Below are 115,343 nucleotides of genomic sequence, written 5' to 3'. Positions count from 1 at the left end.
AACTTCGTACTGAAGTACGTCAAGAAGATGGTGCCCAACTACCACATCAAGGGCGCCGTCCGCTTCAGGCAGGCGCTCAAGCTGGGCAGCCGCCACGCGCTTCCGCCTGTGGAGATCGACCACGACGACATCGCCTTCCTGCAGTACACCGGCGGTACCACCGGCGTGGCCAAGGGCGCGATGCTGACCAACCGCAACCTGATCGCCAACATGCAGCAGGCGTCGGCGTGGCTGTCCACTTCAGGCATCGAGCCGGGCAAGGAAGTGATCATCACGGCCCTGCCGCTGTACCACATCTTCGCGTTGACCGCGAACGGCCTGGTCTTCATGAAATTCGGTGGCTGCAACCACCTGATCACCAACCCGCGCGACATGAAGGGCTTCGTCAAGGAGCTCAAGGGTACCCGCTTCACCGCCATCACCGGTGTCAACACGCTGTTCAACGGCCTGCTCAACACCCCCGGCTTCGACGAGATCGACTTCTCCTCGGTCAAGTTCACCCTCGGCGGCGGCATGGCGGTACAACGTGCCGTGGCCGAACGCTGGAAGAAGGTCACCGGGGTGACCCTGGTCGAAGCCTATGGCCTGACCGAGACCTCGCCGGCAGCCTGCATCAATCCGCTCACCCTGCCCGAGTACAACGGCGCCATCGGCCTGCCGATCCCGTCCACCGATGCCTGCATCAAGGACGACAACGGCAACATCCTGGCGCTGGGCGAAGTGGGTGAACTGTGCATCAGGGGCCCGCAGGTGATGAAGGGCTACTGGCAGCGCCCGGAGGAAACCGCCACCGCCATCGACGCCGACGGCTGGCTGCACACCGGCGACATGGCGAAGATGGACGAACAGGGCTTCTTCTACATCGTCGACCGCAAGAAGGACATGATCCTGGTGTCCGGCTTCAACGTGTACCCGAACGAGGTCGAGGACGTCATCGCGATGATGCCCGGCGTGCTGGAAGTGGCTGCGGTCGGTGTCCCGGACGAGAAGTCCGGCGAGGTCGTGAAGGTCGTGATTGTGAAGAAGGACCCGAACCTGACCGCGGAAATGGTCAAGGAACATGCCCGGGCCAACCTGACCGGTTACAAGCACCCCAGAATCGTAGAATTCCGAAAGGAGCTGCCGAAGACCAACGTCGGCAAGATTCTCCGTCGCGAGCTGCGTGATACGCCCGCCCAGTAAGGGTTTCCGGGCAACACGACAGTACAGGGGACCCCGCCGGAGACGGCGGGGTCTTTTTATTGCCGGAACATGGCCGGCCCGGCGCTTGCGGGCGGTTCACGACGGGTGCATAGAATCAGTCGCCGCCGCATGTTCAGCTCGCCCCCTCACTCCTCTCCGTCCGCTCTGCGGTTGGCCGGACGGTCACACGGAGAACTCCCATGTCTGCAGTACGCCCCATCATTACCCGTCCCTCGCAGCACCCTACCCTGCGTATCACCGAAGAACCCGAGCGGGACGTTTACTGGATCCATATGCACGCCAACCTGGTCAACCAGCCAGGCCGGCCGTGCTTCGCCTCGCGCCTGGTCGATGACATCGTCGACTACCAGCGCGAACTGGGCGATCGCCTCAGCGCCTCGCATGCTCTGTCACCCCATGTCGTACTTGCCTCGGACAGCGACGTGTTCAACCTGGGCGGCGATCTCGAACTGTTCTGCCGCCTGATCCGCGAGGGCGACCGCGCTCGCCTGCTCGACTATGCCCAGCGCTGCGTGCGCGGCGTGCATGCCTTCCATGCCGGCCTGGGCACCCGTGCCCACAGCATCGCCCTGGTCCAGGGCAATGCACTGGGGGGCGGCTTCGAGGCCGCACTGAGCTGCCACACCATCGTCGCCGAGGAAGGCGTGTTGATGGGCCTGCCGGAGGTGCTGTTCGACCTGTTCCCCGGCATGGGCGCCTACTCCTTCCTGTGCCAGCGGATCAGTCCGCGGCTGGCGGAGAAGATCATGCTGGAAGGCAACCTCTACACCGCCAGCCAGCTGAAGGAAATGGGCCTGGTCGACATCGTGGTGCCGGTGGGCGAAGGTGTTGCCGCAGTCGAACAGGTGATCAAGGAAAGCCGACGCATCCCGCACGCCTGGGCGGCGATGCGTGAGGTCAACGAGATCGCCACCATGGTGCCGCTGCATGAAATGATGCGGATCACCGAGATCTGGGTAGACACTGCGATGCAGCTCGGCGAGAAGTCCCTGCGCACCATGGACCGGCTGGTACGGGCGCAGGCCCGACGCAATGGCGACCCGGCCTGATCGTCTGGCGGGTCAGGACGGGCTGCGCTCGCTGTCGTCGCGGTGCGGTGCCCCCGCACTACGGGCATCCAACGCATTCCTGCCGTTGCGCAGAGCGGTCGCCAGGTTGCTGAGGCGGGCGCTCCATTCACCCTTCAGCTGCCAGTCCGCCATGCGCATGATTTCGCCACTGGAGGCGGCAACCTGGACAAGCCCCAGGTTGCTCGCCACACCGCGCAGCGCGTGTGCATGCTCGCGGAAATCCTCCCAGGCCTGGCGCTCGCCGCAGCCCTGCAGTTGGCCCATGCTCGCGTCGACGTCCGCCAGGCATTGGTCGATGAACTTGCGTTCGAAGCCATCGCCCATGCCCAGCGACGCCAGCTCGTCCAGCACCGCGGTATCGAGCACGCCATCGCCGACCGGCAATGCAGGCACCGACTGGATGCCGGGCTCGGCGCGGGTGTTGGCGGCGACATCGGCCAGCACTTCCAGCAGGCGGGTGGCCACCACGGGCTTGGCAAGGAAGGCGCGGGCGCCGGCCTGCTCACAACGCAGGATGGACTCGGGGGTGACGTCTGCGCTCAGCACCATGACCGGAACGTAAGGCATGCCGCTGGCCTGCATCACCCGCAACTGCTTGAGCAGATCCAGTCCGCTCATGCCGGGCATGTGCAGGTCGACGATCGCTGCGTCGTAACTGGCCTGCTCCAACGCATCGAGCACTTCGGCGCCGCCGTTGACGCAGGTGACCTTGTGGCCGGCCTTCTCCAGCAGCCGCTGCAGCACCATGCGGTTGGCCTCGTGATCGTCGGCCACCAGGACCCGCAGGCTGCGCACCCGTGCACGATGGCGCAGGAAGGGGTTGGAAAACGCGATGACATTGCCGGCTTCAGCCACCTCGGACGGAACCGCCGGGGCTGATGCGGTCTCTGCGACGTCCAGCGTGATCTCGACCCAGAACACGCTGCCGCGCGGGCTGTTCCGTGCATAGCCGACCTGCCCGCCCATCGACTCGACCAGGCCCTTGGCAATGGCCGTGCCCAGGCCGGTGCCCTCATGGCGACGGGCCAGGCCGACATCACCCTGCTCGAAGGCATTGAACAGGCGCCCACGCAGCGCCACCGGCACGCCGATGCCGGTATCGACGATCTCGAATCGCAGGCGCATCCGTTGGCTGCCCGGCGCGTCCGGGCTCGACACGCGCAGATGCACGTAGCCGCTGTCGGTGAACTTGACCGCGTTGCCCATCAGGTTCAGCAGGATCTGCTGCAGATGCCCGGCATCACCCAGCAGGCGCGGCGGCACGTTGTCGTCCACCTGCACGCGATAGTCCAGCGACTTGGAGCGGGTCTGCGGGGTCAGGATCAGGTTGATCGCCTGCAGCACGTCGGCCAGTGCGAACTCGTGCGACTCCACGCGCACCTTGCCGGCTTCGATCGCGGAGATGTCCAGCACCTCTTCCACCAGCGCCAGCAGGCTGCGGGTCGAGGCCTGGATGGTGTTCAGGCACTCGCGCTGTTCGTCGTCCAGGCGGGTGGTGGCCAGTACTTCGGTCATGCCCGCCAGCCCGTTCAGCGGCGTGCGGAACTCATGGCTCATGTTGGCCAGGAAGCGGCTCTTGGCTTCGTTGGCCTGGCGCGCCTCGGCCACCGCCCGGGTCAAGGCATGCAACAGCGAATCGAAGTACAGCGGAATCGCGCCCAGGCCCAGCAGCAGGCCCCAGCCCAGATAGTCGTGGCTGCGCCAGTAGGGCGACAGCATCACCGTGCACAGGAACGCCAGGCAGCCCATGGCCGTGGCCACGCGCAGGTAGGTGCTGCCGTAGCGCATGCCGTTGCCGATCGTGACCCACAGCATCACCGCATACAGCGGTGCGGCCGGCTCGCCCTGGATCGTCATGATCCAGGCCATGCAGGTGTAGTCGGTCAGCATGCCGATCACCCGGCGCACATGCGACACGCCCGGATTGACCAGGATCGCGGCCAGCAGGCCTGCGGAAATGGTCAGCTCGAAGGCGAGGATCAGCCACGTCGCAGTCAGCGCCTCACCGCCACCGCTCAGCGAGCGCCAGCCGAGATAGCTGATGAACAGCGCCGTGATGATGATGCGGATCAGGTTCTGCGCGTGCTCGCTGTCCTCGCGCCCGGACAGGCGCTGCTTGAAGCGGGCCAGCAGCGAGCGCTTGTCGGAGCCAGTGGCGGGCATCGTATCCATGGTCGGATGTCGCATCCTTCGGCGCAGCAGGGAGGAGCAGCACAACGGTACCGCCAACAGCCCCAGCCACAGTGAAACCGCCAGGCCCAGGTTGGCCTGCCAGTAAGGGGTCAACAGCACCGTAGTGCCGAAACTGGCCATGGCCAGCACGACGGCAGCGGCCAGGTACCGCGGCCCGAAGCGCAGGCCGTTGCCCACTGTCACCCACATCACCACCGCATACACCCACGCCAGCGGCTCACCCATCTGGATCATGCCGATCGCGATCAGTCCGTAATCGGCCAGCATCCCGGCCACCCGTCGCGGGTCCGAGCGCTGCGGCCTCCACAGCAGCCAGCCGAACAGCAGCAGCGACAGGCCCAGGCCGGTCACTACCGTTGCCAGCACGCCCTGGTACTGATCCAACCGGTGCAGGCGGGCACCGGACAGCAGAACATAGATCAGGATCAGCGAGATCAGCACCACCCGCACGATCGCCTGGCCATGTTCCGAATCCGGACGCTGCGCCAGCCGGCGCTTCACGCGTGCGAACAGGTCCTGCATGTCACCCACCCGGTCGCGTCGATGCCGTCGAGTGCTGGGCGCAGATGTCCATCAACTGCTGGCGGCCGCGCATCAGCGCATCCACGCAGCGTGGATCGAACAGGCGGCCACGCTGTGCGTACAGATAGGCCAGTGTGGCTTCCATGGTCCATGCTTCCTTGTACGGACGGGGTGAGATGAGTGCGTCGAAGACATCGGCGACAGCAACGATCCGCGCTTCCAGCGGGATCGCTTCGCCGACCAGGCCGTCGGGATAGCCGCTGCCGTCATAGCGCTCGTGATGGCGCAGCGCGATGAGCGCGCCCACCTGGATGAAACGGTTCTGGCTGCCACTAAGCAGCTCGTGGCCGATGCGTGGATGCCGGCGCATGATCGCCAGCTCCTCGTCATTGAGCTTGCCCTGCTTGAGCAGCACCGCGTCGGGAATGGCGATCTTGCCCATGTCATGCAGCGGTGCGGCCATCTCGATCAGGCGCACGTCGTCTTCGGGCAGGCCCAGCTGCTCGGCAATCAGCCCCGCCACGCGCGCCATGCGTTCGAGGTAGGCACTGGTGCCGGCATCTCGGAACTCGATCGCCCGTGCCAATCGCGACAGGGTCTCGCGTTCGCGTTCCTCGACCTCGTGCATGCTGGCCAGCAGGCGCTGCTCCAGCGACAACGCGCGCTGCTTCACGTTCTCGGTCTGCTGGCGCAGCTGCAGCAGGTTGTAGCAGCGCGCTCGCAGTTCGCGCGGGCGGATCGGCTTGACCAGGAAGTCGATGACCCCCGCTTCCAGCGCTGCCTGCCGGATCGGCTCGTCGCCGACCACGGTGATCAGGATCACCGGGATATCGCGGTGCTTGGGCAGGCGACGGAAACGGCGGGCGAACTCCAGCCCGTCCATCTCCGGCATGCGGTAATCGAGCAGCAGCAGGTCGACCGGGTGCGCCTCGCACCAGGCCAATGCGGTCAGCGGATCCCCGAAGTCATGCACGCTCAGTTCCGGCGCGATGTCTTCGATGACATGACGCAGCATCGTCCGCGCGGACGTCTGGTCGTCAACAATGACGATGTTCAACGCGTACTCCGCCTGGTTTCTCGACCATGCTGGATCATCAGCAGGCGAGGATACCCTGCCGCTGCGAACGCTCGCACCCTGCATCGGCCCGACTCCCGTGTCATGCGTCCCGGTTCATGATCGTCATCACATTGTGAAGCGGACTCTCCACAATGCGCACTCCCCTTGGCGCCGATCAAGCCATAACAGACGTCAAGGTAGTGCATTAACGATACGCCGAGTGCGGGAGGCGTCAATCGCGCCGTCTCATTTCGCGACGGCGCGCACAAACAGGGGTCAAAAAGACGACTTACTGCTCCGGACGCATGTACGGGAACAGCAGCACGTCACGGATCGAGCTGCTGCCGGTCAGCAGCATCACCAGGCGATCCACGCCGATGCCGAGGCCACCGGTCGGGGCCATGCCGTACTCCAGCGCACGGATGTAGTCGGCGTCGTAGTGCATCGCCTCGTCGTCGCCGCCTTCCTTCGCGGCCACCTGGGCCTGGAAACGCTGCGCCTGGTCTTCCGGGTCGTTCAGTTCGGAGAAGCCGTTGGCCAGCTCCTTGCCGTTGACGAACAGCTCGAAGCGATCCGTGTAACCCGGGTCGTTGTCGTTGGCACGAGCCAGCGGCGAGACCTCCACCGGGTGGTCGGTGATGAAGGTCGGCTGGATCAGGGTGTGCTCGACCGTGGCCTCGAAGATCTCCAGCAGCAGCTTGCCCCAGCCGTAGGACGGCTTGACGCGGATATTCAAGCGCTCGCAATGGCGCAGCAGCGCGTCGCGGTCGGTGCAGTCGGCGACGGAAATCTCGGGGTTGTGGTGGCGCACCGCCTCGTCCATGCGCCAACGGCGGAACGCCGGGCCCAGGTCGATCTTCGCCCCGTCCCACTCGACCTCGGTGCTGCCGTTGACGGCCTTGGCCACGTCACGGATCACGCCTTCGGTCAGGTCCATGATCTCGTTGTACGTGGCGTAGGCCTCGTACAGCTCCATCATGGTGAATTCCGGGTTGTGCCGGGTGCTGACGCCTTCGTTGCGGAAGTTGCGGTTGATCTCGTAAACGCGCTCCAGGCCACCCACGGTCAGGCGCTTGAGGTACAGCTCCGGCGCCACACGCAGGTACAGGTCTAGGTCCAGCGCGTTGTGGTGGGTGGTGAACGGCTTGGCCGCCGCGCCGCCGGGGATGTAATGCATCATCGGCGTCTCGACTTCCAGGAAGTCGCGGCTGTCCAGCCAGGCGCGCATGGCGCGGATGATCTTCGAGCGCTTGATGAACACCGCGCGCGATTCCGGGGTCACGATCAGGTCGACGTAGCGCTGACGATAGCGCTGCTCGACGTCGGCCAGGCCATGCCACTTGTCCGGCAGCGGGCGCAGCGACTTGGTCAGCAGGCGGATCGATTCGGCCTTGACCGACAGCTCGCCGGTCCTGGTGCGGGTCAGGCCGCCTTCGACGGCGATGATGTCGCCCACGTCCCAGCCCTTGAAGGCGGTATAGGCATCGCCCAGCACCGTGCCCTGCAGGAACAACTGGATGCGGCCGGACTCGTCCTGGATCTGCGCGAAACTGGCCTTGCCCATGATGCGCTTGGCCATCAGGCGGCCGGCCATCTTCACCTGGCGGCCATTGCCTTCCAGCGCCTCGGCGGTCCACTGTTCGACATCGGCGAACTCTTCCTGCAGGCGGCCGGCGAAGTCCTCGCGACGGAAATCGTTCGGATACGCGATGCCCTGCCCACGCAGCGCTTTGAGTTTCTCACGGCGCTCGGCGATCAACTTGTTTTCGTCGACGGGGGGGGTATCGGTAGCTTCGCTCATGGATCTGCGGGAATCGTGTAGTGAGGGGGATCTTGCGCCCGGCACAGCCGGTTGCCCAGCATACCAAAACCGTCCAGCCCCAGCCGGGAGAGGGGTCAGATCCCCCTGCTGCGCAAAGGAATCTGACCGCCTCCGGGACCCTGCCTGGCCCTGGATGTCTACCTGTTGCCGGGGAAGGCCTGCCGCAACTCATCCACCAGCACCCGCTGGTTCTCCGAATAGTCCACCGGCACCGACACCAGGTGCACCCCGCCCTCGTTGAAGGCCGCCTCCAGGGTCGGGACGAACTGCTCGATGGCCGTCACCTCATGCCCCTTGCAGCCATAGGCCTCGGCATACTTCACAAAATCGGGATTGCTGAAGGTCATGCCGTAGTCGGTGAAACCATCCACCGCCTGCTTCCAGCGGATCATGCCGTAGGCACCGTCGTTGAGGATCAGCACCACCAGGTTCAGGCCCAGCCGGCGCGCCGTCTCCAGCTCCTGGCTGTTCATCATGAAGCCGCCGTCGCCACACACCGCCAGCACCCGCCGTTGCGGGTACAGGATCGAGGCCATGATCGCCGACGGCAGGCCCGCGCCCATGGTCGCCAGCGCGTTGTCCAGCAGCAATGTGTTGGCCACCTGGGTGCGGTAGTTGCGCGCAAACCAGATCTTGTACATGCCGTTGTCCAGCGCCACGATGCCGTCCGGCGGCATCACCTGGCGCACGTCGTGCACCAGTCGTTGCGGGGTGAAACCAGCGTCCTCGGCGCGATCGGCAAGGTGCTCGAGGATGGTCGCGCGCAACGGCAGCAGCGCATCGGCATGGGGCACCGCGCCTTCGATGCGGTCGGCCAGTTGGGTCAGCGAACGGCCGATGTCACCGATCACTTCCACCTGCGGGAAGTACACCTGCTCCACCGCCGCCTGCGAGTAGCCGATATGGATCACGGTCGGCCCGCCTGGACGCATCACGAATGGCGGCTTTTCGGTGACCTCATGGCCGATGGTCACGATCACGTCGGCCTGGTCGATGGCCATGTGCACGTAGTCGCGTTCGGTCAGCGCCGCGGTACCCATGTACAGGCCCGAGCCGCCGGCCACCGCACCTTTGCCCATCTGCGTGGTGAAGAACGGAATGCCGGCGCGTAGTACGAACGCCGACAGCGCCTCGCTGGACTGCGGCCGCGACGCCGCCGAAGCGATCATCAGCAACGGCCGCTTGGCATTGCGGATGATCTCCGCGGCGCGGTCCAGCGCCTCGGGGCTGGCAATCGGCCGCTCCACCGCATGCGGCGGAATCAGCGACACCCCTTCTACTTCATCGGCGGCGATATCCTCGGGCAGCTCCAGCAACACCGGGCCCGGGCGCTCCTCCTGGGCCACACGGAACGCTTCGCGGACGATGGTCGGGATGGTGCGCGCCGAGACGATCTGCCGCGCCTGCTTGGTCAGCGGCTTCATCGTGCTGACGATGTCGACGATCTGGAAGCGTGCCTGCTTGCTGGCCACGATGCCCTTCTGGCCTGTGATCATGATGACCGGCCACGCACCGAGCAGCGCGTAGGCGGCGCCGGTGGTGAAGTTGAGCGCGCCCGGACCGAGCGTTGCCAGGCATACGCCCGGCTTGCCGGTCAGGCGGCCATACGTGGCCGCCATGAACACCGCCGCCTGTTCGTGGCGGGTGATGACCAGTTCGATGCTGGAATGGCGGAGCGACTCGACCACGTCGAGGTTTTCTTCGCCGGGAATACCGAAAATGCGCTCGACGCCTTCGTTCTCAAGTGCGGCGACGAGCAGATCTGAACCCTTGGACATCGGATGCCGTCCTTTGTGCTGGACTGATGGTGGATCGTTGCAGGAAGGATGAGAGCCGCGTGTCAATGCTTGTCGAACCACACTGTCTGCGCGTTGACGAATTCTCGGATGCCGAAGTGCGAGAGCTCGCGGCCGAAGCCGCTCTTCTTCACGCCGCCGATCGGCACGCGGGGGTCCGAAGCGGAGAAGCCGTTGACGAACACACCGCCGGTCTGCAGCCGGCGGGCCAGCTGCATGGCTCGGGCGCGGTCGCCGGTCCACAGGTTGCCGCTGAGGCCGAACTCGCTCTGGTTGGCCAGTTCCACCGCGTGGTCGGCATCACGGGCGCGGCTGATCGAGGCCACCGGCCCGAAGGTCTCGGTATCGAAGGCCTGCATGCCCGGCTCCACGTCGGCCAGTACGGTGGGGGCGTAGAACGCGCCCGGGCGATCCAGCTGATGGCCGCCGACCAGCAGCTTCGCGCCGGCCTCCACCGAGGCGCGTACCTGCGCATCCAGCTGTTCCAGCAAGTCCTGGCGGGCCATCGGGCCGATGCGGTTGGCCGGGTCGCGGCCATCGCCGATGCTCAGTGCCTGCACCTTCTGGCAGAACTGCGCCACGAAACGGTCGTAGACCGCGTCTTCGACGATGATGCGCTTTCCGGCGATGCAGACCTGCCCGGTGTTCTGGAAGCGCGAGGCGACCGCGGCATCTACGGCGGCGTCCAGATCGGCGTCGGCCAGCACGATGAACGGATCCGAGCCACCCAGCTCCAGCACTACCTTCTTCAGTGCCTGCCCGGCCTGGGCGGCGATGCTGCGGCCGGCGGCCACGCTGCCGGTCAGGGTGACGGCGGCGATGCGGTCATCGGCGATCGCACGGCTGGTACCCTCGCGGCTGATGTTGGCGGCGATGAAGGTGCCTTCCGGCAGCCCGGCATCACGCCAGGCGGCATCGAGCAGTTGCGCGGTGCCGACGATGTTCTCGGCCGGCTTCAGCAGGAAGCCGTTACCGCCCATCAGGATCGGTACCGCCGCGCGCATCACCTGCCAGTACGGGAAGTTCCACGGCATGATGCCCAGCACCACGCCCAGCGGCAGGTAGGACACGTAGGCCTTGTCGTCGGGCACCTGGGTCGGCTCGTCGCGCAGGAACTGCGCACCGTGGTCGGCATACCAGTCGCACAGCACGGCGCACTTCTCGATTTCGGCCAGGGATTCGGCCTGGACCTTGCCCATTTCGGCGGTAGCCAGCGCAGCCAGCTTTTCACGGTCGCGGCGCAGTACCGCGGCCATCGCACGCAATACGTCTGCACGCTGTTCGAGGCTCCTCGTGCTCCAGGCGGCGAAGCCAACCTGGCCGCGATCGAGGATTGTTTCCAGCTCGGCATCGGTGGCAAAGGGATGGCTGGCGATCTGCCGGCCGGTGGCCGGATCGCGGGAAATGGCGGTGGTGGGGGCAGCGGACATGCAGGGCTCCTGGTGTCTCGACAACGGGCGGTGGCCCGTCTCCTGCGCAGGAATGTGGACCCGAATGGCGGAGGCAACAAGGCGTCTGCTTATCCTGTGACCTGCACTTACCTGTCTGAAGGGGGATAGGTGCCGGCAGGGCTGCGCCCTGCACCCGCAGAGGCCAGGGCAACGTCAAGGTCAAAGGCCTGCATTCCGTGGGATGGCGGGGTGGGTCCGGTTGCGGGGGACGGCGTGAATCCCCCTCCGGGGTCCGGCCCAGCCGCCGGCGGCTGGGCGTTCGGGCGCTTGCGAAGCAGTGCTTCGCAAGCAAAGCGCCCTCACCCATGTAGCCTCGGTCGCGCCATCCATGGCGCTCACGCCCCCGCAACCGGACCCACCCCGCCTTCGACAGATTTCCGCGATCTGTCGGGAATACTCTTGGGATCTGACCCCGGAATTTCTTTCGATATCTGACAGATGTGTCGACCAAGGTCGACACCTACCAACAGCCGCGCGAAATTTGTCTGAGGCGGGGCGGTGTGGGTTGGCAGGACCGTTGGCGCCATGGATGGTGCCATCGAGCCCCCATGGATGGGTTCACGGCGTGTCCTGCCAGCCCACACCGCCCCGCCATCCCAAGGATGCTCGCTGTTGCTGTTGCTGTTGCCTTGGCTTGAAGCCTCTGCGGGTGCAGGGCTGCAAGCCCTGCCGAACACCCCCTACTTCCGCGGCAGGTAAGTCACCAGGGAAAGATCGTGCCGGCTCTCCGGCACCAGCGCCACGTACTGCAGGTCCAGCAACCCCCGCGTGGGATGGTTCAGCTTCTTCGCACCCTCATCGAACCGGCGCACATCGTGCTCCGGCCACCACTGGCGGAACTCCTCGCTGTGCGCGGCGATGTCCTCCACCAGCGCCAGGAACGGGGCCTTGTCCGGGGCCTGCGCCATCGCCGCACGGAAGCCTGCCAGCAGGCCGCGGGTCATTTCTTCCCAGTTGAGGATCAGCGTGCGGTACGGCGGGTACAGAAACATCAGCCGCAGCGTATTGCGCTCGTGCGGCGCCAACTGGCTGTAGTCCACGAACAGATCGGCGATGGCCGGGTTCCAGGCCAGGATATCGAAGCGGGTGTTGCGCACATAGGCCGGGATCGGCTGCATCGCCTCCACCAGCTGGCGCAAGCCGTCGGTCACGCTCTCGTCCGGTGATTCCAGCGGCAGGCCGTAGCCGGACAGCGCGAACGCGTAGGCGCGCTCGTCGTCGCTCATGCGCAGCACCTGCGCCAGCCGCTCCAGCACCTCGGGCGAGGCGCGCACTTCACGGCCCTGCTCGATCCAGGTGTACCAGCTGACACTGACCCCGATCGCCAGCGCGACTTCCTCGCGTTTCAGGCCCGGGGTACGCCGGCGCCCGGCCGGAAGGCCGAGCGTGGCGGGATCGACACGGGCGCGGCAGGCCTTGAGGAAACCGCCCAGTTCCTTGCGTTCACTTTCGCTGCGCATCATCGCTACCGCCGTGCCCGTTGTAGCGTCGAGCCATGCTCGACGCATCTGCTACCCCGCGAAAAGCAGCTGAGCATGGCTCAGCTCTACAGGACGCGTGCTCGACCACCCTCGGCGTTGCGCACGAGGGTGACGATATCCGCGCAGGCGCGCCGATCAGGCATCGGCGCGCTTGGAGCCCACGGCCAGGCCGGCCTTCAGGCTGGCCTCGACGAACTCGTCCAGGTCGCCGTCGAGCACCTTCTGCGTATCCGAGCGCTCGATGCCGGTACGCAGGTCCTTGATACGGCTCTGGTCGAGCACGTAGTTGCGGATCTGGCTGCCCCAGCCGATGTCGGACTTGGTGGCTTCCACCGCGTCCTTCTCGGCGTTGCGCTTCTGGATCTCCAGCTCGTACAGCTTGGCGGCCAGCATCTTCATCGCGTTGTCGCGGTTCTGGTGCTGGCTGCGGCCGGTCTGGCAGGCCACGACGATGTTGGTCGGGATGTGGGTGATGCGCACCGCCGACTCGGTCTTGTTCACGTGCTGGCCACCGGCACCGGACGAACGGTACACGTCGGTACGCAGGTCGGCCGGGTTGATGGTGATGTCGATGTTGTCGTCGATTTCCGGCGACACGAACACCGAGGTGAAGCTGGTGTGGCGGCGGTTGTCCGAGTCGAACGGCGACTTGCGCACCAGACGGTGCACGCCGGTCTCGGTCTTCAGCCAGCCATAGGCATAGTCGCCTTCCACGCGCAGCGTGGCCGACTTGATGCCGGCGACGTCGCCACCGGACACTTCCATCAGTTCGGTCTTCCAGCCGCGTGACTCGCACCAGCGCAGGTACATGCGCAGCAGGATCTCGGCCCAGTCCTGGGCTTCGGTGCCGCCGGCACCGGCCTGGATGTCGACGAACGCCGCCGCATTGTCCATCTCGCCGGAGAACATGCGCTGGAACTCCAGCTTCTCCACGTGGGCCTGGTGCTTGTCCAGGTCGGCGACCACGGCCAGGGCGGTGTCCTCGTCCTGCTCGGACTCGGCCAGCTCCAGCAGCTCGGTGGCATCGTTCAGGCCATCGAGCACCGAGGCGATGCCGCCCACGGTCTTTTCCAGGCTGGAACGTTCGCGGCCCAGGTTCTGGGCGTACTCGGCGTTGTTCCAGACGTCGGGGCTTTCCAGCTCCCGCGTTACTTCTTCAAGACGCTCTTTCTTGGCGTCGTAGTCAAAGATACCCCCGAAGCGACAGCACGCGATCGGTCAGATCGGTGATGCGCTGGCGGACAGGATTCAGTTCGATCATGTCGGCGGTTATGCATTCAAAAGATGACTGGTAATGATACCGCAGGCCGTGGGCGCCCGGAATGAGGGCCTGGGCCTGCGCCGGGGAGGCTCGAGCGTGATGTGTCGGCGCTGCATTCAGGCAGGCGGTACCCGCCTTGGCGCGGGGAGCCGGCCAGGCTGCAGCCGACCCCACACAGGGCCTCCTTGCCCCAGAGCGGCGTCGACGAGGGTCTTCTTTGGTCCACCCTCGGACGGCCACTTGGGGCAGTTGACTATTTAACCTCGAACTCGCCCACCAGCACGGTTTCGGCGCGGTCCTTCAACCGCATCGTGACCATCTGGTCCTTCTGCTTCGACGTGCCCCAGTGGGTGGTCAGGCGCAGCATCAGCGTCGTCGCCCCGGTCACCAGCTGCTGGCGGCTGCCGAAGTAGTTCGCCTCCACCTTGTACTTGCCCGGCTTGGCATTGCGTAGCGAGAACTGCTCGGGACCATAGCCGCCGGTGAAGTCCTGCGACATCTGCCCGCCCTGGTAGGTCAGGCGGTTGCCGTAGTAGGCGCGCTCGCCGTTCGGGTCGGTCACCCACAGGTCCATGTCGCTGTTGTCGGCATCCCACGACAGCACCACCCGCAGGTCCAGCGGCATCGCCTGCAGCAGGCGCGGGTCGATGCTGGTGGTATCCAGCCGGGGCGTGCTGCGGGCCACCAGATTGGTCAGTTCATCCAAGGCGATCAGGGCGATGCCATCGAAGCGGCTGTCCCACGGCCGCACCACCACCTGGTACAGCGGCGCCAGCGCCTGCTGCGGCTTGCCAGCCGCCGCCAGTGCCAGGCCGAGGTCGCGGAAGCTCTGCGGTTCTTCCTGGCCCATCGCCAGCACCTGCTCGAACACCGGCACCGCCAGCGCGGGGGCATCGGCCTGCATCAGCCGATAGCCGAGCACGCGCAGCAGGTGGCGATTGTCCAGGTCCATCTCGGCCAGGTTCGACAACACACGCAGCGCCAGATCGCGCCGACCCTGCGCCAGCAGCAGGTCGGCCACATCAAGGAAGAAGGCGCTGCTGTCGGCGTGGGCATCGCGCTCGGCCAGGTAGCGGTCATACAGTTGCCACGGCGGGCCCTGGCGCAGGCGCCGGGCGATGGCCGAGTCTGGCTGCCAGGCCGCCAGCTGGATGCCGAGCTCGCCCCCGTTGGCGGCAGCGGGCGCAGCGACACGGCCACCCGTGACCGTGATTGAATCCAGGGCCTTGTTCGATGCAGGCGCCGAGCGACGTGCACGCGCGCTGCTGGCTTCCATGCGCTGCTCGGCGGCGGCGGCCATCGGTGCCGGGACGGGCGGTGCCGCGGGGGGCGGCGCGGCGAGCGTCGCCACCGGCGCCGATTCCATCGCGTAGTCCGCGGAGGCCACTTCCAGTGCCCCACCCTTCACCTGCGGCGGCGCTCCCTTCGGCCAACTGCGGTTCCACCACTGCTGCCGCTCCTTCCAGCGTGCCGCCAGCTCATCCAGGCGCTGGCGATCAGCAGCGGCGCGGTCTGTCACCTGCCGTGCGAACCGCGCGTCGTAGTCCGCGCGCAGCTTGCCGGACGGACGGATGGCATGACGCAGGTAATCCTCCAGCGTCTCCAGCACGATCAACGAGGTGTCCGGCCCGACCAGGCCAAACTGCTGCGACAGGCGCTGCATGGCCTCGCGGTTGCCGCGGCGGTCGACGGCCAGTTGCTGCAGGCGCGCCTGCGCCCACAGGCCGGCCAGCAGTTCGCCGTCATCGCTTTTCTGCGTGGCCGGCAGCGCCTGCCATTCGCCGCCACCCACGCGCACCCGCATCGGCACACCGTCGGCTGCCAGTCGTGCGTGCAGCCACAGCCAGCCGTCGGCTTCACTGCGCCGATCGATCACTACATCCTGCACGCCGCGTCCCGCATCGACCTGCACATCCAGCGGCGATGCCAGCAACGCGTGCGCCGCCGCATCGACATCCTTGCCCAGCGCGACGAAGCGACCGCCATGCGCCTCACTCCAACCCCGCAGTCGCACGGCATCGGTGCGCGCGCCGGCGCTGCTGACCGCAAACAGGCGTTGATCCGGCGCCATCGCCGGCAGCTGTTCCGGCCCATAGGTCAGCAGGCCATCACTGACCAGCAGGTATTCCCTCACGCTCGATTGCGGCTGCCACTGGGCCAGCGCGCTGGCACCGTCCGGGCGCACGGCCTGCAGGGCTGCGCGCAGCTCGCTCCAGTTGCAGGCGCGGATACGGAATCGACTCACCTGTTCGGCGCGATCCCGCAGCACGGTCAGGGCCACGGTGCCGTCACCCATCGCGGCGAAGTAGCGATCCAGCAGGGCGAACTCGCGCGTGCGGTCACGCTGCCCCGCCGAGCCGGAGCCGTCCCACAGCAACCCGATCTCACTGGGCAACGTGCGCGGCGTGCTGCTGGCCGCCACCGGCAGCTGCGCCAGCAGGTAATGGCCGTCCTGCCAGGGCGCCACCTGCACCTGTGCCTGGCGGGCTGCCGGCAGCTGCCACTGCAGCTGTTGCGGCAGCTGCGCACCCCTGCCCTGCCACTGCAGCTGGCCCGCGCTGATGCGGAATGGCGCCGTACCCGCGGTGGCCGTGACGGGGGCCTGCAGTTTCAGCTCAACCGAGGCTGCACCGGCGGCAAACTGCAGCGGCAGCGTCCACTGCCAGCCTTGGCCGGCGAAGGCCAACGACTCGCGGATCACCAGCTGCACGCGCCGGCTGCCGCCGGCCGGCAGCGGATAGATGCGCAGCCGGAACTGGTTGCCGGCGGTCTGTTCCAGCAGCCCCGGGTCGACGCCACGACGCGCGATCTCCTCGAACACCTGGCGGCCGCGGTCCTTGGGCACCGGCACCGCGTCACGCATCTCGCCGTTGATATCCAGCGCGAAGCCGCTGATCTGCTGGCCATCGGCCAGCGGGAACTGCAGCTCGCCCTCCAGTACCCGCCGGTTGGGGTTGTGGAATTCCAGCGTGATCCGGGTCTGGGCGATGCCGGCCTGCACTTCGCCTTCGATGCGGGCTTGTCGTAATTGAACCGGCTGCTCAGCCGCCGGCGCGATCAGCAGCGGCGTGGCGGACTGCGGCCGGGAGATCGTCGGCGACTGTGCGCCAGCGGGCCAGGCCGCAAGGGCCAACAACAACACAGTGCAGCAACGGGCGAAGACCATGACCGGGCTCCAGTGGGATCGTGGACCTTTGAACGCACCAGCAACCGTAATGGGGTTGGCGCCCCCCCCCAAAAAGGGGACGGAGGGGATTAAGTCGCAATTGGCATACAAGGCAAAAGCGGCTTAATCCCCTCCGTCCCCTTTTTCTATGCGGGCAGGCAGTGCTCCACGATCAGCTGGATGGCGCTGCCGCCGCGATAGTCGTCGCAGGCCAGCCGGTAGGCCAGGTGGACGTGACGTGATGGCGCGTTACCGTGCCAGCCGCCGAAATGGATGGCATTGATGGTGCCGGGTACGCCCGGCAGGCGCAGTTCCAGCTTCAGGTGACGCTCCTTCAGCACGCGCCAGTTGGCCACTTCGAAGTAGCCGTCGAACAACGGTTCGGGGAAGCCCTGGCCCCAAGGTCCGGCCAGGCGCAACGCGTCGGCGTGGCGATGGTCCAGCTCGTCCGCGGCCAGCTCGCCGTCACTGAGCACCTGCTGCTGCAGTGCCGCCGGATCGAGCATTTCCAGCACCACCGCGACGAAGGCGGCCTTGAAGTCATCGACGTGGTCACGCCGCAGGCTGAGGCCGGCCGCCATGGCGTGGCCACCGAAGCGTTCGATCAGGCCCGGATGGCGCGCATCGACCAGCGCCAGGGCGTCACGGATGTGCAGGCCGGGAATGGAGCGCGCCGAGCCTCGCAGGGTGTCGGCGCCGGGTTCGGCCGGCGCGAAGGCGATCACCGGGCGATGCAGGCGATCCTTCATCTTCGATGCGACCAGGCCGACCACACCCGGATGCCAGTCAGCATCGAACAGGCAGGCCGCCACCGGTCGCTGACCGGCCATGTCCAGCACCACCCGGGTCAACGCCTGCTCGGCGTCATCGGTCATCGACTGCTGCACGGCGCGCCGTTCCGCATTGATCTGCTCCAGCGTCTGCGCGATCTCGCGCGCCTGGCGCGGGTCTTCGGTCAGCAGCAGCGCGATGCCCAGCGCCATGTCTTCCAGCCGGCCCGCGGCGTTCAGGCGCGGGCCGAGTGCGAAGCCGATGTCGGTGGCGGTCAGTCGCGCGGCATCCCGGCCACTGGCTTCGATCAGTGCACGCAGGCCCACACAGCCCTGCCCTGCGCGCAGACGGCGCAGGCCCGCGCTGACCAGTGCCCGGTTGTTCGGATCCAGCGCCACCAGGTCGGCAACGGTCCCGACCGCCACCAGGTCCAGCAGCGTGGTCAGGTCCGGGCCCTTGCCATCCGCAAAGACACCTGCCTCGCGCATGTGCCGGCGCAGCGCCATCAGCACGTAGAAGATCACGCCGACGCCTGCCAGCGATTTGCTCGGGAACGCATCACCGTCCAGATTCGGATCGACGATGACATCGGCCGGCGGCAGCTGCGGCCCGGGAAGGTGATGGTCGGTGACCAGCACCTGCCAGCCGCGTGCCTTGGCCGCGGTCACGCCCGCATGGCAGGCGATGCCGTGATCGACCGTGACCAGCAGGTCCGGCTGCAGCGCGGCCAACTCTTCCACCAGCGACGGTGACAGGCCATAGCCATGCACCATGCGGTTCGGCACCGCGTGGAAGACGTGTTGCGCACCGAGCATGCGCAGACCGCGCACGCCGACCGCACAGGCGGTGGCGCCATCGCAATCGAAATCGCCGACCACCAGGATGCGCTTGTCGTTGGCGATGGCCTCGATCAGCAGACCCACCGCATCATCGATGCCGGTCAGCAGCTCAGGCGCGTGCAGATTGCCCAGCTTCGGCTGCGCCAACTCCGGTGTGCCCGCACCCCGGCTGGCATAGAGACGCGCCAGCAGCGGCAGCGTGCCCTCCGGCCAACTGCCGGGTACGACCGCATCGCGGCGGCGGATCATCGGCGTATCAGAGGCGGGCTGCACAGCATCGGCGGCAAGGGACATCGGCATCGCCGGTTACGAAAGACCTGCACATCATAACGTGCACCACTCTCCCGGTCGGCTACCGCTGCTGACGAGGCACCCTGGCTCTTCGGCCAGCAGCATTTGGATTTCACGACCGCATCTTCCATGCTTGCCTGCCCTGGAACGGACTTCCATCCATGACCCGCACCCTGCTGACCGCGCTGATGGCACTCACCGTGGCCCCGGCCGCCCACTCCGCGACGCCTGAGCCCAGGCCCGGGGTCGAATTCGAACACAACGACTGGTCGCTGGCCTGTGACAACACCCGCACCTGCCGCGCCGCCGGCTACAGTCCGGAAGAACGCGGCAACCTGCTCAGCCTGATGCTTGAGCGCGCCGGCGGCCCGGGTACGAAGGTGCTCGCGCGGCTGCGCAATGGCGAGGATGGCGAAAGCGCGACGCCGACCGGGGCGCTGCGCCTGCGCCTGAACGGCAAGGACCTGGGCCCGGTGCGCGACACCGGCGACGGGGACAAAGTGTTGTTGCAGCAGGCACAGACCGATGCACTGGTCGCCGCACTGCCGCGCCAGGCACGCATCGAGATCATCGACGGCAAGGGCAAGGCCTGGCCGATCTCCGACCGCGGTGCAGCGGCCGTACTGCTGAAGATGGACGAGGCACAGGGCCGGCTGGGCACCCCCGGTGCGCTGGTGCGGCGTGGCGACAAGCCCGAAGCAGGCGTGCCTGCGGCGTTGCCGGTGCCAGTGATCGTGCGCGGCACGCTGGTGGCACCGCGCGCCTCGGACGCGGCACTGGCGAAAGCACCGGGCCTGCGCAAGGCACTGATCGCCAGCCTGCCCAAACCGGATGAGTGCGGCCGCCTGAGCGAGGGCGGGACGGATGAGATCGAGATCCAGCGACTGGACGCCCAACATCTGCTGACAAGCACCAGCTGCTTCGTGGGTGCCTACAACTTCAGCAGCGGCTACTGGGTAGTGCAGGACAAGCCGCCGTACGAAGCACGCTTCGTCACGTCCGATGCAGAAGACTTCGATCGCGACGACGCTACGTTGAGCGGTCGCTTCCGTGGGCGCGGCGTCGGTGACTGCTTCTCCGGCCACGACTGGGCTTGGGATGGCGCGCGATTCGTGAAGAGCAGCGAGTTCACCACCGGGCAGTGCCGGGGCGTTGCGGGTGGGCACTGGACGCTGCCGACGGTGGTCAGCGAGGTCCGTTGAGGCGCCGCTACCTGCGATAGTGCCGCCCGCTGGCCGGCAACCCCGGCAAACCCTGGGGGTCAGCGCCGTTTCCGATGGAAAACGGATCCGACCCCGCTCGGCCGAGCCCCGATCAGTCGTGAAGCTGGCGCGGCTTCTTCCAGAACTGCCAGCGCTGTCCGCGATCCAGCTGGAACTGCAGGCCGTCCTCGAAATCCAGCACCAGCCGCTGCAGCTCGCCGCGCTTCAGCGCGGCCAGCAGCGGACGGATCGCATCGTTGCCGAGCTGCTGCAGGGAACGCAGCTGGCGCAGGTCAACCAGTGCATCCACCGCCTGCTCGCCATCGACGGCTACGCCAGCCGCCAGGGCCAGGCCCTGCAGCAGGGCATCGCGGCTGCGCACCTGTGCGTGCGGCGTGCTGACCGACACCGGCATCACGCCACCGCCCCAGAACCACAGCGAATTGATCGGCTGTTGCCCCTGCGCGGCGCGCTGCTGGTTCCAGGAATGGTTGTGCAGCAGCACCTGCGCCTCGGTCATCAGCGCCCGCCAGCGACGGCCGCCCTCGCCCTCCGGCAGATGCGAGAACAGGTCATCGCCCAGCACCTCGTCCGGACTGTCGAAGTCCGGCAGGGCCAGGTCGATCGGTAGGCGCAGGTACCAGCGCGACGGGTCCGGTGCGTCGAGCACGAATCCGGCATCGGCGAACAACGGCTGCAGCACCGGCAGCAGGGCCAGGCTGTCGGCCAGCGTCGGCCGCAGCGTTTCGCCGTAGGCCATCATCCGCGCGCCATGCATGTCCGGCACCATGCAGGCCGGATCGGCACGCAGCCAGCTGGCGCCGGCCGCATCGCCGACGTCGCGCTGGCGGGTCAACGCGGCCACCGGCCAGTGCGGCGCGGCAACCGCAAAATGGCGCGTCAGCTGCGCGCGTTCGCCCGGCGCGACCTGCACGGTCGTGGCACGGCCGAGCGCACGTGCCACATCGTCCGGCAACGCAGCCGCGGCAAAGCGGCTGCGGGCCGGCAACAGCAGGGTCGCCGTTGCCACCGTGTCAGTCCACGTAGCTGACGCTGACGATCTCGTACTCGCGTTGGCCAGCCGGGGCGTCGATCACGATCGAATCACCTTCCAGCTTGCCGATCATCGCGCGCGCCACCGGCGAGGAAATCGCGATCAGGCCCAGCTTGATGTCCGCTTCCAGGTCACCGACGATCTGGTACTTCTTCTCTTCGTCGGTTTCCACGTCGGCCAGCGTCACGCTGGCGCCGAACACCACCTTGGAGCCGGCGTTGAGCTTGCTCACGTCGATGATCTCGGCGTGCGACAGCTCGCCTTCCAGCTGCTTGATGCGGCCTTCGATGAAGCCCTGTTCCTCGCGCGCGGCGTGGTACTCGGCGTTCTCCTTCAGGTCGCCATGCTCACGCGCTTCGGCGATGGCGGCGATCACCTTCGGGCGCTTGACCGACTTCAGGTGATCCAGTTCGTCGCGCAGCTTCTGCGCGCCCTTCATCGTGATGGGGGCTCTCATGCATTCAACTCCTTGTGTAGCTCCTGCAGCGACCAGACGGGGCCGGTGCCGCGGAATTCCAGTGAATCCACCAGCGCCTTGGCGCCGGCAATGGTGGTCGAGTAGGTGACGCGATGCTGCAGCGCCTCGCGACGGATCGAGAACGAGTCGTTGATCGCCGAGCGACCTTCGGTCGTGTTGACGATGTAGACGATCTCGCCGTTCTTGATCGAGTCGACGATGTGCGGACGGCCTTCGACCACCTTGTTGATGATCTCGCAGTCCATGCCGTGCTGCTGCAGCCACGCGGCAGTGCCACGGGTCGCGACCAGGCTGTAGCCACGCGCCAGCAGCGCCTTGGCCACCGGCAGCACGCGCTTCTTGTCCGGGTCGCGGACCGAAACGAAGGCCTTGCCGACCGGCGGTGCCTTGATGCCACCGGCTTCCTGCGCACGCGCGAAGGCGGCGTTGAAGCTGCGGCCCACGCCCATCACCTCACCGGTGGAGCGCATCTCCGGCCCGAGGATCGGGTCGACGCCCTGGAACTTGGCGAACGGGAAGATCGCTTCCTTCACCGAGTAGTAGTCCGGTACGATTTCCTTGGTCGCGCCCTGCTCGGCCAGGCTCTTGCCGGCCATGCAGCGCGCGGCGATCTTGGCCAGCGGCATGCCGGTGGCCTTGGACACGAACGGCACGGTGCGCGAGGCGCGTGGGTTCACTTCCAGCAGGTAGATGGTGTCGGCACCCTCGTCGCTGGTCTGGATCGCGAACTGGGTGTTCATCAGGCCGACCACGTTCAGGGCCTTGGCCAGCTCCACCACCTGGCGGCGCAGCTCGGCCTGGGTTTCAGCCGACAGCGAGTACGGCGGCAGCGAGCACGAGGAATCGCCCGAGTGCACGCCGGCTTCTTCGATGTGCTCCATCACGCCGCCGATCAGGACGTTGCCCTGGGCATCGGCAATGATGTCGACGTCGCACTCCACGGCGTTGTCGAGGAAGCGGTCCAGCAGCACCGGCGAATCGTTGGACACCTTCACCGCGTCGCGCACGTAGCGGGCCAGGTCGGCTTCGCCGTAGACGATTTCCATCGCACGGCCACCCAGCACGTAGCTCGGGCGGACCACCAGCGGGTAGCCGATCTCGCGGGCCAGCAGCAGGGCTTCCTGGTCGTTGCGGGCGATGCGGTTCGGCGGCTGCTTCAGGCCCAGCTTGTCGACCAGCTGCTGGAAGCGCTCGCGGTCTTCGGCCAGGTCGATCGAGTCCGGGCTGGTGCCGATCACCGGCACGCCGTTGGCTTCCAGCGCGCGCGCCAGCTTCAGCGGGGTCTGGCCGCCGTACTGCACGATCACGCCCTTCGGCTGCTCCAGTTCGACGATTTCCAGCACGTCTTCCAGGGTCAGCGGTTCGAAGTACAGGCGGTCGGAGGTGTCGTAGTCGGTCGACACGGTTTCCGGGTTGCAGTTGACCATGATGGTTTCATAGCCATCCTCGCGCAGCGCCAGTGCCGCGTGCACGCAGCAGTAGTCGAACTCGATGCCCTGGCCGATGCGGTTCGGGCCACCACCCAGGATCATGATCTTGTCGCGGTTGCTCGGCGCGGCCTCGCACTCGTCCTCGTAGGTCGAGTACAGGTAGGCAGTACCGGTGGAGAACTCGCCGGCGCAGGAGTCCACGCGCTTGTAGACCGGGCGCACCTTGTGCGCACGACGCAGCGCGCGGATGGCGGCTTCATTGGTGCCGGTCAGCTGCGCCAGGCGCGCATCGGAGAAGCCAGCGCGCTTCAGCTTGCGCAGGCGGGCGGCGTCCAGCGCGTCGATGCCACCGGCAGCGACTTCGCCTTCTGCAGCGATGATTTCCTCGATCTGGTCCAGGAACCAGTGGTCGATGAACGACAGTGCGTAGATCTCTTCCACGCTCATGCCGGCGCGGAACGCGTCGGCGACGAAGAACAGGCGCTCCGGGCCCGGCGCCTTCAACTCGCGGCGCAGGGTCTGCAGGTCGTCTTCGTTGGCCAGGTCCAGGCCGGTCGGGTCGAAGCCGACCTTGCCGGTTTCCAGGCCACGCAGGGCCTTCTGCACCGACTCCTGGAAGGTACGGCCCATCGCCATCACCTCGCCCACCGACTTCATCTGGGTGGTCAGGCGAGCGTCGGCGGCCGGGAACTTCTCGAAGGCGAAACGCGGGATCTTGGTGACGACGTAGTCGATCGACGGCTCGAACGAGGCCGGGGTCAGGCCACCGGTGATCTCGTTCTTCAGTTCGTCCAGGGTGTAACCCACGGCCAGCTTGGCGGCGACCTTGGCGATCGGGAAGCCGGTGGCCTTGGAGGCCAGCGCCGAGGAACGCGACACGCGCGGGTTCATCTCGATGACGACCACGCGGCCGGTCTTCGGGTTGATGCCGAACTGCACGTTCGAGCCACCGGTATCGACGCCGATCTTGCGCAGCACGGCGATGGAGGCATCGCGCAGGCGCTGGTATTCCTTGTCGGTCAGGGTCTGCGCAGGCGCCACGGTGATCGAGTCACCGGTATGCACGCCCATCGGGTCGAGGTTTTCGATCGAGCAGACGATGATGCAGTTGTCCGCGGTATCGCGGACAACTTCCATCTCGAACTCCTTCCAGCCCAGCACCGACTCTTCCACCAGCACTTCGGTGGTCGGCGACAGTTCCAGGCCACGGCTGACGATCTCGACCAGCTCTTCGCGGTTGTAGGCGATGCCGCCACCGCTGCCGCCCAGGGTGAAGCTGGGGCGGATGATGGTCGGGTAGCCGACGCGGGTCTGGATCTCCAGCGCTTCGTCCAGGGTGTGGGCGACGGCGGCGGTCGGGCATTCCAGGCCGATCTCACCCATGGCCACGCGGAACAGCTCGCGGTCTTCGGCCATGCGGATCGCTTCGCGCTTGGCGCCGATCAGTTCGACGTTGTACTTCTCCAGCACACCGTTGTCGGCCAGGTCCAGCGCGCAGTTCAGCGCGGTCTGGCCACCCATGGTCGGCAGCAGCGCATCGGGCTTTTCCTTGGCGATGATCTTCTCGACCGTCTGCCAGTTGATCGGCTCGATGTAGACGGCGTCGGCCATCTCCGGGTCGGTCATGATCGTGGCCGGGTTGCTGTTGACCAGCACCACGCGGTAACCCTCGTCACGCAGGGCCTTGCAGGCCTGGGCGCCGGAGTAGTCGAACTCGCAGGCCTGGCCGATGACGATCGGGCCAGCACCGATGATGAGGATGGTCTTGAGGTCAGTGCGCTTGGGCATTTTCTTCTCTAAGTCAGTACAGCGTGACAAGGGGGGTGATCGCACGCTGTCGATCAGGAATCTTGATCCGCAGCGCCGCGCCAGGGGCAGCAGCGATGCGGGGTTTACGGTCCATCGCGACGCCACCGGCAGGCCGGCGGCGTACTGATCACGCCTTGGCCTGCTCCATCAGCGCCACGAAGCGGTCGAACAGCGGACCGACATCGTGCGGGCCCGGGGATGCTTCCGGATGGCCCTGGAACGAGAACGCCGGCACGTCGGTGCGGGCGACACCCTGGTTGGTGCCGTCAAACAGCGAACGGTGGGTCACGCGCAGGGTAGGCGGCAGGGTTGCTTCATCGATCGCAAAACCGTGGTTCTGCGAGGTGATCATCACCCGGCCACTGTCCAGGTCCTGCACCGGGTGGTTGGCACCGTGGTGGCCATGGCCCATCTTCATGGTCTTCGCGCCAGAGGCCAGGCCGAGCAGCTGGTGGCCCAGGCAGATGCCGAAGGTCGGGATCTTCACGTCGATGAAGGCCTTGATCGCGTCGATGGCGTAGTCGCACGGTTCCGGGTCACCCGGGCCATTGGACAGGAACACGCCGTCCGGCTTCAGTGCCAGCACTTCAGCGGCCGGGGTCTGCGCCGGCACCACGGTCACTTCGCAGCCGCGCTCGGCCAGCATGCGCAGGATGTTGGTCTTCACGCCGAAGTCGTAGGCCACGACCTTGAACCGGGCCGGCACGCTGACGAAAGCATTGGCGTCCAGGTCCAGCTGGCCCTCGGTCCAGGTGTAGGTCTTCTCGGTAGTGACGACCTTGGCCAGATCCATGCCCTTCAGGCCCGGGAACTTGCGGGCGGCTTCCAGTGCCTTTTCCACGTCGATGTCGCCGGCCATCAGCGCACCGTTCTGCGCGCCCTTCTCGCGCAGGATGCGGGTCAGCTTGCGGGTGTCGATGCCGGCGATGGCGACCACGCCCCGCTGGATCAGCCAGTCCTGCAGCGACAGCTGGCTGCGCCAGTTGCTGGGACGGCGCGGGACGTCGCGCACGATCAGACCGGCCGACCATACCTTGGACGCTTCATCGTCCTGGTCGGTCATGCCGGTGTTGCCGATATGCGGATAGGTCAACGTGACCATCTGCCGGGCGTAGGACGGGTCGGTCAATACTTCCTGATAGCCGGTCATGGCGGTGTTGAACACCACTTCACCGACGGACAGGCCGGGCGCGCCTACGGATTCGCCCTCGAATACGGTGCCGTCTTCGAGGACGAGGATTGCGGCTTGGGTCACGGGAATCTCACTTTGGCTACCGAGGGGGCTGCCGAAGTCACGCCTGCGCTTCACGGAAATCCGGTTGCAAAAAAGCGCGGACGTGCGGTCTGGGACCGGTCCGGCTTTCGTGATTCGGCGAGTGCGAATTGTAGCGCTGCCGGGGCGCTCGCGCCAGCGGTTATCGCGCTATATGAACAGGCGATTGCGCATTCATTTCAATCCGGCGGCGTATGCGGCGCCCGCTGGTAGCGCCGGGCCATGCCCGGCGGAACCGACACCGACGCCGGGCACGGCCCGGCGCTACCGGTTAACGCGGCCCGTCCAGCAGATCGCGCACCCGGTAGCTGCCCGGGGCCCGGCCTTGCAGCTGGCGGGCGGCGAACAGCGCACCGCGGGCGAAGATGTCGCGGTTGGTGGCCCTATGCACCAGCTCGATGCGCTCGCCCAGCCCGGTGAACTGCACCAGATGCTCGCCTACGATGTCGCCAGCACGCAGGCTCGCGTAATGCGGCTCCGCTCCGCCGCGCTGCGCGGCCGCGCCCAGGGTTAGCGCGGTGCCTGACGGTGCGTCCTTCTTCTGCGTGTGGTGCGATTCGACGATATCGCAGTCCCAGCCGGCCAGCGCCTGCGCGGCGCGCTCCACCAGCTCGTCCAGCACCGCCACGCCCAGGCTGAAGTTCGACGCCCAGACCAACGGGATCTTCGCCGCTGCTGCATCCAGCGCCTGCCGCTGCGTGCCGGAGATGCCGGTGGTACCCGACACCAGCCCCGCGCCGCGTTCCACGCACAGCGCCAGCATCGGGTCGAAGCCCTCCGGCAGGCTGAAGTCAATGGCCACGTCGAACACCGGCGCACCGGACAGTTCGCTGGCACCAAAGAACGGCACGCCGTCGACCACGCGCTGCGCCGGCGCACGGCCGGTCACGGCGGCCACGATCTGCAGGGTTTCGGGATGTTCGGCGGCCAGCCGCAGCAGGGCCTGGCCCATGCGCCCGGAGGCGCCGTGAATGAGCAATCGCAGGGGAGTCTGGTTCATGCCTGCAGGCTAGCGGCAGCACGCCTGCTCCGGCAAGCGCCGTCACTGCGACGCTGGGTGACCTTCCGCGCAATGGATGCTCGTTCCTCCCTGGGTACGCCTCTCTTGACCGCACCAGGCGGAGCGCATGCGACACCGTAGATGTCGCGTTTACCACTGGACGCAGAAACGCGGCCACTCAAGGCTGTGGTCCCCTCTTCCGGCCCAGGCAACGCCCATGAAATCCGCGACCGTCTTCAGCAAGTGCGCCAGGAAGACCGGCTATGCCGGGACCACGACCACCCGCTACCGCTTGCTGGATGACGCCCTGCTTGTCGTGAATCACCAACGCGCCAGCGAAAGCCGCGGTTTCTATGTGAATGCTGGACTCTACTTTCCAGAGTTGCTCGTGCACCCCCTCACGCCCGACGATCTTGAAACGGCTTTCAGGTACCGCTCCAGCATCCCCACGCCGCATGTCGACTGGCGTATCGAAGAGACGCCAGGCCTGCGCCGGGCTTTCACCCAGCAGGATCTTCATGACCTGCTCGATGCTGGCGATCGCAACGCGATGAAGCGCCTGCTGCTCAATGCCCTTGCCGACGTGGCGGGCTTCGCAGCGACCCATGGAAATCGCGCCTCGGTACGGCGGATGCAGCAGGAGGGACGCTTTCGCGCGATCATCCGCAAAGAAGTCTGAACCCCGGAAAGCGTGCGAACCAAGGTTCGCACCCACAGGCCGAAAGTTCGCACCCGCCGCACAGCCGCCGTCGAGCATGGCTCGACGCTACTTCTTGTTGGTCGGCCCGCAACTGTCGCAACCGCCACAGCCACCGCCACCTCCGCTGGCAGGCGGCGCGATCTTCCGCCCCAGCGCCTGCGCCCAGGCCGCGCGGCCCGGCTTCAGCAGAGCCAGCGCCAAGGCACCGCGCAGCGTGCGCACCGTGCCGGGGAACTGCTTCTTCAGCACCACCCAGGCGCTGACCAGCACGGCCACCGCGATGATCAGGTACTGGATCAGCAGCCCGGTATCCATCAGCCACCTCCCAGCGCCCTGGTCACCTGGTAGGTGATCAGCGCCGCCACGTAAGCTGCGGCGAACAGGTAGAACGCGGCAAAGGCCATCTGCTTCCACGAGTTGGTCTCGCGCTTGATGGTGGCCAGCGTCGAGATGCACATCGGTGCGTAGATGTACCAGACCAGCAGCGACAGGGCCGTGGCCAGCGACCAGCCATCGCTGATCAACGGGGTCAGTGCCTGGCTGGCCGCATCGTCATCCGCCGCCGACAGCGCATACACCGTCGCCAGCGACGACACCGCCACCTCACGCGCGGCCAGGCCCGGGATCAGCGCGATGCAGATCTGCCAGTTGAAGCCCAGCGGTGCGAAGAACACCGCCATCGCATGGCCGATCTGGCCGGCGTAGCTATAGTCGATGGCCGGCATCGTCGCGCCCGCCGGCGCCGCTGGGAACGACAGCAGCACCCACAGCAGGATGGTCAGCGCCAGGATGATGCCGCCGACGCGCTTGAGGAAGATCATGCCGCGCTCGTACAGCCCCACCGCCAGGTCGCGCGCATGCGGCAGCCGGTACGACGGAAGCTCCAGCATCAGCGGATGCTCGCTCTTGTCGCGGCGCCACTTCTTCATGATCCACGACATCGCCAGCGCACTGAGGATGCCGGCGACGTACAGGCCGAACAGCACCAGGCCCTGCTGGTTGAACACGCCCCACACGGTCTTCTGCGGAATGAACGCACCGATCAGCAGCGCGTACACCGGCAGGCGCGCCGAACAGGTCATCAGCGGTGCGACCAGGATGGTGGCCAGGCGGTCACGCGGGTCCTGGATGCTGCGCGTGGACATGATGCCCGGCACCGCGCAGGCGAAGCTGGACAGCAGCGGGATGAACGAGCGGCCAGACAGGCCGGCAGCGGCCATCATGCGGTCGAGCAGGAACGCCGCGCGCGGCAGGTAGCCGGATTCCTCCAGCACCAGGATGAAGAAGAACAGGATCAGGATCTGCGGCAGGAACACGACCACGCCACCGACACCGGCGATGATGCCCTCGGTCAGCAGGCTGGCCAGCGGACCCTCCGGCAACACGCTGCCAACGAGAGTACCGAGCCAGGCGAAGCCAGCCTCGATGCCATCCATCAACGGCGTCGCCCAGGCATACACCGCCTGGAAGATCAGGAACATCACCACCGCAAGGCTGATCAGCCCGAACACCGGGTGCAGCAGCCAGCGGTCCAGCGCGTCGTCGATCTTCGCGGTTCGCGCCGGCATGCGCACGGCGACCGAAAGGATCTCGCGCACCTTGGCGTGGTAGTCGATGCCACCTTCCGGGCCCGGCACCGGCGCATCCAGGTGCGGCACCATCGCATCGAGGCGCTCGACCAAGGCCTTGGCGCCCTGCTTGCGCACCGCCACGGTCTCCACCACCGGCACGCCCAGCTCGCGTTCCAGCGCGGCCACATCCACCTGGATGCCGCGGCGTTGTGCGGCGTCGACCATGTTCAGCGCGACCACCATCGGCTTGCCCAGCTCGCGCAGCTCCAGCGCGAAGCGCAGGTGCAGGCGCAGGTTGGTGGCGTCGATCACGCACAGCAGCACGTCCGGCGCGGCTTCGCCCGGGTAGAAGCCCCGGCACAGGTCGCGGGTGATCGCCTCGTCCAGGCTGGCCGGATGCAGGCTGTAGGCGCCCGGCAGATCAAGCACCGCGAATTCACGGCCGGACGGCGCACGCAGGCGGCCCTCCTTGCGCTCTACGGTGACGCCGGTGTAGTTGGCGACCTTCTGCCGACTGCCGGTCAGCTGGTTGAACAGCGCGGTCTTGCCGCTGTTGGGGTTGCCGACCAGCGCAATGCGCAGCGGGGCGGTGGCAGCGGAAGCGCTCATGCGCGTCGCTCCTGGCGGTTGGCGTCTACCACGACGCGCTTGGCCTCACTGATCCGCAGCGCGAACCGGGTGAACCCGACCTGCACCAGCAACGGCTCGCCCCCCACCGGACCTTTGGCCACCAGGCGCACTTCCTCGCCATTGACGAAACCCAGCTCGCGCAGGCGACGGGCGATGGCATCGTTGGCGTGCAGGTCCTGCACGGACTCGACCACGGCCGAGGTGTGCAGCGGAAGTTCGGACAGCGTCATCTAGCGTGTTCTCTGCTGGATGTAAATGGTTCTCGATTCTAACATTCCCGCGTCGCGTCATGGCCCATGACCAATGGCCCGCTATGATCCATACAGGTATGGAGTGACCCTGGAATCCCATGAACGATGCTTTGCAGATCGAGCGCCGCGGCGCCGTCATCACCCTCTGGCTGAACCGGCCGGAACTGCACAATGCCTTCGACGCCAGCCTGATCGCCCGGCTGACCGCCGCGCTGGAGGCCGCCGGACGGGACGATTCGATCCGGGCCGTGGTGGTGGCCGGCCATGGCGCCTCCTTCTCGGCCGGCGCCGACATGCAGTGGATGCGCGGCATGGCTGCGGCCAGCGAAGCCGCTAACCGCGAGGACTCGCTGGCCTTGGCCCGGCTGATGCGCACCCTGGACGAGCTGCCCAAGCCGACCCTGGCACGGGTCCACGGCGCGGCCTTCGGCGGCGGTGTCGGCCTGGTCGCCTGCTGCGACATCGCCATCGCCAGCACCGCGGCCCGCTTCGGCCTGACCGAAAGCCGCCTGGGCCTGCTGCCGGCGGTGATCTCCCCCTATGTGATCGAGGCGATCGGCCCACGCCAGGCCCGTCGATGGTTCGCCACCGGCGAGCACTTCGATGCCGAGACCGCACTGCGGATCGGCCTGGTCCACCAGCTGGTCGAACCCGAGCGCCTGGACGAGGCGCTGGAACGCCAGCTGGCCCTGCTCGACAAGGCAGGCCCGATCGCCTCGTCCACCGCCAAGCAGCTGGTGCGGCAGGTCCGGGACAGCCATGACCGCGACACCCTGGATCGCGATAATGCCGCCCTGATCGCGCGCCTGCGGGTGTCCGCCGAGGGCCAGGAGGGCCTGGGCGCCTTCCTCGACAAGCGCGCCCCCCATTGGGTCACGGAAGCCTGAACATGCTCGATCATCTTGGTTTGACCAGCGCCGACCTGGCGCGCAGCAAGGCCTTCTTCCTGCAGGCACTGGCGCCACTGCAGATCGGCGTGGTGATGGAAGTGAGCGCCGAACTGACCGGCGACCACGACCACGTTGGCTTCGGCAGCGACGGCAAGCCGTTCTTCTGGCTCGGCAATGGCGGCACCGCCAGCCACGGCGTGCACGTGGCCTTCGCCTGCGCCAGCCGCGCGCAGGTGGACGCCTTCCACGCCGCCGCCCTTACCGCCGGTGGCCGCGACAACGGCGCGCCGGGCCTGCGCCCGTGGTACCACCCGGATTACTACGCCGCCTTCGTGCTCGACCCGGACGGCAACAACATCGAAGCGGTCTGCCATCGCCCCGTCGGCGAGGTGGCTGCATGAGCGACTACGTCCGCATCGTCGAGGTCGGCCCGCGTGACGGCCTGCAGAACGAAAAGCAGTCGGTGTCCACCGCCGACAAGATCGAACTGATCAACCGCCTGTCGGCCACCGGCCTGCGCAGCATCGAGGCGACCAGTTTCGTCAGCCCGAAGTGGATCCCGCAACTGGCCGACGCCGCCGAGGTCTATGCCGGCATCCAGCGCCGGCCGGGCGTGCACTACCCGGTACTGGTGCCGAACGAACAGGGCTACGACCGCGCCCGTGCGGTGGGCGTGGAGGAAGTGGCGGTGTTCACCGCTGCGTCCGAGGCCTTCAACCGCACCAACACCAATGCCGGCATCGACGAGTCGCTGGCCCGGTTCGAGCCGATCCTCCGCCGCGCCGCCGCCGATGGCGTGCGCGTGCGCGGCTACGTCTCCACTGTGCTCGGCTGCCCCTACCAGGGCGAGGTTCCACTGGCCGACGTGGTACGGGTGGCGCGCGCCCTGCACCAGATGGGCTGTTACGAAATCTCGCTGGGCGACACCATCGGCGTCGGCACCCCGCGCAAGGCACGGGCGATGCTGCAGGCGGTCGCTGCCGAGATTCCGATGGAGGCATTGGCCGTGCACTTCCACGACACCTACGGCCAGGCCATCGCCAACATCGCCACCTGCCTGGAAGAAGGCGTGCGCGTGGTCGACAGCGCGGTCTCCGGCGCCGGTGGCTGCCCGTATGCGAAGGGTGCCAGCGGCAACGTCGCCAGCGAGGACGTGGTCTATCTGCTGCAGGGCCTGGGCCTGGACAGCGGCGTGGACCTGCCGGCACTGGCCGAGACCGGCCGCTGGCTGGCCGGCCTGCTCGGCCGTGCCACCGCCAGCCGCACCGGACAGGCGCTCGCAGCGGCCGGCTGAGCACCCCGCTGCGCCGCTCCTGCCGGGGCGGCGCAGTGCACAACGGCGACGGTCGCCGCTTCCGTTAGAATCGGCGGTTCTCGAACCTGCAGGACCGTTCAATGCAGCTGTCTTCCGTACGTGCCGTGATCACTGGCGGCGTCTCCGGCCTCGGCCTGGCCGTGGCCCAGCACCTCGTCGCCCAGGGCGGCAAGGTGGCCCTGTTCGACCTCAACGATGACAAGGGCGCAGCTGCCGTTGCCGGGCTGGGTGCCGACAAGGCCCGCTATTTCAATGTCAACGTCAGCGATGAGGCGGCGGTTGCAACGGCCATCGACCAGGCCCACGAATTCCTCGGCGGCCTGAACGTGGCGATGAACTGCGCCGGCATCCTCGGCGCCGGTCGCGTGCTCGGCAAGGAAGGCCCGATGCCGCTGGCCGGCTTCCAGGGCACGGTGATGGTCAACCTGGTCGGCAGCTTCAACGTCGCCAAGGCCGCGGCCAACCGCATGCAGCACAACGACGCCGGCGAAGACGGCGAGCGCGGCGTGATCATCAACACCGCCAGCATCGCTGCCTATGAAGGACAGATCGGCCAGGCCGCGTATGCGGCCAGCAAGGGCGGCGTGGTGTCGATGACGCTGCCGATGGCGCGCGAACTGTCGCGCTTCGGAATCCGCGTCAATACGATTGCTCCTGGCGTGTTCTGGACGCCGATGGTCGATGGCATGCCCGAAGCCGTGCAGCAGTCGCTGGCCGCCTCGATCCCGTTCCCGTCGCGCCTGGGCAAGCCGGAAGACTTCGCCAGTCTGGTCGGCTTCATTCTCGGCAACACCTACCTCAACGGCGAGACCATCCGCCTGGACGGCGCTACCCGCCTCGCTCCGAAGTGATTCCCCCCCGGGCGCCGGGACGGCGCCCTCCCCCAACGACCTAGATCACCATGAAAGCCAACGACATCAAGAAGGGCAACGTCGTCGAGTACAACAACGGCGTGTACCAGATCCGCGACATCGAGCGCAGCTCGCCGCAGGGTCGCGGCGGCAACGTCCGCTTCCGCTTCATCATGTACAGCGTGCCGGGCGGCAACAAGCTCGACGCCAGCTTCGATGCCGACGACAACCTGGTCGAGGTCGAACTGCTGCGCCGCCAGTCCACCTATTCGTACAAGGACGGCGATGCCTTCGTCTTCCTCGATGACGAGGACTACACCCCGTACACCCTGGATGCGGACGTGATCGGCGACGACGCCGGTTACATCACCGACGGCCTGACCGGCATCTACGTGCAGGTGATCGACGAGCAGCCGGTGGCGATCCAGCTGCCGGCCTCCGTGGTGCTGGAGGTGATCGAGACGCCGCCGGAACTGAAGGGTGGCACCGCCACCAAGCGCCCGAAGCCGGCCAAGCTCAACACCGGCATCGAAATCATGGTGCCCGAGTACATCGTCAATGGCGAACGCGTGCTGGTGAACACCGCCACCGGCGAATTCGCCGGCCGTGCCGACTAAGCGCCTCGCGCTGATCGGCTGCCTGTTCCTGCCTGCGGCGTGTTCGCCGCAGGCAGCGGACGGATCATCGGTGGCAGCGGTTACGGCTGTTTCGCACCGAAGTTGCCGCAGCCATGGTACTGGCGGGTACCGACAGTCAGCATCGCCTTGGCCTCGAACGCCTCGCCGCTCATGTCATCCTGGCAGGTGGTGCGCTGGAAGCTGAGCTTGACGTCGGTGCCGTCGGACGCCTTTCCGCTCCATCCATCAGCGCCCTGGGTGGGTTTGGCCACGTCGAAGCGGCGCTCGCCATAATCGACCTCCACCTGCAGGCCCGGCGCATCGCCGTCGACGACTGCAAGCCAGCCGGGTTCATTGCCGGTGGCACGGAATGCCGCATTGCCGGCGCTGCCATCGCCTTCGGTAGCTTCCACCGCATGGCACTCGCGATCCGGTTCGCCCTTCAGGCTCAGCAGGCCATCATCGCTGCCCTTGGTCCAGAAGCTGTTGCCGAGACCATCGCTGTACTTGGCGCCGGATGCCGCGCGCTCGGAGGTCATGGCGAAGCTACGCTCGCCGATCACCAGCGTGGCAGCATCCTCGCCATTGAATGTCGCGCCCACATTCAGATCACCACACTGGTAGGCGGTCTCGCTGCCACCTTCCGTGTTGGCGCTCGGCTGCGGCGTGGCAGGCGGGGTGTCATTGCTGCCCGCCGCGGGTGCCTGGGCCGGCTGGCACGCGACCAGCACCAACCCCAGGGAGGCTGCCAACAGACTGGGAACTACACGCATGGCTCGACTCCTTGTCGACACTACAGGAATGCTCGACCCTACCACCTCGCGGTGAGCGGGGCCTGAAAGCGGCCTGACCGCGCTCATGCGGCCAGTACCGCCATCGACAGCAGCTGCGCGCCGCTTTCGCCGGAACTGCAGGTCCACACCCGCAGCAGGCGCAGTTTCAGCTCGCGCTCCTGGCCCTGCCCGCGCACCGACAAGCGCACGTCGCTGGACAACAATGCCAGGCGTCCGCACAGCAACGTTTCCACCGCGTACGACTGCAGGCTGCGCACCTGCAGGTTTCCGGTCAGCCAGTCGCCCAGCCACGGCAGGTCGAGCATGCGGCCGCCGTGGCCATCCATCATGAACAAGGCCGGCGATACCAGCGCGGCCAGCGCATCGTGGTCGTCATCCAGCAATGCCTGCCGCAGGCGCTGTTCCAGCGCTGCCAACTGCCGCTCATGCAGATCTTCAACGATGTTCCGTTCCATCCACGGTTCCTCCCGGCATCGGCCGGCGCCTGCGCAGGCGCTGCGCGATCCACTGCCGCGCGCCCTGCACCACTACATAGAAGACCGGCACGAAGAACACGGCCAGCACGGTCGCACTGACCATGCCGCCGAACACACCGGTTCCAATCGCCTGCTGGGTTTCCTTCGACGCGCCCTGCGCCAGCATCAGCGGCACCACGCCCAGCGCGAATGCCAGCGAGGTCATCACGATCGGCCGCAGTCGCAGCCGCGCTGCCTCCAGCGCTGCTTCAACCAGGCCGCGACCCTGCTGCTGCAGCTGGCGCGCGAACTCGACGATGAGGATCGCGTTCTTCGCCGACAGCCCGATCACGGTGATCATGCCGACCTTGAAGAACACGTCGTTGGGCATGCCCCGCAACAGCACCGCAGCAACCGCACCAAGCAGGCCCAGCGGCACCACCAGCATCACCGCCAGCGGGATCGACCAGCTCTCGTACAGTGCCGCCAGCACCAGGAACACCACCAGCATCGACAACAGCAGCAACCACGGCGCCTGCGCACCGGACTCCCGCTCCTGCAGCGACTGGCTGGTCCACTGCAGGGCAAAACCGGACGGCAGCTTCTCCGCCAACCGCTCCATCTCCGCCATGGCCTGGCCGGTCGACACGCCGGAGGCCGGTGCGCCGGACAGATTCAGCGCCGGGAAGCCGAGATAGCGCTGCAGCTGCAGCGGCGCCTCGGTCCAGTGCGGCGTCACCAGTTCCGACAACGCCACCATGCCGCCTTCGCTGTTGCGAACGTACAGCTTCAGCACATCCTCCAGCTCCATCCGGTGCGGTGCATCGGCCTGCAGGATCACCTGCTGCAGCCGGCCCTTGTTGGGGAAGTCGTTGACGTACTGCGAGCCCATCGCCGCCGACAGCGTGCTGCTGATCTGCTCGAACCCCACGCCCATCGCCTCGGCCTTGGCGCGGTCGATGTCCAGCCGCACGCTGGTACCTGCTGGCAGGCCATCGGCATGCACCTCCGACAGCAGCGGGCTGGCCTCGGCCAGCTTCAGCAGCTGCTGCAGGGCCGCACGCAGTTCGGCCTGGCTCTGCCCGGTACGCGCCTGCAGGGCGAGCGAGAAGCCGGACGAACGCCCCAGGCTGTCGATCGCCGGCGGCATCACGCTCATCACCTCGCCCTCGGCAATCGTCGCCATCGCCTTCTGCGCGGCCTCCACTTCGCCGGCCGCGGTGGCCCCTGCACGCTCGCCCCAATCCTTCAGCATCGTGTAGGTCAGCGCCGCGCTCGGGCCGGAACCGGAGAAGCTGTAGCCGAGGATCGACTGGTTGGAGCCGATGCCCGGGCGTGACGCCACGTGCCGTTCGTAGGCTTCGACCACGGCCAGCGTGCGTTCGGCGGTGGCTTCGGCCGGCAGCTGGATCGAGGTCATGAAGTAGCCCTGGTCCTCTTCCGGCAGGAATGCACCCGGCAGCCAGTGCAGGCCCAGCAGCAACGCCGCCACCAGCGCGGCGAACACGCCCATGACCCGCCCGCTCCGCTGCAGCACCGACGCCACGCCACGCTGGTAACGCCCGGTCATCCGCTCGAAGCCACGATTGAAGGCACCGAACAGCCCGCCACGGCCATGATGGCCATGGGTGTTCGGGCGCAGCAGCGTCGCGCACAACGCCGGCGTCAGGCTCAGGGCCAACAGCGCCGAAAACAGGATCGACACCGCCATCGCCACGGTGAACTGGCGGTAGATGGCGCCCACCGAGCCGCTGGCCAGCGCCATCGGGATGAACACCGCGGTCAGCACCAGGGTGATGCCGATCACTGCGCCGGTCAGCTCGCGCATCGCCTTGATGGTGGCCTCACGCGGCGGCAGGCCCTCCTCGGCCATGATCCGCTCCACGCCCTCGACCACCACGATGGCGTCATCGACGATGATGCCGATGGCCAGCACCATGCCGAACATGGTCAGCACGTTGATCGAGAAGCCCAGCGCCAGCATCACCGCGAACGTACCCAACAGCGCGATGGGCGCGACCAACGCCGGGATCAACGTGTAGCGCCAGTTCTGCAAAAACAGGTACATCACTGCGAACACCAGCAGCATCGCCTCCAGCAGCGTCTGCACCACCTTCTGGATCGAGATCTTCACGAACGGCGCGGTGTCGAACGGGATGCTCGCCTCCACGCCGCGCGGCAACAGCGGCGCCAGTTCGGCCATGCGCTCACGGACCGCCGACGCCGTGCGCACCGCATTCGCGCCCGGCCGCAGCTGCACCCCGGCAGCGGTGGCCGGATGGCCGTCCTCGCGGGTGCCCCAGGCATAGCTCTGCGCGCCCAGTTCGACGCGGGCGACATCACCCAGCACCACCCGTGAACCGTCGGCCCCGGCGCGCAGTACGATCGCCGCGAACTGTTCCGGCGTGGACAACTGGCCGTCGGCGCTGAGCGGCACGGTGATGCGCTGGCCTGGAACACCCGGCGAATCACCGATGCGCCCCGGCGAGATCTCCAGGTTCTGCTGCTCGATGGCAGCGGCCACGTCACCCATGGTCAGCCCATAGCCGGTCAGCCGGGCCGGGTCCAGCCACACGCGCATCGCCTGCTCCGCACCGAACAGCTGCACGCGGCCGACGCCATCGATGCGGCGCAGCTCCTCGATGATGTTGCGCGCCATGAAGTCGCCCAGTGCGGCCTCGCTGACGCTGGCATCGGGCGAACGCAGGCCGACCAGCATCAGGAAGCCGGAATCGGCTGCTTCCACGAACAGGCCGTTCTGGCGCACGCTGCGCGGCAGGCGCGGCTCGATCGCCTTGATCCGGTTCTGCACGTCCACCTGCGCCAGCTCCGGGTTGGTACCCGGCTTGAAGGTCGCAGTGATGGAGGCTTCGCCGGAGGTGTCCACCGAAGACTCGAAATACAGCAGGTGCTTGACGCTGGACAGCTCGCGCTCGATCAGGCCGACCACCGCGTCATTCAGCGTCTGCGGGCTGGCACCCGGGTAGCTGGCGTAGATGCTGACGCTGGGCGGCGCTACCGCCGGATAGCGCTCCACCGCCAGCCGCGGGATCGCCAGCACGCCGGCCAGGATGATGAAGATCGCCAGCACCCAGGCGAACACCGGGCGATCGATGAAGAAACGTGCCATGTTGGATTTTCCTGGAGGGACCGGCCCGGAACAGGCTCAGCCCTTGCTGCCGGCCTGTACTGCACCGGCGCTGGCAACCGGCATCTGCCAGTCGCGCGCATCGACCACCACGCCTTCCTGCAGGCGCTCCTGACCCTCGACCACCACCTTCTCGCCGGCCTTCAGGCCCGTGCGCACCAGCCACTGGCGATCGACACTACCGTCCACTTCCAGCGTGCGGATCACCGCCTTGCCGTCGGCGCCGATCACCCAAGCATAGGCCTGGCCACCGGCGCTGCGCAGCACCGCCTGCTGTGGCACGGTCAATGCACTGGCGGGCGCGCCACGTGGCACCCTCGCGCGCACGTACATGCCGGGCAGCAGCTGCCGCTGCGGGTTGTCGACCAGGATGCGCAGGATCACATCACCGGTGCGCGCATCGACATTGATGCCGGAGAACAGCATCTGGCCACGTTCGGGCAGCGGCCTGCCGGCCGCACCGATGATCGTCACCGGCAGCTCGCCGCCACCGGCGCTGCGTTGCAGCGACTCGAGCTGCGCCGCTGGCTGGCGCACATCGACGTAGACCTGGTCGATCTGCTGCACCACCGCCATCGGCTCGGTATCGGCCACGCCGACCAGTGCACCTTCGGTCACCAGCGCCTGGTCGATGCGGCCGGCAATCGGTGCACTGACCGTTGCATAGCGCAGGTCGAGCTGGCGGCGGGCCAGGATCGCGCGCGCCTCGTTCACCGCGGCACGGGCCTGTTCGTACTCGGCACTGGCATCGTCGCGGTGCTGCTGGCTGACCGCCTGCGCGGCCGCCAGCGCATGCAGGCGCTGCGACTGCACGCGGCTGCGGCCCAGGGCTGCCTCACTGCGCTGCAGCGCTGCCAGTGCCGAGTCGACATCGGCACGGAACGCCGCCGGATCAATCTGGAACAGGGCCTGGCCGGCGCGCACTTCGGCGCCCTGTTCGAACAGGCGGCGCTGCACGATGCCGCCGACCTGCGCACGGATCTGTGCGGTGCGAACGGCGGCGACACGGCCGGGCAGTTCATCGTCGCGCTGCACGACCTGCGGGCCGACAGTGACCACGCTGACGCGCGGTGCCGCTTCGGGCGTGGCTTCGGGGGCGGAGCAGGCCGTCACGGCCAGGGCGAGGGCCGCGATCAACGCGACCGGAGTCCTGAAGGTTCTCATTGCTGTGCACAATGCCGCGCAGGCGGCTGATAGGTTCTGAAGCGTGAAGTGTGCGTGGCGATGATGGGGTTTCGATGGAGGAACTGTGGAGATACGATGGAGGCAAGCACCTTAAGGCCCCGCCCCTGCATGCATGCCGCCCCTGCCCTCGCCGCCCTCGTCCTGATCGTCGAGGATGAGGCCGAGATCGCCGATATTCTCACCGCCTATCTGGAACGCGAAGGACTGCGTACGCTGCGCGCCGCCGACGGCCACAGCGCGCTGGACCTGCACCGCAGCGCCCGCCCCGACCTGGTCCTGCTTGATGTGCAGCTGCCGCGCCTGGATGGCTGGAGCGTGCTGACCCAGCTGCGCCAGCGTGGTGAAACGCCGGTGATCATGCTGACCGCACTGGACCAGGACCTGGACAAGCTCACCGCGCTGCGCATGGGCGCCGACGACTACGTGGTCAAGCCGTTCAATCCGGCCGAAGTGGCAGCACGCGTGCGCGCCGTGCTGCGGCGTACGTTGCGCGCCTCGCGCATGGACGCACCGACCGCGCTGCGGGCGGGCCCGCTGCTGATCGACTCGGCTACCCATGCCGTGCATGTGGAGGGCGAAGGCTACAGCCACGAAGTGCTGCTCACGCTCACCGAGTTCAAGCTGCTGCACTGCATGGCGCTGGCGCCGACCCGCATCTTCAGCCGCAGCGAACTGATGCACGAATGCCTGCCGGAAAGCGAAGCGCTGGAACGCACCGTCGACAGCCATGTCAGCAAGCTGCGCCGCAAACTCGATGACGTGGGCATGGTCAACGTCCCGGCCAGCGTGCGCGGTGTCGGCTACCGGTTGATGGCCGACCGCTGATGGCGCGCCTGCGCCGTTCCGGGCTCAGCCGCCACATCATCATCTCGATGTCGCTGATGGTGATCGGCGTCATCGTGATGATGATCCTGTCGTCGTGGCTGCTGTACGCGGTGCTGGTCGAGTTCTTCCCCGGCAGCACCGAGGAGCCGGAAAGCTGGCTGCCGACCGGGCCGGAACTGGCATGGATGGTGGGCGTGATCCTGACCGGACTGGCGCTGGCCATCGCCGCTTCGTTCCGTCTTGCGCACCGGATCCTGTCGCCACTGAATTCACTGGTGGACAGTGTGCGTGCGCTTGCCGGCGGCGACCTCGGGGCGCGCGCGAGCGTCGAGGAGAATTCGCCGGGTGAAGTGGCGACCCTGGTCGAGGACTTCAATGCAATGGCCCGCCGCCTGCAGCACATGGAGAGCGAGCGCGCGATGTGGCACGCGGCCATCGCCCATGAGCTGCGCACGCCGGTGACGATCCTGCGCGGTCGCCTGCAAGGGCTCGCCGAGGGCGTGTTCCAGCCGGACGAGTCACAGTTCCGCAGCCTGCTGGCGCAGGTCGAGGGCCTCTCGCGCCTGATCGAGGATCTGCGCGTGCTGAGCCTGTCCGACAACGCGCGGCTGGACGTACGTCGCGCGCGCACCGATGTGGTGGCCGAAGTGCATTCGGTGATGACCCTGGTCGATCCGCAGTTCCGCGCCGCCGGCTTCGTGCTGGAGCTGGAAACCAGCCGCGAGGAACACAACGCGCACTGCGACCCGACCCGCCTCCGCCAGGCGCTGCTGGCGCTGCTGGAGAACGCACGCCGCTATGCCAGCCCGGGCAAGGTGCGGATTGCCGTGCATGACACACCGGGACATGTGCAAGTGGCAATCGAGGATGAGGGCCCGGGCATCGATCCGGAGCTGCACGCCGACATCTTCAGCCCGTTCATGCGTGCCGACGGCTCACGTTCACGCCAGGGCGGCGGCAGTGGCCTCGGCCTGGCGGTGGTCAAGGCCATCGCCGACGCGCACGGCGGCCGCGTCTACTGCACGGCAGGCAACGCCGGCGGCAGCCGTTTCGTCATCGAACTGCCGCGCCAGTAGCGGGCGTGGCTGCCTGTTCCCGCAGGCGCGCGCCAAGTGCGGCGAGGTTGGCATCGATCGCATCCATCTCGTTGCGCTGGCCCACCGGCAACTGCTGGCGCAGTTGCACGCGCAGCGCCTGCCAGGCCGGCACCGCCTCTGCGCTGGCAGTGGCAACCGCTTCGGCCAGCACCGCCTGCTCATCGGCCAGCGGCAACCCGTAGCCGCCCTGCAGCAGCGTCCCCGGGCGCAACCACTGCCCGCTCTGCGCCAGCAGGCTGCGCAGGCTGCGGGTTTCCGCGCTGTCCGCAGCAGCCAGTAGCTGCCGCTTGAGCACATCGCGTGCGCGCAGTTCGGCACGCCGCTGTGCCGCCTGTTCCAGCAGCAGCAGGCCGGCACTGGCGCGCAGGTTGCCCTTCAGCAGCCACGGTGCCCGTTGTTCTGCCGGCAGCTTCAACCAGCCGCGCACATCGCGCGCGGGCAAGGCCAGCTGGGTCGCCGCCACTGTGAACAACTGCTGGTAGTGGTCGCGCGCGGAAGCGAAGTAATAGCCCTGTGCCTGCGCTGCGTTGCGGTCCGTGAGTACCCGCTCGTCGAGCATGCCCAGCCGCGCCAGCCGCCGCTTGAGACCGCGCGGACTCAGCTGGGCCAGCCCGTCCTCGCCCAGCCGGGGCACTCCGGCCTGCAGCAGCCTGGCGGTCTCCACCGCACAGTTGTTGCTGACGAAGTAATAGCGCCCGTCATAGCTCCAGTGCACCTGCGCGGTGCGCTCGAGCAGGCTGGCGATCTCGTCGCGTTGCAGCTGCAAGGGCAACGACTGCAGGCCCCGCAGTTCCACCTTGGTGTACTCGTCCACCACCTGCTGCAGCGGCAGCACGAACAGCCGCGACGGGTAGCCGCCGGTCAAGCCGCGCCAGTTGGAAATCTGCACATCGCCGACGAACGCGCGGAACGACAGCACGCGGTGGTACTCCAGGTCCAGGCGGCAGTCCGGACCCGGTGCACGGCCCGGCCGGCAGATCACCAGCCGCAGCATGCTGTGCCCCCAGCGGCTCATCGGCTGCGCACTGCCCTCGGCGAACAGGTAGTCCACGGCGTAGACACGCGCCGGGTCGAGCTGCAGCAGCGATGCCGCCCCCTCTTCCGATTCGGCCTGCAGCAATGGCAACGCGTTCGCGCAGTGCGACTGCGGCAGCGATGGCGGAGTTCCGAAATGGGCCTGGTACCACCGCGCCAGTGCCGGGCGCCGGCAGGCGAACTCGCTGTCGAGCACGAAATGCTCGGCATTCACTGACAGGTACTCGGCCGGGTCCTTCAGTTCATACGCATCGGGGCTGCGGTCACGGAAATCGTTGTCGCCACGGCCGAGATGCCAGGGCTTGCGCTGCCATCCAGCCAGATCACGCCAGCGCACACCGCGTGACCAGTTCGCCCCCGTACGGTCGGCGACATGGGTCAGTTCGTGTACCAGCGCGCTGCGGCGTGCGCGGCGCGCGCCGGGCACGGCATCATCCAACAGCTCGCGACGCAGGGCGATGCGCCCGGCGAAAGCGCGGCCGTGCACATCGGCCGGCAGGTCATCGCGCCAGCGCACCTGGACCTGTGCCGGCAATGCGCGGAGCAGGCCATCCGGCAGCAGTGCCTGCACGTCGGCCAGGGTCTGCGTCGCCACCTGCTGCTGTGCAGGGCTCAACCCTGCCGGGTCCAGCTGCAGGCGATCAGCTGCGTGCGCGACGTGGGCGACCAGCAGTAGAGCCACGCCATGCGTGGCTGCGTTCCACCGGCCAAGCCTCTGTAGAGCCGAGCCATGCTCGGCTAGTGTTGCGATCCGCATGCGCCAGGCATTCAGCCGAGCATGGCTCGGCTCTACAGAACGCGATGTCGCCGGGGTCATGCAGTCCGGATCAACGCGCCAGCAACGCGCGGGCCAGTTCCAGGTCGCTCTGCTGCTGTGCGGCAGCACTCTGCTCACGCAGGTGGGCCAGCGCGGCCTGCAGGCGGGCGCCACGGATCTGGCCGTCGCTGGCGACGAACGCCGCAGCGTCGTCGCGCGCAGCCAGTACCACCTTGTCGTCACCCGAGCTGCTACCCGAGGAGCCGGAGGAGGCACCGGTGGCGGAACCGGCCGAGGTGCCGGCGAAGCTGGAAGCGAAGCCGGCCAGCGGCAGGGACAGCAGGGCGAGCAGCAGAAGCGGACGGGTCATCGGTTCGAAGCCGGTTGTGAGGATGCGTGGAGCGTAACGGGTGCGTGAAGGATTTGCCCGGCTCAAACGTCGAACAGCTTGCCGGGATTCAGCCGCGCTTGGGGATCGAACGCACGTTTGACCGCCTTCATCAGGGCGATCTCGGCCGGGCCGCGGGTGCTGTCCAGGTAGCCCTTCTTGACCAGGCCGATGCCGTGTTCAGCCGAGATGCTGCCATCGAACCGGGCCAGCACCTGCGCCAACAGCTTGGTCACGTGTTCACACTGCGCCACGAAATCGGCGTCGCTGGTGTCGTCGGGCTTGAGCACGTTGATGTGCAGGTTGCCGTCACCGATGTGGCCGAACCAGACCACGTCGAAGTGTGGGTAGGCCTGCCCGATCAGTGCCTGGGTCTCGGCCAGGAACGCAGGCATCGCCGAGATCCGCACCGAGACATCATTCTTGTAAGGTTTGTAGCGCGCCAGCGATTCGGTGATGCCTTCGCGCAGGCGCCACAGCTGGGCGGCCTGGGCGTCGCTGGCGCTGATCACCCCGTCGCTGACCCAGCCGTTGCCCATGCAGTCCTCGAAGGCGGCCATCGCCGCCGCTTCCTGCGCTTCGTCGTTGGCGGCGAACTCGGTGACCACGTAATACGGGTGCACCTCGTCGAACGGTGCCTGCGCACCATGCGCCAGCACGTGCTCCAGCGCCCGGTCGGTGAAGAACTCGAAGGCCTGCAGCTGCAGGCGCGCGCGGAACGCGGCGAACACCTGCATCAGCACCTCGAAGCTGGGCACGGCCAGCAGCATCACGTTGCTGGCTGGCGGCGGATCGGTGAGTTTCACTGTCGCCTCGACGATCACGCCCAGCGTGCCTTCCGAACCGATCAGCAGCTGGCGGAAGTCATAGCCGCTGGAGTTCTTGATCAGGCCCTTGTTGAGCTCCAGCAGTTCGCCGCTGGCGGTAACCACCTTCAGCCCGGCGATCCACTCGCGGGTGTTGCCGTAGCGGATCACACGGATGCCGCCAGCATTGGTGGCGATGTTGCCGCCGATCGTGCACGACCCGCGTGCAGCGAAATCCACCGGATAGATCAGGCCGTGGTCCAGCGCGGCGTTGTGCACGGCCTCCAGCGGCATGCCGGCCTGCACCACCAGGGTGCGATCGACCGCGTCGTAGGCCAGCGCCTTGTTCATCCGCTCCAGGCTGAGCACCAGCTCGCCATTGGCCGCCACCGCGCCACCCGAGAGGCCGGTACGGCCGCCGGACGGCACCACGGGCACGCCCTCACCCGCACTCCAGCGCATCACCGCCTGTACCTCCTCGACCGTGGCCGGCAGTGCGACCGCCAACGGCGCCGGCGTCCAGCGCCGGGTCCAGTCGCGCCCGTAATGCTCCAGGTCGGCCGGGTCGGTCTTCAGCTTCAGGCCGGGACAGGCCTGCTGCAGCGAGGCAATGCGGGAATCGGTCATGACGGTCCAGCGCGGGGCGTGAAGAACGGGCAAGCGTGCCAGCGGCACGCGCCAGCGTCCAGCCCTGCGAGCAGGCAGATAGCTACGGATGCAACCAATTGCGCACCGCACCATGAGCGCTGCGATCTGGCATAGTGGTTGGCCCCTGTCCCACTGGCCGTGTTGCCCCATGTCGCCGAAGAAGACCTCGTTCCCGAAGCAGGATATCCGCGTGCTGTTGCTGGAGGGGGTCAGCCAGACCGCCGTGGAGGTGTTCAGCGCGGCCGGCTACAGCCAGATCGAGGCGCACACCAAGGCACTCCCCGAGGACGAATTGAAGGCGCGCATCGCCGAGGCGCACATCGTCGGCATCCGCTCGCGCACCCAGCTCAGCGCCGAGGTGCTGGCCGAGGCCAAGCGCCTGATCGCGGTGGGCTGCTTCTGCATCGGCACCAACCAGGTCGACCTGGACGCGGCCGAACTGGCCGGCATCCCGGTGTTCAACGCGCCCTACTCCAACACCCGCAGCGTGGCCGAACTGGTGATCGCCGAGGCGATCATGCTGACCCGTGGCATTCCGCAGAAGAACGCCGAATGCCATCGCGGCGGCTGGTCGAAGTCAGCCAGCGGCAGCCATGAAGTGCGCGGCAAGACGCTGGGCATCATTGGTTACGGCCACATCGGCACCCAGGTCGGCGTGCTGGCCGAATCGCTGGGCATGCAGGTGATCTTCCACGACGTGGAAACCAAGCTGGCGCTGGGCAATGCGCGTGCTGCGGCCAGCCTGGACGACCTGCTGGCGCGGGCCGACATCGTCACCCTGCACGTGCCGGAGACACCGTCCACGCAGTGGATGATCGGCAGCACCGAGCTGGCGAAGATGCGCAAGGGCGCGCACCTGATCAACGCCGCGCGCGGCACCGTGGTCGACATCGATGCGCTGGACGCGGCGCTGGCCAGCGGCCACGTCGGCGGCGCCGCGCTGGACGTGTTCCCGGTCGAGCCGAAGGGCAATGGCGATATCTTCGAATCGCCGCTGACCCGCCACGACAACGTCATCCTCACCCCGCACGTCGGCGGCAGCACGCTGGAAGCGCAGGACAACATCGGCGTGGAAGTGGCGGCCAAGCTGGTGCGCTACAGCGACAACGGCAGCACCCTGTCTGCGGTCAATTTCCCGGAAGTGACCCTGCCCGAACACGAAGACAGCCTGCGCCTGCTGCACATCCACCAGAACGTGCCGGGCGTGCTGTCCAAGGTCAACGAGATCTTCTCGCGCCACAACGTCAACATCGACGGCCAGTTCCTGCGCACCGACCCGAAGGTGGGTTACGTGGTGATCGACATCACCGCCAGCGAGGCGCAGGCCGCCGCCGTGCGCGACGAGCTGGCCGCGATTCCGGGCACGCTGCGGACGCGCATTCTGTATTGAGCAGGGCGTCGCCGGGCATGCCCCGGCGGATTGCTTCCGGCATCGCGCCATCCACGCATGGCGTGGATGGAACACCTCAGAACCTTGCGGCGTGGAGGTTCTTGTAAAAGTCCCAATGGATCAGAACCCTGTCTTCCATCGACAGGAACAGCGTATCGACGAAATCCAGCTCCTCGGCATGAGCCAGCCAGTCCTGCAGGCGGCTGCCCAGTGAAGGTACCGCCCCATCCACCTGGACAACCGTCAACGCAGCCTCGCTTGGCAAGCCAACAGCATCTGCAATGGCGCTCAACTCCTGCGCCAGCCGCTCCCGCCCCACCCCGGGGACCTCCAGGCGCGATGGCACGCGCTCCCAGTCGATGCATGTGATGACTGGCAATGCAGCCTTGATCATCGCAAGGGCAGCATCCTGCTTCGCCTCACCACAGGCATGAGCCGCAACAAACGCGGCACAGCCGTCCGAGAGCATCAACGTGCCAGCCACCGGCGCGCCATGCGCTGCATGGATTCATCCGATTCGGGGTCGGCCGCGACTTCGGTCACCGGCCGCCATGCCAGGTCAAGTGACTCCTCGCTGAGCACGAATGCCTCGCCACCGAGCGCGCGGATCACGAAACGCACGTCGTAGTGCCAGTGCCCCGGCACATCCTTGCGCTCCGGAATCCAGTGCTTGTCCAGATCGAAGATGGCCGGGTCTTCCAGCACCAGCCCGCTCAGGCCGGACTCCTCCTCGGCCTCCTTCAGCGCCACCTGGGCCAGGTCGCGGTCGCCGTCGGCGTGGCCACCCAGCTGCAGCCAGCGCTGCAGCTTGCGATGGTGGGTCAGCAGCAGGCGCTGGCCGTCGGCGCTGACCAGCCAGCAGCTCGCGGTGAAGTGGCCTGCAAGCCGCTCACGCCGGAACGGATCTTCCGGATCATCCAGCAATGTGCCGAATTCGGCAGCCAGTGCGTCGTGGGCGGGCTCGCGGCGGGCATAGTCCCGCAACAGACCGCGCAGGCGATCGTCAAGCACGGCAAGGGTTTCGGCGGTCTGGCGCATGAATGGGGGCGGTTCGGAAAAATACTGCTCATTATCGCCGTTCATTGTTGCGATTGCGCTTGTGCGTTGGCTTCAGCTTTGGCTAAGGTACAGCGGGCTGTTCGCACGGCCTTCACCATTCAAGGCAGCCGGCAACGTATCGGCCGCCCACCCCATCCGATCACTAGGAAGTACTGCATGCTGAAAGCTCTGTTGAGGGTCAAGCCGGTCCAGCCGGCCGGGCACGTCGATGCCGGCGAACCCATCGAAGGCAGCCTGGACGGCGAAGCCACGTTGAAACGGACCCTCACGGCTAAACACCTCATCCTGCTGGGCGTGGGTGCGGTGATCGGCGCAGGTATCTTCGTGCTGACCGGCCAGGCCGCAGCCAACCACGCGGGCCCGGCGGTCATGCTGTCGTTCGTGCTGGCCGGTTTCGCCTGTGCGCTGGCGGGCCTGTGCTATGCCGAGTTCGCGGCGATGATGCCGGTCTCCGGCAGTGCCTATTCCTATTCCTATGCCACCCTCGGCGAAGGCATGGCCTGGTTCATCGGCTGGTGCCTGGTGCTGGAGTACCTGTTCGCCTCGGCATCGGTCGCGGTGGGCTGGTCGGCCTACCTGATCAGTTTCATCACCACCACGCTGCACATGCCGTTCCCGGACCTGCTCAGCGCCGCGCCCATCGCCTGGACCGGCAGCGAGTTCGTCTCCTCCGGCAAGCTGTTCAACCTGCCTGCGGTGCTGATCGTGGCGGCGGTGTCCGGCCTGCTGTACGTGGGCGTGACCCAGTCGGCCTTCGTCAACGCCATCATCGTGGCGATCAAGGTCACCGTCATCTGCCTGTTCATCGGCATCGGCGCGGCCCATATCGACCCGGCCAACTGGCAGCCGTTCATCCCGGAAAACACCGGCGTGCCGGGTGAGTTCGGCTGGAGCGGCATCTTCCGCGCGGCCACCATCGTGTTCTTCGCCTATATCGGCTTCGATGCGGTCTCCACCGCCGCCGGCGAAACCAAAGACCCACAGCGCAACATGCCGATCGGCCTGCTCGGCTCGCTGGCGGTGTGCACCATCGTCTACATCATCGTCTGCGCGGTACTGACCGGCATGATGCCGTACCACCTGCTGGGCACCGACAAGCCGGTGGCCACCGCACTGGAGCCCTACCCGACCCTGTCCTGGCTGAAGACCCTGGTCGAGATCGGCGCCATCGCCGGCCTGTCCTCGGTGGTGCTGGTGATGATGATGGGCCAGACCCGCATCGCCTACACCATTTCCCGCGACGGCCTGCTGCCGAAGTTCTTCGGCAAGGTCCACGCCCGGTTCCGCACGCCTTACTGGGCCACGATCGTGGTCGGCGTAATCGCCGCCGCGCTGGCCGGCCTGGTGCCGCTGAACGTGCTCGGCGAACTGGTGTCGATGGGCACCCTGCTGGCCTTCGCCACCGTCTGCATCGGCGTGCTGGTGCTGCGCTATACCAAGCCGGAGATCCATCGCCCGTTCCGCGTACCGGCGGTGTGGATCATCTGCCCGCTTGGCGCCGCGGCCTGCCTGTTCCTGTTCTGGCAGGCGTTCGTGGTGCACTGGCACCTGTTCGTCGGCTGGACCGTGCTGGGCATGCTGATTTACCTCGGCTACGGCATGCGCAACAGCAAGCTGGCCAAGTCGCCCTGATCCGCCTACGGGCCGGCCTCGCGCCGGCCCGTCCGTTTTCCCCGCGCGCCGCTCTTGGCGCGCTTCGACAAGACCACCACACATGTTCAAGCAACTGTGGGCCACCAAGCACCCGCATGCCGCCCATGAAGACGCCAACGGCCTGAGCCTGCGCCGCCACCTAGGCCCCTGGGGGCTGACCGCCCTCGGCATCGGCGCGGTGATCGGCGGCGGCATCTTCGTCATCACCGGCCAGGCGGCCGCCAACCACGCCGGCCCCGCGATCATGCTGTCGTTCGTGCTGGCCGCCATCTGCTGCGCCTTCTGCGCGCTGGCCTACGCCGAGTTCGCCTCGATGGTGCCGGTCTCCGGCAGCGCCTACACCTATACCTATGCCACCTTCGGCGAACTGTCGGCCTGGTTCATCGGCTGGATGCTGGTGCTCGAATACGGCGTCTCTGCATCGGCGGTGGCGGTCAGCTGGACCGGCTACTTCCTCAGCCTGCTCAGCCAGTTCGACATCCATCTACCGGCGGCGCTGGTCAGTGCGCCACTGGACGCACAGCTGCGGCCCACCGGCGCGATCGCCAACCTGCCCGCCGCGGCACTGGTACTGTTGCTGACCTGGCTGTGCTACGTCGGCATCAGCAAGTCCTCGGCGATGAACATGGCAATGGTCGTGCTCAAGACCGGCCTGATCGTGCTGGTCATCGTGGTCGGCTGGAAGTACGTGGACACCAGCAACTGGACCCCGTTCATCCCCGCCAACGAAGGCCCCGGCAAGTACGGCATGGAAGGCGTGCTGCGTGGCGCGGCGATGGTGTTCTTCGCCTACATCGGTTTCGAGGCGGTATCGGTGGCGGCCCAGGAATCGAAGAACCCGCAGCGTGACATGCCGATCGGCATGATGCTGTCGCTGGTGATCTGCACCGTGCTGTACATCGCGATGGCCGCAGTGATGACTGGCCTGGTGCCGTTCCAGCTGCTGGGCACCGACGAGCCGGTGGTGACTGCCGTGGCCGCACACCCGCAGCTGGGCTGGCTGCGCTGGGTGGTCGAGGTCGGCGCGCTGGTCGGCCTGTCATCGGTAGTGCTGGTGATGATCATCGGCCAGCCGCGCATCTTCATGATCATGGGCCGCGACGGTCTGCTGCCGCCGGTGTTCACCAGGATCCACCCGAAGTACCGCACCCCGCACATCAACACGGTGATCACCGGCATCGGCATCGCGCTGCTGGCGGCGCTGTTCCCGCTGGACATTCTCGGCGAGCTGACCTCGATGGGCACGCTGATTGCGTTCGCGGCGGTCTGCGCCGGCGTGCTGATCCTGCGCCGCACCCAACCGGACCTGCCGCGCCCTTTCCGCATGCCGATGGCCTGGCTGATCTGCAGCCTGGGCGTGCTGAGCTGCCTGGCGCTGCTGTCGGCGATGACGATGCACAACTGGATGCTGATGGGCGTCTGGACCTTCGTCGGTTTCGTGATCTATTTCTGCTACGGCTTCAGGCACAGCCGCCTGCGGGGGAAGTAAGGGGTTTTGCATTGCAGGGCCTGCGGCCCTGCACCCGCCTTTTAAGCCGGAGCAACGGCAAGAGCGGGACTGTGGGTTTGGCGGGGAGGCATGGGTTCGCGGGGGACGCCGCAAGTACGTCCATGTAGGCTTGGCAGCCGCATCCATGCGGCTGACACCCCCGCGAACCCATGCCTCCCCGCCCCTGACAGTCTCCCGGCGCGTCCAGTAGATCCACGCCATGCGTGGATGAATTCATCCGGGAAATGAATTTTCTCCGTTCGATGAATCCTCTGTAGAGCGGAGCCATGCTCCGCTCCGAGCAAGCGCAGCGAAGCGACCCGCTTTTCGCTTTTCCTTCTTCACTCCGTGGCTGGCCGCACGCCGGAACCTGTCAGAGGCGGGGCGGGTGGGCCGTGCAGGGGCGTTGGCGCCATGGATGGCGCCATCGAGCTTACAGGGACGTACTTGCAGCGTCCCCTGCACGGCCCACCCGCCCCGCCACCTCCATGAACCGCTTTCCGTGACCAACCAACCACCTCTCAGCCACGAGGGGCTCAGCCGTTGGCCGAATCCAGTAAAATCGCCGACATGAACGCCCCCACCTTCCCGTACGACACCGCGCGCCTGAGCGAACTGGCCCAGCTGCTGATCGACAACATCCGCGAACTGGCCCACGCCGGCTGGACCCCGGCCACCAGCAGCAACTTCTCCCACCGCCTGGACGACCGCCACGCGGCGATCACCGTCTCGGGCAAGGACAAGGGCCGCCTGATCGAGGATGACATCATGGTGGTGGACTTCGACGGCCAGGCCGTGGGCCGTCCGTTGCGCCCGTCCGCCGAGACCCTGCTGCACACCCAGCTGTACCGCCGCTTCCCGGAGGTCGGCTGCGTGCTGCATACGCATTCGCCGGTGCAGACCATCGCCTCGCGCCTGTATGCGCCGCAGGGCCACATCCGCCTGGAGGGTTACGAGCTGCTGAAGGCCTTCGCCGGCAACAGCACCCACGAGATGGCCATCGACGTGCCGGTGTTCGCCAATACCCAGGACATGAACGTGCTTTCGCAGCAGGTCGATGACCTGCTCGACCGGCAGAACCTGTGGGGCTACCTGATCGACGGCCATGGGCTGTACGCCTGGGGCCGCGATATGGCCGAAGCACGCCGCCACCTGGAAGCGTTCGAATTCCTGTTCCACTGCGAACTGGAACTGCGCAAGCTGCGCAGCTGAACCGGCGCGCAGGTGCAGATGCCGATCCGGAATCTGCGCCCCGCCCCCACCCTGCTACCCTGTCTTCCCCCGAGACGTTCAAGCTGCCGCCATGAGCCGACTGCGCATCTACGACGACACCCGCCCCGAATCGCCGCTGCTGGACACCCAGGACGGCGCGGTCATCGCTGCCGAACTGCAGAAGATCGGCGTCACCTTCGAGCGCTGGCAGGCCACCGCGCCAGTCGCGCCGGGCGCCAGCCAGGAGGAAGTGTTCGCCGCCTACCGTGCGGACATCGACCGCCTGGTCGCCGAGCGCCGCTTCAAGAGCGTGGACGTGGCCTCGATCGCCCCGGACAACCCGAACCGCGCCGAGCTGCGCAAGAAGTTCCTCGACGAGCACTTCCACAAGGAAGACGAGGTGCGCTTCTTCGTCGCCGGCTCCGGCCTGTTCACCCTGCACGTGGGTGACAAGGTCTATGAGATCGAGTGCGTGAAGGACGACCTGATCGCGGTGCCCGATGGCACCACCCACTGGTTCGACATGGGCGAGGAACCGAGTTTCGTGGCGATCCGCTTCTTCACCGAGCCGGACGGCTGGGTGGGTCATTTCACCGGCACCGACATCGCGCAGAAGTTCCCTCGTTACGTACCCACCCAGGCGTCCTGATCCATGCAAGCCCGCGTCATCCTGACCGACATCGAAGGCACCACCAGCAGCATCTCGTTCGTCAAGAACGTGCTGTTCCCCTATGCGCGCAAGGAGTTGCCCGCGTTTGTCGCCGAGCATGGCCAGCAGCCGGACGTCCGCCGCTGGCTGGATGCGGTGGCTGCCGAGATCGGCGGTGCCTGCCAGGACAGCCTGGTGGCCGAAACGCTGCAGGGCTGGATCGACCAGGACCGCAAGCACACCGCACTGAAGGCGCTGCAGGGCCTGATCTGGGATGAAGGCTACCGCCGCGGCGACTACACCGCGCACTTCTACCCGGAAGTAGCGCCGGTGCTGAAGGGCTGGCACGCTTCCGGCCTGCCGCTGTACGTGTACTCCTCCGGTTCGGTGCCGGCGCAGAAGCTGTTCTTCGGTTTCAGCGATGCCGGTGACCTCAGCCCGCTGGTGTCGGGCTGGTTCGATACCGAGATCGGCGGCAAGCGCGAGGCCGACAGCTACCGCCGCATCGTGCAGTCGATCGGCGTGCCCGCCGGCGAGATCCTGTTCCTGTCCGATGTGGTGGAAGAGCTGGATGCCGCCCGTGAAGCCGGCCTGCAGACGCGCCTGATCGACCGCCGCGACGACTACCCGATGCCGCGCACCGGCCAGGCCGCCAATGGCCACGAGCGGGTCGAGAACTTCCAGCAGATCCAACTGTAAAAAAGAAAGGTGTGCGGACCAACGGCCCGCACCTACCCGGCTCTGCTTCTGGTAGTTGCCAACCTTGGTTGGCATACGGCCGATGTGTCAACCAAGGTTGACACCTACCAACGCGGGGTGTTCCGCCCTCAACGGTCGTTGAGGGTCTTTACCTTCAGCGCTTCGCGCAGCGTCGTCAGATCCACCGGGCCACGCACCGCGATATCGCGGATTTCGCCCGGCAGCAAGTCCAGCAGGTTGTCTTCGACCTGCACATCCAACGCACCGAAATCAATCCACGCCGCGCGCACGTAAGCCGCGCTTTCCAGCCGTAGTCCATAGTGGTCGCCTTCGATGGACAACGTGGCCTTGAGCTTCTGCCGCGGCAACATCTGGTCCTTGGCTTCGACGAATCCGACCACCTGCCGCGCGCTCACCGCCCCGTTCTGCAGCAGCTCGAACACCGCCACCGTGCGCTTCGGGTCGGCACCGGCCAGCAGCTCGGCATCGCGGAAATCACCGATCGAGGTCACACCCGACGCCGCCAGCGTCACCGCGTCCTCGCGACGGCGCAGCACCTTCCCTTCCACGTCCATCACCCGCAGCCGCCAACGTGCATCCAGCGCCGCACCGTCATTGATCAGGCGTACCCGCGTACTGCCCTCATCGCGCAGCGCCGCTACCGTGACCGGCGCGAAGAAGCGCCGCGCGGCGGAGTGCAGCGCCTTCCAGCGACCGAAGTAGTCCACGCTGGACCATGAAGCACCCGGCCAGACATCGTTGAGCTGCCAGTACAGCGAGCCCATCGTGTACGGCCGCGAAGCGCGATGGTGCAACGCGGCCAGCGCGATGCCATCGGCCTGCATCACCTGGCTGAGGTAGACAAAGTCCTCGAAGTCCTTCGGCGTGCCGTAACCCAGTTCGATGTAGTGCAGCAGGCGGCTGTTGCCCTCGCCGGCCATGAATTTCTGGTGCGCGCGGATCACCGGGCTGTCGATGCGCTGCTCGGCGCGGGTGGCGATCTGGTCCACGGTGGCCACCGACGGCCATGCCTGCAGGCCGTACTCGGACATGAAGCGCGGCGTCTCGCGCAGGTAAGCCTGCACCGGCAGCGCCGGATTGCCCCAGACCTGCCAGTAGTGCTTGTCGCCACGGGTCGAGTCGTTCGCCTTTTCGTCCAGGTCGTTGCTGGGCGAGCTGGACCAGTACGGCACGCCCAGCCCCTCCTCCCCCACTACCTGACGCAGATCATTGCCGAACAGGTCGACATAGCCCTGCCAGACCTTCGCTGCAAACGCAGGGTCGGCTGCCTTCAGGTCGCGACCGTGGCCCCAGTCCTTCCAGGCGGTTTCTTCCTCGTTGTTGCCACACCACAGCACGATGCTGGGGTGATGGCGCAGCCGGCGCACATTGTCGCGTGCCTCGGCCACCACGCTGGCACGGAAGGCCGGATCGTAGCCAGGCTGCATGCCACCACCGAACATGAAGTCCTGCCAGACCAGCAGGCCCAGTTCGTCGGCGATGTCGAAGAACGCATCGTCCTCGTAGTAGCCGCCACCCCAGTTGCGCAGCATGTTCATGTTGGCGTCGCGTGCGGCGGTCAGCACCTGGCGCAGGCGCGCGGCGTCGACCCGTGCGGGGAAGGCATCGAACGGAATGACGTTGGCGCCCTTGGCGAAGATCTCCACGCCGTTGATGACGAAAGCGAAGCCCTGCCCGCCCTTGCCGTCTTCCTCGCGGCGCAGTTCAACCGTGCGCAGGCCGATGCGCTGCTCGCGCACCAGATCCGGCGCGCCACCTTGGTCCAGGCGGGCCCGCACCGTGTAGCGGTCCTGCGCGCCGTGGCCGACTGGCCACCAGCGCCGCGGATCGGCCAGTTCAACCGGAACCTCGATGCTGTTCTGGCCGGGCTTCAGCAGCACCGTGCGCTGCACCTGGGCCACGTTGCGGCCCTGCGGATCCTGCACATCCACATTCACCACGGCCGAGCCCGCCGCCGCACCCTGCTCCACTCGCAGCAGCACGGCCAGCTTCGCCTGCTCCGCGCTCAATGCATCCGTGCGCACCGCAAGATCGGTCAGGCGGTGCGCGTCCCAAGCCTGCAGATCGATTCCGCGCCAGACGCCGGCGGTGACATAGCGCGGACCCCAGTCCCAGCCGAAGTGGTAGGCCGGCTTGCGCGCGAAGTTGCCGACCATCGCGTCCTTCGGCTCATCGCCATACGGCGACGGGTAGTTGCCAGCGATCCTGTGCGGCATTGCCTGCACGCCCGGCAGCAGGGTGCGGATCGGCGAACGGAACACGATCTGCAGTTCATTGTTGCTCGCACGGAGGCGGCCTTCGACCCGGGCACGCCACGTGCGGTGTGCGTTGTCCGCGCGCAGCAGCGGCCTGCCGTTGAGGCTGACTTCGGCGTAGGTATCCAGCCCATCGAAGCGCAGTTCGGCATTGGGCCTGGACAGCGTCGCGGCATCGACGTCGAAGCGCGCGCGGTACTCCCAGGCCGCCAGGCCGATCCATTGCAGCTCGGCCTCGGGCGCACCGACATACGGATCACGGATCAATTCGTGAGCCAGCAGGTCGGTGTGCACGCTGCCCGGCACCGTCGCCGCCCGCCATTGCTGCAGACCTGGGTGGGCGGCGCCCTGCGCGTCGCCGGGCAGCATGCGGAACTCCCACTGCGCCTGCAGCGGAGCTGCAGCTACCGGGAAGGAGGAGGCTGCAACCAGCAGCAGGAGCAGGCGGACAACGAGGGGACGGCGATGCACGGGATGCTCCTGTTTTTCCGCCGGGCATGGCCCGGCGCTACCAATTCAACAGGCCACGGTAGCGCCGGACCACGTCCGGCGAGCGCGCAGCGCGGCAGACCTCAACGCACGACGTTCAACACTTCGTAGCACGCGCCCATGGTGTGGTAATCCACCTTGCCGGCCGGGCTCTTTTCGTCGCTGTACTTGCGATTGTCGGCATCGAGGATGCGGAACCAGGCGCCGTACCGGTGATCGACGAAGTGTTCCCACGAATACGCCCAGATACGCTGGTACCACTGCCAATAGCGGTCATCGCCGGTACGCTTGGCCATCAGTGCGGCGGTCGCCAGCGTCTCCGCCTGCACCCAGAAATACTTGTCGTCGTCGCAGACGAAACTGTCGCCACCGATCGGGGCGCCATCCATGCCCGGCTGCCGGCGCGATTCCGGCGCGAAACCGTAGTACAGGCCACCCCGCGCCTCGTCCCAGCTGCGCGCCACGGCCACGTCGAACAGGTGCTGCGCGGTCGGCACCAGCCAATCGGCCTGCACATGGCGGTCCAGGATCAACAGCAGCTTGGCCCATTCGGTCTGGTGGCCCGGCTGGAAGCCCCACGGGCGGAACAGGTGCTTGGGGTCATCCAGGTTGTAATCCCAGTCGATCTCCCAGTTGGAATCGTAGTGCTCCCACACCAGGCCACCGGCCTTGGCGGCCTGGCGGCGGGTCATGTTGTCGGCCAGCTGCAGCGCGCGCTCCACATAGCGCTGTTCGCCGCTGGCCTCGAAGGCGGCCAGCATCGCCTCGCACATGTGCATGTTGGCGTTCTGGCCACGGTAGCCGGTGAAATTCCACTGCCCATCGGCTTCGTCCTTGTAGAGGCCGTGCTGCGGCTCCCAGAAACGCGCTTCCAGCAGCTGCCAGGTCTCGTCCATCCATGCGCGGGCCTGTTCGAGACCGGCCTTCAGTGCGCAGCTGTAGGCCAACAGCACGAACGCCACGCCATAGCAGTGGTTCATGTCGTCCTCGACCTTGCCATCGCGCAGGGTCCAGGCGTAGCCACCGGTGGCCGGATTGCGATGCACCTCGCGCAGATAGCGCACGCCATGCTCGACTGCGTCGCGGTACTCGGCGTTGCCGAACTCGCGGTATGCCATCGCGTAGTTGAAGACGAAACGGGTGCTGCTCACCAGGTGGCGGTGGCTGGCATCGTAGATGCTGCCGTCATCACGGAAGTAGTGGAAGAAGCCGCCGTTCGGATCGATGCAGCGCGGGTGGTAGAACGCCATCGTGTCGGCGATGTGCGCACGCAGGAACGCGGGTGAACGGAAATCGGGCGAGGTGCTCATGCGGTAATGTCCTGGTCCTGCAGCAGCTGCTGCACTTCATCGAGCGAGGGCATCGCGGCGAACGCGCCCTTGCGGGTAACAGCCAGAGCGCCGACCGCGGCACCGAAGCGCAGCGTGGCGGTGATCGCCTCCGGGTCCTGGCAGAACGCTGCAAAGCCTGCACCGGCCCCACCACGCTCCAGCAGCCCAACCAGCACGCCACCGACGAAGGCATCGCCAGCAGCCGTGGTGTCGACCGTGGCCACGCGGAAACTGGTGACCGTGCCGTGGTTGTCGCGGGTGTACCAGTGCAGCGTGGCCGCACCGTCGGTGACGATGACCCAGCGCGCCTGCGCGGCCAGCAGGCGCCGCAGCACCGTCGCCTCGCCGTCACTGCCCAGCGGCGCGGCCAGGTAGTCCAGCTCCTCGCGCGACAGCTTGACCAGGTCGGCACGTTCCAGCGCCTGCCACAGGCGCGGCGTCGGGTCCTCGTTGGCCGGCCACAGCGCCGGGCGCAGATTGAGGTCCAGGCTGACCACCGCACCGGCGTCACGGGCGCGCTCCATGCCGGCGAAGGTCGCCTCGGCAATGGCCGGCTCGGTCAGGCTGTTGGAGCAGACATGGAAGCACTGCGCGCTGTCGAGGCACGCGGCCTGGAAATCGCTGTCACGGAACAGCAGGTCGGCCGCCGGTGGGCGGTAGAAACTGAAGCTGCGCTCGCCGCTGGCATCCAGCGCGACGAAGGCCAGCGCGGTCTTTGCCGCATCGGTACGCACGATGTAATCCGTGCCCACGCCGTGCTCGGCCAGGCTGTCCGCCAGGAAGTCACCGAACATGTCTCGGCCCAGCATGCCGACGAACTGGGTCTTCGCCCCCAGTCGCGCTGCCGCCACCGCAACGTTGGCCGGCGCACCGCCGGCGTACTGAAGGAATGCGCGCGGGGTGTCGGCCGAGGCCGGCGGCTGCGCTAGTAGATCGATCAAAATTTCGCCGAAGCAGACAATGGCACCCATTCCGGACTCAGCCTCCCTGCGTTGCGGAAGCCGGCGTACGTGCGCCGACCAGTCCGTAGAAAATGATGTAGCCGTAGCACAGCAGCGGCAGGATGAAGCTGGCCTGCACACCGATGTGGTCGGCCAGCACGCCCTGCAGGTACGGCACCACGGCACCGCCGACGATGGCCATGATCAGCAGGCTGGAGCCCTTGTTGGTCAGCGGCCCCAGGCGCTCGATGCTCAGCGCGAAGATGGTCGGGAACATGATCGAGTTGAACAGGCCGATCGCCACCACCGAGTACAGCGCGATGCTGCCAGAGGTCAGCATGGTCGTAACCAGCAGGGCCACGTTGACCAGCGCGAAGATCGCCAGCAGGCGGCTGGGCGAGAAGCGCGCCAGCAGCGCCGAGCCGGCGAAGCGGCCAATCATCGCCATCGTCCAGTAGGCCGACACGTAATGGGTGGCCTCCTGTTCGCTGAAGCCGCCGATGTTGGGCATCGACAGGTAATTGACCAGGAAGCTGCCGATCGACACTTCGGCACCGACGTAGAAGAAGATGCCCAGCACGCCCAGCAGCAGGTGGCGCTTGCGCAGTGCATCCAGGTAGCTGTGGTGGTGACCCTGGTCAGCCTGCTCGGTGGCGTCGCTCAACGCCGGCAGGCGGAACAGGAACACGAACAGCGCCAGCAGTACCAGCGCCACCGCCAGGCCCACGTATGGACCCTGCACGGCCTGCGCCTCGGCGGCACGGTAGGCCAGCTGCTCGGCGGCCGGCAGCGCCGCGATGTCATCGGCACTCTTCACCGTGTTGGACAGGATCAACATGCCGCCAAAGATCGGGGCGATGGCCGTGCCCAGCGAGTTCAACGCCTGCGCCAGGGTCAGGCGGCTTGAGCTGGTCTGCTCCGGTCCCAGCAGTGCGACGTACGGGTTGGCGGCGACCTGCAGCACCGTGATGCCGGTCGCCAGCACGAACAGTGCACCGAGGAAGGCGCCGTAGACGCGCAGCTCGGCCGCGGGCCAGAAACCCAGTGCGCCGATACCGGCGATCAGCAGGCCGGCCACGATGCCCTTCTTGTAGCCCAGCGCCGCCACCAGGCGTCCGGCCGGCAGCGACATCAGGAAATAGGTGCCGAAGAAGGTGAACTGCACCAGCATCGCCTTGGCGTAGTTCAGCTCGAACACCGCCTTCAGGTGCGGGATCAGGATGTCATTGAGGCAGGTCAGGAAGCCCCACATGAAGAAGATCGTGGTGACCACGGCCAGCGCCTTGCCGTTGGTGACGGCGGGTGCGTTGCCCGAAGAACCCGATGGACGGGGCGTTGCGGAGATCGGCATGCGGTACGCGCCTCGATGCGCGGAAGGTCGTTGTTGCGTGGAAGGGGTATGCGGAAGGAATCAGTTCGGTCGTGCGGCACTGCTTTCGCGGATGCGCAACTGCACCGGCGCGACCGTGCGCCGCGGCGGCGCATCCGGTTCGTCCAGTCGTTGCAGAAGCAGCGCCGCAGCTTGCCGGCCACGCTCGCGCGGGTCGGCGGTCAACGTGGTCAGTGGCGGCACCGCCACCGCAGCCTCGGAAATATCATCGAAACCGGTAACGGCAAAATCGCCGCCCGGACGGATGCCACGCGAATTCAGGCCCAGCATCAGGCCCAACGCGACGGTGTCGTTGTAGCAGACCGCCGCACTCGGGCGATGGCCGTCGGCAAACAACTCATCGGTGCGCGCGGCGGCTTCCAGGCGGTTCGGTGCCGATTCGATCATCCAGCCCGGCGGCAGCGACAGACCGGCCTCGGCCAGCGCCTGCTGGAAACCGGCACGGCGCTGGTGGCACGAACTGGATGCGGCGTGGCCGCCGAAGAAAGCGATCTGGCGATGGCCGCGCTCGATCAGGTGGCGCGTGGCGAGATAGGCGCCGTGCTGGTTGTCGAGGGTGAGGAAATCCCAATCAGCCCCTTCAAGCTCGCGGTTGAACAGCAGCACGTTGGCATTGGCACCCAGCGCCTGCCGCAGCAGCGTGGTATCACTGCCCTCGGCCGGCGACAGGATCAGGCCGGCCGGGGTGTGCTCCATCAGCGTGGACAGCACCGCCTGCTGGCGCTCCGGCGATTCGCCGGTGCTGCCCAGCAGGGTCACATAACCACGCCCGCCCAGCGCCTCATCCACACCGGATGCGAATTCGGCGAAGAACGGGTTGGACAGATCGTTGATCACCAGCGCGATGCTTGATGACGTGCGCCGGCGCAGGTTGGCCGCCGCGCGGTTGTAGACATAACGCTGGCGGCGCAGTTCGGCCTCGACCTTGGCGCGGGTATCGACGTTGACCAGTGGGCTGCCGCGCAGCACCAGCGACACCGTTGCCCGTGACACGCCGATGGCACGCGCGATGTCGGTCACCGTCACCGCCTTGCCGGCGCGTTTGCTGGGACTGCTGCCGTTGTCGTTCATCGTCTTCCCGGACTCCGCTGGATGCTCAAGCCTAATGGATCAGGGACCTGTCGTGCCGTGCCGTTCGCTGGGTCACCGCGAACGGCACAGTCCGTCTCAGCGCAGCTGGCTACCCGGTGCCGCGCACCAGGATACCGGCAGGTCCTTCACCGCCGTGCCCCAGCCCTGCTCCGGCGCCTTCGCGTCGAGCGCGAACTGCAGGCGCGGGCCCTGCTGCAGCTGGTTCCAGTCCAGCCAAACCGGCGCATGCGGCTGGCCATCGACCTGCACGCCCTGCACATACTGCAGACGGCGGCCATCGGCACCCGGCGCGTCGATGCGCAGCGTGCGGCCATTGCCCATGTCCACTTCCACCTTGCTGAAGCGCGGGGTGTGCAGCAGGAACTGGCCACTGCCCGGCACCGCCGGGTACACGCCGATGGCGCTGAACAGGTACCAGGCCGACATCGTGCCGAGGTCATCGTTGCCGGTCACGCCGTTGGGGGCATTGGTGAACAGCTGCTGCGCCGCACGCACCACGGCGGCGGTCTTCCACGGCTGGCCGATCAGTGTGTACAGCCACGGCGCGTGCAGGTCCGGCTCGTTGTTCGGGTTGTAGCGGAACTGGTTGTAATAGCTGTACGGCCCGACCACCCACGCCTTGCGGGCGGCATTGAGCGGGTCGGCCTGCAGCGCGTCCATCGCGAAGAACGCATCGAGGCGGCGGCCGGCCTGTTCGCGGCCGTCCATGGCTTCGACCAAGCCCGGCACGTCCTGCTGCGCCAGCCACTGGTACTGCCACGCCGTGCCTTCATGGAAACCGTGATGCGAGCGCGGGCTGTAGTGGCCATCGGCCGGGGTGTACCACTGGCCATCCTCGGTGCGCGGGCGGGGGAAACCGGTGAAGCCGGTCTCGGCGTCACGCACCTGCGGGTCCCACACCTTGCGCCAGTTGCGGCCGCGCTCACGCAGCGTCGCCGCGTCCTGCGCATGGCCGAGGCCATCGGCCATCTGCGAAAGCGCACAGTCGGCCAGCGCGTATTCCAGCGTCGCCGAACCGCCGTGATGCGGATCGACGTCCATGCCCTTGGACGGGAACGCGCGGTCGTAGACCACGTAGCCCTTGTCCAGATAGGTCGGGTTGCCGGAGCGGCCAGCCATGCGCGAGTTCAGCGGCGGCGTGCCGAACGCGTTGCGGCGCAGCGCATCCCAGGCCTGCGATTCACGGCCCTTGAGCGCGCCGAAGCGCCACAGATCGACCATGAACGGCGTAACCGGATCGCCGGTCATGATGTTGGTCTCGAAATTGGCATAGCCCCAGCGCGGCAGCCAACCGCCCTGCTCGTCGATCGCCAGCAGGGTACGGCCGATGTCACGCGCCACGTCCGGGCGGGTCAGTGCCAGCCACTGGTTCTGCGCGCGGTAGGTATCCCACAGCGAGAAGTACTCGTAGTAGGTCCAGCCGTCGGCACGGTGGATGCCATCGTCATAGCCACGGTAGCGGCCGTCGGCGTCGTTGCCGGTCATCGGCTGGAGCAGCGCGTGGTAGACCGCGCTGTAGAACACCGCGCGGTCGTCGGCGTTGCCGCCCTGCACACGCACCCGGCCCAGCTGCTCACGCCACGACTGCTGGGACAACGCACGCATGCGGTCGAAACCGAGCAGCGCTCCACCCTGCATGCCATCTGCGCGCAGATTGATGCGCGCGCCGTCGGCATCCACGTGCGAGATTGCGCTGACCGCCGTCACCGACTGGCCCTTGGCCAGGTCGAAGGTCAGCCAGGCACCGTTCGGCTTCTGCTCGCCTTCCATGCTGTGCCGCGCACCCGGCAGGCCACCGCCCTCGCCCCAGGTGCCATGTGCCTTGAACGGACGGTCGAACTCGATGCGGAACCAGGTGGTGTACTGATGACCGCCACAGAAGCTCTTGGTCACCAGCTTGCCCTCGACTACACGGTCGCCGACCACATCGACCACGCTGCCGATCACTGAATGGCGTTCGTTGACCTGGCCTACATTGACGAGGACGTGGCCATCGCCGCTGCGCTGGCTGAAGGTGTAGCGCTCGGCCGCGGCACGGGTACGCGCGGTCGCCTCGGCATCGATGCCGCCGTAGCTGGTCAGGCGCACCTTGTAGTAGCCAGCCTGGCCGATCTCGCCGTCATGGGTGTAGTTCGAGGCATACGTCTTGTGGTCGAATTTCTTGGGGTTTCCGGTATCGAAATCGCCGCCCGGGCCGATCGAGCCGGTCACCGGCAGCACCGACACCTGGCCGCCCTGTTCCCAGCAGCCGGCACCGGAGATGAAGGAGTGGCCAAAGCCACGGATCTTCTCGTCGTCATAGCGCCAACCCGAATAGTGGCTGCCGATCGGGCTGACCTGGATCAGGCCGAACGGCGCCGACGCGCCCGGGAACGTATTGCCGTCGTCCTTGCTGCCGATGAATGTATTGACCTCCCGCTCCAGCGCTGCCGGCGCGGCCTGCAACAGCATCGGCATGGCCGAAAGTGCCAACAGGCAGGCCAGGCGCGCCAGCGGGCGCGAGGTCGATGGGACGGCGGGAGCGGACGGCACTGGGCGCATGTCGGGTTCCTGTAGTCGATGACGCGGAGGCAGACGGCCGGGGTCGTTCGGCACCGTTCCGCTGAGTCCCGCCGTGACCGGCAGAGAGCTCCCCCTGGAATGACGCCCGACCCGCGCGGTCGTGAATTTAGATCGATTCAAGTAGAGCATGCAGGTTCAGCCGAATGCATTCTGCGGCGCAGCATGAGGGGGTGTTCGGCAGGGCTGCGCCCTGCACCGCTCCGAGCTGGAGCAACAGCAACAGCAACAGCAACAGCAGAAGCTGGTTTCCTGTCGGGAGTCGGGGTGGGTCCGGTTGCGGGGGACGCTGCAAGTACGTCCATGTAAGCTCGGTCGCCGCATCCATGCGGCTCACGCCCCCGCAACCGGACCCACCCCGCCTTCGACAGATTTCCGCGATCTGTAGATCCACGCCATGCGTGGATGAATCTCTGTCGGATATCGAAATCAATCGGGGTCAGATCCGTTTTCCAACGGAAAACGGATCTGACCCCATGACCACATGCCGCACCAGGATCAATCCAACCGTCACCGGGAAACTGTCGAAGGCGGGGCGGTGTGGGCTGGCAGGACCATTGGCGCCATGGATGGCGCCATCGAGCCCCCAGGGGTGAGGGCGCTTTGCTTGCGAAGCACTGCTTCGCAAGCGCCCGAACGCACAGCCGCCAGCGGCTGGGCCGGACCCCGGAAGGGGGGTTTACGGCGTGTCCTGCCAGCCCACACCGCCCCGCCAAGCCACAGACAACCCAGAGCCGCTTTGGCTTTGGCTTTGGCTTTGGCTTTGGCTGTTGCCGGCCAGCGGCCGGCACTACCGCAGGTGCAGGGCGCAGCCCTGCCGACTCACCCTTCCCCTGCGCACGAAAACGATTTCACTGATTTCAGCAAACCGTCATCCCTTCGCCACGCCAGTACCATATTGCGCAGCAGCATGCGCCCACGGGCGACCCGTGCTAAAAATCGCCCGCCCATCGCTTAGATCGATCCAAGAACGACATTGCGATGGCCGGGAGTTGGGGGAGCAGCAACAGGACGTACCAGGCCACACGCGCGGTGCTCTGCCACCCACATGGCGACAGCCGCAAAGTCACTTCAAATTAGATCGATTCAAGTTGTCCGTGCCACGTCACCGGATCAATCCAGGAGAGAGGGAGAGATGGGAATGAAGCATTCAATACGTACGCATGGCCAGGACGCACTGTCGTTGGCCATCGCGCTGGCATTGGCCGCCGCCGTCATTCCGGCTGGCGCCGCCGCGCAACAGGCCACGTCTACCGGCGCGCCGGATGCCACCACTCTGGACAGCGTCCAGGTCACCGGCTACCGCTACGCCATCGAAAAGAGCCTTGAGCAGAAGCGCGACGCCAACGCCGTGGTCGAAGTGATCACCGCCGAGGACGTCGGCAAGTTCCCCGACAAGAACGTGGCCGACGCACTGCAGCGCGTGCCCGGCGTGGTCATCACCCGCAGCGGTGGTGAAGGCAAGAGTGTCAGCGTGCGCGGCCTTGCGCCGGACCTGACCCTGACCCAGTTGAATGGCAACTACGTCGCCACGTCGGAAACCAACGACGAAGCCACCCGTTCGTTCAACTACACCCTGCTGCCGTCGAACATGCTGTCCAGCGCCGAGCTGTTCAAGTCGCCGGAAGCACGCATCGACGAAGGCGGCATCGGCGGCACGGTCATCCTGCACACCCGCCGTCCGCTGGACATGGAGTCCAACTCGGGCTTCGTCACGCTCGAGGGCACCTCCTCCGATACCCACCACGATATCGACCCGCAGGCCTCGGCCCTGTATTCGTGGCACAGCAAGGATGAGCGTTTCGGCGTGCTGGTCGGCGTGACGCAGCAGAAGCGCACGACCCGCACCATGGAAGCCAGCACCGAGGACTACCAGTGGTACGGCGCCGGCAGGGCACGCGACGCCTATGGCAACGTGCAGCAGCAGGATGGCATCCACTACTGGTGGGGCAAGTCCGGCTTCAACAACCAGACCGGCGGCAACTACAGCGACTTCTTCATGCCGACCTCGGTCAACTTCGCGGTGAAGGAAGAAAAGCGCGAGCGCAAGGGCGGCCAGCTGACCTTCCAGTTCAAGCCGGTCGACAACGTCACGATGACCGCCAACTACTTCCGCTTCGAGCTGCAGGGTGACTACACCCAGAACATGCTGAAGATTCCGGAATGGAGCATGGCGCGCTACAACCAGGACGGCAACTGGGCCGGAGGCCGCCTTCTCAATGGCCTGGACTTCGATGCCAGCGGCAACACCGTCACGGGTGCCCAATTCGAAAAGCTGGCTGGAAAGACCTACTACTGCAGCGAAGACCAGGCCAAGGCCGCCGGCCTCAAGCCCGGCGGCTGGGGCCCGGACGACTGCACGATTCCGACACCGCAGCTGACCGGTGGCTACAGCAAGGAAAAGGCGCTGTCGCAGACCGCCGACCTGACCATCGACTGGGACATCAGCCCGCTGTGGAAGGCCTCGTTCACCGGTGGCCGCACCTGGTCCGAAGGTGGTCCGTCGATGAACTTCCGCATGTCGGCCAAGCCGCGCCGCAAGGTCGGCAACGACTACCTGTCCGGTAACCAGTACAGCGCATGGGACCTGACCGGCACGCCGTCTGCCACCTTCTCGCCCGACCTGCAGCAGCAATTGATGAACGGCATCGCCGAAGTCGACACCGGCTCGACCGATTCGTCGTGGAAGCGCACCGAGGTCAAGCAGAACTACTTCCAGGCCGACGTGACCAAGCTGTTCGAGTCCGGTTGGCTGGATTCGATCCAGTTCGGTGCCAAATACCGTGATGGCAAGGTCCACCGCAACACCGGCAACACCTACTGGGTATGCCCGGGCCGTGACCCGGCCGACTATGACAACAGCCGCTACCAGAGTGGCTGCGATCCGACTGCCGGCGATGCGCAGCCCGGCTTCTTCCTGTCGAACCCGATCAGCAACATTGCCGGTGGCTTCAATGCCAACGTGTTCCCGGGCATCAACTACCCGGCGTACATCGACTATCTGAACAAGACCTACGGTGGTTCGCACAACCGTACCGAGGAAGACTTCGTCTACAACGTCAACGAGAAGATCTACTCCGGCTACTTCCAGGCCAACTTCCGCACCGAGCGCCTGCGCGGCAATGTCGGCGTGCGTGTGGTGCGCACCCAGCAGTTCGCGCAGTCTTCCGACTCGATCGAGAAGTTCAACGACTACTTCCTGGACAACGCGTCCGGCGCGCCGATGGCGTGCACCGACCCCGCCGCTGCGGCCTACCCGACCTACAGCTGCGAGAGCGGCTTCGTGCGCCTGCCGCATGACCTGGCGCAGAGCAAGACCTACAGCCTGATCGGCGTGGACCGCACCTACACCGACGTGCTGCCGAGTTTCAACATCGCATGGGACATCACCGACACGCTGGTGCTGCGTGGTGCCGCATCGAAGGTGATCGCCCGCCCTGGCTACACCGACATCGCAGCACCGGGCGCACTGAGCTACTACAGCGAGGAGTACGTCAATGATCGCCGCGTTGCCGGTGGCGCATCGACCGCAGGCTGGGTCGGCCAGGGCAGCAACAAGCAGCTGGAGCCGTTCAAGGCCACCCAGTTCGACCTGGGCCTGGAGTGGTACTTCCAGCCGGGCGCGGTCGCCGGCGTCAGCCTGTTCCGCAAGAACGTGGACAACTTCACCCTGCCGGTGGTGCGCGACACGCCCATGGTCATCAACGGTGAAGCGGTGAACGTGCAGCGCTACGAGACCCAGGCCAATGGCCGCGATGGTGTGTCGCAAGGCGTCGAGCTGTATGGCCAGTACACCTTCGATTTCGGCTTCGGCGTGCAGGCCAACTACACCTACAACGACACCAACCTGGCTTCCATTGTTCTGGACGGGCAGGAAATCGGCTCCTCGCCGCTGGTCGGCAGCGCCAAGAACCAGGCCAACGTGACGGTCTTCTACGAGAACGAGAAGTTCCTCGCGCGCGCTTCGTTCAACCGTCGCGGCCAAGTGGTCGGCGGGCTCAACAATGGCCTCACCGTCTACACCGAACCGTATGACCAGCTGGATCTGAATGTTGCCTACAACCTGACCCCGGACTGGACCCTGACCGCCTCGGTGATCAACGCCACCAAGTCCGAGCAGCGCGTGCATCTGGGAAGCGACACCAAGGCACGCCTGATCTCCAATACCTATGCTGGCCGCCAGCTGTACTTCGGCGCTACCTGGAAGTTCTAAGGCAACACCGGGTTGCCCGGGCGCGCCCCGGTGCAACCCACGCCCCGCCCTGGCGGGGACGTTCCTCCACGGCAGCCGCGCTGGTACAGGCGGCTGCCGTTTTTTTTGCCGCCTTGCCTGTCGTTCAGCCCGGCACTTGACCCTGCCATCGTTGGAAGGTGCACACTGACTCGACCCCAAGAGCACCCAAGGAGCTACGGATGGAATTCCATGTTGAAGGCATGACCTGCGGCGGTTGCGCGCGCAGCGTGACCAAGGCGATCGAACTGGTCGATCCGCAGGCCAGCGTGCAGGCAGATCCGGCCAGCCGCCGAGTGCAGGTGCAGACCTCGGCCAGCGAAGCGCAGATCGTGGCGGCACTGACCGATGCCGGCTTCCCGCCGCGTACCGCCTGATCCCCTGTCCTGTCCCATACTGAAAAGCCCGCCGGGTACTACAGCACCCGGCGGGCTTTTTCATGCATGCGATATCGAGTCAATGCTTGTGCGTACGCCGCCGCACCGCACCAGTCTTCGCGGTATCGACCGGTACCAGCGTCCCATCGTCCTCACCCAACCGCTCCAGGATCGGGCACTCCGGGCGCTCATCGCCCGCGCAGCAGCTGATCAGCGACTTCAGCGTGTCGGCCATCTGCCGCATGTGCTCGATGCGTTGCTCCAGATCGGCGATGTGCTGCTCGGCCAGGTGCTTGACGTCGGCGCTGTGCCGCGAGGTATCGTTCCAGAGGCCGAGCAGATCGGTGATCTCGGCCACCTGGAAGCCCAGATCGCGTGCGCGGCGGATGAAACGCAGGCGGTGGATGTCCGCCTGCGAATACGCCCGGTAGCCCGACTCGGTTCTATCAGCGGCGGGAATCAGGCCGATCTGTTCGTAGTAGCGGATCATTTTCGCCGACACGCTGGAGGCTTTGGCGGCTTCACCGATGTTCATGGGTATTCCCTTCAATGAGTGACGGCGGCGGCATCCGCCATCGGTGGCTGGAAGCGGCGCAGGCGCAGCGCATTGCCCAGCACGAACACGCTAGACAGGGCCATCGCACCGGCCGCGAACACCGGTGACAGCAGCACGCCCCAGACCGGATACAGCACGCCGGCGGCCACCGGAATCAACGCGGTGTTGTAGGCGAAGGCCCAGAACAGGTTCTGCCGGATGTTGCCCAGCGTCGCCTTCGACAACGCAATGGCATTCGGCACACCCTGCAGGTTACCCGACATCAGCACCACGTCGGCCGATTCCACCGCGATATCGGTACCGGTTCCGATCGCCAGGCCGACATCGGCCTCGGCCAGTGCCGGCGCATCGTTGATGCCGTCGCCGACGAAGGCGACATGGCCATGTGTGGTCTTCAAGCGGCGCACCGCCTCGACCTTGCCTTCCGGCAGCACCTCGGCCACCACTTCGTCGATGCCGAGCTGGCGCGCGATCGCCTGGGCGGTACCAGCGTTGTCACCGGTGATCATCGCCACCTTCAGGCCAAGCTGATGCAGTGCCGCGATCGCGGCCGGCGTGCTCGGCTTGATCGGATCGGATACCGCGATGATTGCGGCCAGGCGACCGTCAATGGCGGCATACAGCGGCGACTTGCCCTGGGTGCCCAGCTCTGCCGCCAGCGCCGCAAACAAAGTGATGTCCACGCCCAGATCGCGCATGAAGCGATCGGCACCGACCTCCACCCGCGCACCATCAACGCTGGCACGCACGCCCATGCCGGTGACCGATTCGAAATCGACCATCGACGGCAGTGCAATGCCCTGTTCAGTGGCTGCATCGACGATGGCGCGGGCGATCGGATGTTCAGAGCGCGATTCCACTGCAGCCACTGCCGCCAGCACGGTGCTGCGATCGAAGCCGTCCGTGATCTCGAAGTCGGTCAGGCGCGGGCGACCCTCGGTCAGCGTGCCGGTCTTGTCCACCGCCACCACCTTCGCGTCCTTCAGCAGCTGCAGTGCTTCGCCCTTGCGGAACAGCACGCCCATTTCGGCGCCGCGGCCGGTACCGACCATGATCGAGGTCGGCGTGGCCAGCCCCATCGCGCAGGGGCAGGCAATGATCAGCACCGCTACCGCGTTGACCAGCGCGAAGCTCAGGGCTGGCGACGGGCCGAAGATCAGCCAGACTGCGAAGGTCGCCAGCGCGGCCAGCATCACCGCCGGCACGAACCACAGCGTGACCTTGTCAACCAACGCCTGGATCGGCAGCTTCGAGCCCTGCGCCTGTTCGACCATGCGGATGATCTGCGCCAGCAGGGTCTGCGCGCCCACCGCCGTCGCACGTACCGTCAGTGCGCCCTTCTGGTTGACCGTACCGCCCACCACGCTGCTGCCCGGCTGCTTCTCAACCGGAATCGGCTCGCCGCTGATCATCGATTCGTCGATGTAGCTGCGGCCTTCAACCACCTCGCCATCGACCGGCACACGCTCGCCTGGCCGCACTTCCACCACGTCGCCGCTCTGCACTTCATTGACCGGGATATCGACGGTGCGGCCGTCACGGATCACGTGGGCGACCTTGGCCTGCAGGTTGACCAGACGCTTGATCGCCTCCGAGGTGCGGCCCTTGGCGCGCGCTTCGAGGAAGCGGCCCAGCAGGATCAGTGCGACGATTACCGCCGCCGCTTCGTAGTAGACGTTCACCGTGCCCGGCGGCAGCAGCCGCGGTGCAAAGGTCGCGACCACCGAATAGCCGAACGCCGCAGCGGTGCCCACCGCCACAAGCGAATTCATGTCCGGTGCAAGGCGCAGCAGCGCCGGGAAGCCCTTCTGGTAGAAACGGCGACCGGGGATGGCCAGCACCAGGAGCGTCAGTGCGAACTGCAGGTACCAGCTGGCCTGCATGCCAAGCGTGGCCATCACCCATTCGTGCATGCCGGGAATCAGGTGCGAGCCCATCTCCAGCACGAACACCGGCAATGCCAGCGCAGTGGCCACGATCAGGTCGCGCTTCAGTTCGGCACGCTCGGCATCCTTCTTTTCTACGGCCTCGTCATCGGACTGCACACCCGCCTCGATTACGCGTGCGTCATAGCCGGCCTTGTCGATGGCGGCGACCAGCGTCGCAGCATCCGCCACACCACGCACCGTGGCGCGCTCGGTGGCCAGGTTGACGCTGGCCTGGCTCACGCCTGACACCGCCAGCAGCGCGCGCTCCACGCGGCCCACGCAGGAGGCGCACGTCATGCCCTCCACGGCCAGTTCAACGGTGGCGGCAGGTACGTCGTAGCCCACCCGCTCCACTGCCTGGACAAGCGCCGCGCGATCCACCGGGCCCGACGGACGAATGTCCGCCCGCTCGGTGGCCAGGTTCACCGAGACGCTGCCCACGCCCTCGACCTTGGACAGTGCTGCCTCGACCCGGCCTACGCAGCTGGCGCAGGTCATGCCCTCGATGGGCAGGCTGATGGTGGAGGGGCTGGCGGGGGCGGCAGCGGCGCGCGGCGTGCTCATGATCGGATTCCCGGGTTTCCTTCTGGATGCGGACAGGCTAAACCTTGCCATCGTGGGAAGGTCAAATCCAGCCTGTCCGCATGCCTGAAGGGGGCGCCGCCCCCGGTGTTCCGTTTCCGCATCCACGCATGGCGTGGATCTACCGGCGGAGGCCGGTCTCCTCAGAAGGTGAACACATACTCCAATGCGAACTCGCGGCCGACCGCGCTCAGCAACCGGGTCGGGGCGAAGTCATAGTCCAGCTTGTACGGGTCCTTGTGGTTCCAGCTGGCCGAATTGAACACGTTGTTGACGTAGACATTGACCTTGGCGTGCTCGGTCACCTGGTAACCCACGTTGACGTTCCAGGTGATGAACGGCCCGACCCGGCCGAAGTAGCGCGAGGTCTGCTGGCCCGCGTTGGGGTTCGGGTTCACCGAGCCATCCGGCAGCTGCGCCGGTTCCAGGCAGTTCAGCGACGGACTGTCACTGGGCACGTAGCCATCGGCGAAGGGCAGGCAACCGCCGGGATTGTCCAGGCGATCGGTGCCCCAGTGATAGCGCACGCCCGGCACTGAACCCACGCGGTCGGCATAGACATTGGCATTCCAGTTGCCGCGCTGCCAGGCCAGGCTCGCGCGCAGCTTGCTGCGCAGGTCTCGGTCGCGCCGTTCCGGGTTCGGGTCGTTGGCGTAGCGCTGTTCCTTGGTCGAGATCTGGTTGGTGTAGTTCAGGCCCAGCTGGAAGCTGCCCCACTGCGCGGTTTCCAGGCGATAGCGTGCAGTCAGGTCGATACCGCGCACTTCCCGGCTGGCCAGGTTGAACGGGCCGCGCTCGATCGACACCAGCCGGCCGCTGCTGTCACGGTTCACGCGGGCCAGGATGCCGGCGCAGTAGTCGCCACCGGCCGGATTGGCCCATGGCGTGCCATCGATGTTCTTGCCGGTCAGGCAGCCGGCCTCGCTGGCCAGCACCTCGTCGGCGCCGACGTCGACGATCATGTCTTCCAGCTTGATCGCCCAGTAGTCGGCGCTGACCGACAGGTTGGGCATCACGTCCCAGACGAAGCCGACCGTCCACGAATCACCGGTTTCCGAGCGCAGCAGCGGCGTGCCACGGCGGTTCACGTCGAAGGTGTACCAGACATCGGTGTTGCCCACGCCACAGTTGTTGACCAGGTAGGCACCGCTCTGGATGCAGCGCAGGCGATCATAGGTCTGCACTTCGGAACTGCTCGGCCGGCCCAGCAGGTAGTGCATGTCCGGCGCGTGGAAGCTGGTGGCATACGAGCCACGCACCAGCAGCGATTCGACCGGGCGCCATTCCAAGCCGACGTTCCAGGTGGTTTCCTTCTGGCTGCCGATATCCAACGCTTCACTGCTGTCATCGGCCTTGTAGTTGCCATAGCGGTCGTAGCGTGCGGCCGCGGTGGCCGTCACGCTCTCCAGCAGCGGGATCTTGAACTCGACGCCCGCTGAATACCGGGTGCGCTCGCCACCACCGCGGTCGACGTTCTGCAGGTCGAAATCGATGCCGGCGCGTGGGTCCGGGCTGAGGTGGTAGCCCTGCTGCGCGACTTCAGCTACCGCTGCGAACGAGATCGGGCCTGCCCAGCCCTGGAACAGCTCGCCGGTGATATCCGCCGAGGCCTGGTTGACCCACGATGACGCGCGGTTCCTGGCTACCGTGCCCATCTGCCAGTATTGGTCCGGCGTGAGCGGATTCCACCAGCGCGATTCGTTCAACGCGTAGATCGCCTCGCCATCGGGGGTGGTGCCCAGGCGCGGGCCGAGGAAGTAGTCGTACGACTTCTGCTCGTCCACCACGTTCTGCCGTTCTTCCACGCGGTAGTAGGAACGGCCCACCGAGGCGCTCCAGTCGAAGCGATCGGCAAGGCGGCCACGCAGGCCTGCGCTCCAGTCCCAGGACAGCTCGCGGTTGGTGTTGCGCAGGGTATCCAGGCCACCGACTTCGTTCGGAGTGAACTGGCGCACGCCCAGGATCGGGCGGTTGCGGTTGGCATCCCAGTAATAGCCGTTGTCGTCGTCGATCAGCGAGACGCTGGGCGGATTGGTGCCCCAGATCGCTTCGGAGTGGTACACCGCCAGGTTGGTCCAGGCCTGCAGGTCGCTGCTGAAATCGAAGGTGGCGTAGAGGTTGCCGGAAACATTCTCGGCGCCGCCGGTGAGCAGCCAGTTGGCGTAGTCGGCGCTCATGCCGCACAGGCGGCCGGTGTTGGTGATGGTGTTGGTAGCGTAGTTGTAGACCAGCCGATCGGCAGTGTAGTACTCGCCGTCGAACTTCTCGCAGGTGCCTGCAGGCGGTGCCAGGCGCTGGCCGTTGGTCGGGTCGATCAATGCCAGGCCCGAGGTGGGGCGGAAGCCGACCTTGCGCTGCTCCATGTTCCAGGAGGGATACGGTGCGTCGTCGGCGTCGTCCATCTGCGGTCGGTCGCGTCCGAACAGCGGATCGCGCTTGGTGTACTGCAGCGCGTAGGTCACGCTCCAGTTGTCGCCGGTCTTGCCGCCGGCCCAGGACAGGTCCCAGGTATCTCGTCCACCTTCTGTGGAGGTACCGCCACGCACGCGCACTTCGTCGCCGTCGTAGTTGGTCTTGAGGATGACGTTGACCACGCCGGCGATCGCATCCGAACCGTAGATGGCCGAGGCGCCGCCGGTCAGCACTTCAATGCGCTCCACTGCTGCGGCCGGAATGTTGCCGTAGTTGGAGAAATTGGTTTCGCCGCCGTAGGGCAGCGGGTAGTCGGCCACACGGCGGCCGTTGACCAGCAGCAGAGAACGGTTCGGGCCCATCCCGCGCAGGTTCAGGCCACTGGCGTTGGGCGTGTGCGAGCCCCATTGCGAGGCGGCTTCAACGGTGCCGGTCGCTTCGGTGAGCGTCTTCAGCGCGTCATACACGCTGACGAAGCCTTCTTTCTGGATCTGCTGCGCGGTGATCACGTTGACCGGGGCCGGGCCTTCGACACTGGCGCGCTTGATGCGCGAGCCGGTGACGGTGACCGCGTCGAGATCCTTGGTAGACGAGCTTGAGGCTTGCTGCGCATTGGCAGCCAGGGGAAGCAGGGCCAGGATCAGGGCCTGGGACAGCAGGTGGCGACGCTTGTGGACGATCTGAGCCATGGGTGGTTGCTCTTCGAAAGTGTGGACGCATGGACGGGTGGTGGTGCGGCACTACCGGTGATCCGGGCGCCTGGATCGGTTCAGGACCGTCGCAGCACCCTCCCCTGTGGATCGATCCAAACTAAAGCACAGCTGAATCACACCCGGCATGCGGCGACGCAGCAACAGCCCGCGGAATGCCGCTACCGACCGCCGTCATCCCGAACAATCAAAGGGTTGCGAAACATCGCTGAGAGAACGGAACACACGTCAATGACACGATCGCGACAATCGCGCGCGGAACGGTTTTGTCCGTGATGCCGTGTACGGCCGACAGCGGGTCGTTGTAGATCCGAGCCCGCGCTCGGCTGCTGTTGTTCGCCGCGAAAAGCAGCCGAGCGTGGGCTCGGCTCTACAGAAGAGGCGGGCTACCTTGCGCCGTCCAGCGCCTGCCGCAGCGCGGCCACGGTCGCGGTGGCGGTCTGGCTCCAGTCCGGGTCCAAGCCGCGCAGGGCCAGGTTCTGGAACTGCATGGCCGAGCGGCGCAGGCCTTTTGCGGACGCGTGCAGTTCGGTACAGCTCGTCTGCCGCGCGACGGTTGCGATGTTGCCCGGGGCCAATCCGGCACCTGCCATCACCGTGATACGCCCGGCCGCCTGGGTGACCAGCGCCGCCAGCACATCGACACCGGCCTCGGCGCTGACCTGGCCGCCGGAGGTCAGCACGCGCTGGCAGCCCAGCCCGATCACCTGCTCCAGCGCCGCCGGCAGGTCGCGGGCAGCATCAAAGGCGCGGTGGAAGGTCACCTGCAACGGCCCGGCCGCCTGCATCAGTTCACGGCACAACGCCACGTCAACGCCGCCCTGCACGTCCAATGCACCAATCACCACGCCATCGCAGCCCAGCGCGCGGCACTGCGCGATGTCACGCAGCATCAGTTCGGTTTCCAGCGCGTCGTAGTGGAAGTCACCCGGGCGTGGCCGCACCAGCACGAACAGCGGAATCGACAGGCGTTCGCGGGCAATCGCGATGGTGGCAAACGATGGCGTGGTGCCACCCTCGGCCAGGTTGTCGAACAGCTCGATGCGGTCGGCCCCGCCGGCCTGCGCCGCCAACGCCGAGGCCAGGGAGTTGCTGGCGATCTCCAGGGTCAGCCGCGTGCTCACGCCTGGGTGCTCGCATAGATCGACGGCGAATCGCGCAGGTCATCCTGGCGCTGCGCATCGCACACGGCGTAGACGAAACCGCGATGCAACGCGTAGGCGCCCACCTCGCCCTGCTTGTTCATGGCCAGGAAGCACACCTGCAGGGTCTTGCTCGCCTCCGGCCGCTTGCGCACCACACGGTCGATTGCCTCGCGGCAGGCCTGGGCCGGCGAGCGCCCCTGGCGCATCAGCTCGACCACCAGGAACGAAGCGGCGTTGCGGATCATCTCTTCACCCACGCCCGAAGCAGTGGCCGCGCCCACGTCGTTGTCGACATACAGGCCGGCACCGATAATCGGGCTGTCGCCGACCCGGCCGTGCAGCTTCCAGGCCATGCCGCTGGTGGTGCAGGCACCGGCAAGGTGGCCCTTGGCATCCAGCGCCAGCACGCCGATGGTGTCGTGGTTGTCGCTGTTGCCGGGAATACCACGGCGCTCGGCGTTGATCTGCGGCTGATACTTCTCCGTCTTCAGCCACTCGCGCCAGGCCGCTTCGGCCTGCGGCGTCAGCAGGTGCTTGCGCTCGAAACCCTGCTGCACCGCGAACTGCTGCGCGCCCTCGCCTACCAGCAGCACATGCGGGCTGTTCTCCATCACTTTGCGGGCCACCGACACCGGATGCAGGATGTCGACCAGCGCGGCCACCGCACCACAACGGCCATCGCCATCCATAATGCTCGCGTCCAGGCTCAGCACGCCGTCGCGATCGGGGTTGCCGCAATGACCGACGGTGGGGTTGCACAGCTCACTCTCGGCCCAGCGTGCGCCCGCTTCTACCGCATCCAGCGCGCTGCCGCCCTGCGCCAGCACCTTCCATGCGGCCTGGTTGGCCGGCACGCCGAAGTCCCAGGTCGAAACCACCTTGGCCCCACCCTGCGTGCGCGCCTGCACGCCCGGCAAAGCCGCCATGCCTGCGGCCAGTGCGCCGGCCTGCAGGAACTGCCTGCGATCCACCATCTTCCCCTCCCAGTCTGCAATGCACGGCCGGCACGATGCCGGTCATGCCGATCAGTCGTGCGTGGGCTGCCGTGCGGCGTGCCAGACCGCTGCGCCGAGCACGCCCAACTGGCCGTGCTCCACGCGCCATACCGGCACCTGGCGCAGCACCTCGGTCAGCACGCCCTTGTTGAGGAAGCGCTCACGGAAGCGGCCATCGGCCAGGAAATCCTGCACATGCGCGGAAATACCTCCGGCGAGGTACACCGAGCGCGCACCGACGGCGATCGCTGCGTCGCCGGCCAGGCTGCCCAGCCAGGCGCAGAACACCTGCAGCGTCTCCACCGCCAGCGCGTCTTCACCGCTGCGGGCGGCACCGATCAGTGCTTCGGTACTGGTCCACACCGGGGTGACGCCGCGCAGCTCGCACAGGCACGGGTACAGGTTCATCAGGCCACTGCCGGACAGCACGCGCTCGTTGTCCACGTGCGCCCAGCGCTGCAGCAGTTTGCCCAGCACCTGCAGTTCCAGCGCGTTGCCGGCGCCGAGCGCGGCGTGGCCGATCTCGCTGGCCAGCACCGGGCGCTCGCCATCGGCGAAACGCAGTGCCGCGCCCAGGCCGGTACCGGCGCCCAGCACCAGCGCCGGGAACGCCTGCGCCGGGTCAGCATCGCCGTTCAGTGGCACCAGAGTGGCAGGCTGCAGGTACGGGATGGCCAGCGCCACCGCTTCGAAATCATTGATCAACTGCAGCTCATGCAGCCCGGACTGCGCGCGGGTGGCCGACAGCGAGACCGTCCACGGCAGATTGGAATTGATCAGTACATCGCCATCGAGCAGGCCGGCGATGGCGACCACCGCGGTCTGCACCGGCTGGCCGAGGCCAGCGGTGAAATCAGCAAGGATCGCCGCCAGGCTGGGGTGCTCGGCGCAGGCATAGGTGCGATGGCTGCCCAGCAGTGGTGCGTGGCCGGGTTGCGCTTCAGCCAGCGCCAAACGGGCGAAAGTGCCGCCGACATCGGCGACAACGAGACTGCGCGGAAGACCGCCGCGGGCGGAGTCGGTGGAAACCGTGGACGCTGCTGCGATGGTCACGCTGGCCTGGCCTGCTTGGATCGATTGAATCGCCTCGATTCTCAGGCATCGGGGCGGCTTTGCCTAGCGCGCCGGCGGTTCAGGTTGGCCTACATGCCTTCCTGTTCGGCCACCTGCACGCCATCCACCAGCACGCGCAGCCGCTGCGGGCGGAAGCCGGCAAACAGCAGCGGCCGGGTGCGCTCGACCAGCACTTCGTGGCCGGCGATGTGGCGCAGCCACGACTGTACCAGCGAGAAGGAGAAGTGCGTGCCCGGATGCAGCGGATGCTGCACCCAGACCTTCTCGGTGGCGCTCTGCAGCAGCATCGCGCCGGTGAACCAGTGGCGGCTGAGGGTCACCGGCGTGGTGCCGGCCATGAAGCGGATATCCATGCGGGGTCCTTTCGCTGGAGAGGCCTTGCGGAGTGTCAGGGCTGGGCCGTCTGCAGGCTGTAGCGGGTGGTGGCGGTGAACACCGCGCCATCGGGCTGGGTGGAGCGTACCTCGACCTTGTGGCTGCCCACGGCCAGGTCGGTCGGCAGCGCGCCACGCCACAGGTGCGGCGACGCGGTGGCCTCCGGCGAGCGGTCGTAGCCACGCAGGCTGTCAGCCAGATCGTCGGCCACGTTCTCCACCATCAGGCGCGGGTCGGGCTGGCTGACCTGCTTCATCGGCTGCCAGGCACCGCCATCGACGCGGTACTCGACCACGCTGGCGTCCTCGCCCATGTAGACGTTGGCGTAGACACCCCACGCCGGATAGGCCCCCTGGCGCAGCACCTTCGGTGCATGCAGGCCGATCTGCTCGCTGGCCGGCTTGCCGGCCACGCGGTACTGCAGGCGATAGCTGCCATTGCCGGCGACGTCCAGCAACGCGTAGCCCTTTGGCGTGCCATCACTCATGGCGCTGTCCGGCACGCCGGCGGCATTCTTCACCCCGGACCAGAATGCGCCGCAGTTGGCACCGACGTTGTATTCGTGCAGCGGCTTGTCGCCGTTCCAGCCGTCGGCCTTGCCGTGGTAGACGTGCTGCTGGGTGTGGCTGTGGCCGCTGAGCACGAGCACGTTGCGGAAGTCCTTGAGCAGGTCGAACAGGCGCTGGCGGTCGGCATGGCGGAAGGTCTCGCGCCCCGGCGCCGCGTCGAACAGCGGGATGTGCATGCCCAGCACCAGCAGGCGGTCTTTGTGCAGGCCCTTCAGGTAGCTGGCGAGGAAGGCGAACTGGTCTTCGCGCAGGCCGCCGATGTACTTCGGCCTGGCCTTGGGGTCGTACACCACGTCGTCCAGGAACACGAAACTGGCGCCGCCCTCTTCCACCGCGTAGGTGTCCGGACCGTAGATGTTGCGCCAGCTGTCCAGCGAGTGTTCGTCGCTGGCCGCATCGAAATCCAGGTCGTGGTTGCCCGGCACATGGAACCACGGCACGCCAAGTCCGGTGGTGACCTTGTTGATCGCCGGGTAGAGCGTCAAGTCATCGTTGACGATGTCACCCAGGGTGGTGCCCATGCGCGCCTTGGTCTGGCCGACCAGCGGCGCCACGATCGACTGCTGGTAGTAGCCGATGTCCTTCAGGCTCGCGGTCTGGGAGTCGGTGAACACCAGCATCTGGAAGCCGCGCCGACTGTCATGGCGATCCGACTGCAGGGCGAAATCCCAGTTGCGGGTGACGTCGCTGGTCGCGGCGATGCCGCCGTACTTCAACGCCGGCGAACCGTTCGGGCGATAGTGCCGCCAGAACGAAGGCAGGCCGTCGGCCGCTTTCGGGAAGGAATACGCATCAGGCTTGATCACGAATACGGTCTGGCCGTCGCGCACCGGCAGGCTGTAGCTGCCGTCAGCGGCAGTCTTGACGATGGTCTCGCCGTTGGAAACCTGCACCCCGGCCAGGCCCGGATCGGTCGCACCGCGGCCAGGCTTGCCGTCACGCTCCAGATACACCTTGCCGCTGACCACGGTGTCCGCAGCCCAGGCCGGCGAGGTCAGCAACAGGCAGCACAGCCAGGCGGCAGGCAGTTTCATGGGAGGCATCCGGCAGAAAGAGACGCGGTATTGTAGTGCCGAGCCACGCTCGGCTGCATTGCCGGCGGGTCGTGCCGGCTGCTGGCCGGCAAGCCCTAGATGCCCGAAGATGATGAGGTTGCCGGCCAGCGGCCGGCACTACCGCACTTCAACGATGGCGTTTTTCCAGCACCGCCCGCGCATCGTCCAGCGACAGACCGCGCGCACGCAGCAGCACCAGCAGGTGGTACAGCAGGTCCGACGCCTCGCCCAGCAATGCCTCGTCATCCTGCGCCACGGCGGCCAATGCGGTCTCCACGCCCTCCTCGCCCACCTTCTGCGCGATACGGCGGATGCCGCCCTCGAACAGGCTGGTGGTGTAGCTGCCCGGCGGGCGTTGCGCCTCACGCATCGCCACCAGCTGGCCCAGCCCGCCCAGGAAATCCTTCGGCGCCTGGTCAAAGCAGCTCTCTGCACCGGTGTGGCAGGTTGGCCCCGCCGGCCGTGCCATCACCAGCAAAGTATCGGCATCGCAGTCGACGCTGATCGACTGCACCACCAGCACGTTGCCGGACTGCTCGCCCTTGGTCCACAACCGCTGCTTGCTGCGGCTGAAGAAGGTCATGTGGCCGATGGCCAGCGTGGCCGCCAGCGATTCGGCACTCACATAGCCCAGCATCAGCACCTGCAGGGTGTCGGCATCCTGAACCACGGCCGGCAGCAGGCCGTCGCCCTTGCTCCAGTCCAGCGCCTGCAATGCGTCCGACGACGGCCTGACTTCAATAGACATCCCGCACCTCGATCTGCTGTCCGCGCAGGTAGCGCTTCAATTCTGGAATGGCGATGGCGCCGCTGTGGAACACGCTCGCCGCCAGTGCACCATCGACGTCGGCCTGGTCGAAGGCTTCTGCGAAATGTTCCATCGCACCGGCGCCACCAGAGGCGATCAGCGGCACCTGGCACAGTGCCCGCGCCTGCTGCAACTGTGCGACATCGTAGCCGCGGCGCACGCCATCGCTGTCCATGCAGTTCAACACGATCTCGCCGGCTCCACGCCGTTGCGCTTCGACGATCCAGTCGAGCGTGCGCAGCGGCACCGCCTGGGTCTTGTCCGGATCGCCGCTGAAACGACGCACCCGCCATTGCCCGTCGGCCTCGCGCACCGAATCGACCCCCACCACAACGCACTGCACGCCAAACTCGTCCGCCAGCTCGGTGATCAGCTCCGGGCGGCCCAGCGCCGGCGAATTGATCGACACCTTGTCGGCACCGGCGAACAATACGCGGCGCGCGGTTTCCACGCTGTCGATGCCACCGGCCACGCAGAACGGAATGTCGATCAGGCGTGCGATGCGCTCGATCCACGCAACGTCGACCGAACGCGCCTCGGGGCTGGCGCCGATGTCATAGAACACCAGCTCGTCCGCCCCCTGGTCGCGATAGCGCTGCGCCAACTCGGCGATGTCGCCCATGTCGACGTGATCTCGGAAGCGCACGCCCTTGACCACCCGGCCATCGCGCACGTCCAGGCAGGGAATGATGCGGCGGCTCAACATGCCAGCGCCTCCGCCAGGTCCATGCGCTGCTCCAGCAGGGCCTTGCCGAGAATCGCACCGCTACAGCCAGCGGCACGGGCCTCGGCCACATCGGCCACGTCACGGATGCCGCCGGACGCCTGCACCGCCACGCCCGGCAGCAGCGCCGACAGGTGCTGGTAGAGGCTGATGTTGGGCCCGGCCAGCATGCCGTCGCGGGCGATGTCGGTGCACAGCAGGTGGCGCATGCCGGCGCGTGCGTAGCGCTGAGCCAGAACGTCCAGGGTCACCCCGGCGTTCTCGGTCCAGCCGTGCACCGGCAGCTGCCACTGGCCCTGTGCATCCTGGCGGGCGTCAAGCGCAATGGTGATGCGTTCGGCGCCGAATTCCTCCAGCCAGCCGACCACTTCATCGGGGCGGCGCACCGCCAGCGAGCCGACCACTACGCGACCGGCGCCGGCATCGAGGATGCGCGCCACGTCGTCGCGACCGCGCACGCCACCGCCGGTCTGCACCTGCAGCGGCGTCTGCGCACGGATCGACGCGAGCAGCGGCGCAAGGGTGTAGCCACCGGCACGCGCAGCGTCCAGGTCGACCAGATGCATCCACTGCGCACCCTGCGCGGCGAAGGCCTGCGCGCGTGGCAACGGATCATCGCCATACGAGGTTTCCTGCGCGTAGTCGCCCTGGCGCAGCCGCACCACGCGGCCGTCGCGGATATCCAGCGCGGGGTAGACGATGAAACTCATGCAGCAGTGCCCTTGAGGAAATTGCGCAGCATCAGCGAGCCGGTCTCGCCGGAGCGCTCGGGGTGGAACTGTGCGCCGTAGTAACGCCCCTGCTCCACCACGGCAGTGAACAGGCCGCCGTGGTCGCAGGCAGCGACGGTGTGGGTATTGAGCGGCGCCGCATAGCTGTGCACGAAGTAGGCGCTGGCACGCTCCGGCACGCCGCGCAGCAGCAGCGATTCGCGCAGTGGCAGCAGCCGGTTCCAGCCCATGTGTGGCACGCGGATGCCGCAGGCCGGCACCAGCTTGCGCACCACGCCGGGAATCAGGCCCAGTGTCTCCACACCCGCTTCCTCGGAGCGCTCGAACAGCAGCTGCATGCCCAGGCAGATGCCCATCAACGGCACCTCCAGTTGCTGCAGCGGTTCCACCAGGCCCTGCGCGTGCAGGCGCTGCATGCCGGGACCGGCGGCGCCGACACCGGGCAGGATCACCCGCTGCGCGCCGATCAGGCCGTCCGCATCGCGCACCAGCCGCACCGTCGCACCCAGACGCTCCAGTGCATAGCGCACCGAGCCCAGGTTGGCACCGCCGGCATCGATCAGCGCAACGTCACTCACAGCGCCCCCTTGGTGGTTGGCAACGCCGTGCCCTGCCGGGCCAACGCCGGCCGCAGCGCGCGTGCCAGCGCCTTGAAGCAGGCCTCCACCTTGTGATGGTCGTTGTCGCCGCGTACCTGCAGGTTGAGGTTCAGGCCGCTGGCATCGCACAGCGAGCGGAAGAAATGCGGCACCAGCTCGGTCGGCATGTCGCCCACGCGCTCGCGCTTGAACTCGCCCTCGAACACAAAGTAGGGCCGGCCGCTGAAATCCAGTGCGGCGCTGGCCAGCGTCTCGTCCATCGGCAGGGTGAAGCCGTAGCGGCCAATGCCGCGCTTGTCGCCCAGCGCCTCGCGCAGGGCCTGGCCCAATGCGAGCCCGGTGTCTTCAATGGTGTGGTGCTCGTCGATGTGCAGGTCGCCCTCGGCCTGGATGTCCAGCGCGAAGCCGCCATGCTTGCCGATCTGTTCCAGCATGTGGTCGAAGAACGGCAATCCGGTGGCGATGCGTGCATCAGCGGCACGGTCCAGGTCCAGTTCCACGCGGATCTTCGTTTCTTTCGTATTGCGCTGGACCACGGCAGTACGCGGTGCGTCGGCCAGCGCGTGGGCGATGCCCGGCCAGTCCCACTCGCCCCCGAACTGCGCGGTGCGCAGCTGGAAGCCACGGATGTTGAGGTTCTCGGCGAACTGCAGGTCGGTGATGCGGTCGCCAACCATGCCCGAGCGCGCCCAGTCGATGCTGCGGTCCTGCAGATAAGCCGTCATCAGTCCGATGCCCGGCTTGCGGGTCGGCGCATTGTCCTGCGGCCAGCTGCAGTCGATCAGCACGTCACGGAAAATGATGCCCTGACTCTCGAAGATCTGCAGCATCAGGTCGTTGGGGCCATCGAAGCTGGCGCGCGGGTAGCTGTCGCTGCCGAGGCCATCCTGGTTGGTGACGATCACGAACTGGTAGCCGGCGTCACGCAGCTTCAGCAGCGCCGGGATCACCTGCGGCACGAAGCGCAGCTTCTCGTAGGCGTCGATCTGGAAGTCGGACGGCTCCTCGATGAGGGTGCCGTCGCGGTCGATGAACAGGATCGGGGTCATGCTGCGGCCCTCCGCGCCGACAGGGCCGCAAGCACGCGGTCATTCTCTTCTGGGCTGCCGATGCTGATGCGCAGCGCATCACCCAACTGCGGCGCGGCGCGCTGGTCCCGCACCACCACGCCCGCAGCCAGCAGCGTATCGAACGTGGCCTGGGCATCGGCGAAGCGGACCAGCAGGTAGTTGCCGGACGAGGCGTACACCCGGCGTACACCGGGCAGGCTGGCCAGTGCCGTTCGCAGGCGCTCGCGTTCGGCGATGACCGTGGCCACGCGTTCGGCGGTGCGTGCCAGCGCGGCCGGCTGCAGGGCCTGCACGGCCAGCTCGGCGCACGGGGTCGGCACCGGGTACGGCGCCTGGCAACGACGCAGCACGGTAATCAGTTCCGGGGCGCCGATCAGCGTTCCAATACGAGCGGCCGCGAGCGCGTGTGCCTTCGACAGCGTGCGCAGCACCGCCAGGTTGGCGTGCGCGGCCAGCAACGTGGTCGCCGACGGCCGCTGCGCGTACTCGACATAGGCCTCGTCCACCACCACCAGCGCCTGCCCGCGCAGCGCAACCACCACGCGCTCGACTTCATCCAGGGCGATGTCACTGCCGGCCGGGTTCGACGGGGCGCACAGGAACACCAGCTTGGCACCTTGCGCCTTGGCCGCGTCGATCACCGCATCCAGATCGGCACGCAGGCCATCTTCGCTGTCCACCAGCGGCACTTCAATCAATGCGGCGCCCTGCAGGCGTGCGCAGACGGCGTACATGCCGAACACCGGCGGCGTGACCAGCACGCCGTCGCGGCCCGGCACGCACAGCGCGCGCACCAGCAGATCAATGGCCTCGTCGCTGCCGCGGCCGACCAGCAGCTGCTGTGGCGTCACGCCGTACAGCGCCGCCAAGCCTTCGCGCAACGCCAACGGTTGCGGCTCCGGATAGCGCCGGCTGCTGCCAGCCGCGTCGGCCGAATTGGCCCAGGCGGACTCGTTGGCGTTCAACCAGACCTCGCCCTGCACCGCCGCGCTGCGTGCCGAGCTGTAGCCGGCGAACGCCTGCAGATCCGGGCGCACCAGCGCCAGCACCTCCTCGATAGCCGCGCTCATGCCGCCACCTCCATGCGCAATGCCACCGCACGCTCGTGGGCATCCAGGCCTTCGGCGCTGGCGATGATGCGCGCGCAGCCGCCGATCGCGGCCAGGCCGGCGGCACTGGCGCTCTGCACGCTGATCAGGTTCTGGAAGCTGGCGACGCTGACGCCACTGTAGGCACGCGCCGCACCGGCGGTCGGCAGCACGTGATTGGTGCCACTGCAGTAGTCGCCCAGTGCTTCGGGCGTGTAATCCCCCAGGAACACCGAGCCGGCCGCCTGCACCTTGTCCAGCCACGCGCGCGGATCACGCAGTGCCACGATCAGGTGCTCCGGCGCATAGCGGTTGCTGATCGCGAAGGCTTCGTCCAGCGAATCGACCTGGATCAACCGCGAGGCCGACAAGGCCTGGCGCGCGATCTGCTGGCGCGGCAACAAGACCACCTGGCGCTCCACCTCGGCTTCGACCGCGGCCAGCATCGCGGCATCGTCGGTCAGCAGCAGCACCTGTGAATCCGGGCCGTGCTCGGCCTGCGACAGCAGGTCGGCGGCGACGAACGCCGGATTGGCGCCAGCATCGGCAATCACCAGCACTTCGGAGGGACCGGCCGGCATATCGAAGGCGGCGGCGCCATCCTGCGCGACCTGCTGCTTGGCTTCGGTCACGAAGCTGTTGCCGGGCCCGAACAGCTTGTCGCAGGCCGGAACGCTGGCGGTGCCATAGGCCATCGCGGCGATCGCCTGCGCGCCGCCCAGCTTGAACACGCGCTGCACGCCGGTCAGCCGCGCCGCCACCAGTACGGCCGGGTCTGCGCTGCCATCGGCTCGCGGCGGCGTGCACAGCACCACCTGCGGGCAGCCGGCCAGCTGTGCCGGAACACCCAGCATCAGCGCGGTGGACGGCAGCGGCGCGCTGCCGGCTGGCACGTACAGGCCCACCCGGCCGATCGGACGCAGCATGCGTTCGCAGACTACGCCCGGCGCGGTTTCAACTGCGTATCCCTTGCCCATGCCGGCGGCGTGGAAGCGGGCGATGCGCTCGGCCGCGTCCACCATGGCCTGGCGCAGTTCGCCGGGTACGGCGGCTTCGGCCGCAGCGAACTCGGCTTCGCTCACTTCAAAGGACGACAGTTCGACACCATCGAAGCGTGCGGTGATCGCACGCAGCGCGTCGTCGCCCTGCGCGCGCACCTGTGCAATCAGCGTCGCCACCGCGTCGCGGGTCTGCTGCGCCACGGTCTGCACCGGGCGGGTCAATGCCGCGCTGCGCGCGGCCTCATCAAGTCGGGACCAGGTCAGACGGTTCATGCCAGCGACCGCTCCACGCTCAACACCATCAGGCCCTGCGCGCCGGCGCGCTCGAGTTCTTCCATGCGCTGCCAGCTCAGCGGGCCCGGGCACATGGTCTGCAGGCGCAGCGCGCCGCCATCGGCCGGCAGCCGCACCAGCGGCTCGGCATCGGCCAGCAGCTGCGCCAGCGCGTCGACGCGATCCTCGCTGGCGCGGAACATCAGCAGCTTGCGGTCCTGGCGCTGCACCACGCCGTCGAGGCGGCGCAGCAGCATCGCGCGCAGCGATGCGCGCGCATCATCCGGTACGCGCACTGCACCGGCCAGCACTGCTTCGCTGTCGAGCAGGTTGTGTACCGGGGTCAGCTGATTGGCGCGCAGTGTCGCGCCGCTGGACACCAGATCGCAGATCAGGTCGGCGGTACCCAGGCGCGGGGCGATTTCCACCGACCCGGACAGCTCGACCACCTGCGCGTCCACGCCCTGCTCGGCCAGCCACTGCGTGAGGATGGCCGGGTAGCTGGTGGCGATGCGGGTGCCGGCCAGCTGCGCCGGGCCCTGCCACTGCCATTCCTCGGGCACCGCCAGCATCAGCCGGCACTGGCCGAAGCCCAGCCCGCGCAGCGCCTGGTAGGCGTCGGGCAGGCCGATCTGGCGACGTGCTGCGGCTTGCTCGTCCAGCTCGTTGCGGCCGACGATGCCGAGGTCGCAGACGCCGTCGGCGATCAGGCCGGGGATGTCGTCGTCGCGCACCAGCAGCAGGTCCACCGGCAGCGATTCGCCGTAGCAGAACAACTTGTCACGGCTCTCCCGCCAGCTCAGGCCACAGGCGCTGAGCAGGTTGCGGGCGGGCTCGGCCAGCCGGCCACTCTTCTGGATGGCGATACGCAGCCGGTCTCGCGCCGGCGCTGCCTGGGTTGCACTCATGGGGGAGGTCTCGAAGTTCGGAACGGGGCGCGGATCAGCGCGAAGCAAGGCGGTCGATGGCGGCGGCATAGCCTCGATGGCCATGCTCGAGCGTGCGCGCCACCCGTCCGGTGGTGGTCACGCTGACGCCGGTGCGCTCGTGGATCTCGCGGTACGGCACGCCCTGCTGCAGCAGCGGCACCACCTTCCAGCGGTCGGCCATGGCTTCCAGCTCGGCCGGAGTGCACAGGTCGCGCAGGAAGGCTTCCACCTGCTCCGGCTCGCGCAGGGCGGCAAAGGCCCGGGCCAGGGCTTCCAGGTCGGCCTTGGGGTCTTTGGCGGCAATCTCGGGGCGGGCTTTCACGGGGCTGTTTCCATGCATCAATGTAATAGCGCGTTAGTACATTAACGCATTCTTGCGCAGCGCGTCAAATCTGGGGGAGGCTGGGCGGCGCTGCCCCTGCGCCAGCTGCATGCGAAGCAAGGTCAAATGCCAGGTTGCTGAGGGTTGGCGGGGGCGGATCCGTTTCTGGAGGAAAACCGCCCTGATCCCAGGCAATAGCAAAAAAAAACGCCCACCGGGTGGCGGGCGTTTTCGTGGCGTGGTGGCGCGCGGCCAACCGCCCGTTACATCACCTTCGACTGCTCCAGCTCGACCTGCAGGGTGCTGGCCAGCTCGTCGCGGGAGACTTCGAACTGCTGCTCGCGCACCAGGTCCTTCACCGCCACCACGCCGCGCGCCAGCTCGTCTTCACCGGCCAGCACCACGAAGCGGATGCCCGCCTTGGCCGCGTACTGGAACTGCTTGCCGATCTTCTTCGGCTCCATCTGCACTTCGGTATTGATGCCACCGGCGCGCAGGCGACGCGCGATGTCCAGCGACTGCGGCATGCCCTGCTCGTCCATCAGCGCCACCAGCGCCTGAACGCTGCTGGCCTCGATGCCATCGATCAGGCCAGCCTCGCGCAGCTGCCAGAACAGGCGCGACAGGCCGATGGAAATGCCCACGCCCGGCAGCTTCGACTTGCTGTAGTGGCTGGCCAGGTCCTCGTAGCGGCCGCCCGAGCAGATCGAGCCGATCTGCGGGTGGTCGGTCAGCGTGGTCTCGTAGACGGTGCCGGTGTAGTAGTCCAGGCCGCGCGCAATGGAGAAGTTCAGGCAGTATGCGGTTTCCGGCACGCCCAGCGCCTGCACAAGCTGCAGCACCTCGCGCAGTTCGGCCACGCCAGTGCGCAGGATCTCCGAAGAACCGGCGTTGGCTTCAAGCGTGGCCAGCTGCGCCAGTGCATCGGCATGCCCGTGCGAACGCACGGCCACGAATGCCAGGATCTTCTCGACCTGCTCGCCCGGGATGTTGAAGCCCTCGCCCACCAACGTCTCGCGCACGTAATCGGCGCCGCGCTTGTCCAGCTTGTCCACCTCACGCAGCACCGCCAGCTGGCGCTCGCCTTCGGCCACGCCCAGGCTTTCGAAGAAGCCGCGCATCAGCTTGCGGTTGTTCAGCTGGATGTTGAAGTCACCGATGCGCAGTTCCGAGAACACGGCGTGGATGACCGCCAGCACTTCGGCATCATAGCGAACGCTCAGGCTGTCCTTGCCGATCACGTCGATGTCGCACTGGTAGAACTCACGGAAACGGCCGCGCTGGGCGCGCTCGCCGCGGTACACGCGCTGCATCTGGTAGCGACGGAACGGGAAGGTGAGTTCGTGTTCGTGCTCGGCCACGTAGCGCGCCAGCGGCACGGTCAGGTCGAAGCGCAGCGCCATTTCCGGCAGCGAACGGTCACCCGATTCGGCGGCGTTGGCCAGCGCACCGGTGGACTGCACGAAATACACCTGGCGCTCGGTCTCGCCACCGGACTTGGTCAGCAGCACGTCGGACAGCTCGAACACCGGCGTCTCCACCGGCAGGAACCCGAAGCGCTCGTAGTTGCGACGGATCACGTCCAGCATTCGCTGGAACGCAATCTGTTCGCGCGGCAACAGTTCAAGGGTGCCGGGCGGGGTACGGGGCTTGATCACGGGCGGAACTCCTGCTGGAACGGGACGTGGGAGGGGGCGACATTCTAGCGCCCCCGCCTCGGGCAGGGTCGAACGGCCGCTTGAAGTATCATAAGGCCCTCCCCGCCCGCGATACGCCCCCGCAACATGTCACGGCCTTCCGGCGCTCCGCCCGCCACCAACGATCCCGCCTCGCCGTCCTGCAACACGCTGGACTGCCTGCACTGCTCGGTTCGCCACCTTGCGGTGTGCTCGGCGCTGTCGCCCGATGAAGTGCAGGCACTGGAACAGGTCACCGTTTCCCAGCAGGTCAGCATGGGCAGTACCCTGGCCCGCACCGGCGAAGAGCGCGACCATGTCTATACATTGACCGCTGGCGCACTGCGACTGGTACGCACCCTGGCCGACGGCCGCCGCCAGATCAACGGTTTCGTGCTTCCCGGCGACTACCTCGGACTGAGTGGCAGCGACCATCACCGCTACGACATCGAAGCCATCGCCGACAGCCGCGTATGCCGCGTCGCGTTGCCGCAGATGAAGGCGCTGCGCAGCCGCTTCCCGCACCTGGAGCGCAAGCTGCTGCAGCGTGCCTGCCAGGAACTGGATGCCGCGCAGGACGCTGCACTGGCGCTGGCACGCCTGCAGCCGGCAGAGAAGCTGGCTGATTTCCTGCTGCGCCTGGCCGCGCGCGAGGCCAGGCTGGGTGGTGACGGCCTGCGCGTATCGCTGCCGATGGGGCGTGGCGATATCGCCGACCACCTGGGCCTGACCATGGAAACGGTCAGCCGCACCTTCACGAAGCTGCGCCAGCAGGGATTGATTGCCCTGCCCCATTTGAACGTGGTGGAGATCCTCGATGAGGATGGACTGCGCACGCTGGCCGGTGAAGGGTTGATCTGACCGCATCGCGGTTGGTGGGGTTGCCGGCCAGCGGCCGGCACTACCGGACTGCATCCATCCGGTTGCGCCCAACCCGCGTTGCAGCCTCCCGGTAGTGCCGGCCGCTGGCCGGCAACGCCAGATGCCTTCGATCAGCGTAGCAACACCTCACGCAACGCCGCGTAATCGGCGGCCAACAGTTCGGCGTGCGCCGGCTGCTGCAGCAACACATCCAATGACGGCGGCACCGCCACCGTTTCGCCGATCAACGGCTCCACCACCGCCTCGAACTTGGCCGGATGTGCGGTAGCCACCACCGCCCAGTCGCCCTTGGCGCCGCGCGCACGCAGGCCCTGCAGCACCTTCACCGCCGTGGCCGTGTGCGGGCAGAACAGCTCGGCGCTGCTGGCATGCGCTGCCGCAATCGTCGCGCGGATGGTCACGTCATCCACCGAGAACGCGCGGAAGGCAGCGCGCAGCCCGGCATCATCACCGTGATAGAGCCAGCGCAGGCGTTCGAAGTTGCTTGGCGCCCCCACATCCATTGCGTTGGCAACCGTGGCCACACTGGCCTGCGGCTGGTAGTCGCCACCGTTGAAGTACGCCGGCAGTACCGCATTGGCATTGGTGGCCAGCACGATCTGCCCGATCGGCACGCCCAGCGCGCGCGCCAGCACGGCCGCCATCGCATTGCCAAGGTTGCCGGTCGGCACCACCAGGTTGAGCCGGCGACGATGCAACGCGTAGTGGCTCAGTGCCGTATGTGCGTAGTAACTCATCTGCGGCAGCAGGCGACCGAGGCTGATGCTGTTGGCCGAGCTCAGCGGCACCTGTGCCTGCAGTTCGCGGTCGGCCAGCGCCTGCTTGACCATGGCCTGGCAGTCGTCGAAGGTACCGGCCACGCGCAGGGCCTGGACGTTGTCACCGAAGCAGCCGAGCTGGTGCGCCTGGCGCGGTGACACGCGGCCATCCGGATACAGCACCACCACGCGTACGCCGGGCTGGCGATGGAAGGCCGCGGCAACGGCGGCGCCGGTATCGCCAGACGTGGCGACGACGATGGTCAGATCACGGTCCTTGCCGGCCTGCAGCCGCGACAGCGTACCGGCCAGGAAGCGCGCACCGATATCCTTGAACGCCGCCGTCGGCCCATGGAACAGCTCCAGCACATGGTCACCGTCGCCGAGTGGACGCAGTGGCACCGGGAAGTCGAACGCCTCGCGGCAGATCGAAGGCAGCGCTGCCTCCAGAGCATCACCTGCGAAGAACGGTGCCAGCAGATCGGCGGCGGTATCGGCCAGCGTTGCGCCGGCCTGCAGCTCACGTGGCGCCGGCAGCACCTGCGGAACATACAGCCCACCATCGGGCGCCAATCCTGCAGCGATAGCCGCACTGAGGCCGACGGCCGGGGACTGGCCGCGGGTTGAAACAAATTGCATAGGTTGGGTATCCAGTAAAGGGGAAGGATTCAGCACAAGCGGGCTCCCGGTGCATCCAGCGGCGACACCCAGGCATCGCTGTCGAAACCGGCGGCGGCAAATGCTGCCTGCACCGGTGCGGCAGCGGCGCGGGCCTGGTCGGCGTCCTCGAACCAGGCGAACACGCTGGGGCCAGCGCCCGAAATGCCCGCGCCCATCGCATGCGCAGACAGCGCCGCATCGCGTGCGGCCTCGAAGCCCGCAATCAGGCCGGCGCGGCGAGGCTCCACCAGCACATCACGCAGGCCTGCGCGGACCAGCGCGGCGTCGCTGCGATGGCAGCCACTGAGTACCAGCGCAAGGTTCGCACTCTGTGCCACGAATTCACCCAGCGCATAGCTGCCTTGCAGCGCCTGGCGTGCCAGACGGGTTTCCAGCACCGCGTGCGGGTGCACCAGCAGGCTGTGCCAAATGGCTGGCACAGGGATCGGCAGCAGGCGGTCGGCCGTGCACAGTGCAAGCCCGCCCAGCAGCAATGGCCCCACGTTGTCACCGTGACGGCCACCACTGGCCACCGCCTCGCCATCCAGCGCAAATGGATACAGCGCCTCGCGCGTCAGCGGCGCATCCAGCAGCGCATTGGCGGCGACCAGCGCCGCGACACTCGAAGCTGCCGAACCGCCCATGCCGGAACCGAACGGGATGCCCTTATCGATCTCGACTGCGAAACCGAAATCCAGGCCCAGGCCTTCGCGCAGCGACATCAGCGCAGCCCCGGCGGTGTTGCCGGCTGCGTCCAGTGGCAGCGCGACAGCACTGCCACGGATCGCATCGATCCGCACCGCCGGCTCGTCGATGCGGCGCACGCTCACGGTATCGCCGATACCGGCAATGGCATGGCCGAGAATGTCGAAGCCCACTGCCACGTTGGCCACCGAGGCAGGCGCGAACGCACGTGCGATCACAGCCGCGCTCCTTCACCGGCGGCGACCCGCAGCAGGTCCGCGAACACACCCGCTGCCGTCACCTCCGGACCCGCACCCGGACCCTGCACCACCAACGGGTTGTCGCAGTAGCGACGGGTACGGAACTGCACCACGTTGTCGGTCAACCGAAGGTTGGCGAAAGCGTGGTCGGCGGGCAGTTCCTGCAGGCCCACCGAGGCACCGTCAGCGCCCAGCTGTGCCACGTAGCGCAGCACCGCGCCACGCGCCCGCGCGTCCTGCAACCGCTGCAACAGGCTGGCATCGGACTCGCCCAGCCGCGCCATGAAGTCATCCACGCTGCCGTCGCGCAGCAGCGCCGGCACCAGGCTTTCCACCTGTACCTGTTCCAGGCTGAGCGCGTGGCCGGCCTCGCGGGCGAGGATCACCAGCTTGCGCGCCACGTCCACGCCCGAAAGATCGTCACGCGGGTCCGGCTCGGTGTAGCCCATCGACCGCGCCTGCGCGACCAGCTGCGAGAACGGCTGGCTGCCATCGAAGCGGTTGAACAGCCAGGCCAGCGTGCCGGAGAAGATGCCTTCGATCGCCAGCACCTCGTCGCCCGTATCGACCAGATCACGCAGCGTGGTGATCACCGGCAGGCCCGCGCCCACCGTGGCTTCGTAGCGGAAGCGCGCACCACTGGCCGCCGCAGCAGCGCGGATGCGCTGGTAGCGCGGCAGTGGGCCAGCACCGGCTTGCTTGTTCGGGGTCACCACGTGGATGCCGGCTGCCAGCCAGCCCTCGTAGCGCTCGGCCACCTCGGCGCTGCCACTGCAGTCGATCACCACCGCATGCGGCAGGTGCGCGGCCAGCAGGTGTTCGGTGAAGCGATCCAGATCGCTGGACTCGCCGGCGTCCTGCAAGGCCTCCCGCCAATCGGCGTGCAGGCCATCCACTTCCAGCCGCATGCGCGAACGCGAGGCCAGCGCGCGCAGGCGAAGATCCACATTGGCCTTGGCCAGCAGCTGCGGGCGGGCCGCCAGCAGCTGGTCCAGCAGTGCCGCGCCGACGTTGCCCGGCCCGATCACACCGACCGCGAACGTCTGCGGCGACAGCCAGAAGCCCGCATGTGCGGCCCGCAATGCGCGGGTGGCATCGGCACTGTCCACCGCCACAGAAATATTGCGCTCCGACGAGCCCTGCGCGATCGCCAGGATGTTCACCTGCGCGCGTCCCAGCGCCTCGAACAGGCGCGCCGCCACACCGGGCTGGCCGGCCATACCGTCGCCCACTGCCGCCAGCACGCTGACGCCCTCGCTGACCTGCACGCGCTGCACCTGCCCTACCGACAGTTCATGCGCGAACGCATGCAGCAGTGCCTCACGGCCACGCGCCGCTTCGGCGGCGCGAACCACGCAGCAGATCGAATGCTCTGACGAACCCTGCGAGATCATCACCACCGACACCTGCGCCTGGCGCAGCGCCGCGAACACGCGCTCGGCGGTACCGGGCACGCCGATCAGGCCGGTGCCCTCCAGGTTCAACAGGGCCAAGCCGGGGCTCAGGGTCAGGCCCTTCACCGGCCCGCGCGGCGAGCGCTCGGCGCTGATGCGCGTCCCCGGATGCGCCGGCTGGAAGGTATTGCGGATGAAGATCGGCAGGCCGAGGCGGATGGCCGGCGACATCGTCTGCGGGTGCACCACCTTGGCGCCGAAATAAGCCAGCTCGCAGGCCTCGTCGTAGCTCAGTGACTCCAGCTGCACCGCCTCGGGCACCAGCCGCGGGTCGGCCGACAGCACGCCGTCGACGTCGGTCCAGATGTGCAGTTCATCGGCATTGAACAACGCGGCGAAGATCGCGCCGGAATAGTCGCTGCCGTTGCGGCCTAGCGTGGTGATGCGGTCATGGCGGTCACGGGCAACGAAACCGGTGGCGACCAGGCGCATCTGCGGATGCCGCAGGCGCCACTTGGCCAAGCGGTCCGCGCTGGACTCCCAGTCGACATCCACACCCAGTTCGCCATGCCCGACCACCAGCACGTCGCGTGCATCGAGTACCGCACAGTCTTCGCCCAGGGCACGCAGGTGGCTGCCGAGCAGCTGTGCGGAAAACACTTCGCCCAGGCCCTGCACACGGTCGAGCACTTCGCGCGGCAGCTCGCCGATCACCGCCAGCGCCGCCAGCACTTCGGCCAGCTGATCGAAGCGGGCGTCGATCCATTCGACCGTCTCGCCGACCTGCTCGCCCAGCAGCGCCACGGCGGCGCCGCGATGGCGCGCGCGCAGGGCATGCCACGCCTCGCGCCAACCTTCGTCGCCCTTGGCCGCCAGCTGCGCCAGATCAATCAGCGCGTCAGTGACGCCCTTCATCGCCGAGACGACAGTGACCTGCAGCGGTTCGGGGCGGGCCAGCAGCAGGCCGGCAACATGGCGATAGCGTTCGGCATCGGCCACCGAGGTGCCGCCGAACTTGTGCACGACAGTGGACGGCGCAGCCAGATCGGCCGGGGCAACGGGATGGGCGGGGGCGTGGGAAGACATGCAGACCTCGGCAGGAGGCCCCGTCGCATGCAGGTGTCGAGTTTCCCCGCCACCTGTATGGTGCGGGGCCGTGGTTTTCGGGAGTTACACGAAGACGACGGGCCGCACCAGGGCAGTGGTGACGGTGGTGGTGGTAATGGTGGTGGTGGCGACCGGCGCAGTCGAACGGCCCGCAGTGGCGGGGGCGATCAGGCTGGCGCGGGCGGCATCAAGAACCATGACGCACAGAAAACACTGTGCGCCGGCCCGCTGTCAAGTCCTGCGATGCAAAAAACCATTGCGGCGATCATCGGCTAACGTGCGTACATTTGGTTGCAACTGAGACCAAGCGCGCATCAGCACGCTTGTCGACCGGATTCAGCCGGCATGTTCGGCGATCGCCCGCGGCGTGCGATGGGCATGCGCGCACAGCATCACGCCGGCCATCAGCAACACGATGGCCAGCGCTTCCAGCAGCGACGGCCAACGCTGTTGCCAGGCGAAGGCATACAGCAGTGCGAACAGCGTTTCGAACACGATCATCTGGCCAGTCAGGGTCAGCGGCAGCAGGCGGCTGGCGCGGTTCCAGAATGCGTTGCCGAGGATCGAGGCCACCACTGCCACACCGGCGCTGATCGCCCAGAACCCACTCCACTGCGCCGCCGAATGGCTGCCGGTGTGACCGATGAAGGCCATCGGCACCAGCAGCAGGGCCAGGCCGCCAGTCGTCACGCCGGTCAGCAGCGACCAGTCGTGGCTGGACAGATCCGGTCGGCGCGCCAGCCAGCGGCTGTTGCCGATCGAGTACAACGCCCACGAGAACAGCGCGCCGAACGCGCACAGCAGGCCGATCAGGCGCTGCCGCCACGGGGTGGCCAGGTGCTCGGACATCAGCGCTTCCCAGCCAACCAGTCCCACGCCGAGCACGCACAGGCCCAGCGCCGGCAGCAGCTGCCTCAGCGGCACCGCCCCCTGCTCGCGCACGCCAACGAGGGTGACCACCACCGGGATCAGGCCGACAATCAAGGAGGCTGCAGCGCCACCAGCCCACTGCACCGCCACGGCCAGCAGCAGGAAATAGACCAGGTTGCCTGCCAGGCTCAGCCACAGCAGGCCGATCCATTCGGCACGGCCCAGCCGCGGCGCCAGCCGCTTCCATCGCGGCAGCAGCAGGGCTACGGCGATCAGGCCATAGACCAGGTAGCGACCAGCGGAAAGTTGCAGCGCATTGAAGGACTGAAGCACGGCAGGTGCGAGAAAGACCACGCCCCACAGTGCGCCAGCGGCAACGCCATTGGCGATGCCCAGGGCCATCGGGTTGTTGCGCATTCGGGTTCTTCGGGGGAGAGAGACCAGGCCGCGCAGTGTAAGCGCTGGCCGGTAGGGGCTCTTGACCCAGGCTATTGCCTTGTCATCTCTGTAGAGCCGAGCCAATGCTCGGCTGCGATTGGCCGCTGTGCAGATAGGGGCAGCCGAGCGTGGGCTCGGCTCTATAGATCAGCCGGCGCTCCTGCGCCACGCAGCCGGGGTCTGGCCACACTCGCGGCGCAGCGCACGAGTCAGTGCGCTCTGCTCGGAATAGCCTGCGGCCAGCGCGATATCGCTGATCGGCGCCGTACTGGTGCGAAGCTGGTGCTTGGCCCAGCGCAGCCGGCACGCGCTGAGCCATGCCTGCGGGCTCAGCCCGAACTCGCGCTGGAACAATGCGTGCAACCGGCTCTCGCTGACACCGACAAATCCGGCCATCCGGGCAACCGGCCAGGCCCGGCCGGGATCGGCCTGGACCGCCGCACACAGGCCCTGCATGCGCGCGCCACTGCCCGCCGGTGCAAACACCTGCAGCAGCTGCGGCAGCAGCGCCGGCATCGGCTGCCCTGTCTGCACGTCGGCCAGGCACCGGCGCAACGCCAGCGGCAGATGCAGCCAGCGCTGCCGGCACAGATGCTCCTGCGTGCCGTCATCAAGCACGCCTGGAGGACAATCAACGATCACGAAACCATTGGGGCCGTCCGCCATCTGGTCATGCGCTTCGCCGGCAGCAACAAATGCCCCCTGCAGCAGGTCCAGCCGACCGCCGCGCCCTTCCATCTCGAACTGCAGCTCGCCCTGCAGCGGCAGAACCCACTGCGCGTAGTCATGGCGGTCCAGGCCGGTGGCCTGCCCGTAGTGCCGCAGATGGAAGATGGCGCCCATCCGGGCAGTGTGCGCGTGTAACAACGGCCGTGCAAACCGCTGCTATAGTCGGTCCGTCATCCAACGCAGGGAGTGCAGGTCATGACCCATCAGCAGCTGTCCCTGGTGCTTGCCACCAGCCTCGGCCTGGCGCTCACCGCCCCGGCCTCCGCTCAGGAACGTACCCCACCGGCGCCGCACTGCATGGACGCGGTCGGCGTCCAGGAAGTGGAGCAGGCGTCACCGCGTTCAATCGCCCTGCGAGCCGCCTCGGGCCAGGCTTATCGGATCGACTTCAGCGAGGAGTGCCCCGGCGTCCGCGGTGCCACCACGCTGAAACTTGAGGCGCCCGCTGGCTGGGCCTGCGGTCGCCCCAGCGAGCGTGTGGTGGTCGATGGCCGCACCTGCGCGATCAGCGCGGTGACCCCCGTGCAGGATCGCGACTACGCCAACGTGGCCCGCGACAGCGACCGCCTGCGCATGGCCACCCTGCCCGCCCTGACCATCCGCGAGCGCAGGGACATCCGCCGCAGTTTCGGTGGTTCGCCGTCGTACTGCTTTGCCACGCGCAACGTGCGCGCGTGGTCGTCCGACCCGCAGGGCATGCTGGTGGAGACCAATCCGCATCGCAATGGTGGTCACCGCTACTATCGCGTGGAGCTTGGCAGCCACTGCCGCCAGCTCGACCGTGCGCCACAGCTGAGCTTCCACTCCGGGATGCAGAACGGCCTGATCTGTGGCAATCCGGGCGATCGCATCCTTACCGCCGGATTCGAGAAGGGTGACCTGCGCAACGATGCACTGGCGCCGCTGCCGCAGTACACCCACGGCGGCTGCACGATCCAGGCGGTCTATCCGGCTTCCAGCCAGGCGTCGAACTAACCGTCGACGCCGAGGAAGGTGAACGGTGCGCTGGGTACGAACTGGCCCAGCGCATCGCCGGCAAAGGTGTTGCGCTGGTCCTTGCCGAGGTCCAGCTTGAGGACCTGGCCGCCGAAGTCGACCTTGTTCAGATCAACCCAGAAGGTGTTCGGGGTCAACGCCGACTCGAAGAAGTACAACCGCCGCTTGTGGTCGGCTACGGTGCGCCAGCGCGTGGAAGAAATGTTCGGCTCGCCTGGCGTGGTGATGCCATACGGCACCGATGCATTGCGGATCACGCTGAACACGCTGGCCAACGCCATCACCGGGTCTTCGGCCTTGGGAATGGCATTGATGTAGAACGAGGCGCGGGCGAAGCGGTCGGCGGAACGGTTGGTGCCGGGCAGCATCACCGTGCCACCGATCTGCTGCCAATAGCTGTTCAGCGCCAGCTGGTGCTCGAAGATCGGCGAGTTGGTCATCACCTGGTAGCGCCGGTCATGATGGATCACCTGGCGACCGCCGATGTATTCGACGATCGCGCTGTCGCCGCTGGCATCGGACAGCGACAGGTGCAGCGTCGCCTGGCGGTCTTCGCCGGGCACCTTGTCGGTGACGATCGAGTACGGCTCGCGCTTCAACGCGGTGACCGCCTCTTCAACGGTAGCGAAATTGTCCAGCACATACTGCGCCCACAGCGAAATCGCCAGGCCCGGCTTGTTGCCACGCTTCTGCGGATACTCCGATTCGACCAGCCACAGCAGGTTGGCCACCAGGCCCTTTTCGTTCATGCCGTCGGTGGTCGACACATCGTAGCCGGTGGCCACCACGCTGCCGTAGCGCGCGGTCCACGCCAGCGACTTCGGGCCGGCCTGGCCGGTGCGCGCAATGCCGCGCGGCAGTATGTAGAGGTTGGTCGCCACATCGACCTTCCAGTCCATCGAGCGCGCGGTGATCACATCGCCGTTGTCACCCAGGTACACCGCACGCGTGCAGGCCAGTGCCGGCGTGGTCGCGGACGCCAACGCCACGGCCAGCATCACCTTTCCTTTCCAGTTCATCCGTGCCATGCACTACGCTCCTTTCCCCGTGATGCATGATCTGATGCGATCCAGGGTGACACCGGAGTGAAGCCTCAGCGCGCGAACCGATCGTGCGCCCAGAAGCCCAGGACCATGGCAGGCACGAACCACAGCGCCTCGCGCGATGCCGCCGCCAGCCCCGCGATGGCCGGACCCGGGCAGTAGCCGGCCCATCCCCAGCCGATACCGAACAGTGCGGCACCCAGCAGTAGACGCGTATCGACATCGCGCGCGGTGGGCAACTGGAAGCGCAAAGCGAACCACGGCCGCGCGCGCCGCAGCGCCCAGCGCTGGCCGGCCGCACTGACCAGCAGCGCCGACCCCAGCACCCATAGCAGGGTGGGATCGAAATCCCCGGTGACATCAAGGAAGCCGAGCACGCGACGCGCATCGGTCATGCCGGAAAGGGCCAGGCCTGCGCCGAACAGCGCACCCGCTACAGCGGCAGCAGCCCTCGGACGACTCATGCCAGGGCTCCACCGTGCCGGGCCAGGAAGGTCGTCAGCATCGCGAACGCCATGAATAACAGCACCGCCAGCGACGATCGCTTCGAACCGCGCGCCAGGCCACACACGCCGTGGCCACTGGTACAGCCGCTGCCCAAGCGGGTGCCGAAGCCGACCAGCAGGCCGGCGCCGACCAACTGCCAGGCCGGCAATGCATCACGCAGCAGTGCGCGCGGCGATGCCGCGGGCACCGACTGCCACCACAGCACCAGCCCCGCCGATGCCAGCAGGCCGGCCAGGAATGCCCAGCGCCAGCCACGCTCGCCTTCGGCTGCCCGCAGGCTGCCCGCGGCGATGCCGCTGACGCCCGCCACGCGCCCGATGCTGGCCAGCAACAGCACCGCAGCGGCACCGATCAAGGCGCCGCCGGTGACCGCACCCCAGGGCAGGTTCATGCCCGACCCTCTTCGCCACCGCACATGGAATTGCTCCTTAATTTAGACTACTCTAAATTAGATCATCCTAAACAAAGGAGTCAACATGGTCCGGTCCCTGCCCGACGGCGCAGCCATGGCCGAACACGCTTCAGAGGCAGCCACGCTGCTCAAAGGCCTGGCCCACCCCGCCCGGCTGCGGGTGTTGTGCCGCCTGGTCGAAGGCGAGGCGGCAGTAGCGGAGCTGCAGGCGCTTACCGGGCTGAGCGCGTCGGCGCTGTCCCAGCACCTGGCGGTACTGCGCGCGATGAAGATCGTGGCAACCCGGCGCGAGGCACAGGCGATCCACTACCGGGTGGTCGAAGGGCCTGCGCTGGGTGTGCTGCAGGCCCTGCACGCTGCCTACTGCGGCCGGGCGTGAGGTTGAATGTCAGCCGGCATGCAGCGCCGGCTGCACCACCGTGTCCAGCAGGTCGACCGGTGTCGGCGCCGCGCGATCCCCCTCCAGCGCCCGGCTGAAACCGGCCCAGTCGCTGGATGACAACTGGCGCAGCAGCGCTGCCTCCACCGGCAACGCCCGCATCGACCAGTAGGGAAACTGGCGCTGGCCGAGGCGGCCTCGCGCCAGCTCGATGATGTCGATGTGACTGCCGGCCTGGAGAATGCGCTCATACACCGAGTCGATGCCATCCGGCGGCCCCTCGATGTACTGCAGGAAACGATTGCCATCGTGCAGCAGCACTCCGGTCACCCCCGCCATCTTGTTGAAACGCGCAGCGTCTTCGACCAGCGCCTGCAGGCGTTGGCTGGAGAGCTCCGGCAGCGCCCGGCTGATGTAGGCGATGGCGCGCAATGGCATGGTGCTTCCTTGGCTGGGTGTGAACGCACGGTAGCAGTTGCGGACGAGCCCGTCTCAATACGCCCGCCCGTTCCCTGAAGAATTCAGGTTGCGATGGCGCCCGCCCCGTCCCACCGCCGCGGCAGCACGGCCTCGAACACGACCTGGCCTGCCTCGTTGCGCGCCGCGATCCGGCCGCCGTGCGCGCGCACGAACTGATCCACGATGTACAGGCCCAGCCCCAGTCCCTTGCTCTGGTGGAAACTGGCCTTGAACGGCTCGAACAAGCGCGGCAACAGCGCGTCATCAATATGGCCGGCATTGCTCACCCGCAGCACCACCGCGCGGGCATCGTTGCCATCCAGCTGCACGTGTGCCTCGCTGCCATGCGTCAACGCATTGCCCACCAGGTTTGCTGCGATCTGGCCCAGGCGGTCCATGTCGCCTTGCAGGCGCGTGTCGCCGACGGCGTCGAAACGAATGCGCTCCTGACCGTGGGCACTGCCCGCTTCGGCGATCACCGCACGGGTGACCTCACGCAGGTCGCAGGCGGTAGCCTGCAGCCGCAGGCCACCACTGCGGATCCGCGAAAAGTCCAGCAACTGCTCGACCATCCGCGCCATGCGCAGGGTACTGGCCTCCAGATGCGCCAGTGTCTGCTGCGCGCTGCTGTTGTTCGCCGGAAGCTCCAGCGCCAGCTTGTCGGCACACAACAGGATCGCCGACAACGGCGTGCGCAGGTCGTGGGTCAACACGGCGGCCATCGTCTCGTTGAGCTTCAGCGCCCGCTCGAGCGCCTCGTTGCGGGCCTTCAGCAGCTGGCGCTGCTGGTACAGCTCGATGAAGACGTTGACCTTGCTCAGGATGACCTGTGGTGCCACCGGCTTGTGCAGGAAATCCACCGCACCGGTTTCGTAGCCCTTGAACGCACGCAGCGGATCGTCCGGCGAGGCGGTCAGGAAGATGATCGGCACCGTGCGGCTGCGATGCGAGCCGCGCATCAGTTCGGCCAGGGTGAAGCCATCGATCTCGGGCATGTGCACATCGAGCAACGCCAGCGCCACCTCGTGCTCCAGCAGCAGCTCCAGCGCCTCCGCGCCCGAACCGGCCAGCAGCAGGTTCACGCCCTCGCGCTGCAACAGCGCCTGCATGGCCACCAGATTCTGCGGCACGTCGTCGACGATCAGCAGGTTGACCGGGGACTGCGACTGCGCAGGGTCCGGCGGCAACAGGTTCATGCAAACAGCTCCTTCAGGCGACGACACATCAGTTCAAGGGGCAGCACGGCATCGGCACCAGCGTGCTGCAGGGCGGAGGCCGGCATCATCGATGCCTCGGCCTCCTCGGGACATTGCAGCCAGGCTCGACCACCGGCGCCGCGCACTGCGGCCACCCCTTCACTGCCATCGCTGCTGGCGCCGGTCAGCAGCAGGGCCAGCACCTGGTCGCCGAATACGGCCGCTGCCGATTCGAACAGCGGATCGATGGCCGGGCGCGAGAACAGCACCGGCGCGTCCACCGACAGCGCCAGCGAGCCGGCGTCTTCCACCAGCAGGTGGTAATCCGGCGGCGCGAAGGTCACCGTGCCACGCAGCAACGGCTGCTTGTCTTCGGCCTCGCGCACCGGCAGCGCGCAGTACGGTGCCAGCACTTCGGCGATGCGGCTGCTGCGATCGCGTGGCAGGTGCAGCACCGCCAGCACCGGCACCGGCAGCGTCGCGGGCAGCGCGCCGAGCACCGCCTGCAGGGCCGCGACGCCACCGGCCGAAGCCCCGATCACCAGTACGGCCGGGGGTGTCGGCGTGGCCATCAGGCCACCTTCCGGTACAGGCGATGCTCGCGCGAACAGACCTCGAACGCATCGTGGTGGCACCCGAACTGCAGCGACTCCTTGCTGCCCAGGCCCAGGAAGCCGCGGTGCACCAGCGCTTCACGGAACAGGCCCACCGCGCGGTCCTGCAGGTCGCGGTTGAAATAGATCAGCACGTTGCGGCACGACACCAGGTGTACTTCGGAGAACACCGTGTCGGTGGCCAGGCTGTGGTCGGCAAACACCACGTTGCGGCGCAGCTGCCGATCGAACACCGCGCCATCGTAAGCCGTGGCGTAGTAATCGGACAGCGACGCGGCGCCACCGGCCGCCAGATAGTTGCGGCTGAACTGCGCCATCCGGTCGATGCCATAGGCCCCGGCTTCCGCCGTGGCCAGCGCCGCTGGATTGATGTCGGTGGCGTAGACGATGCTGCGCTCGAGCAGGCCTTCCTCGTGCAACAGGATCGCCAGCGACCAGACTTCTTCGCCCGTGCTGCAACCGGCCACCCACAGCTTCACCGACGGATAGGTGCGCAGTACCGGCACTACCTGCTCGCGCAGCTCACGGAAATAGGCGGGGTCACGGAACATCTCCGAGACCTGCACGGTGAAGAACTGCATCGCCTGCGCGAACAGGTCCGGCTCGTGCAGCAGGCGGTGCTGCAGATCGGCCAGCCGCCCGCACTCATAACGCTGCATGGCCTGGCGGATCCGTCGGCGCAGCGACGACACCGCGTAACTGCGGAAATCGTAGTGGTAGCGCTGGTACAACGCTTCCAGCAGCACCTTCAGCTCCAGGTCGAACAGGGCCTGCTCGTTCATTGCCGCGAGCACCAGACCCGGCACAGCGATACCAGCTTGTCGACGTCGATGGGCTTGGCGATGTAGTCGTTGGCACCGGCCTGCAGGCAGCGCTCACGATCGTCCGGCATGGCCTTGGCGGTCAGCGCGATGATCGGCAGGTCCTGCAGGTGGCGTTGCGCGCGGATCTCCCGCATTGCGGCCAGCCCATCCTTCTCCGGCATCATGATGTCCATCAGCACCAGGTCGACCTCGCGCTCGGCCAGGCGATCCACCGCTTCCTGGCCATTGCGCGCGATCTCCAGGGTCACGCCCAGCGGTTCAAGCACACTGGACAGTGCGAAGATGTTGCGCACGTCGTCCTCGGCCAGCAGCACCGTCCGACCGTCGAGCACAGTATCGCGACGGCGCGCCTCGCGCAGCAGGCGCTGCTGGTCGGTCGGCAGGCTGGCCTCCACGCTGTGCAGGAACAGGGTGACCTCGTCCAGCAGGCGCTCGGGCGAACGTGCGCCCTTGATGATAATGCTCTTGGAATAGCGACGCAGGCGCTGCTCTTCCTCGCGGCTGAGCGCGCGACCGGTGTAGACGATCACCGGCGGGAAACCGACATCGTCGTTGCCGGCCATGTGCTCGAGCAGGTCGTAGCCACTGCCGTCGGGCAGCGACAGGTCCATCACCATGCAGTCGAACGTGACCGTGCTGAGCTGTTCCAGTGCGCCGGCCAAGGTGCCCACCGCGACGATCTGCAGCTGGTCGCGGCCCAGCAACAGTTCCAGGTTGCGGCGCAGCTCGCTGTCGTCCTCGACGATCAGCAGCCGCCGCACGTCGCGTTGGCTGGTCTGTTCCAGCTGCTCGATGGCCGTCACCAGCCGCTCGCGCGTGGTCGGCTTGATCGCAAACCCGATCGCGCCCAGCTCGCGCGCCACCTGGCTGCGATCCGTGGCCGAGACCACATGCACCGGGATATGGCGGGTATCCGGGTTGCGCTTCAGCCGCTCCAGCACGCTCAGCCCGGACACATCGGGCAGGCCGATGTCGAGCAGGATGCCATTCGGGCGCAGTTCGCTGGCCAGGGCCAGCGCCTCTTCCGCCGTGCCCGCCACCACACAATCGAAGTCCAGTTCATGGGCCAGCGCCACCAGCGCTTCGGCGAACGTGGCATCGTCCTCCACCGCCAGGATCAGGCGACCGGCGCGCTGCCGGCGACCACGGTCGTCGGCCACGCCGGCCGTCGCAGTGACCGGCGCTGCCGCGCCCGCAACGCGCACGGGCGCGGCTGGCAGCACGGCCGGTGCCGCCGGCGGCGCTGCCAAGGGACCCTCGGCAGCGTCAGCCGCGCTCGCGGCGGGCGCACCCTGCAACGGCAGCTCCAGGATGAAGCAGCTGCCGCGTCCGGGCTCACTGTCGACCTGGATGCCACCGCCCATGCGCTCGGCCAGATCGCGCGAGATCGACAGGCCCAGCCCGGTACCGCCGTAGCGACGGCGGGTGCTGCCGTCGGCCTGGCGGAAGGCTTCAAAGATGACGTCCAGCTGCTCGCGGGCAATGCCGATGCCGGTGTCGCAGACCTCGAACCGGATGCGGCCGTTGCCGCCGGCACGCACGTGCAGGCTGACCTTTCCATGCTCGGTGAACTTCACTGCGTTGGCCAGCAGGTTCTTCAGGATCTGCTGCAGCCGCTGGCTGTCGACCACCAGCTGGGTCGGTGCCAGCGCGTCGGCTTCGATCTGCAACGCCAGGCCCTTCTGCCGCGCCATCGGTTCGAAGGTCTCGCGCAGGCGCTGCAGCGCGCTCTCGACCACCACCACTTCATCGGACAGTTCGACGTGGCCGGCCTCGATGCGCGACAGGTCCAGGATGTCGTTGATCAACGCCAGCAGGTCGTTGTTGGACGAGAGGATCGCACGCGCGTACTTCACCTGCTCCTCGGTGAGCGTGCCATCCTTGTTGTCGGCCAGCAGCTTGGCCAGGATCAGCGAGCTGTTCAGCGGCGTGCGCAGCTCATGCGACATGTTGGCCAGGAACTCGGACTTGTAGCGCGAGGTCGCGGCCAGCTCGTTGCTGTTGCGCACCAACTGGCTCTGCGCCACCAGCAGCGCCTGCTTCTGCGCCTCCAGCTCGTGGGTGCGCTCTTCCAGCTGCACGTTGCTCTGTTCCAGCTCGGCCTGCTGTTCTTCCAGGTGGCTCTGCGACTGGAGCAGGCTGCGGCTCTGCTCTTCCAGTTCTTCGTTGGCCACGCGCAGCTCTTCCTGCTGGGCCTGCAGCTCTTCACCCTGGCGCTGCGACTCTTCCAGCAGCACCACCAGTTGCGCACGCAGCAGCGATGCGCGCAGCGCCATGCCGACGGTCTCCGCACAGCGCTCCAGAAGTTCGCGATCCAGATCACGCAGTTCGCCCACCTTGGCGCGACCCAGCTCGATGACCCCGACCACCGCGCCATCGCTGCTGATCGGCGCCAGGATGCGCTCGCGCACCGGCAACCGGCCGAGGCTGGTCTGCAGTTCAAGCACGGCGGCATCATCGCCGTGCAGGTGGCGGATGCGTTCATCACGGGCGACCTGCCCGGCCAGCCCTTCGTGAAGGGCCAGCGACGCTGGCGTTCCCGCAGGCAAGGCGACGCCACCGGTCAGCTGCAACCGCCCGCCTTCCAGTCGGTAGACCGCACCTACCTCCGCGCCGAGCTGCGCGGCCAGGCTTGTCGCTGCAGCCTCGGCGATCTGTTCCGGCCCCAGGTCACCGCGAAGGCTCATCGCCACCGCGTTCTCGGCTTCCTGCAGCCAGAGCGCGCGCATTGCCTGGCGCCGGGCCTGGATCGCGCGCGAGACGATCAGTGCGATCATCAGGAAGGCACAGCCGCCAATGGTCCGGTTGACGAAGGAGAACGCCGAGTTGGAACTGGCGGGCGCGACGTTGAAGCCGATGACCAGCAGGAGGCAGGACAGCAGGGCCACCACGAACGGCGCCCGCGCGCTGCGCTGGAACACCGTGACGCCAACAGCCAGGAAGTAGGCCAGCCATACGGCATAGCCGAGCGGGACGACCAGTTCCAACGCGATGGTCGCGGCCAGCAGCACAGCGGACGTCATCCAGATCCAGCGGTCACGCGTAGTCGCACCAGGACGCATGCAGGTCGGTTCCAGAAGGCAAAGGGTGGAAGATGGTACTCCGTGTCGCATTCAGCCGCACAGGACAAATGGCACGTATCAGGTGTGCACGCATCCTTCACACTTGAATGCCTAGCTTCACGTCCCTCACAGGGGTAACACTTATTTACACGTGGACGCAGCTGCCTCTACGACGTCCGTGCTGACGGACCCTTCCCGACAACTGCGACTGCTGATCGACAGCGTGCGCGATCATGCGCTGTACCTGCTTGATCCTGAAGGCATCGTCTGCAGCTGGAACCCCGGCGCCGAACGCATCAAAGGCTATTCAGCCGACGAAGTGGTGGGAACCCACTTCAGCCGCTTCTATCTGGCCGCCGACCGCGAGGCCGGCGAACCGCAGCGCCTGCTCCGCGTCGCAGCGCAACAAGGGCATGTCGCCAGCGAGGGCTGGCGGGTACGCCGTGATGGCTCGTCGTTCCGCGCCAGCGTGGTCATCGAGCCGGTCGTCGAAGCGGGCGAACTGCTCGGCTTCGTCAAGATCACCCGTGACATCACCGAGCAGTGGCAGGCGCAACGGCTGCTGCGTGATGCCCAGCGTGCGCTGCGCAATACCCAGCAGTTCGAAACGGTCGGCCGGCTCAGCCGCGGCCTGTCGCACGAGTTCAACAACCTGCTGACCACCATCGGCAACGCGCTGGACCTGCTGTCGCTGCGCGTCAGCGGTGACGATGCACGCGCCGCCGAGCTGCTGGATGCCGCGCAGGCGGCCACTGACCGTGGCGCGCTGCTGACCCGCCAGCTGCTGGCCTTCAGCACCGGTCAGACCCTGATCCGCGAACCGGTGGACATCAATACGCTGGTGCGGCAGTGGCTGCCGGACCTGCAACGCGCCTGCCCGCCCACGGTGACGCTGGATGCCCATCTCACCCCCGGCCTGCCGCAGGTGAGCACCGATGCGATGCAATTGCAGACCGCCCTGGCAAACCTGGTGGCCAATGCCGTGGAGGCCACCGCCGATGGCGGCCGCATCCTGATCGGCACCGCACTGGAACATCGCCTCGACCCGGATGCGGACACCACGCTGCAACGCGGCTATGTCACCCTCAGCGTCTGCGACGAAGGCCACGGCATGGCCGCCGACATCGCCGAGCGGGCCAGCGAGCCCTTCTTCACCACCAAGGACATCGGCAAGGGCAGCGGCCTGGGCCTGAGCCAGGTGTTCGGATTCACTACCCAGAGCGGCGGCTTCGTCGATGTGTCCACCACCCCCGGTGTCGGCACCACGGTCAGCCTGCTACTCCCCGCAACAGAGGATGCAACCGATGACCGATGAACCGATCCGCGTACTGATGGTGGAGGACCAGAACGATCTGCGCGAGATGATCGGCATGGCCCTGCGCGATTTCGGCATCGAGGTATCCACCACCGCCGACGGCCATGAAGCTGCCGCGTTGCTGAAAGGCGACGCACGTTTCGACGTGGTGTTCAGCGATGTCAGCATGCCCAACGGCATGTCCGGTATCGAGCTGAGCGAGCATGTGGCGCGCGAACAGCCGCAGGCGCGGATGATCCTCTCATCCGGATACGCGCGCTCGCAGCTGCCGCCATTGCCCGATCAGGTGGAATTCCTGCCCAAGCCGTATCGTTTGCGCCAGCTGGTGGAGCTGCTGAAGCAGGATTGAGGAAGGCCGGTCCAGCGCTCGACGGCCCTCATCCCTGACGCCCCATCGGCTTGCAATTATCCTGCGGGCAATGGTGTGCCCTGAAGGCCGCCACGCCGGAGCAGCGTTCAGCCCGAGGTGCGCTGCATGAACAGAAGGTCGGGGGTCGAGAACGCTTCAACCTGCTGGAAACCGAGGTCCCGGTACAGCGCCACGGCAGCCGTGTTGTCACGATAGACGCGCAGGGTGAGCTGCTGCACATCCGCTTGGCCCAGGGCCTGTGCACTCAATGCCTGCATGAGCAGCCGGCCAAGGCCGCGCCCGCGTGCCAGCGGGGAAACGATTATGCGGCCCAGATGTGCGGTGCGGGCGTCAGTCATCCAGTATTGGCCGAATCCAACGCAGGTACCCCGCTCGTCCAGCAGCGCCCAGCCTGGGCGCGACCCGAGTTCGAGCACCTGCGCGAACCGTTCCGGCAGCAGGGGAAACGGCACACCGGGGCCTGCCCAGCGCCGGGTCGCCTCGGCTGATTCAGGCCAGTTGGCCACGATGGCGTAGTGCGACGGCTGGACGGGGCGAAGCTGGGGGCTCATGGCGTTCATGGTGCGTCATCTGCGCCAGGCCTACACGCTGCGCGGCCGCATTTGGGATCTGCCATAGGGCAATAGATTCCAGACGCGCCGCCATCACGCCCCGTGTGCCGCCGCACCCAGCCCAGCCCGGTTTCGCGTGTTCAAAGGCCTCGGCGCGTTTCCCGTTGCCCCGCCCTCTGAAGCGGGTGTTTTCGCGACTGATCGGGCGCGTGACCGGCAGCCACGCCCACGTGGATTCGCGTCATGGCCTGCGCGGCGGCGGCGCTGGGCTGTCTGGGGAGGACTGCCTGCCGCTGCCGTCCGGCGAGCGGTTGCCATGCGGCTGTAGCAGATGGTGACCCCGGCCCGATTCGAACGGGCGACCTTCCCCTTAGGAGGGGGACGCTCTATCCAGCTGAGCTACGGGGCCATTGGCAGCGGGGAAGGATACCGCGTCTGGCTGAATGGACCAAGCGCGTGTCGTTCTGCGAATCGCCCGGACCCGATATGCTGGCCCGCCGCGACCCGTTGTGAACTGGATGTCCGACGTCTGGCGAACCCTCTCCGCCCTTGGCGACAGCCGGTGGCTGCTGCCGATGGCCTTGGTGCTGCTGATCACCCTGCCCCGCGCAGACGCACGTCTGAAATGGCGATGGTTGCTGGCCATCGCCGTCACCGCCGGCGTCACGCTTGCTTCGAAGCTGGCCTTCATGGGCTGGGGGATTGGCATCAAGAGCGTGCACTTCACCGGCTTCTCCGGGCACGCCGCGATGTCCAGCGTCATCTATCCGGTCGTTGGCGCGCTGCTGGCGGGGACCAGCAAGCTCCCCCGGAGAATCGGCCTGGTCATCGGCGTGCTGCTGGCCACCGCCATTGCCTGGTCACGAATCCCGTTGCATGCGCATAGCCTTTCGGAGGTCATTGCCGGGCTGATGCTTGGACTGGGCTGCAGCACGTGGGCAATGCACACCGCGGGCCCCTCGTCTCGTCCCAACGCAGTGGCAGCCGCTGCTGCCGTACTCGCGGGAATGGTCCTGCCCCTCGCCTTGCCCGATGTCCACACGCACCAACTCGTCATCGCGTTGGCAAAGCTCATCTCTGGCAGGGCCGAGATCTTCCAGCATTTCTGAGAACTGCCAACGCGACCGCACAATTCCTTCACGTTCCTTGACAGAGCAAATGAATAGCAGCCAACATAGCGGTGGAAAAATTTCCCTCACGGAGTAGGAGACCCCGTAGATGAAGAAGATGATTGCCGCCCTGGCCCTGCTGGGCCTGTCCTCGCCGGTGTTCGCCCAGGAAGCTCCTGTCGCCGCCGAAACCAGCGCCGAAGTTGCTGGTGCTGAAGCTGCTGGCGCTGCCGCCACCGGCACCCTGACCACCGTCGCTACCGTGGGCCTGGGCATTGCCGCTGCTGGCGTGCTGTACAGCGTTGCTGCGGACAGCAGCAAGGACGACGCGGGCAACAACGGCGGTACCGGCACCACCAACCCGCCGACCGGCACCACCGGTACGACCGGCACCACCGGCACCACCGGCACCAACTGATCGGTCCGCCGAAGCAGTAACCCCGCCCTCGCCGGGCGACGTTCGGCGAGGGCTTTTTCATGCCCGATCGGGCCAGGAACAGATTTCGATGGACTGCAAGCGTTTCGTAGCCACAATGACGGTGGCACTCACCCTGACCGGCTGCATGTGGGCGCCAGGCCAGCATCTTCGCTCGAGCACCTTCGCTCGCGATGATCAGCCCATTGGCAACGACCAGATCGAACTGATTCCGATCACGCCCAAGTTGATCGCCATGGAGCGCGCCACCCGCGACGTCACGGCGCTGCCCGCTGCCCTGACCCAGTATCAGCCAGGCCCCTACCGCATCGGTGCTGGCGACATTCTCTACATCACCGTCTGGGATCACCCCGAACTGACCGTGCCAGCGGGCCCGCAGCAGCAGCTGAACGCCGCAGGCCGCCTCGTGCAGTCCGACGGAACGCTGTTCTATCCCTACATCGGCAAGATCACCGCAACGGGCAAGACGCCCGGCGAACTGCGCGAAGAGATCTCCACCAAGCTGGCACGCTACATCGAAGCGCCGCAGGTGGACGTCTCCATGTTGACCTATGCCAGCCAGCGCGTCTGGGTCACCGGCGCCTCGCGCCAAGCCGCCACCGTTCCGCTGACGGTAACGCCGCTGACGATGGGCGATGCCATCAGCCAGGCAGGCCTTGACCCGGCACAGGCCGACCTCTCCGGCATTCGCCTGACACGTGATGGCACCACCTACACCATCGATCTCGATCGGCTGGGTCGCAGCGGCGGCGGTGACACCAATGTGTTCCTCAAGTCCGGCGATCACATCTACGTGCCTTATCTCGACCACAAGGAAGTATTCGTGGTTGGCGAGGTCAATCAGCCGGGTGCAATGAACTTCAAGACCGGCGAAATCTCCCTGAGCCAGGCCCTTGGACGTGCGCGCGGCCTGCTGCAGACCACGTCGAATGGCAACGCTGTCTACGTGATCCGCGGCTCGAACGACCTGCAGAGCACTCCGTCGCAGGTGTTCCATCTGGAAGCCAAGTCACCGACCGCATTTGCCGTGGCCAGCCAGTTCGACCTGCAGCCCGGCGATGTCGTGTTCGTCGGCGCCGCTGGCGTGACCCGCTGGAGCCGGTTCGTGAACCAGCTGCTGCCGTTCACCTCCATCATCAGCAACGCCGCCAGCGCGCGCAGCGACCTGGACAAGTAAGGTGGCCCGCACCATGAGCAGGATCGCTCAGGCCGCCACCCGACACGCAAACCGCCAGCGCCCAGTGGCGCTGGCCTTGCTTGTACTCATCACCGCAACCAGTTGCGGCGTGGTGGGCAAGACCAGCGTCAAGTCGGTCCAGATGGCGCTGCAGGGCAAGCCCGACGTGGAGCCCACGGCCGCCGAGGTAGCCGCCAATCGATTCCCGCAGATCAAGGTCACCGGTCCGGCAGGCGGCGCCGTCTTGGTGCTTGGCAACATCGACTCCGGGCGCCAGGCCTGGTACAGCTCCGAGCGAAGCATCGTCTTCCTCCGTGATGGTGTCGTCGTCGGAACCCACGGCAGCAGCCCGGAGCTTCAGGACATGACGCTCGAAGGGGACTCCCCCTTCCACGCGCTGCACCGGATAGCAGACGGCACGACCGTGCAACGCCGATACGACGTGATGCCTGATTATCGTTATGGAATGAAGGTCATCGGCACCCTGACCACCCTGGCCAAAGAGAAGGTCCATATCCTGGAGATCGAACGCGAGCTGCTGCACGTGCGGGAGCGGCTTCAGGGCGAAGGCTGGAAGCGCGACAACCACTACTGGGTCGATCCTGCCAACGGGTTCATCTGGAAGAGCATCCAAGCCATCGCACCCGACACCAGCCTTGAAGTTGTCCAGCTCAAGCCCTACTCGCAGGACCTGCAGAACCGATGACACTGCGACCGATCATCCTTGGGCTGGCACTGGCGCTGGCCACCTATGCGCACGCCTCATCGCCGATTGGCGTCGAAGCGGTCGGCCATGTCCGTAACCCTGGCGCACACACCCTGCCTGCCCGGGCCCGCCTCAGCGCGGCAGCACTCGCAGCAGCACCGGATGCAGAAGCCTACATGCCGGGAGCGGCGCTTCTGCGACAACGCTCACTGCTGCCTCAGACCCGCCTCAAGGCCGGCCTGCTCTTCGACCTTGAAACGCTCGCCTCTCAGCAGGACGCCCCGGAGCTTGCCGAAGCAGCCGCTCTACTGGCGCGCGAACTCGGGGATCTACCCGTAACGGGGCGTGAGCCACAGCTACTTGATCCGCGCCGCCTTGAAGCAAGCGCCACAGAAAATCGGCCCGCACTTGAGGGCGACCGCGTTGTCTATCCCGGCCGACCCGATACCGTGCAGGTGACTGGTGCCGTAGCACAACCGTGCAAGCTCGAACATCAGTTCTCGCTTGACGCACGACACTATCGCAGCACCTGCCCCATCTTGCCAGCGGCGAGCCGGGATGATCTCTACGTCATCCAGCCCGACGGCAAAGTGCAGCAACTCGGCGTGGCCCTGTGGAACCGCAGCACGCCCGTGCACCTTGCTCCTGGGGCGGTGATCTACGTGCCGCTGGACACCGCGAAGATCCGCACGATTGCCCCCGATGTCAACGAGGATGCCGTGCGCTTCCTTGCCACCCAGGTGCTGGATGCACCCGGAGTTTCATACTGATGCGCCATCGTTCCATCCCACTGGCACGCGCCGGTGTTGCCCTTCTCAGCCTGAGCATCAGTGCTGTATTGAACGCACAAACTGCCCCTGCTCCCACCGCCAGCGATTGGGGCGGCGTTGGCCTGCTGCAGACCCCTACCGCACGCATGGCCGACGACGGCGAGGTGAGCTTCACCGCAAGCCATACCTCGCCCTACAGTCGCTACAACGTGGTGATGCAGCCCCTGCCCTGGGTCGAAGGCGCGTTCCGCTATGTATCGGTAGCGAACCGACGCTATGGCCCGGAATGGCTGAGCGGCAAGCAGAACTACAAGGACAAGTCGATCGACCTGAAGGTCCGGCTGTGGCAGGAAAGCCGATGGGCGCCTGAGCTGTCCGCAGGCTTCCGCGATATCGGCGGTACTGGCCTGTTCTCCAGTGAGTATCTGGTTGCAAGCAAGCGATTCGGGCCCATCGATGCAAGCCTCGGCCTCGCCACCGGCTACATCGGCAATCGAGGCGATTTCTCGAACCCACTTCGGGTGATCAGCGATCGCTTTGAAGAGCGCCCGCGCGCGCAGGGCACTGGCAACTTCAACAGCAAGGGCATGTTCCGCGGTCCCGTCGGCATCTTCGGCGGCATCGCGTACCAGACCCCCTGGGAACCCCTGCAGCTGAAGCTTGAGTACGACGGCAACGACTACAAGCGCGAACCACAGAACAACAATCAAACGCAGAAGAGCCCGATCAACCTGGGCGCGAGCTATGCCGTGAATCCCAACGTGCAACTGCATCTTGGCTGGGAGCGCGGCGACACAGCCATGTTCGGCATTACCCTGCGCGGCAATGTGGCACGAGCGAAATCCACGCCCAAGCTGCTGGATCCGCCCCCAGTTGCGCGAGCATCCGCGGCCCCCTCTGCGCAGTCAATCGATGACATCGACTGGCCCGCCTTGAGCCGGACCCTGGAAGAGAACGCCGGCCTTCGTGTCACGGGCATCAGCCGACGTGGATCGGAAGTCATTGTCAGCGGCGAACAGCGTCGGTTCTACTACCCGGCGCAGGGAGTTGGCCGCGCGGCGCGCATCCTGGATTCCGAACTGCCATCCGATACCACCTGGTTCACGATCGAGAATACCCGCCTGGGCGTACCCGTCGTGGAAAGCAGCATCGAGCGCAGCACCTTCAACAGTTACCTCGACAATCGTACCCCGCTGAGCGAACTGGCCGGCCACATCGAGCAGGCAGCACCTGCTCAGCAGCGCCGTGAGAGCCTTTATGCGGCGCCACTTCGACGCTACGACGGCGCGTTCAATATTGGATACCAGCAGCAGCTCGGTGGTCCCGATGGCTTCTTCCTGTTCCAGGTCGCAGGCACCTACTCGGCCAATTTCCACTTCACGCGGAATACCTGGCTGAGCGGAACGCTCAGCTACAACGCGTACAACAACTACGACCGCTTCCGCTACGACGCCCCAAGCAACCTGCCCCGGGTCCGCACGAACATCCGTAAGTACTTGACTACGGAAGACCTGACCCTGACCAACCTGCAGTTCACCAGCAATCATCAGCTGGGCAAAGACCTGTATGGCTCGGCCTACGCCGGGCTGTTCGAGGCCATGTACGGCGGTGTGGGTGGTGAGATCCTCTACCGCCCCCTCAATGAGCGCTGGGCCGTGGGTGCCGAGCTGAACTGGGTGAAGCAGCGCGATTTCGATCAACGCTTCAGCTTCCGCGACTACAGCACCACCACCGGCCATGCCAGCTTCTATTATCAGTGGGGCGATGAGCACAAGATCACCAGCATGATCAGCGCCGGTCGCTACCTGGCAAAGGACTGGGGTGCCACGATCTCGGTTGCGCGCGCCTTCGACAATGGCGTCAACATGGGCGCATACGCTACCAAGACCGATGTTTCGTCCAAGGACTTTGGCGAAGGCAGCTTCGACAAGGGCATCTTCATTTCGATTCCCTTCGACTTCCTGCTGCCACGCTCAACCCGTGCGCGTGCGACGTTCGCTTGGAATCCGCTGTATCGGGATGGTGGCGCGCGCCTGAGCCGAAGCTATGCGCTGTACCAGCTGACTTCAGAGCGGGATCCGGACTTCTTCTTCGACAATCTCGACAGAATCGACGACTGACGACGGGCATCCACCCCACTCGACAGAGACCAAGGAAGGGCCGGCTGCCAGCGCAGCCGGCCCTTCTCGTTTGCCTGCGCTGACCTGGTGCCCCACAGCCAAAAGAAAGGGCCGGTTGCACATGCAACCGACCCTTCCTCTCTCGGAGGGGAAAGCCCTTCAGCTCACCCCCTTGGAGCAATCACTTCTCGCTTGAAGCGTACTCGTAGTAGCCATAGCTGTAATAGCCCGTGGCACGCTTCTCCACCGCATTGAAGATCGCGCCCTTCACCTTCACGCCATTCTGCTCGAAGCGCTTCATCGACAGCTCGATCTCCTTCGGCTGGTTCACGCCGAATCGCGTCACCATCAGGGTAGAGCCGGCGTGGTTGGCCACAATTGCGGCGTCGGTGACCGCAAGAATCGGCGGCGTATCGACGATCACCAGGTCGTATTCCTTGGCCAGGCCCTCCAGCAGCTGCAGGAAGCGCGGGTGCATCAGCAGCTCGGACGGGTTCGGCGGGATATCACCGCGGGTGATGTAATGCATGTTCTCCAGGCCCGGGACGGCATGAATCGCATCCTGCAGCGTCACCTTGCCGGCCAGCACGTCAGACAAGCCCCCGGAATGCGACACGCCCAGCACCTTGTGCAGGGTACCCTTTCGCATATCAACGTCGACGACAAGGACCTTCTGGCCCGCCTGAGCGACGACAGCCGCCAGGTTCGCCGAAATGAAGGTCTTGCCGACACCGGGCCGCGGGCCCGAGATGGCCAGAATGTTGTTCTTGGCCTCAAGCATTGCAAAGTGCAAGCTTGTGCGGAGGCTGCGCAATGCCTCCACCGCCAGGTCGGCGGGCTCGGCAGCGGCCAGAAGGTGGGACCGGCCATCTGCCACCACGCGCTTCTTGCCACCCTTGCCCTTCTGAACCTTCAGAAGATTCC

At 66.9% G+C, this 115,343-nt stretch carries 96 protein-coding genes and 1 tRNA gene (2 of these 97 cut by a window edge); 31 read left to right on the top strand and 66 right to left on the bottom strand.

All coding sequences use genetic code 11. The features are described 5' to 3' along the window. A protein-coding gene (locus AC5P6A_RS08315; protein ID WP_019661476.1) for a long-chain fatty acid--CoA ligase crosses the window boundary here: on the top strand, positions 1-1,182 show its 3' portion. The gene continues 495 nt to the left of window position 1, outside the view; the window shows 1,182 of its 1,677 coding nt (coding positions 496-1,677); its start codon lies beyond the left edge, outside the window; it ends in the stop codon at positions 1,180-1,182. Positions 1,183-1,382: 200 nt separating this feature from the next. Next, positions 1,383-2,252 (top strand): diffusible signal factor synthase RpfF, encoded by an 870-nt coding sequence (gene rpfF, locus AC5P6A_RS08310; protein WP_012480080.1) that lies wholly within the window; start codon positions 1,383-1,385, stop codon positions 2,250-2,252. Between the two features lie 12 nt (positions 2,253-2,264). Here the strand turns inward: rpfF and AC5P6A_RS08305 are convergent, their stop codons facing one another. From AC5P6A_RS08305 to recJ, 9 genes are all read right to left on the bottom strand, one after another. Next, positions 2,265-4,988, bottom strand: coding sequence for a response regulator (locus AC5P6A_RS08305; RefSeq protein WP_495222291.1), 2,724 nt, complete (start codon positions 4,986-4,988; stop codon positions 2,265-2,267). Position 4,989: 1 nt separating this feature from the next. Further along, a complete protein-coding gene (gene rpfG, locus AC5P6A_RS08300; RefSeq protein ID WP_019661474.1) occupies positions 4,990-6,129 on the bottom strand; it encodes a cyclic di-GMP phosphodiesterase response regulator RpfG in 1,140 nt (379 codons plus the stop codon). A gap of 205 nt (positions 6,130-6,334) precedes the next feature. After that, the gene (gene lysS / locus AC5P6A_RS08295; RefSeq protein WP_019661473.1) at positions 6,335-7,846 is read right to left on the bottom strand and encodes a lysine--tRNA ligase; all 1,512 of its coding nucleotides are present in this window, start codon (positions 7,844-7,846) and stop codon (positions 6,335-6,337) included. Positions 7,847-8,004: 158 nt separating this feature from the next. Continuing rightward, complete coding sequence (locus AC5P6A_RS08290; RefSeq protein ID WP_134735679.1) at positions 8,005-9,645, bottom strand: acetolactate synthase large subunit; 1,641 nt, start codon at positions 9,643-9,645, stop codon at positions 8,005-8,007. Positions 9,646-9,707: 62 nt separating this feature from the next. Next, a complete protein-coding gene (locus tag AC5P6A_RS08285; protein ID WP_332328748.1) occupies positions 9,708-11,093 on the bottom strand; it encodes an NAD-dependent succinate-semialdehyde dehydrogenase in 1,386 nt (461 codons plus the stop codon). 701 nt (positions 11,094-11,794) lie between these two features. Then, positions 11,795-12,577, bottom strand: a complete 783-nt coding sequence (locus AC5P6A_RS08280; RefSeq protein WP_495222290.1) for a helix-turn-helix transcriptional regulator — start codon at positions 12,575-12,577, stop codon at positions 11,795-11,797. 153 nt (positions 12,578-12,730) lie between these two features. Further along, positions 12,731-13,856 (bottom strand): peptide chain release factor 2 gene (prfB, locus tag AC5P6A_RS08275; RefSeq protein ID WP_134735681.1). Its coding sequence is split into 2 segments (ribosomal slippage): positions 12,731-13,780 and positions 13,782-13,856, totalling 1,125 coding nucleotides; the frame shifts between segments, so codons are not numbered across the junction. Between the two features lie 253 nt (positions 13,857-14,109). Further along, a complete protein-coding gene (locus tag AC5P6A_RS08270) occupies positions 14,110-17,022 on the bottom strand; it encodes a DUF2135 domain-containing protein (RefSeq protein ID WP_495222289.1) in 2,913 nt (970 codons plus the stop codon). A gap of 146 nt (positions 17,023-17,168) precedes the next feature. After that, positions 17,169-18,926 (bottom strand): single-stranded-DNA-specific exonuclease RecJ, encoded by a 1,758-nt coding sequence (gene recJ, locus AC5P6A_RS08265; RefSeq protein WP_495222288.1) that lies wholly within the window; start codon positions 18,924-18,926, stop codon positions 17,169-17,171. Between the two features lie 158 nt (positions 18,927-19,084). On the opposite strand from recJ, the gene AC5P6A_RS08260 reads away from it, so the two are divergent. Then, on the top strand, positions 19,085-20,125 hold the full coding sequence (locus tag AC5P6A_RS08260; protein WP_164145173.1) for a DUF1176 domain-containing protein: 1,041 nt from the start codon (positions 19,085-19,087) through the stop codon (positions 20,123-20,125). A gap of 112 nt (positions 20,126-20,237) precedes the next feature. Here the strand turns inward: AC5P6A_RS08260 and AC5P6A_RS08255 are convergent, their stop codons facing one another. The 5 genes from AC5P6A_RS08255 to dapB form a co-directional block, all read right to left on the bottom strand. Then, the gene (locus AC5P6A_RS08255; RefSeq protein WP_019661463.1) at positions 20,238-21,155 is read right to left on the bottom strand and encodes a hypothetical protein; all 918 of its coding nucleotides are present in this window, start codon (positions 21,153-21,155) and stop codon (positions 20,238-20,240) included. 4 nt (positions 21,156-21,159) lie between these two features. Continuing rightward, positions 21,160-21,624 (bottom strand): transcription elongation factor GreA, encoded by a 465-nt coding sequence (greA, locus tag AC5P6A_RS08250; protein WP_026347191.1) that lies wholly within the window; start codon positions 21,622-21,624, stop codon positions 21,160-21,162. 8 nt (positions 21,625-21,632) lie between these two features. Then, positions 21,633-24,875 (bottom strand): carbamoyl-phosphate synthase large subunit, encoded by a 3,243-nt coding sequence (gene carB, locus AC5P6A_RS08245; protein ID WP_019661462.1) that lies wholly within the window; start codon positions 24,873-24,875, stop codon positions 21,633-21,635. 148 nt (positions 24,876-25,023) lie between these two features. After that, on the bottom strand, positions 25,024-26,151 hold the full coding sequence (gene carA / locus AC5P6A_RS08240; protein ID WP_031270821.1) for a glutamine-hydrolyzing carbamoyl-phosphate synthase small subunit: 1,128 nt from the start codon (positions 26,149-26,151) through the stop codon (positions 25,024-25,026). A gap of 289 nt (positions 26,152-26,440) precedes the next feature. Continuing rightward, complete coding sequence (gene dapB, locus AC5P6A_RS08235; protein ID WP_031270820.1) at positions 26,441-27,169, bottom strand: 4-hydroxy-tetrahydrodipicolinate reductase; 729 nt, start codon at positions 27,167-27,169, stop codon at positions 26,441-26,443. Positions 27,170-27,386: 217 nt separating this feature from the next. On the opposite strand from dapB, the gene AC5P6A_RS08230 reads away from it, so the two are divergent. Beyond that, positions 27,387-27,848, top strand: coding sequence for a DUF4304 domain-containing protein (locus AC5P6A_RS08230; protein ID WP_019661458.1), 462 nt, complete (start codon positions 27,387-27,389; stop codon positions 27,846-27,848). 87 nt (positions 27,849-27,935) lie between these two features. Here AC5P6A_RS08230 and AC5P6A_RS08225 read toward each other — a convergent pair whose 3' ends face one another. The 3 genes from AC5P6A_RS08225 to AC5P6A_RS08215 are packed head-to-tail and all read right to left on the bottom strand — an operon-like array spanning position 27,936 to position 30,300. After that, on the bottom strand, positions 27,936-28,184 hold the full coding sequence (locus AC5P6A_RS08225) for a DUF6587 family protein (RefSeq protein ID WP_155029472.1): 249 nt from the start codon (positions 28,182-28,184) through the stop codon (positions 27,936-27,938). Next, positions 28,184-30,049, bottom strand: a complete 1,866-nt coding sequence (gene feoB / locus AC5P6A_RS08220; RefSeq protein ID WP_495222287.1) for a ferrous iron transporter B — start codon at positions 30,047-30,049, stop codon at positions 28,184-28,186. Before feoB ends, AC5P6A_RS08225 begins: the two co-directional genes overlap by 1 nt. After that, positions 30,046-30,300, bottom strand: a complete 255-nt coding sequence (locus tag AC5P6A_RS08215) for a FeoA family protein (protein ID WP_021204543.1) — start codon at positions 30,298-30,300, stop codon at positions 30,046-30,048. The genes feoB and AC5P6A_RS08215 overlap by 4 nt, the downstream gene beginning before the upstream one ends. A gap of 119 nt (positions 30,301-30,419) precedes the next feature. On the opposite strand from AC5P6A_RS08215, the gene AC5P6A_RS08210 reads away from it, so the two are divergent. The 5 genes from AC5P6A_RS08210 (at position 30,420) to yeiP (ending at position 33,994) form a co-directional block, all read left to right on the top strand. Beyond that, on the top strand, positions 30,420-31,208 hold the full coding sequence (locus AC5P6A_RS08210; protein ID WP_329846809.1) for an enoyl-CoA hydratase-related protein: 789 nt from the start codon (positions 30,420-30,422) through the stop codon (positions 31,206-31,208). A gap of 2 nt (positions 31,209-31,210) precedes the next feature. Next, on the top strand, positions 31,211-31,612 hold the full coding sequence (locus tag AC5P6A_RS08205; RefSeq protein WP_019661453.1) for a VOC family protein: 402 nt from the start codon (positions 31,211-31,213) through the stop codon (positions 31,610-31,612). Then, positions 31,609-32,505 carry a hydroxymethylglutaryl-CoA lyase gene (locus AC5P6A_RS08200; RefSeq protein WP_164145167.1) on the top strand — a complete coding sequence of 299 codons (897 nt, stop codon included), beginning with the start codon at positions 31,609-31,611 and terminating at the stop codon, positions 32,503-32,505. Before AC5P6A_RS08205 ends, AC5P6A_RS08200 begins: the two co-directional genes overlap by 4 nt. A gap of 101 nt (positions 32,506-32,606) precedes the next feature. Continuing rightward, entirely contained in the window at positions 32,607-33,377 is a 771-nt protein-coding gene (locus AC5P6A_RS08195; protein ID WP_180832906.1) for an SDR family oxidoreductase, read from the top strand. A gap of 50 nt (positions 33,378-33,427) precedes the next feature. Further along, positions 33,428-33,994, top strand: coding sequence for an elongation factor P-like protein YeiP (gene yeiP / locus AC5P6A_RS08190; protein WP_005409468.1), 567 nt, complete (start codon positions 33,428-33,430; stop codon positions 33,992-33,994). 80 nt (positions 33,995-34,074) lie between these two features. Here the strand turns inward: yeiP and AC5P6A_RS08185 are convergent, their stop codons facing one another. The 4 genes from AC5P6A_RS08185 to AC5P6A_RS08170 all read right to left on the bottom strand — a co-directional run bounded on the left by AC5P6A_RS08185 (position 34,075) and on the right by AC5P6A_RS08170 (position 39,555). Beyond that, the gene (locus AC5P6A_RS08185) at positions 34,075-34,767 is read right to left on the bottom strand and encodes a COG3650 family protein (protein WP_346714785.1); all 693 of its coding nucleotides are present in this window, start codon (positions 34,765-34,767) and stop codon (positions 34,075-34,077) included. 83 nt (positions 34,768-34,850) lie between these two features. Further along, complete coding sequence (locus AC5P6A_RS08180) at positions 34,851-35,243, bottom strand: nuclear transport factor 2 family protein (protein ID WP_134731736.1); 393 nt, start codon at positions 35,241-35,243, stop codon at positions 34,851-34,853. After that, positions 35,224-38,373, bottom strand: coding sequence for a multidrug efflux RND transporter permease subunit (locus tag AC5P6A_RS08175; RefSeq protein WP_346714784.1), 3,150 nt, complete (start codon positions 38,371-38,373; stop codon positions 35,224-35,226). Before AC5P6A_RS08175 ends, AC5P6A_RS08180 begins: the two co-directional genes overlap by 20 nt. Before the next feature lie 36 nt (positions 38,374-38,409). After that, a complete protein-coding gene (locus AC5P6A_RS08170; RefSeq protein ID WP_058979953.1) occupies positions 38,410-39,555 on the bottom strand; it encodes an efflux RND transporter periplasmic adaptor subunit in 1,146 nt (381 codons plus the stop codon). 129 nt (positions 39,556-39,684) lie between these two features. Between AC5P6A_RS08170 and AC5P6A_RS08165 the strand changes: the two genes are divergently transcribed. Together AC5P6A_RS08165 and AC5P6A_RS08160 are read left to right on the top strand one after the other, a co-directional pair. Continuing rightward, complete coding sequence (locus AC5P6A_RS08165) at positions 39,685-40,401, top strand: response regulator (RefSeq protein WP_010482545.1); 717 nt, start codon at positions 39,685-39,687, stop codon at positions 40,399-40,401. Continuing rightward, complete coding sequence (locus AC5P6A_RS08160) at positions 40,401-41,477, top strand: ATP-binding protein (RefSeq protein WP_021204537.1); 1,077 nt, start codon at positions 40,401-40,403, stop codon at positions 41,475-41,477. The genes AC5P6A_RS08165 and AC5P6A_RS08160 overlap by 1 nt, the downstream gene beginning before the upstream one ends. On the opposite strand, the gene AC5P6A_RS08155 is transcribed toward AC5P6A_RS08160, so the two are convergent. The 3 genes from AC5P6A_RS08155 to AC5P6A_RS08145 all read right to left on the bottom strand — a co-directional run bounded on the left by AC5P6A_RS08155 (position 41,455) and on the right by AC5P6A_RS08145 (position 45,111). Then, positions 41,455-43,290 carry a DUF7844 domain-containing protein gene (locus tag AC5P6A_RS08155; protein WP_429001266.1) on the bottom strand — a complete coding sequence of 612 codons (1,836 nt, stop codon included), beginning with the start codon at positions 43,288-43,290 and terminating at the stop codon, positions 41,455-41,457. The genes AC5P6A_RS08160 and AC5P6A_RS08155 overlap by 23 nt on opposite strands. Positions 43,291-43,360: 70 nt before the next feature. Next, positions 43,361-43,660 carry a DUF2388 domain-containing protein gene (locus AC5P6A_RS08150; protein WP_021204535.1) on the bottom strand — a complete coding sequence of 100 codons (300 nt, stop codon included), beginning with the start codon at positions 43,658-43,660 and terminating at the stop codon, positions 43,361-43,363. Between the two features lie 62 nt (positions 43,661-43,722). Continuing rightward, positions 43,723-45,111 carry an FAD-binding oxidoreductase gene (locus AC5P6A_RS08145; protein ID WP_019661445.1) on the bottom strand — a complete coding sequence of 463 codons (1,389 nt, stop codon included), beginning with the start codon at positions 45,109-45,111 and terminating at the stop codon, positions 43,723-43,725. 169 nt (positions 45,112-45,280) lie between these two features. Here AC5P6A_RS08145 and serA point away from each other — a divergent pair, with 169 nt between their 5' ends. Beyond that, a complete protein-coding gene (gene serA, locus AC5P6A_RS08140; RefSeq protein WP_019661444.1) occupies positions 45,281-46,522 on the top strand; it encodes a phosphoglycerate dehydrogenase in 1,242 nt (413 codons plus the stop codon). Between the two features lie 76 nt (positions 46,523-46,598). Here the strand turns inward: serA and AC5P6A_RS08135 are convergent, their stop codons facing one another. Both AC5P6A_RS08135 and AC5P6A_RS08130 read right to left on the bottom strand, forming a co-directional pair. After that, a complete protein-coding gene (locus tag AC5P6A_RS08135) occupies positions 46,599-46,991 on the bottom strand; it encodes a hypothetical protein (protein WP_155029465.1) in 393 nt (130 codons plus the stop codon). Then, positions 46,991-47,605, bottom strand: coding sequence for an NUDIX hydrolase (locus AC5P6A_RS08130; protein ID WP_005416355.1), 615 nt, complete (start codon positions 47,603-47,605; stop codon positions 46,991-46,993). Before AC5P6A_RS08130 ends, AC5P6A_RS08135 begins: the two co-directional genes overlap by 1 nt. Before the next feature lie 132 nt (positions 47,606-47,737). Between AC5P6A_RS08130 and AC5P6A_RS08125 the strand changes: the two genes are divergently transcribed. From AC5P6A_RS08125 to mtnC, 5 genes are all read left to right on the top strand, one after another. Continuing rightward, positions 47,738-49,213: an amino acid permease gene (locus AC5P6A_RS08125; protein ID WP_005416354.1), complete on the top strand. Its 1,476-nt coding sequence runs from the start codon at positions 47,738-47,740 to the stop codon at positions 49,211-49,213. 82 nt (positions 49,214-49,295) lie between these two features. Then, complete coding sequence (locus tag AC5P6A_RS08120; RefSeq protein ID WP_021204531.1) at positions 49,296-50,723, top strand: amino acid permease; 1,428 nt, start codon at positions 49,296-49,298, stop codon at positions 50,721-50,723. Between the two features lie 570 nt (positions 50,724-51,293). Continuing rightward, complete coding sequence (locus AC5P6A_RS08115; RefSeq protein WP_026347187.1) at positions 51,294-51,935, top strand: methylthioribulose 1-phosphate dehydratase; 642 nt, start codon at positions 51,294-51,296, stop codon at positions 51,933-51,935. Between the two features lie 91 nt (positions 51,936-52,026). Then, positions 52,027-52,584 (top strand): 1,2-dihydroxy-3-keto-5-methylthiopentene dioxygenase, encoded by a 558-nt coding sequence (locus AC5P6A_RS08110; protein WP_346714781.1) that lies wholly within the window; start codon positions 52,027-52,029, stop codon positions 52,582-52,584. Positions 52,585-52,587: 3 nt separating this feature from the next. After that, a complete protein-coding gene (gene mtnC / locus AC5P6A_RS08105; protein ID WP_346714780.1) occupies positions 52,588-53,283 on the top strand; it encodes an acireductone synthase in 696 nt (231 codons plus the stop codon). 128 nt (positions 53,284-53,411) lie between these two features. Here mtnC and AC5P6A_RS08100 read toward each other — a convergent pair whose 3' ends face one another. From AC5P6A_RS08100 to AC5P6A_RS08075, 6 genes are all read right to left on the bottom strand, one after another. Further along, entirely contained in the window at positions 53,412-56,030 is a 2,619-nt protein-coding gene (locus tag AC5P6A_RS08100) for a beta-mannosidase (protein ID WP_495222286.1), read from the bottom strand. Positions 56,031-56,131: 101 nt separating this feature from the next. Continuing rightward, the gene (locus AC5P6A_RS08095; protein WP_019661437.1) at positions 56,132-57,358 is read right to left on the bottom strand and encodes an AGE family epimerase/isomerase; all 1,227 of its coding nucleotides are present in this window, start codon (positions 57,356-57,358) and stop codon (positions 56,132-56,134) included. Further along, entirely contained in the window at positions 57,355-58,350 is a 996-nt protein-coding gene (locus AC5P6A_RS08090) for a PfkB family carbohydrate kinase (protein WP_180877901.1), read from the bottom strand. The genes AC5P6A_RS08095 and AC5P6A_RS08090 overlap by 4 nt, the downstream gene beginning before the upstream one ends. Before the next feature lie 7 nt (positions 58,351-58,357). After that, positions 58,358-59,671 (bottom strand): L-fucose:H+ symporter permease, encoded by a 1,314-nt coding sequence (gene fucP, locus AC5P6A_RS08085; protein WP_019661435.1) that lies wholly within the window; start codon positions 59,669-59,671, stop codon positions 58,358-58,360. 60 nt (positions 59,672-59,731) lie between these two features. Beyond that, positions 59,732-60,781 (bottom strand): LacI family DNA-binding transcriptional regulator, encoded by a 1,050-nt coding sequence (locus AC5P6A_RS08080; RefSeq protein ID WP_057499695.1) that lies wholly within the window; start codon positions 60,779-60,781, stop codon positions 59,732-59,734. A gap of 96 nt (positions 60,782-60,877) precedes the next feature. After that, positions 60,878-63,343, bottom strand: a complete 2,466-nt coding sequence (locus tag AC5P6A_RS08075; RefSeq protein WP_429001265.1) for a GH92 family glycosyl hydrolase — start codon at positions 63,341-63,343, stop codon at positions 60,878-60,880. Between the two features lie 1,153 nt (positions 63,344-64,496). Here AC5P6A_RS08075 and AC5P6A_RS08070 point away from each other — a divergent pair. Next, positions 64,497-67,574: a TonB-dependent receptor gene (locus AC5P6A_RS08070; RefSeq protein ID WP_346469530.1), complete on the top strand. Its 3,078-nt coding sequence runs from the start codon at positions 64,497-64,499 to the stop codon at positions 67,572-67,574. A gap of 200 nt (positions 67,575-67,774) precedes the next feature. Further along, positions 67,775-67,969 carry a heavy-metal-associated domain-containing protein gene (locus tag AC5P6A_RS08065; protein ID WP_021204511.1) on the top strand — a complete coding sequence of 65 codons (195 nt, stop codon included), beginning with the start codon at positions 67,775-67,777 and terminating at the stop codon, positions 67,967-67,969. Between the two features lie 79 nt (positions 67,970-68,048). Here AC5P6A_RS08065 and cueR read toward each other — a convergent pair whose 3' ends face one another. The 18 genes from cueR to hisS form a co-directional block, all read right to left on the bottom strand. Continuing rightward, positions 68,049-68,504, bottom strand: coding sequence for a Cu(I)-responsive transcriptional regulator (gene cueR, locus AC5P6A_RS08060; protein WP_019661429.1), 456 nt, complete (start codon positions 68,502-68,504; stop codon positions 68,049-68,051). A gap of 11 nt (positions 68,505-68,515) precedes the next feature. Then, entirely contained in the window at positions 68,516-71,017 is a 2,502-nt protein-coding gene (locus AC5P6A_RS08055; protein ID WP_346714778.1) for a heavy metal translocating P-type ATPase, read from the bottom strand. 161 nt (positions 71,018-71,178) lie between these two features. Further along, the gene (locus tag AC5P6A_RS08050; RefSeq protein ID WP_346714777.1) at positions 71,179-74,136 is read right to left on the bottom strand and encodes a TonB-dependent receptor plug domain-containing protein; all 2,958 of its coding nucleotides are present in this window, start codon (positions 74,134-74,136) and stop codon (positions 71,179-71,181) included. A gap of 407 nt (positions 74,137-74,543) precedes the next feature. Beyond that, positions 74,544-75,281 carry a copper homeostasis protein CutC gene (locus AC5P6A_RS08045; RefSeq protein WP_155029455.1) on the bottom strand — a complete coding sequence of 246 codons (738 nt, stop codon included), beginning with the start codon at positions 75,279-75,281 and terminating at the stop codon, positions 74,544-74,546. Continuing rightward, on the bottom strand, positions 75,278-76,276 hold the full coding sequence (locus tag AC5P6A_RS08040) for a glycosylasparaginase (protein ID WP_495222285.1): 999 nt from the start codon (positions 76,274-76,276) through the stop codon (positions 75,278-75,280). Before AC5P6A_RS08040 ends, AC5P6A_RS08045 begins: the two co-directional genes overlap by 4 nt. Positions 76,277-76,327: 51 nt before the next feature. Continuing rightward, positions 76,328-77,350 (bottom strand): glucokinase, encoded by a 1,023-nt coding sequence (locus AC5P6A_RS08035; protein ID WP_495222284.1) that lies wholly within the window; start codon positions 77,348-77,350, stop codon positions 76,328-76,330. Between the two features lie 89 nt (positions 77,351-77,439). Further along, complete coding sequence (locus AC5P6A_RS08030; RefSeq protein ID WP_005409434.1) at positions 77,440-77,724, bottom strand: hypothetical protein; 285 nt, start codon at positions 77,722-77,724, stop codon at positions 77,440-77,442. 35 nt (positions 77,725-77,759) lie between these two features. After that, positions 77,760-79,349, bottom strand: coding sequence for a calcineurin-like phosphoesterase C-terminal domain-containing protein (locus AC5P6A_RS08025; RefSeq protein WP_495222283.1), 1,590 nt, complete (start codon positions 79,347-79,349; stop codon positions 77,760-77,762). A gap of 148 nt (positions 79,350-79,497) precedes the next feature. Next, positions 79,498-80,118, bottom strand: coding sequence for a bifunctional phosphoribosyl-AMP cyclohydrolase/phosphoribosyl-ATP diphosphatase HisIE (hisIE, locus tag AC5P6A_RS08020; protein ID WP_134731467.1), 621 nt, complete (start codon positions 80,116-80,118; stop codon positions 79,498-79,500). Beyond that, positions 80,108-80,884 carry an imidazole glycerol phosphate synthase subunit HisF gene (gene hisF, locus AC5P6A_RS08015; RefSeq protein WP_046985961.1) on the bottom strand — a complete coding sequence of 259 codons (777 nt, stop codon included), beginning with the start codon at positions 80,882-80,884 and terminating at the stop codon, positions 80,108-80,110. The genes hisIE and hisF overlap by 11 nt, the downstream gene beginning before the upstream one ends. Then, positions 80,878-81,612 carry a 1-(5-phosphoribosyl)-5-[(5-phosphoribosylamino)methylideneamino]imidazole-4-carboxamide isomerase gene (gene hisA, locus AC5P6A_RS08010; protein WP_495222282.1) on the bottom strand — a complete coding sequence of 245 codons (735 nt, stop codon included), beginning with the start codon at positions 81,610-81,612 and terminating at the stop codon, positions 80,878-80,880. Before hisA ends, hisF begins: the two co-directional genes overlap by 7 nt. Continuing rightward, entirely contained in the window at positions 81,609-82,211 is a 603-nt protein-coding gene (gene hisH, locus AC5P6A_RS08005; RefSeq protein WP_495222281.1) for an imidazole glycerol phosphate synthase subunit HisH, read from the bottom strand. The genes hisA and hisH overlap by 4 nt, the downstream gene beginning before the upstream one ends. Further along, positions 82,208-83,281: a bifunctional histidinol-phosphatase/imidazoleglycerol-phosphate dehydratase HisB gene (gene hisB, locus AC5P6A_RS08000; RefSeq protein WP_164144267.1), complete on the bottom strand. Its 1,074-nt coding sequence runs from the start codon at positions 83,279-83,281 to the stop codon at positions 82,208-82,210. Before hisB ends, hisH begins: the two co-directional genes overlap by 4 nt. Then, positions 83,278-84,372 carry a histidinol-phosphate transaminase gene (gene hisC, locus AC5P6A_RS07995; RefSeq protein WP_329843101.1) on the bottom strand — a complete coding sequence of 365 codons (1,095 nt, stop codon included), beginning with the start codon at positions 84,370-84,372 and terminating at the stop codon, positions 83,278-83,280. The genes hisB and hisC overlap by 4 nt, the downstream gene beginning before the upstream one ends. After that, complete coding sequence (gene hisD, locus AC5P6A_RS07990; RefSeq protein WP_329843102.1) at positions 84,369-85,664, bottom strand: histidinol dehydrogenase; 1,296 nt, start codon at positions 85,662-85,664, stop codon at positions 84,369-84,371. Before hisD ends, hisC begins: the two co-directional genes overlap by 4 nt. Continuing rightward, a complete protein-coding gene (hisG, locus tag AC5P6A_RS07985) occupies positions 85,661-86,572 on the bottom strand; it encodes an ATP phosphoribosyltransferase (RefSeq protein ID WP_049438529.1) in 912 nt (303 codons plus the stop codon). Before hisG ends, hisD begins: the two co-directional genes overlap by 4 nt. 34 nt (positions 86,573-86,606) lie before the next feature. Beyond that, positions 86,607-86,915: a YerC/YecD family TrpR-related protein gene (locus AC5P6A_RS07980; RefSeq protein ID WP_005416326.1), complete on the bottom strand. Its 309-nt coding sequence runs from the start codon at positions 86,913-86,915 to the stop codon at positions 86,607-86,609. A 263-nt stretch (positions 86,916-87,178) separates the two neighbouring features. Continuing rightward, positions 87,179-88,573: a histidine--tRNA ligase gene (gene hisS, locus AC5P6A_RS07975; protein WP_329843105.1), complete on the bottom strand. Its 1,395-nt coding sequence runs from the start codon at positions 88,571-88,573 to the stop codon at positions 87,179-87,181. Positions 88,574-88,699: 126 nt separating this feature from the next. Between hisS and AC5P6A_RS07970 the strand changes: the two genes are divergently transcribed. Then, positions 88,700-89,452, top strand: coding sequence for a Crp/Fnr family transcriptional regulator (locus AC5P6A_RS07970; protein ID WP_058982370.1), 753 nt, complete (start codon positions 88,700-88,702; stop codon positions 89,450-89,452). Between the two features lie 131 nt (positions 89,453-89,583). Here the strand turns inward: AC5P6A_RS07970 and thrC are convergent, their stop codons facing one another. Genes thrC through thrA form a run of 3 tightly spaced genes read right to left on the bottom strand, consistent with a single transcriptional unit; the run spans position 89,584 to position 94,315 of the window. Beyond that, on the bottom strand, positions 89,584-90,870 hold the full coding sequence (thrC, locus tag AC5P6A_RS07965) for a threonine synthase (protein WP_329843107.1): 1,287 nt from the start codon (positions 90,868-90,870) through the stop codon (positions 89,584-89,586). Positions 90,871-90,899: 29 nt separating this feature from the next. Next, the gene (locus AC5P6A_RS07960; protein ID WP_329843108.1) at positions 90,900-91,814 is read right to left on the bottom strand and encodes a homoserine kinase; all 915 of its coding nucleotides are present in this window, start codon (positions 91,812-91,814) and stop codon (positions 90,900-90,902) included. Next, positions 91,811-94,315 carry a bifunctional aspartate kinase/homoserine dehydrogenase I gene (thrA, locus tag AC5P6A_RS07955; RefSeq protein ID WP_134735656.1) on the bottom strand — a complete coding sequence of 835 codons (2,505 nt, stop codon included), beginning with the start codon at positions 94,313-94,315 and terminating at the stop codon, positions 91,811-91,813. The genes AC5P6A_RS07960 and thrA overlap by 4 nt, the downstream gene beginning before the upstream one ends. Positions 94,316-94,342: 27 nt before the next feature. Between thrA and AC5P6A_RS07950 the strand changes: the two genes are divergently transcribed. Beyond that, on the top strand, positions 94,343-94,612 hold the full coding sequence (locus AC5P6A_RS07950; protein WP_329843110.1) for a hypothetical protein: 270 nt from the start codon (positions 94,343-94,345) through the stop codon (positions 94,610-94,612). Between the two features lie 60 nt (positions 94,613-94,672). Here AC5P6A_RS07950 and AC5P6A_RS07945 read toward each other — a convergent pair whose 3' ends face one another. Together AC5P6A_RS07945 and AC5P6A_RS07940 are read right to left on the bottom strand one after the other, a co-directional pair. Then, complete coding sequence (locus tag AC5P6A_RS07945) at positions 94,673-95,623, bottom strand: DMT family transporter (RefSeq protein WP_188249766.1); 951 nt, start codon at positions 95,621-95,623, stop codon at positions 94,673-94,675. 168 nt (positions 95,624-95,791) lie between these two features. Beyond that, complete coding sequence (locus tag AC5P6A_RS07940) at positions 95,792-96,487, bottom strand: helix-turn-helix transcriptional regulator (RefSeq protein WP_021202843.1); 696 nt, start codon at positions 96,485-96,487, stop codon at positions 95,792-95,794. 81 nt (positions 96,488-96,568) lie between these two features. Here AC5P6A_RS07940 and AC5P6A_RS07935 point away from each other — a divergent pair, with 81 nt between their 5' ends. Next, positions 96,569-97,348, top strand: a complete 780-nt coding sequence (locus AC5P6A_RS07935; protein ID WP_021202844.1) for a DUF6491 family protein — start codon at positions 96,569-96,571, stop codon at positions 97,346-97,348. Here the strand turns inward: AC5P6A_RS07935 and AC5P6A_RS07930 are convergent. From AC5P6A_RS07930 to AC5P6A_RS07920, 3 genes are all read right to left on the bottom strand, one after another. Continuing rightward, positions 97,345-98,397, bottom strand: a complete 1,053-nt coding sequence (locus AC5P6A_RS07930) for a linear amide C-N hydrolase (protein WP_134735658.1) — start codon at positions 98,395-98,397, stop codon at positions 97,345-97,347. The two genes, AC5P6A_RS07935 and AC5P6A_RS07930, sit on opposite strands and share 4 nt — an antisense overlap. Before the next feature lie 65 nt (positions 98,398-98,462). Next, on the bottom strand, positions 98,463-98,876 hold the full coding sequence (locus AC5P6A_RS07925) for a DUF6691 family protein (protein WP_329843113.1): 414 nt from the start codon (positions 98,874-98,876) through the stop codon (positions 98,463-98,465). Next, positions 98,873-99,310 (bottom strand): YeeE/YedE family protein, encoded by a 438-nt coding sequence (locus AC5P6A_RS07920; protein ID WP_329843115.1) that lies wholly within the window; start codon positions 99,308-99,310, stop codon positions 98,873-98,875. Before AC5P6A_RS07920 ends, AC5P6A_RS07925 begins: the two co-directional genes overlap by 4 nt. Before the next feature lie 85 nt (positions 99,311-99,395). Between AC5P6A_RS07920 and AC5P6A_RS07915 the strand changes: the two genes are divergently transcribed. Further along, complete coding sequence (locus AC5P6A_RS07915; protein ID WP_019661400.1) at positions 99,396-99,710, top strand: ArsR/SmtB family transcription factor; 315 nt, start codon at positions 99,396-99,398, stop codon at positions 99,708-99,710. A 9-nt stretch (positions 99,711-99,719) separates the two neighbouring features. Here AC5P6A_RS07915 and AC5P6A_RS07910 read toward each other — a convergent pair whose 3' ends face one another. The 5 genes from AC5P6A_RS07910 to AC5P6A_RS07890 form a co-directional block, all read right to left on the bottom strand. Then, a complete protein-coding gene (locus tag AC5P6A_RS07910; protein WP_019661399.1) occupies positions 99,720-100,148 on the bottom strand; it encodes a BLUF domain-containing protein in 429 nt (142 codons plus the stop codon). An 83-nt stretch (positions 100,149-100,231) separates the two neighbouring features. Continuing rightward, positions 100,232-101,365, bottom strand: coding sequence for a hybrid sensor histidine kinase/response regulator (locus AC5P6A_RS07905; RefSeq protein WP_019661398.1), 1,134 nt, complete (start codon positions 101,363-101,365; stop codon positions 100,232-100,234). Further along, on the bottom strand, positions 101,362-101,937 hold the full coding sequence (locus AC5P6A_RS07900; protein WP_019661397.1) for a chemotaxis protein CheB: 576 nt from the start codon (positions 101,935-101,937) through the stop codon (positions 101,362-101,364). Before AC5P6A_RS07900 ends, AC5P6A_RS07905 begins: the two co-directional genes overlap by 4 nt. After that, positions 101,937-102,761, bottom strand: coding sequence for a CheR family methyltransferase (locus AC5P6A_RS07895; protein ID WP_019661396.1), 825 nt, complete (start codon positions 102,759-102,761; stop codon positions 101,937-101,939). The genes AC5P6A_RS07900 and AC5P6A_RS07895 overlap by 1 nt, the downstream gene beginning before the upstream one ends. Further along, a complete protein-coding gene (locus tag AC5P6A_RS07890) occupies positions 102,758-105,865 on the bottom strand; it encodes a response regulator (protein WP_329843118.1) in 3,108 nt (1,035 codons plus the stop codon). Before AC5P6A_RS07890 ends, AC5P6A_RS07895 begins: the two co-directional genes overlap by 4 nt. Before the next feature lie 151 nt (positions 105,866-106,016). Between AC5P6A_RS07890 and AC5P6A_RS07885 the strand changes: the two genes are divergently transcribed. Beyond that, a complete protein-coding gene (locus tag AC5P6A_RS07885) occupies positions 106,017-107,180 on the top strand; it encodes a two-component system sensor histidine kinase NtrB (protein WP_425423335.1) in 1,164 nt (387 codons plus the stop codon). Next, the gene (locus AC5P6A_RS07880) at positions 107,170-107,529 is read left to right on the top strand and encodes a response regulator (RefSeq protein WP_021202849.1); all 360 of its coding nucleotides are present in this window, start codon (positions 107,170-107,172) and stop codon (positions 107,527-107,529) included. Before AC5P6A_RS07885 ends, AC5P6A_RS07880 begins: the two co-directional genes overlap by 11 nt. Positions 107,530-107,636: 107 nt before the next feature. Here AC5P6A_RS07880 and AC5P6A_RS07875 read toward each other — a convergent pair whose 3' ends face one another. Beyond that, positions 107,637-108,101, bottom strand: coding sequence for a GNAT family N-acetyltransferase (locus tag AC5P6A_RS07875; protein ID WP_329843174.1), 465 nt, complete (start codon positions 108,099-108,101; stop codon positions 107,637-107,639). Between the two features lie 332 nt (positions 108,102-108,433). Beyond that, positions 108,434-108,510 (bottom strand) — tRNA-Arg (locus tag AC5P6A_RS07870). 109 nt (positions 108,511-108,619) lie between these two features. On the opposite strand from AC5P6A_RS07870, the gene AC5P6A_RS07865 reads away from it, so the two are divergent. From AC5P6A_RS07865 to AC5P6A_RS07840, 6 genes are all read left to right on the top strand, one after another. Continuing rightward, on the top strand, positions 108,620-109,210 hold the full coding sequence (locus AC5P6A_RS07865) for a phosphatase PAP2 family protein (RefSeq protein ID WP_010484750.1): 591 nt from the start codon (positions 108,620-108,622) through the stop codon (positions 109,208-109,210). Positions 109,211-109,319: 109 nt separating this feature from the next. Further along, positions 109,320-109,628: a hypothetical protein gene (locus AC5P6A_RS07860; RefSeq protein WP_010484749.1), complete on the top strand. Its 309-nt coding sequence runs from the start codon at positions 109,320-109,322 to the stop codon at positions 109,626-109,628. 88 nt (positions 109,629-109,716) lie between these two features. Next, on the top strand, positions 109,717-110,823 hold the full coding sequence (locus AC5P6A_RS07855) for a polysaccharide biosynthesis/export family protein (RefSeq protein ID WP_329843120.1): 1,107 nt from the start codon (positions 109,717-109,719) through the stop codon (positions 110,821-110,823). Between the two features lie 13 nt (positions 110,824-110,836). Beyond that, the gene (locus AC5P6A_RS07850; protein WP_329843121.1) at positions 110,837-111,529 is read left to right on the top strand and encodes a YjbF family lipoprotein; all 693 of its coding nucleotides are present in this window, start codon (positions 110,837-110,839) and stop codon (positions 111,527-111,529) included. After that, positions 111,526-112,299, top strand: a complete 774-nt coding sequence (locus AC5P6A_RS07845) for a capsule biosynthesis GfcC family protein (protein WP_329843123.1) — start codon at positions 111,526-111,528, stop codon at positions 112,297-112,299. The genes AC5P6A_RS07850 and AC5P6A_RS07845 overlap by 4 nt, the downstream gene beginning before the upstream one ends. Continuing rightward, positions 112,299-114,419, top strand: a complete 2,121-nt coding sequence (locus AC5P6A_RS07840; protein ID WP_171952070.1) for a YjbH domain-containing protein — start codon at positions 112,299-112,301, stop codon at positions 114,417-114,419. Before AC5P6A_RS07845 ends, AC5P6A_RS07840 begins: the two co-directional genes overlap by 1 nt. A gap of 181 nt (positions 114,420-114,600) precedes the next feature. Here AC5P6A_RS07840 and AC5P6A_RS07835 read toward each other — a convergent pair whose 3' ends face one another. Beyond that, on the bottom strand, positions 114,601-115,343 hold the 3' portion of the coding sequence (locus AC5P6A_RS07835; RefSeq protein WP_329843125.1) for a polysaccharide biosynthesis tyrosine autokinase. It continues 1,486 nt past the right edge of the window; 743 of the gene's 2,229 nt are visible here — the last part of the coding sequence; its start codon lies beyond the right edge, outside the window; its stop codon occupies positions 114,601-114,603.

This window comes from Stenotrophomonas sp. YJH_SMC_20, assembly GCF_059367845.1.
Note: the sequence above shows the minus strand (reverse complement) of the source record. Positions and strands in the feature narration are given on the sequence as shown.

Bases quoted from the DNA above. Each gene is read 5' to 3' on its own strand.
- lysS (WP_019661473.1), bottom strand. From the start codon at position 7,846: ATGAGCGAAGCTACCGATACCCCCCCCGTCGACGAAAACAAGTTGATC.
- AC5P6A_RS08260 (WP_164145173.1), top strand. From the start codon at position 19,085: ATGACCCGCACCCTGCTGACCGCGCTGATGGCACTCACCGTGGCCCCG.
- AC5P6A_RS08080 (WP_057499695.1), bottom strand. From the start codon at position 60,781: ATGAACGACAACGGCAGCAGTCCCAGCAAACGCGCCGGCAAGGCGGTG.
- AC5P6A_RS07850 (WP_329843121.1), top strand. From the start codon at position 110,837: ATGAGCAGGATCGCTCAGGCCGCCACCCGACACGCAAACCGCCAGCGC.
- AC5P6A_RS07865 (WP_010484750.1), top strand. From the start codon at position 108,620: ATGTCCGACGTCTGGCGAACCCTCTCCGCCCTTGGCGACAGCCGGTGG.
- AC5P6A_RS08130 (WP_005416355.1), bottom strand. From the start codon at position 47,605: ATGAACGGCGATAATGAGCAGTATTTTTCCGAACCGCCCCCATTCATG.
- hisA (WP_495222282.1), bottom strand. From the start codon at position 81,612: ATGAGTTTCATCGTCTACCCCGCGCTGGATATCCGCGACGGCCGCGTG.
- hisG (WP_049438529.1), bottom strand. From the start codon at position 86,572: ATGAGTGCAACCCAGGCAGCGCCGGCGCGAGACCGGCTGCGTATCGCC.
- mtnC (WP_346714780.1), top strand. From the start codon at position 52,588: ATGCAAGCCCGCGTCATCCTGACCGACATCGAAGGCACCACCAGCAGC.
- AC5P6A_RS08285 (WP_332328748.1), bottom strand. From the start codon at position 11,093: ATGTCCGCTGCCCCCACCACCGCCATTTCCCGCGATCCGGCCACCGGC.
- AC5P6A_RS07875 (WP_329843174.1), bottom strand. From the start codon at position 108,101: ATGAGCCCCCAGCTTCGCCCCGTCCAGCCGTCGCACTACGCCATCGTG.
- serA (WP_019661444.1), top strand. From the start codon at position 45,281: ATGTCGCCGAAGAAGACCTCGTTCCCGAAGCAGGATATCCGCGTGCTG.
- AC5P6A_RS07935 (WP_021202844.1), top strand. From the start codon at position 96,569: ATGACCCATCAGCAGCTGTCCCTGGTGCTTGCCACCAGCCTCGGCCTG.
- AC5P6A_RS08270 (WP_495222289.1), bottom strand. From the start codon at position 17,022: ATGGTCTTCGCCCGTTGCTGCACTGTGTTGTTGTTGGCCCTTGCGGCC.
- hisB (WP_164144267.1), bottom strand. From the start codon at position 83,281: ATGACCCCGATCCTGTTCATCGACCGCGACGGCACCCTCATCGAGGAG.
- AC5P6A_RS08200 (WP_164145167.1), top strand. From the start codon at position 31,609: ATGAGCGACTACGTCCGCATCGTCGAGGTCGGCCCGCGTGACGGCCTG.
- dapB (WP_031270820.1), bottom strand. From the start codon at position 27,169: ATGAACCAGACTCCCCTGCGATTGCTCATTCACGGCGCCTCCGGGCGC.
- AC5P6A_RS07905 (WP_019661398.1), bottom strand. From the start codon at position 101,365: ATGAACCTGTTGCCGCCGGACCCTGCGCAGTCGCAGTCCCCGGTCAAC.
- AC5P6A_RS08065 (WP_021204511.1), top strand. From the start codon at position 67,775: ATGGAATTCCATGTTGAAGGCATGACCTGCGGCGGTTGCGCGCGCAGC.
- recJ (WP_495222288.1), bottom strand. From the start codon at position 18,926: ATGTCCCTTGCCGCCGATGCTGTGCAGCCCGCCTCTGATACGCCGATG.
- thrA (WP_134735656.1), bottom strand. From the start codon at position 94,315: ATGTCTTCCCACGCCCCCGCCCATCCCGTTGCCCCGGCCGATCTGGCT.
- yeiP (WP_005409468.1), top strand. From the start codon at position 33,428: ATGAAAGCCAACGACATCAAGAAGGGCAACGTCGTCGAGTACAACAAC.
- fucP (WP_019661435.1), bottom strand. From the start codon at position 59,671: ATGCCGATCTCCGCAACGCCCCGTCCATCGGGTTCTTCGGGCAACGCA.
- hisC (WP_329843101.1), bottom strand. From the start codon at position 84,372: ATGAGCGCGGCTATCGAGGAGGTGCTGGCGCTGGTGCGCCCGGATCTG.
- AC5P6A_RS07845 (WP_329843123.1), top strand. From the start codon at position 111,526: ATGACACTGCGACCGATCATCCTTGGGCTGGCACTGGCGCTGGCCACC.
- AC5P6A_RS07940 (WP_021202843.1), bottom strand. From the start codon at position 96,487: ATGGGCGCCATCTTCCATCTGCGGCACTACGGGCAGGCCACCGGCCTG.
- AC5P6A_RS08215 (WP_021204543.1), bottom strand. From the start codon at position 30,300: ATGACGCTGTCCGAACTTCCGCTGCACACCTCGGCCGTGGTCGAGTCC.
- AC5P6A_RS08185 (WP_346714785.1), bottom strand. From the start codon at position 34,767: ATGCGTGTAGTTCCCAGTCTGTTGGCAGCCTCCCTGGGGTTGGTGCTG.
- AC5P6A_RS07920 (WP_329843115.1), bottom strand. From the start codon at position 99,310: ATGAACCTGCCCTGGGGTGCGGTCACCGGCGGCGCCTTGATCGGTGCC.
- AC5P6A_RS07860 (WP_010484749.1), top strand. From the start codon at position 109,320: ATGAAGAAGATGATTGCCGCCCTGGCCCTGCTGGGCCTGTCCTCGCCG.
- AC5P6A_RS07945 (WP_188249766.1), bottom strand. From the start codon at position 95,623: ATGCGCAACAACCCGATGGCCCTGGGCATCGCCAATGGCGTTGCCGCT.
- AC5P6A_RS07900 (WP_019661397.1), bottom strand. From the start codon at position 101,937: ATGGCCACGCCGACACCCCCGGCCGTACTGGTGATCGGGGCTTCGGCC.
- hisF (WP_046985961.1), bottom strand. From the start codon at position 80,884: ATGTTGAGCCGCCGCATCATTCCCTGCCTGGACGTGCGCGATGGCCGG.
- feoB (WP_495222287.1), bottom strand. From the start codon at position 30,049: ATGAGCGCTTCCGCTGCCACCGCCCCGCTGCGCATTGCGCTGGTCGGC.
- AC5P6A_RS07890 (WP_329843118.1), bottom strand. From the start codon at position 105,865: ATGCGTCCTGGTGCGACTACGCGTGACCGCTGGATCTGGATGACGTCC.
- hisIE (WP_134731467.1), bottom strand. From the start codon at position 80,118: ATGTCTATTGAAGTCAGGCCGTCGTCGGACGCATTGCAGGCGCTGGAC.
- AC5P6A_RS07925 (WP_329843113.1), bottom strand. From the start codon at position 98,876: ATGAGTCGTCCGAGGGCTGCTGCCGCTGTAGCGGGTGCGCTGTTCGGC.
- AC5P6A_RS08050 (WP_346714777.1), bottom strand. From the start codon at position 74,136: ATGGCTCAGATCGTCCACAAGCGTCGCCACCTGCTGTCCCAGGCCCTG.
- AC5P6A_RS08210 (WP_329846809.1), top strand. From the start codon at position 30,420: ATGAACGATGCTTTGCAGATCGAGCGCCGCGGCGCCGTCATCACCCTC.
- carB (WP_019661462.1), bottom strand. From the start codon at position 24,875: ATGCCCAAGCGCACTGACCTCAAGACCATCCTCATCATCGGTGCTGGC.
- AC5P6A_RS08195 (WP_180832906.1), top strand. From the start codon at position 32,607: ATGCAGCTGTCTTCCGTACGTGCCGTGATCACTGGCGGCGTCTCCGGC.
- AC5P6A_RS08070 (WP_346469530.1), top strand. From the start codon at position 64,497: ATGGGAATGAAGCATTCAATACGTACGCATGGCCAGGACGCACTGTCG.
- AC5P6A_RS08145 (WP_019661445.1), bottom strand. From the start codon at position 45,111: ATGACCGATTCCCGCATTGCCTCGCTGCAGCAGGCCTGTCCCGGCCTG.
- AC5P6A_RS08165 (WP_010482545.1), top strand. From the start codon at position 39,685: ATGCATGCCGCCCCTGCCCTCGCCGCCCTCGTCCTGATCGTCGAGGAT.
- AC5P6A_RS08150 (WP_021204535.1), bottom strand. From the start codon at position 43,660: ATGACCCGTCCGCTTCTGCTGCTCGCCCTGCTGTCCCTGCCGCTGGCC.
- AC5P6A_RS08280 (WP_495222290.1), bottom strand. From the start codon at position 12,577: ATGATGCGCAGCGAAAGTGAACGCAAGGAACTGGGCGGTTTCCTCAAG.
- AC5P6A_RS07950 (WP_329843110.1), top strand. From the start codon at position 94,343: ATGCAGGTGTCGAGTTTCCCCGCCACCTGTATGGTGCGGGGCCGTGGT.
- AC5P6A_RS07930 (WP_134735658.1), bottom strand. From the start codon at position 98,397: ATGGCACGGATGAACTGGAAAGGAAAGGTGATGCTGGCCGTGGCGTTG.
- AC5P6A_RS08110 (WP_346714781.1), top strand. From the start codon at position 52,027: ATGAGCCGACTGCGCATCTACGACGACACCCGCCCCGAATCGCCGCTG.
- AC5P6A_RS08120 (WP_021204531.1), top strand. From the start codon at position 49,296: ATGTTCAAGCAACTGTGGGCCACCAAGCACCCGCATGCCGCCCATGAA.
- AC5P6A_RS07970 (WP_058982370.1), top strand. From the start codon at position 88,700: ATGTCACGGCCTTCCGGCGCTCCGCCCGCCACCAACGATCCCGCCTCG.
- AC5P6A_RS08115 (WP_026347187.1), top strand. From the start codon at position 51,294: ATGAACGCCCCCACCTTCCCGTACGACACCGCGCGCCTGAGCGAACTG.
- thrC (WP_329843107.1), bottom strand. From the start codon at position 90,870: ATGCAATTTGTTTCAACCCGCGGCCAGTCCCCGGCCGTCGGCCTCAGT.
- AC5P6A_RS08170 (WP_058979953.1), bottom strand. From the start codon at position 39,555: ATGAGAACCTTCAGGACTCCGGTCGCGTTGATCGCGGCCCTCGCCCTG.
- AC5P6A_RS08125 (WP_005416354.1), top strand. From the start codon at position 47,738: ATGCTGAAAGCTCTGTTGAGGGTCAAGCCGGTCCAGCCGGCCGGGCAC.
- AC5P6A_RS08205 (WP_019661453.1), top strand. From the start codon at position 31,211: ATGCTCGATCATCTTGGTTTGACCAGCGCCGACCTGGCGCGCAGCAAG.
- AC5P6A_RS07880 (WP_021202849.1), top strand. From the start codon at position 107,170: ATGACCGATGAACCGATCCGCGTACTGATGGTGGAGGACCAGAACGAT.
- hisD (WP_329843102.1), bottom strand. From the start codon at position 85,664: ATGAACCGTCTGACCTGGTCCCGACTTGATGAGGCCGCGCGCAGCGCG.
- AC5P6A_RS08030 (WP_005409434.1), bottom strand. From the start codon at position 77,724: ATGGATATCCGCTTCATGGCCGGCACCACGCCGGTGACCCTCAGCCGC.
- AC5P6A_RS08290 (WP_134735679.1), bottom strand. From the start codon at position 9,645: ATGTCCAAGGGTTCAGATCTGCTCGTCGCCGCACTTGAGAACGAAGGC.
- AC5P6A_RS08155 (WP_429001266.1), bottom strand. From the start codon at position 43,290: ATGCGGATCGCAACACTAGCCGAGCATGGCTCGGCTCTACAGAGGCTT.
- AC5P6A_RS08180 (WP_134731736.1), bottom strand. From the start codon at position 35,243: ATGGAACGGAACATCGTTGAAGATCTGCATGAGCGGCAGTTGGCAGCG.
- AC5P6A_RS07910 (WP_019661399.1), bottom strand. From the start codon at position 100,148: ATGCCATTGCGCGCCATCGCCTACATCAGCCGGGCGCTGCCGGAGCTC.
- cueR (WP_019661429.1), bottom strand. From the start codon at position 68,504: ATGAACATCGGTGAAGCCGCCAAAGCCTCCAGCGTGTCGGCGAAAATG.
- AC5P6A_RS07855 (WP_329843120.1), top strand. From the start codon at position 109,717: ATGGACTGCAAGCGTTTCGTAGCCACAATGACGGTGGCACTCACCCTG.
- AC5P6A_RS07840 (WP_171952070.1), top strand. From the start codon at position 112,299: ATGCGCCATCGTTCCATCCCACTGGCACGCGCCGGTGTTGCCCTTCTC.
- AC5P6A_RS08175 (WP_346714784.1), bottom strand. From the start codon at position 38,373: ATGGCACGTTTCTTCATCGATCGCCCGGTGTTCGCCTGGGTGCTGGCG.
- AC5P6A_RS08225 (WP_155029472.1), bottom strand. From the start codon at position 28,184: ATGGATACCGGGCTGCTGATCCAGTACCTGATCATCGCGGTGGCCGTG.
- AC5P6A_RS08095 (WP_019661437.1), bottom strand. From the start codon at position 57,358: ATGAGCACCTCGCCCGATTTCCGTTCACCCGCGTTCCTGCGTGCGCAC.
- rpfF (WP_012480080.1), top strand. From the start codon at position 1,383: ATGTCTGCAGTACGCCCCATCATTACCCGTCCCTCGCAGCACCCTACC.
- rpfG (WP_019661474.1), bottom strand. From the start codon at position 6,129: ATGCAGGGTGCGAGCGTTCGCAGCGGCAGGGTATCCTCGCCTGCTGAT.
- AC5P6A_RS07895 (WP_019661396.1), bottom strand. From the start codon at position 102,761: ATGAACGAGCAGGCCCTGTTCGACCTGGAGCTGAAGGTGCTGCTGGAA.
- AC5P6A_RS08025 (WP_495222283.1), bottom strand. From the start codon at position 79,349: ATGAAACTGCCTGCCGCCTGGCTGTGCTGCCTGTTGCTGACCTCGCCG.
- AC5P6A_RS08090 (WP_180877901.1), bottom strand. From the start codon at position 58,350: ATGGGTGCCATTGTCTGCTTCGGCGAAATTTTGATCGATCTACTAGCG.
- AC5P6A_RS08075 (WP_429001265.1), bottom strand. From the start codon at position 63,343: ATGCGCCCAGTGCCGTCCGCTCCCGCCGTCCCATCGACCTCGCGCCCG.
- AC5P6A_RS08305 (WP_495222291.1), bottom strand. From the start codon at position 4,988: ATGCAGGACCTGTTCGCACGCGTGAAGCGCCGGCTGGCGCAGCGTCCG.
- AC5P6A_RS07915 (WP_019661400.1), top strand. From the start codon at position 99,396: ATGGTCCGGTCCCTGCCCGACGGCGCAGCCATGGCCGAACACGCTTCA.
- AC5P6A_RS08135 (WP_155029465.1), bottom strand. From the start codon at position 46,991: ATGCTCTCGGACGGCTGTGCCGCGTTTGTTGCGGCTCATGCCTGTGGT.
- AC5P6A_RS08160 (WP_021204537.1), top strand. From the start codon at position 40,401: ATGGCGCGCCTGCGCCGTTCCGGGCTCAGCCGCCACATCATCATCTCG.
- AC5P6A_RS08055 (WP_346714778.1), bottom strand. From the start codon at position 71,017: ATGAGCACGCCGCGCGCCGCTGCCGCCCCCGCCAGCCCCTCCACCATC.
- AC5P6A_RS08040 (WP_495222285.1), bottom strand. From the start codon at position 76,276: ATGGTGGATCGCAGGCAGTTCCTGCAGGCCGGCGCACTGGCCGCAGGC.
- AC5P6A_RS08230 (WP_019661458.1), top strand. From the start codon at position 27,387: ATGAAATCCGCGACCGTCTTCAGCAAGTGCGCCAGGAAGACCGGCTAT.